100 protein-coding genes, 3 tRNA genes and 3 pseudogenes (1 of these 106 cut by a window edge) are annotated in these 112,771 nt (G+C 69.3%); 49 read left to right on the forward strand and 57 right to left on the reverse strand.

Annotation, left to right across the window (positions count from 1 at the left end; translation table 11 throughout):
* From AB0M56_RS10840 to AB0M56_RS10850, 3 genes and pseudogenes are all read left to right on the forward strand, one after another.
* A pseudogene (locus tag AB0M56_RS10840) lies at positions 1-237 on the forward strand (3-hexulose-6-phosphate synthase); the annotation flags it as partial.
* A gap of 40 nt (positions 238-277) precedes the next feature.
* Entirely contained in the window at positions 278-571 is a 294-nt protein-coding gene (locus AB0M56_RS10845) for a hypothetical protein (protein WP_364173523.1), read from the forward strand.
* A gap of 529 nt (positions 572-1,100) precedes the next feature.
* Positions 1,101-1,721, forward strand: a complete 621-nt coding sequence (locus AB0M56_RS10850; protein WP_220245685.1) for a GPR1/FUN34/YaaH family transporter — start codon at positions 1,101-1,103, stop codon at positions 1,719-1,721.
* Positions 1,722-1,929: 208 nt separating this feature from the next.
* Here AB0M56_RS10850 and AB0M56_RS10855 read toward each other — a convergent pair.
* From AB0M56_RS10855 to AB0M56_RS10875, 5 genes are all read right to left on the reverse strand, one after another.
* Positions 1,930-2,003 (reverse strand) — tRNA-Arg (locus AB0M56_RS10855).
* Positions 2,004-2,045: 42 nt separating this feature from the next.
* Positions 2,046-2,135 (reverse strand) — tRNA-Ser (locus AB0M56_RS10860).
* A 76-nt stretch (positions 2,136-2,211) separates the two neighbouring features.
* On the reverse strand, positions 2,212-3,921 hold the full coding sequence (locus tag AB0M56_RS10865) for a phosphatidylglycerol lysyltransferase domain-containing protein (protein WP_364173526.1): 1,710 nt from the start codon (positions 3,919-3,921) through the stop codon (positions 2,212-2,214).
* Positions 3,922-3,963: 42 nt separating this feature from the next.
* Positions 3,964-5,955 carry an acetoacetate--CoA ligase gene (locus AB0M56_RS10870; protein ID WP_364173529.1) on the reverse strand — a complete coding sequence of 664 codons (1,992 nt, stop codon included), beginning with the start codon at positions 5,953-5,955 and terminating at the stop codon, positions 3,964-3,966.
* Between the two features lie 73 nt (positions 5,956-6,028).
* A complete protein-coding gene (locus AB0M56_RS10875) occupies positions 6,029-6,661 on the reverse strand; it encodes a dienelactone hydrolase family protein (protein ID WP_364173532.1) in 633 nt (210 codons plus the stop codon).
* Positions 6,662-6,765: 104 nt separating this feature from the next.
* Between AB0M56_RS10875 and hisC the strand changes: the two genes are divergently transcribed.
* Positions 6,766-7,821, forward strand: a complete 1,056-nt coding sequence (gene hisC / locus AB0M56_RS10880) for a histidinol-phosphate transaminase (protein WP_364173535.1) — start codon at positions 6,766-6,768, stop codon at positions 7,819-7,821.
* A gap of 172 nt (positions 7,822-7,993) precedes the next feature.
* Here hisC and AB0M56_RS10885 read toward each other — a convergent pair whose 3' ends face one another.
* Positions 7,994-8,755, reverse strand: a complete 762-nt coding sequence (locus AB0M56_RS10885; RefSeq protein WP_364173538.1) for a sulfite exporter TauE/SafE family protein — start codon at positions 8,753-8,755, stop codon at positions 7,994-7,996.
* A gap of 159 nt (positions 8,756-8,914) precedes the next feature.
* On the opposite strand from AB0M56_RS10885, the gene AB0M56_RS10890 reads away from it, so the two are divergent.
* From AB0M56_RS10890 to AB0M56_RS10910, 5 genes are all read left to right on the forward strand, one after another.
* On the forward strand, positions 8,915-9,538 hold the full coding sequence (locus AB0M56_RS10890) for a DUF3558 domain-containing protein (protein ID WP_364173540.1): 624 nt from the start codon (positions 8,915-8,917) through the stop codon (positions 9,536-9,538).
* 184 nt (positions 9,539-9,722) lie between these two features.
* A complete protein-coding gene (locus tag AB0M56_RS10895) occupies positions 9,723-10,148 on the forward strand; it encodes a hypothetical protein (RefSeq protein ID WP_364173543.1) in 426 nt (141 codons plus the stop codon).
* Positions 10,145-10,765 (forward strand): DUF3558 domain-containing protein, encoded by a 621-nt coding sequence (locus tag AB0M56_RS10900; protein WP_364173545.1) that lies wholly within the window; start codon positions 10,145-10,147, stop codon positions 10,763-10,765. Before AB0M56_RS10895 ends, AB0M56_RS10900 begins: the two co-directional genes overlap by 4 nt.
* Positions 10,765-12,150 carry a hypothetical protein gene (locus tag AB0M56_RS10905; RefSeq protein ID WP_364173548.1) on the forward strand — a complete coding sequence of 462 codons (1,386 nt, stop codon included), beginning with the start codon at positions 10,765-10,767 and terminating at the stop codon, positions 12,148-12,150. Before AB0M56_RS10900 ends, AB0M56_RS10905 begins: the two co-directional genes overlap by 1 nt.
* An 8-nt stretch (positions 12,151-12,158) precedes the next feature.
* Entirely contained in the window at positions 12,159-12,923 is a 765-nt protein-coding gene (locus AB0M56_RS10910; protein ID WP_364173551.1) for an ESX secretion-associated protein EspG, read from the forward strand.
* Here the strand turns inward: AB0M56_RS10910 and AB0M56_RS10915 are convergent.
* Entirely contained in the window at positions 12,920-13,564 is a 645-nt protein-coding gene (locus AB0M56_RS10915) for a TetR family transcriptional regulator (protein WP_364173552.1), read from the reverse strand. The genes AB0M56_RS10910 and AB0M56_RS10915 overlap by 4 nt on opposite strands.
* A 98-nt stretch (positions 13,565-13,662) precedes the next feature.
* Here AB0M56_RS10915 and AB0M56_RS10920 point away from each other — a divergent pair, with 98 nt between their 5' ends.
* Positions 13,663-14,541 (forward strand): SDR family NAD(P)-dependent oxidoreductase, encoded by an 879-nt coding sequence (locus AB0M56_RS10920; protein WP_364173555.1) that lies wholly within the window; start codon positions 13,663-13,665, stop codon positions 14,539-14,541.
* Positions 14,542-14,824: 283 nt separating this feature from the next.
* On the opposite strand, the gene AB0M56_RS10925 is transcribed toward AB0M56_RS10920, so the two are convergent.
* On the reverse strand, positions 14,825-15,169 hold the full coding sequence (locus tag AB0M56_RS10925) for a VOC family protein (protein ID WP_364173557.1): 345 nt from the start codon (positions 15,167-15,169) through the stop codon (positions 14,825-14,827).
* A gap of 65 nt (positions 15,170-15,234) precedes the next feature.
* Between AB0M56_RS10925 and AB0M56_RS10930 the strand changes: the two genes are divergently transcribed.
* Positions 15,235-15,933 carry an FCD domain-containing protein gene (locus AB0M56_RS10930; protein WP_364173560.1) on the forward strand — a complete coding sequence of 233 codons (699 nt, stop codon included), beginning with the start codon at positions 15,235-15,237 and terminating at the stop codon, positions 15,931-15,933.
* A 229-nt stretch (positions 15,934-16,162) separates the two neighbouring features.
* Here AB0M56_RS10930 and AB0M56_RS10935 read toward each other — a convergent pair whose 3' ends face one another.
* A complete protein-coding gene (locus tag AB0M56_RS10935; protein ID WP_364173563.1) occupies positions 16,163-16,603 on the reverse strand; it encodes an AAA family ATPase in 441 nt (146 codons plus the stop codon).
* 12 nt (positions 16,604-16,615) lie between these two features.
* Positions 16,616-17,104 carry an FBP domain-containing protein gene (locus tag AB0M56_RS10940; RefSeq protein ID WP_364173566.1) on the reverse strand — a complete coding sequence of 163 codons (489 nt, stop codon included), beginning with the start codon at positions 17,102-17,104 and terminating at the stop codon, positions 16,616-16,618.
* 88 nt (positions 17,105-17,192) lie between these two features.
* Between AB0M56_RS10940 and AB0M56_RS10945 the strand changes: the two genes are divergently transcribed.
* On the forward strand, positions 17,193-18,671 hold the full coding sequence (locus AB0M56_RS10945) for an adenylate/guanylate cyclase domain-containing protein (RefSeq protein WP_364173569.1): 1,479 nt from the start codon (positions 17,193-17,195) through the stop codon (positions 18,669-18,671).
* A gap of 12 nt (positions 18,672-18,683) precedes the next feature.
* Here the strand turns inward: AB0M56_RS10945 and AB0M56_RS10950 are convergent, their stop codons facing one another.
* Complete coding sequence (locus tag AB0M56_RS10950; RefSeq protein ID WP_364173571.1) at positions 18,684-19,643, reverse strand: beta-ketoacyl-ACP synthase III; 960 nt, start codon at positions 19,641-19,643, stop codon at positions 18,684-18,686.
* Positions 19,644-19,897: 254 nt separating this feature from the next.
* On the opposite strand from AB0M56_RS10950, the gene AB0M56_RS10955 reads away from it, so the two are divergent.
* Together AB0M56_RS10955 and AB0M56_RS10960 are read left to right on the forward strand one after the other, a co-directional pair.
* Positions 19,898-20,368, forward strand: coding sequence for an Lrp/AsnC family transcriptional regulator (locus tag AB0M56_RS10955; RefSeq protein WP_220245668.1), 471 nt, complete (start codon positions 19,898-19,900; stop codon positions 20,366-20,368).
* A 273-nt stretch (positions 20,369-20,641) separates the two neighbouring features.
* The gene (locus AB0M56_RS10960) at positions 20,642-21,046 is read left to right on the forward strand and encodes an SsgA family sporulation/cell division regulator (protein ID WP_364173573.1); all 405 of its coding nucleotides are present in this window, start codon (positions 20,642-20,644) and stop codon (positions 21,044-21,046) included.
* 95 nt (positions 21,047-21,141) lie between these two features.
* On the opposite strand, the gene AB0M56_RS10965 is transcribed toward AB0M56_RS10960, so the two are convergent.
* Complete coding sequence (locus tag AB0M56_RS10965; protein WP_364173576.1) at positions 21,142-22,245, reverse strand: S1 family peptidase; 1,104 nt, start codon at positions 22,243-22,245, stop codon at positions 21,142-21,144.
* 446 nt (positions 22,246-22,691) lie between these two features.
* Between AB0M56_RS10965 and AB0M56_RS10970 the strand changes: the two genes are divergently transcribed.
* The 4 genes from AB0M56_RS10970 to AB0M56_RS10985 are packed head-to-tail and all read left to right on the forward strand — an operon-like array spanning position 22,692 to position 27,165.
* Positions 22,692-25,571, forward strand: coding sequence for an AAA family ATPase (locus tag AB0M56_RS10970; RefSeq protein ID WP_364173579.1), 2,880 nt, complete (start codon positions 22,692-22,694; stop codon positions 25,569-25,571).
* A gap of 12 nt (positions 25,572-25,583) precedes the next feature.
* On the forward strand, positions 25,584-26,093 hold the full coding sequence (locus AB0M56_RS10975) for an O-acetyl-ADP-ribose deacetylase (RefSeq protein WP_364173581.1): 510 nt from the start codon (positions 25,584-25,586) through the stop codon (positions 26,091-26,093).
* 57 nt (positions 26,094-26,150) lie between these two features.
* Positions 26,151-26,810, forward strand: a complete 660-nt coding sequence (locus tag AB0M56_RS10980; protein WP_364174186.1) for a hypothetical protein — start codon at positions 26,151-26,153, stop codon at positions 26,808-26,810.
* 40 nt (positions 26,811-26,850) lie between these two features.
* On the forward strand, positions 26,851-27,165 hold the full coding sequence (locus tag AB0M56_RS10985; RefSeq protein WP_364173583.1) for an antibiotic biosynthesis monooxygenase: 315 nt from the start codon (positions 26,851-26,853) through the stop codon (positions 27,163-27,165).
* A 38-nt stretch (positions 27,166-27,203) separates the two neighbouring features.
* Here AB0M56_RS10985 and AB0M56_RS10990 read toward each other — a convergent pair whose 3' ends face one another.
* From AB0M56_RS10990 to AB0M56_RS11005, 4 genes and pseudogenes are all read right to left on the reverse strand, one after another.
* Positions 27,204-27,926 (reverse strand): G1 family glutamic endopeptidase, encoded by a 723-nt coding sequence (locus AB0M56_RS10990; protein ID WP_364173585.1) that lies wholly within the window; start codon positions 27,924-27,926, stop codon positions 27,204-27,206.
* Positions 27,927-28,172: 246 nt separating this feature from the next.
* Complete coding sequence (locus AB0M56_RS10995; RefSeq protein WP_364173588.1) at positions 28,173-29,225, reverse strand: ABC transporter substrate-binding protein; 1,053 nt, start codon at positions 29,223-29,225, stop codon at positions 28,173-28,175.
* Positions 29,225-30,108 (reverse strand): annotated as a pseudogene (locus AB0M56_RS11000) (ABC transporter permease). The gene AB0M56_RS10995 and the pseudogene AB0M56_RS11000 overlap by 1 nt, the downstream one beginning before the upstream one ends.
* A complete protein-coding gene (locus AB0M56_RS11005) occupies positions 30,098-30,904 on the reverse strand; it encodes an ABC transporter ATP-binding protein (protein ID WP_364173591.1) in 807 nt (268 codons plus the stop codon). The pseudogene AB0M56_RS11000 and the gene AB0M56_RS11005 overlap by 11 nt, the downstream one beginning before the upstream one ends.
* Before the next feature lie 181 nt (positions 30,905-31,085).
* Here AB0M56_RS11005 and AB0M56_RS11010 point away from each other — a divergent pair, with 181 nt between their 5' ends.
* Complete coding sequence (locus AB0M56_RS11010; RefSeq protein ID WP_364174189.1) at positions 31,086-32,669, forward strand: sensor histidine kinase; 1,584 nt, start codon at positions 31,086-31,088, stop codon at positions 32,667-32,669.
* Entirely contained in the window at positions 32,666-33,322 is a 657-nt protein-coding gene (locus AB0M56_RS11015; RefSeq protein WP_364173593.1) for a response regulator, read from the forward strand. Before AB0M56_RS11010 ends, AB0M56_RS11015 begins: the two co-directional genes overlap by 4 nt.
* 241 nt (positions 33,323-33,563) lie before the next feature.
* Here AB0M56_RS11015 and AB0M56_RS11020 read toward each other — a convergent pair whose 3' ends face one another.
* A complete protein-coding gene (locus AB0M56_RS11020) occupies positions 33,564-34,247 on the reverse strand; it encodes a hypothetical protein (protein WP_364173595.1) in 684 nt (227 codons plus the stop codon).
* A gap of 138 nt (positions 34,248-34,385) precedes the next feature.
* Positions 34,386-35,219, reverse strand: a complete 834-nt coding sequence (locus AB0M56_RS11025) for an SDR family NAD(P)-dependent oxidoreductase (RefSeq protein ID WP_364174192.1) — start codon at positions 35,217-35,219, stop codon at positions 34,386-34,388.
* Positions 35,220-35,287: 68 nt separating this feature from the next.
* Between AB0M56_RS11025 and AB0M56_RS11030 the strand changes: the two genes are divergently transcribed.
* The gene (locus AB0M56_RS11030; RefSeq protein ID WP_364173596.1) at positions 35,288-36,040 is read left to right on the forward strand and encodes a serine protease; all 753 of its coding nucleotides are present in this window, start codon (positions 35,288-35,290) and stop codon (positions 36,038-36,040) included.
* 25 nt (positions 36,041-36,065) lie between these two features.
* On the forward strand, positions 36,066-36,293 hold the full coding sequence (locus AB0M56_RS11035) for an RNA-binding S4 domain-containing protein (RefSeq protein WP_364173597.1): 228 nt from the start codon (positions 36,066-36,068) through the stop codon (positions 36,291-36,293).
* On the opposite strand, the gene AB0M56_RS11040 is transcribed toward AB0M56_RS11035, so the two are convergent.
* Positions 36,290-37,231, reverse strand: a complete 942-nt coding sequence (locus AB0M56_RS11040) for an Ldh family oxidoreductase (protein WP_364173600.1) — start codon at positions 37,229-37,231, stop codon at positions 36,290-36,292. The two genes, AB0M56_RS11035 and AB0M56_RS11040, sit on opposite strands and share 4 nt — an antisense overlap.
* Positions 37,232-37,323: 92 nt before the next feature.
* Here AB0M56_RS11040 and AB0M56_RS11045 point away from each other — a divergent pair, with 92 nt between their 5' ends.
* Together AB0M56_RS11045 and AB0M56_RS11050 are read left to right on the forward strand one after the other, a co-directional pair.
* A complete protein-coding gene (locus tag AB0M56_RS11045; protein WP_220245653.1) occupies positions 37,324-37,605 on the forward strand; it encodes a DUF2277 domain-containing protein in 282 nt (93 codons plus the stop codon).
* 126 nt (positions 37,606-37,731) lie between these two features.
* A complete protein-coding gene (locus AB0M56_RS11050; RefSeq protein ID WP_364173603.1) occupies positions 37,732-38,790 on the forward strand; it encodes an alpha/beta fold hydrolase in 1,059 nt (352 codons plus the stop codon).
* Here the strand turns inward: AB0M56_RS11050 and AB0M56_RS11055 are convergent.
* Both AB0M56_RS11055 and AB0M56_RS11060 read right to left on the reverse strand, forming a co-directional pair.
* Positions 38,761-38,845 (reverse strand) — tRNA-Ser (locus AB0M56_RS11055). The two genes, AB0M56_RS11050 and AB0M56_RS11055, sit on opposite strands and share 30 nt — an antisense overlap.
* On the reverse strand, positions 38,809-39,339 hold the full coding sequence (locus tag AB0M56_RS11060) for a MarR family transcriptional regulator (protein ID WP_364173606.1): 531 nt from the start codon (positions 39,337-39,339) through the stop codon (positions 38,809-38,811). Before AB0M56_RS11060 ends, AB0M56_RS11055 begins: the two co-directional genes overlap by 37 nt.
* A gap of 575 nt (positions 39,340-39,914) precedes the next feature.
* On the opposite strand from AB0M56_RS11060, the gene AB0M56_RS11065 reads away from it, so the two are divergent.
* Positions 39,915-40,847, forward strand: a complete 933-nt coding sequence (locus tag AB0M56_RS11065) for a neutral zinc metallopeptidase (RefSeq protein ID WP_364173608.1) — start codon at positions 39,915-39,917, stop codon at positions 40,845-40,847.
* 72 nt (positions 40,848-40,919) lie between these two features.
* On the opposite strand, the gene AB0M56_RS11070 is transcribed toward AB0M56_RS11065, so the two are convergent.
* Complete coding sequence (locus AB0M56_RS11070; RefSeq protein ID WP_364173611.1) at positions 40,920-42,416, reverse strand: M28 family metallopeptidase; 1,497 nt, start codon at positions 42,414-42,416, stop codon at positions 40,920-40,922.
* Between the two features lie 83 nt (positions 42,417-42,499).
* Here AB0M56_RS11070 and AB0M56_RS11075 point away from each other — a divergent pair, with 83 nt between their 5' ends.
* Positions 42,500-43,477: an NAD(P)H-quinone oxidoreductase gene (locus tag AB0M56_RS11075; protein ID WP_364173613.1), complete on the forward strand. Its 978-nt coding sequence runs from the start codon at positions 42,500-42,502 to the stop codon at positions 43,475-43,477.
* 21 nt (positions 43,478-43,498) lie between these two features.
* Here the strand turns inward: AB0M56_RS11075 and AB0M56_RS11080 are convergent, their stop codons facing one another.
* The gene (locus tag AB0M56_RS11080; RefSeq protein ID WP_220245647.1) at positions 43,499-44,698 is read right to left on the reverse strand and encodes a cysteine desulfurase-like protein; all 1,200 of its coding nucleotides are present in this window, start codon (positions 44,696-44,698) and stop codon (positions 43,499-43,501) included.
* Between the two features lie 90 nt (positions 44,699-44,788).
* On the opposite strand from AB0M56_RS11080, the gene AB0M56_RS11085 reads away from it, so the two are divergent.
* On the forward strand, positions 44,789-45,367 hold the full coding sequence (locus AB0M56_RS11085; RefSeq protein ID WP_364173616.1) for a bacterial proteasome activator family protein: 579 nt from the start codon (positions 44,789-44,791) through the stop codon (positions 45,365-45,367).
* Positions 45,368-46,372: 1,005 nt separating this feature from the next.
* Here AB0M56_RS11085 and AB0M56_RS11090 read toward each other — a convergent pair.
* The 6 genes from AB0M56_RS11090 to AB0M56_RS11115 all read right to left on the reverse strand — a co-directional run bounded on the left by AB0M56_RS11090 (position 46,373) and on the right by AB0M56_RS11115 (position 62,673).
* The gene (locus tag AB0M56_RS11090; RefSeq protein WP_364173619.1) at positions 46,373-47,515 is read right to left on the reverse strand and encodes an epoxide hydrolase family protein; all 1,143 of its coding nucleotides are present in this window, start codon (positions 47,513-47,515) and stop codon (positions 46,373-46,375) included.
* 63 nt (positions 47,516-47,578) lie between these two features.
* Positions 47,579-51,868 (reverse strand): ricin-type beta-trefoil lectin domain protein, encoded by a 4,290-nt coding sequence (locus tag AB0M56_RS11095; protein WP_364173622.1) that lies wholly within the window; start codon positions 51,866-51,868, stop codon positions 47,579-47,581.
* A gap of 185 nt (positions 51,869-52,053) precedes the next feature.
* Entirely contained in the window at positions 52,054-52,602 is a 549-nt protein-coding gene (locus tag AB0M56_RS11100) for an SMI1/KNR4 family protein (RefSeq protein ID WP_364173625.1), read from the reverse strand.
* On the reverse strand, positions 52,589-61,168 hold the full coding sequence (locus tag AB0M56_RS11105) for a LamG-like jellyroll fold domain-containing protein (RefSeq protein ID WP_364173628.1): 8,580 nt from the start codon (positions 61,166-61,168) through the stop codon (positions 52,589-52,591). The genes AB0M56_RS11100 and AB0M56_RS11105 overlap by 14 nt, the downstream gene beginning before the upstream one ends.
* 477 nt (positions 61,169-61,645) lie before the next feature.
* On the reverse strand, positions 61,646-62,077 hold the full coding sequence (locus tag AB0M56_RS11110) for a hypothetical protein (protein WP_364173630.1): 432 nt from the start codon (positions 62,075-62,077) through the stop codon (positions 61,646-61,648).
* Positions 62,078-62,103: 26 nt separating this feature from the next.
* Complete coding sequence (locus tag AB0M56_RS11115; protein WP_364173633.1) at positions 62,104-62,673, reverse strand: hypothetical protein; 570 nt, start codon at positions 62,671-62,673, stop codon at positions 62,104-62,106.
* Positions 62,674-62,961: 288 nt separating this feature from the next.
* On the opposite strand from AB0M56_RS11115, the gene AB0M56_RS11120 reads away from it, so the two are divergent.
* Positions 62,962-63,660 carry an acylneuraminate cytidylyltransferase family protein gene (locus AB0M56_RS11120; RefSeq protein WP_364173635.1) on the forward strand — a complete coding sequence of 233 codons (699 nt, stop codon included), beginning with the start codon at positions 62,962-62,964 and terminating at the stop codon, positions 63,658-63,660.
* On the opposite strand, the gene neuC is transcribed toward AB0M56_RS11120, so the two are convergent.
* Both neuC and AB0M56_RS11130 read right to left on the reverse strand, forming a co-directional pair.
* Positions 63,636-64,766, reverse strand: a complete 1,131-nt coding sequence (gene neuC / locus AB0M56_RS11125) for a UDP-N-acetylglucosamine 2-epimerase (protein ID WP_364173638.1) — start codon at positions 64,764-64,766, stop codon at positions 63,636-63,638. The genes AB0M56_RS11120 and neuC overlap by 25 nt on opposite strands.
* The gene (locus AB0M56_RS11130) at positions 64,759-65,784 is read right to left on the reverse strand and encodes an N-acetylneuraminate synthase family protein (RefSeq protein ID WP_364173641.1); all 1,026 of its coding nucleotides are present in this window, start codon (positions 65,782-65,784) and stop codon (positions 64,759-64,761) included. Before AB0M56_RS11130 ends, neuC begins: the two co-directional genes overlap by 8 nt.
* Positions 65,785-65,915: 131 nt before the next feature.
* Here AB0M56_RS11130 and AB0M56_RS11135 point away from each other — a divergent pair, with 131 nt between their 5' ends.
* The 3 genes from AB0M56_RS11135 to AB0M56_RS11145 are packed head-to-tail and all read left to right on the forward strand — an operon-like array spanning position 65,916 to position 68,596.
* Complete coding sequence (locus AB0M56_RS11135) at positions 65,916-66,869, forward strand: ABC transporter permease (RefSeq protein ID WP_364173644.1); 954 nt, start codon at positions 65,916-65,918, stop codon at positions 66,867-66,869.
* Positions 66,870-66,872: 3 nt separating this feature from the next.
* On the forward strand, positions 66,873-67,688 hold the full coding sequence (locus AB0M56_RS11140; RefSeq protein WP_364173646.1) for an ABC transporter ATP-binding protein: 816 nt from the start codon (positions 66,873-66,875) through the stop codon (positions 67,686-67,688).
* On the forward strand, positions 67,688-68,596 hold the full coding sequence (locus AB0M56_RS11145) for a glycosyltransferase family 2 protein (protein ID WP_285974378.1): 909 nt from the start codon (positions 67,688-67,690) through the stop codon (positions 68,594-68,596). The genes AB0M56_RS11140 and AB0M56_RS11145 overlap by 1 nt, the downstream gene beginning before the upstream one ends.
* Positions 68,597-68,634: 38 nt before the next feature.
* On the opposite strand, the gene AB0M56_RS11150 is transcribed toward AB0M56_RS11145, so the two are convergent.
* From AB0M56_RS11150 to AB0M56_RS11160, 3 genes are read right to left on the reverse strand one after another with little or no spacing between them, the layout of a single operon-like run.
* Positions 68,635-69,738, reverse strand: coding sequence for a hypothetical protein (locus AB0M56_RS11150; protein WP_364173649.1), 1,104 nt, complete (start codon positions 69,736-69,738; stop codon positions 68,635-68,637).
* Positions 69,735-70,163 (reverse strand): hypothetical protein, encoded by a 429-nt coding sequence (locus AB0M56_RS11155; protein ID WP_364173652.1) that lies wholly within the window; start codon positions 70,161-70,163, stop codon positions 69,735-69,737. Before AB0M56_RS11155 ends, AB0M56_RS11150 begins: the two co-directional genes overlap by 4 nt.
* Before the next feature lie 32 nt (positions 70,164-70,195).
* Positions 70,196-70,942, reverse strand: coding sequence for an ESX secretion-associated protein EspG (locus AB0M56_RS11160; protein ID WP_364173655.1), 747 nt, complete (start codon positions 70,940-70,942; stop codon positions 70,196-70,198).
* 135 nt (positions 70,943-71,077) lie between these two features.
* Between AB0M56_RS11160 and AB0M56_RS11165 the strand changes: the two genes are divergently transcribed.
* The 6 genes from AB0M56_RS11165 to AB0M56_RS11190 all read left to right on the forward strand — a co-directional run bounded on the left by AB0M56_RS11165 (position 71,078) and on the right by AB0M56_RS11190 (position 75,965).
* The gene (locus AB0M56_RS11165; RefSeq protein ID WP_220245629.1) at positions 71,078-71,320 is read left to right on the forward strand and encodes a hypothetical protein; all 243 of its coding nucleotides are present in this window, start codon (positions 71,078-71,080) and stop codon (positions 71,318-71,320) included.
* A gap of 164 nt (positions 71,321-71,484) precedes the next feature.
* Positions 71,485-72,012 carry a ribbon-helix-helix protein, CopG family gene (locus AB0M56_RS11170; protein WP_364173658.1) on the forward strand — a complete coding sequence of 176 codons (528 nt, stop codon included), beginning with the start codon at positions 71,485-71,487 and terminating at the stop codon, positions 72,010-72,012.
* 76 nt (positions 72,013-72,088) lie between these two features.
* Positions 72,089-72,931 carry a DUF4097 family beta strand repeat-containing protein gene (locus AB0M56_RS11175; RefSeq protein WP_364173660.1) on the forward strand — a complete coding sequence of 281 codons (843 nt, stop codon included), beginning with the start codon at positions 72,089-72,091 and terminating at the stop codon, positions 72,929-72,931.
* A gap of 27 nt (positions 72,932-72,958) precedes the next feature.
* On the forward strand, positions 72,959-73,933 hold the full coding sequence (locus AB0M56_RS11180) for an ATP-binding cassette domain-containing protein (RefSeq protein WP_364173663.1): 975 nt from the start codon (positions 72,959-72,961) through the stop codon (positions 73,931-73,933).
* Positions 73,930-74,745: an ABC transporter permease gene (locus AB0M56_RS11185; RefSeq protein ID WP_364173666.1), complete on the forward strand. Its 816-nt coding sequence runs from the start codon at positions 73,930-73,932 to the stop codon at positions 74,743-74,745. Before AB0M56_RS11180 ends, AB0M56_RS11185 begins: the two co-directional genes overlap by 4 nt.
* A gap of 23 nt (positions 74,746-74,768) precedes the next feature.
* Complete coding sequence (locus AB0M56_RS11190; RefSeq protein ID WP_364173669.1) at positions 74,769-75,965, forward strand: cytochrome P450; 1,197 nt, start codon at positions 74,769-74,771, stop codon at positions 75,963-75,965.
* Here the strand turns inward: AB0M56_RS11190 and AB0M56_RS11195 are convergent.
* The 3 genes from AB0M56_RS11195 to AB0M56_RS11205 all read right to left on the reverse strand — a co-directional run bounded on the left by AB0M56_RS11195 (position 75,962) and on the right by AB0M56_RS11205 (position 79,455).
* Positions 75,962-76,975: an acyl-CoA dehydrogenase family protein gene (locus AB0M56_RS11195; protein WP_364173672.1), complete on the reverse strand. Its 1,014-nt coding sequence runs from the start codon at positions 76,973-76,975 to the stop codon at positions 75,962-75,964. The genes AB0M56_RS11190 and AB0M56_RS11195 overlap by 4 nt on opposite strands.
* 96 nt (positions 76,976-77,071) lie before the next feature.
* The gene (locus AB0M56_RS11200) at positions 77,072-78,982 is read right to left on the reverse strand and encodes a glycosyltransferase (RefSeq protein ID WP_364173675.1); all 1,911 of its coding nucleotides are present in this window, start codon (positions 78,980-78,982) and stop codon (positions 77,072-77,074) included.
* A 5-nt stretch (positions 78,983-78,987) separates the two neighbouring features.
* Entirely contained in the window at positions 78,988-79,455 is a 468-nt protein-coding gene (locus AB0M56_RS11205; protein WP_364173678.1) for a GtrA family protein, read from the reverse strand.
* Between the two features lie 167 nt (positions 79,456-79,622).
* Here AB0M56_RS11205 and AB0M56_RS11210 point away from each other — a divergent pair, with 167 nt between their 5' ends.
* The 7 genes and pseudogenes from AB0M56_RS11210 to AB0M56_RS11240 all read left to right on the forward strand — a co-directional run bounded on the left by AB0M56_RS11210 (position 79,623) and on the right by AB0M56_RS11240 (position 85,953).
* Positions 79,623-80,996 (forward strand): FAD-binding oxidoreductase, encoded by a 1,374-nt coding sequence (locus AB0M56_RS11210; RefSeq protein WP_364173680.1) that lies wholly within the window; start codon positions 79,623-79,625, stop codon positions 80,994-80,996.
* Positions 80,993-81,748: a decaprenylphospho-beta-D-erythro-pentofuranosid-2-ulose 2-reductase gene (locus tag AB0M56_RS11215; RefSeq protein WP_364173683.1), complete on the forward strand. Its 756-nt coding sequence runs from the start codon at positions 80,993-80,995 to the stop codon at positions 81,746-81,748. Before AB0M56_RS11210 ends, AB0M56_RS11215 begins: the two co-directional genes overlap by 4 nt.
* Positions 81,749-81,821: 73 nt before the next feature.
* Positions 81,822-82,058 (forward strand): annotated as a pseudogene (locus tag AB0M56_RS11220) (YbaB/EbfC family nucleoid-associated protein); the annotation flags it as partial.
* A 283-nt stretch (positions 82,059-82,341) separates the two neighbouring features.
* Complete coding sequence (locus tag AB0M56_RS11225; protein WP_364173686.1) at positions 82,342-83,832, forward strand: WXG100 family type VII secretion target; 1,491 nt, start codon at positions 82,342-82,344, stop codon at positions 83,830-83,832.
* On the forward strand, positions 83,829-84,539 hold the full coding sequence (locus AB0M56_RS11230; protein WP_364173688.1) for a hypothetical protein: 711 nt from the start codon (positions 83,829-83,831) through the stop codon (positions 84,537-84,539). The genes AB0M56_RS11225 and AB0M56_RS11230 overlap by 4 nt, the downstream gene beginning before the upstream one ends.
* Positions 84,539-85,153 carry a hypothetical protein gene (locus tag AB0M56_RS11235; protein ID WP_364173691.1) on the forward strand — a complete coding sequence of 205 codons (615 nt, stop codon included), beginning with the start codon at positions 84,539-84,541 and terminating at the stop codon, positions 85,151-85,153. Before AB0M56_RS11230 ends, AB0M56_RS11235 begins: the two co-directional genes overlap by 1 nt.
* 164 nt (positions 85,154-85,317) lie before the next feature.
* Positions 85,318-85,953: a VC0807 family protein gene (locus tag AB0M56_RS11240; RefSeq protein ID WP_364173694.1), complete on the forward strand. Its 636-nt coding sequence runs from the start codon at positions 85,318-85,320 to the stop codon at positions 85,951-85,953.
* Between the two features lie 4 nt (positions 85,954-85,957).
* Here the strand turns inward: AB0M56_RS11240 and AB0M56_RS11245 are convergent, their stop codons facing one another.
* The 5 genes from AB0M56_RS11245 to glf all read right to left on the reverse strand — a co-directional run bounded on the left by AB0M56_RS11245 (position 85,958) and on the right by glf (position 91,032).
* On the reverse strand, positions 85,958-87,349 hold the full coding sequence (locus AB0M56_RS11245; RefSeq protein ID WP_364173697.1) for a hypothetical protein: 1,392 nt from the start codon (positions 87,347-87,349) through the stop codon (positions 85,958-85,960).
* A 98-nt stretch (positions 87,350-87,447) separates the two neighbouring features.
* Positions 87,448-87,816: a hypothetical protein gene (locus tag AB0M56_RS11250; RefSeq protein WP_364173699.1), complete on the reverse strand. Its 369-nt coding sequence runs from the start codon at positions 87,814-87,816 to the stop codon at positions 87,448-87,450.
* Between the two features lie 393 nt (positions 87,817-88,209).
* A complete protein-coding gene (locus AB0M56_RS11255; RefSeq protein WP_364173701.1) occupies positions 88,210-89,259 on the reverse strand; it encodes a decaprenyl-phosphate phosphoribosyltransferase in 1,050 nt (349 codons plus the stop codon).
* Positions 89,256-89,768 (reverse strand): phosphatase PAP2 family protein, encoded by a 513-nt coding sequence (locus AB0M56_RS11260; RefSeq protein ID WP_364174195.1) that lies wholly within the window; start codon positions 89,766-89,768, stop codon positions 89,256-89,258. Before AB0M56_RS11260 ends, AB0M56_RS11255 begins: the two co-directional genes overlap by 4 nt.
* A 40-nt stretch (positions 89,769-89,808) precedes the next feature.
* Positions 89,809-91,032 carry a UDP-galactopyranose mutase gene (glf, locus tag AB0M56_RS11265; protein ID WP_364173703.1) on the reverse strand — a complete coding sequence of 408 codons (1,224 nt, stop codon included), beginning with the start codon at positions 91,030-91,032 and terminating at the stop codon, positions 89,809-89,811.
* A gap of 88 nt (positions 91,033-91,120) precedes the next feature.
* Between glf and AB0M56_RS11270 the strand changes: the two genes are divergently transcribed.
* Positions 91,121-93,133: a DUF6541 family protein gene (locus AB0M56_RS11270; protein WP_364173706.1), complete on the forward strand. Its 2,013-nt coding sequence runs from the start codon at positions 91,121-91,123 to the stop codon at positions 93,131-93,133.
* 197 nt (positions 93,134-93,330) lie between these two features.
* Here AB0M56_RS11270 and AB0M56_RS11275 read toward each other — a convergent pair whose 3' ends face one another.
* Positions 93,331-94,218, reverse strand: coding sequence for an LLM class flavin-dependent oxidoreductase (locus tag AB0M56_RS11275; RefSeq protein ID WP_364173709.1), 888 nt, complete (start codon positions 94,216-94,218; stop codon positions 93,331-93,333).
* A 93-nt stretch (positions 94,219-94,311) separates the two neighbouring features.
* On the opposite strand from AB0M56_RS11275, the gene AB0M56_RS11280 reads away from it, so the two are divergent.
* Entirely contained in the window at positions 94,312-95,097 is a 786-nt protein-coding gene (locus AB0M56_RS11280; RefSeq protein WP_364174198.1) for an HAD family hydrolase, read from the forward strand.
* 627 nt (positions 95,098-95,724) lie between these two features.
* On the opposite strand, the gene AB0M56_RS11285 is transcribed toward AB0M56_RS11280, so the two are convergent.
* From AB0M56_RS11285 to AB0M56_RS11295, 3 genes are all read right to left on the reverse strand, one after another.
* The gene (locus AB0M56_RS11285; RefSeq protein ID WP_364173712.1) at positions 95,725-96,465 is read right to left on the reverse strand and encodes a lysophospholipid acyltransferase family protein; all 741 of its coding nucleotides are present in this window, start codon (positions 96,463-96,465) and stop codon (positions 95,725-95,727) included.
* Between the two features lie 65 nt (positions 96,466-96,530).
* Complete coding sequence (locus AB0M56_RS11290; protein WP_364173715.1) at positions 96,531-97,901, reverse strand: hypothetical protein; 1,371 nt, start codon at positions 97,899-97,901, stop codon at positions 96,531-96,533.
* Positions 97,898-99,436, reverse strand: coding sequence for a hypothetical protein (locus tag AB0M56_RS11295; RefSeq protein WP_364173716.1), 1,539 nt, complete (start codon positions 99,434-99,436; stop codon positions 97,898-97,900). The genes AB0M56_RS11290 and AB0M56_RS11295 overlap by 4 nt, the downstream gene beginning before the upstream one ends.
* Before the next feature lie 303 nt (positions 99,437-99,739).
* Between AB0M56_RS11295 and AB0M56_RS11300 the strand changes: the two genes are divergently transcribed.
* Positions 99,740-101,671, forward strand: coding sequence for a DUF6541 family protein (locus tag AB0M56_RS11300; protein WP_364173719.1), 1,932 nt, complete (start codon positions 99,740-99,742; stop codon positions 101,669-101,671).
* 52 nt (positions 101,672-101,723) lie between these two features.
* On the opposite strand, the gene AB0M56_RS11305 is transcribed toward AB0M56_RS11300, so the two are convergent.
* From AB0M56_RS11305 to AB0M56_RS11335, 7 genes are read right to left on the reverse strand one after another with little or no spacing between them, the layout of a single operon-like run.
* Complete coding sequence (locus AB0M56_RS11305) at positions 101,724-102,713, reverse strand: lysylphosphatidylglycerol synthase transmembrane domain-containing protein (protein ID WP_364173722.1); 990 nt, start codon at positions 102,711-102,713, stop codon at positions 101,724-101,726.
* Positions 102,714-102,756: 43 nt separating this feature from the next.
* Complete coding sequence (locus AB0M56_RS11310) at positions 102,757-104,001, reverse strand: acyl-CoA reductase (RefSeq protein ID WP_364173725.1); 1,245 nt, start codon at positions 103,999-104,001, stop codon at positions 102,757-102,759.
* 26 nt (positions 104,002-104,027) lie between these two features.
* Positions 104,028-105,101 (reverse strand): acyl-protein synthetase, encoded by a 1,074-nt coding sequence (locus AB0M56_RS11315; RefSeq protein ID WP_364173726.1) that lies wholly within the window; start codon positions 105,099-105,101, stop codon positions 104,028-104,030.
* Positions 105,098-106,507 carry an AMP-binding protein gene (locus AB0M56_RS11320; RefSeq protein WP_364173729.1) on the reverse strand — a complete coding sequence of 470 codons (1,410 nt, stop codon included), beginning with the start codon at positions 106,505-106,507 and terminating at the stop codon, positions 105,098-105,100. Before AB0M56_RS11320 ends, AB0M56_RS11315 begins: the two co-directional genes overlap by 4 nt.
* A complete protein-coding gene (locus tag AB0M56_RS11325; RefSeq protein WP_364173732.1) occupies positions 106,504-107,235 on the reverse strand; it encodes a glucose 1-dehydrogenase in 732 nt (243 codons plus the stop codon). Before AB0M56_RS11325 ends, AB0M56_RS11320 begins: the two co-directional genes overlap by 4 nt.
* On the reverse strand, positions 107,228-107,470 hold the full coding sequence (locus tag AB0M56_RS11330; RefSeq protein WP_364173734.1) for an acyl carrier protein: 243 nt from the start codon (positions 107,468-107,470) through the stop codon (positions 107,228-107,230). The genes AB0M56_RS11325 and AB0M56_RS11330 overlap by 8 nt, the downstream gene beginning before the upstream one ends.
* 10 nt (positions 107,471-107,480) lie before the next feature.
* The gene (locus AB0M56_RS11335) at positions 107,481-108,212 is read right to left on the reverse strand and encodes a UDP-N-acetylglucosamine acyltransferase (protein WP_364173736.1); all 732 of its coding nucleotides are present in this window, start codon (positions 108,210-108,212) and stop codon (positions 107,481-107,483) included.
* Positions 108,213-108,415: 203 nt separating this feature from the next.
* Here AB0M56_RS11335 and AB0M56_RS11340 point away from each other — a divergent pair, with 203 nt between their 5' ends.
* Together AB0M56_RS11340 and AB0M56_RS11345 are read left to right on the forward strand one after the other, a co-directional pair.
* Positions 108,416-109,522, forward strand: coding sequence for a DegT/DnrJ/EryC1/StrS family aminotransferase (locus AB0M56_RS11340; RefSeq protein ID WP_220245599.1), 1,107 nt, complete (start codon positions 108,416-108,418; stop codon positions 109,520-109,522).
* On the forward strand, positions 109,519-110,475 hold the full coding sequence (locus AB0M56_RS11345; RefSeq protein WP_364173739.1) for a Gfo/Idh/MocA family oxidoreductase: 957 nt from the start codon (positions 109,519-109,521) through the stop codon (positions 110,473-110,475). The genes AB0M56_RS11340 and AB0M56_RS11345 overlap by 4 nt, the downstream gene beginning before the upstream one ends.
* Positions 110,476-110,493: 18 nt before the next feature.
* Here the strand turns inward: AB0M56_RS11345 and AB0M56_RS11350 are convergent, their stop codons facing one another.
* The 4 genes from AB0M56_RS11350 to AB0M56_RS11365 all read right to left on the reverse strand — a co-directional run.
* A complete protein-coding gene (locus AB0M56_RS11350; RefSeq protein WP_364173742.1) occupies positions 110,494-111,270 on the reverse strand; it encodes a hypothetical protein in 777 nt (258 codons plus the stop codon).
* Positions 111,267-111,776 (reverse strand): SigE family RNA polymerase sigma factor, encoded by a 510-nt coding sequence (locus tag AB0M56_RS11355; protein ID WP_364173744.1) that lies wholly within the window; start codon positions 111,774-111,776, stop codon positions 111,267-111,269. Before AB0M56_RS11355 ends, AB0M56_RS11350 begins: the two co-directional genes overlap by 4 nt.
* A gap of 81 nt (positions 111,777-111,857) precedes the next feature.
* On the reverse strand, positions 111,858-112,469 hold the full coding sequence (locus tag AB0M56_RS11360) for a Uma2 family endonuclease (RefSeq protein WP_364173747.1): 612 nt from the start codon (positions 112,467-112,469) through the stop codon (positions 111,858-111,860).
* On the reverse strand, positions 112,426-112,771 hold the 3' portion of the coding sequence (locus AB0M56_RS11365; protein ID WP_364173749.1) for an acyltransferase. 269 nt of this gene lie beyond the right edge of the window; only the last 346 of its 615 coding nucleotides appear in the window; its start codon lies beyond the right edge, outside the window — the gene reads right to left on this strand; its stop codon occupies positions 112,426-112,428. Before AB0M56_RS11365 ends, AB0M56_RS11360 begins: the two co-directional genes overlap by 44 nt.

Here is a 112,771-nt window from a genome sequence, read left to right on the forward strand (position 1 = left end):
GTGGAGATCCACGCGGGTTTGGATGAGCAGGCCCGGCCTGGTTACACGATCGACACCCTGTTGGAAGACGGTCGTCTGGCCGGTGTCCCGTTCTCCATCGCCGGTGGCATCAAGATCGACACTATCGGCGCGGTCCGCGACGCGGGTGCGACCGTCGCTGTGGCGGGGGGCGCGATCTACAACGCCGCCGACCCGGGTGCCGCGGCGAAGGAACTCAAAAAACGCGCCACCGCCTGACCGGCCGCGTCGGGAGACTTGACGAGACAAAGGAGTCCGCGTGAAAGGCAAAGAGTCAGCTGCACGATCCGATCGGGCACCAGCCGCGCACAATACTTACTGCGCCTTGCTGATGCAGGCTGCGGGCGTGCTGCGGCTGCGCTACGTGCAGTGCAGCCAGGACACCGGCCTGTCCCCGACCGCGGCGACCGAGCTGGCCGCCGTCTTCGAGGGAATCGCCAAGGGGCATCCCGACTTCGACCAGATCGATCCCAAGGAGGCGATCGCCTTGGCGCACCGCCTGATCGACGACGACCACCCTGAGCTGTCAGGAATGTGGCCCAGAACCCAGTGAAGCGGTTCTCCCCGCCCGGCCCCGCGCGCTCGCCACGGCGTGGTTCGAGTCGGCCAGTCCGCCGCTTCGCCCTGGCGCCGGTGATCAGGCTCGGCGGAGAAAGCGGGTGGTGCAACCACGTCTCTCGCTCCGGCTGGTCCGCCGCTTCGACCCGAAGCCGGCGATCCAACTCGGCAGGGAAAGCCGTGGTGCCACCACGTCTCCCCATCAACCCGATCGCCACCGGGCCTGCCGCTTCAGGCCGTTGCCGGCCACCGGGTTCGACGGAGAAGGCCGGTAACGCAACCAGGCCCCCCTCCATCTGGCGGGCCGCTTCGAACCGAAGCCGGCGGCCCAGGTCGGCGCGAGAAGCGGGTGGCGCCACCGCGTCCCGCACTCCAGCTGGACCGCCACTTCAACCCGGCGCCGGTGACCGAACTCGGCACGAAAAGCAGGTAGCGCAACCACGTCTCCCACTCCAGCCGATCGAGGACCACCGCCCAGCCTGACCGCACTCGAGGATCATTCGCAGCTCAACGAGGAGTACACGATGTCCACTGATGTTGCCACTGAAGTCGAAGCCCCTGCCCAAACCGCACCCGTGGGCGACCCCGGCATGATCGGGCTGCCCACCTTCATCGTCGGCACGATCGCGCTCGGCCTGGTTCTGACCGGGTACGTCCCGGCCAGTGCCGTCGGCGCCTCGATTGCCATCATCCTGCCCGCGACGGGCCTTGGCCAGTTCGTCGCCGCGGTGTGGGCGCTGTCGCTGGGCCAGAACGCCGTCGCCTCGGTGTTCGGCATCTTCGCCGGGTTCTGGTGGAGCTACTCGGCGCTGGTGCTCGGCCTGACCCACAACTGGTTCGGCATCACCTCGGACGCGGCCATTGCCACGCAGGGCATCTTCCTGATCGCCTGGCTGATCACGATCGTCCTGCTGACCCTCGGCACGCTGCGACTGCCTGCCATGTTCACCGTGCTGTTCGTGCTGATCGACCTCGCCGTGGCCCTCGTGCTCTACGGCACGGTGGGCGACGCCCCGGGCGCCTCCACCGCCGGCGGTTACGTCTGCTTCGTCTTCGCCGCGGTCGGCGTCTACCTGTACCTCGGCGCGATGTCCGCCGCGACGGGCGGCAAGGGGCTGCCGCTGGGCCGCCCGGTGCTGACCTGAGTGACCCCGGGCGGGCGTGACTCTTCGCCGCCCACCCGCGGTGGTCTGCGGACCACCCCGAGCAGACCCCGCCTGGACACGGCCCCGGGCGGGGTCTGCTCCGTGCGCGGGGTCCCCGCGTCCCTGCTGTGGCTGCCGAACAAAGCCCGGACAGCAAGAAGCCCGCCGTCTCCGGCGGGCTTCTTGGTACTGCTGTCTCAACCAGACGTGCGCCCGAAGGGATTCGAACCCCTGACCTTCTGATCCGTAGTCAGATGCTCTATCCAGCTGAGCTACGGGCGCTTGTTCAGTTGTTAATCTAGCACCTGCCGAAACAGGCACCAGCGGAGGCTCCGGGATTTGAACCCGGGAGGGGGGGTTACCCCCAACCGCATTAGCAGTGCGGCGCCATAGACCAGACTAGGCGAAGCCTCCTGGGCCTTGTCGACCACTGCCCAGATAGCTTACACACCCCCCATTACCCCGCGAAGGCACCCCCCGAAAGTGAAGATCAGCGTTGCAGCAGGCGCCGCAACCAGGGGGAACGGCCGCCGAGGCCCTCGGCTTCGAAGGTGGCCACGCCGACGCGCGGGAGTTCGCGCACGCCGGGGTACACGAGGTACCGCGGGACCCACCGTGGCTGGAACTTGGCGTTGAAGCGGTACAGGCTCTCGATCTGGATCCAGCGCGAGAAGAAGTGCAGGACTTTCGCCGAGATACGTGCCACAGGACCCGCTCCGATGCGTTGTCCCTGTTCCATCAAGGAGCGGAACGCGGCGAAGTTCAGCGAGACGTGGTCGATGTCGTGCTCGTGCGAATAAACCAGCAGCTCCGAGATCATCAACTCGTTCACGCCGTTGTCGGCCGAACGGTCCCGCCGCATCACGTCGAGCGACAGGCCCCGCGCGCCCCAGGGCACGAACTGCAGGACGCCGCGTACGCGTCCGCCCTGTTCGGCCGTCACGATCACCGCGCCGGGGTCGCCCATGCGGCCCAGCGCCATCGAGAAGCCGCGTTCCGTCTCGGTGCCCCGCCACGCAGCGGCCAACAGCACCAGCTCGTCCAGCTCGCCCGGCCGCAGATCCTCCGCCCGCCGCACCAGCACCTTGCACCCCGCCCGGCGCGTCCGCGAAGCCGCCTGGCGGACGCCACGCATGATGCGGCCCTCCAGCGTGAAGCCGGCCGTGTCGACGATGGCCTCGTCGCCGATCTCCAGCACCTCCAGCCCGAAGCGCGCCCACACCGTCGCCCCGAGCTCCGACGCGCCCATCGCCGCCGGCACCCACGCGTTGCGCTTGCAGATCTCCAGGTACTCCTCGATCGCGCCCGGCCAGGCCTCGTGGTCGCCCAGCGGGTCGGCCGAGGTCAGCGCGACGCCGGCGATCACGCGGTACGTCACGGCCGCCTTGCCCGTTTTCGAGAACACCGCGAACTTGTCGCGCCGCAGCGCGAAGTAGCCCAGCGAGTCACGGTCGCCGTGCTCGGCCAGCAGGGCCTGCAGGCGCGCCAGCTCGTCGTCCGACAGCCCTGGCGCGGGCTCCGCCGAGCGCAGCAGGAAGTACGCGGACACGAGCACCGCCGCGATGCTGAACAGCAGCCCGATCGCCGCCGACAGGTCCCCCAGCCACAGACCGTGGAACACGGCGGGACCGCTCACGCCCACCAGCGCCAGCCCGGACTGTGAAAGCCGGCCGGGGAAGCTCAACGGGTCGAGCATCCGCCCGGACGCCACCGAAAGCAGCACCACGTTGATCACGAAGCCCGCCAGCACCAGCTGCAGGAACACCCGCACCGCGCGCCAGCGGCCCGTCGTCGGGTCCGGCTCCGCGACGAAGTAGCGGCGGTTCACGATCAGCCCGATCAGCAGCACCACCGACACCACGCCCGCGCCGAACACGTGTCGCAACCCCAGGTGTGACAAGGTCAACAACACCGCGAAGCCGACCGCGAGCTGCCACGCCCGGCGCTTCCGCCGCCGCAGCCCGGCCGCGAGCATGATCAGCAGCACGCCCGTGACCACGGCCACGGTCGCTGCCGCGACGGTCGCCCCCTGTGGCAGCTCCAGCCACTCGGCCAGGTGGCCACGCAGGTTACGGCCGGAGGGAACCACCACGGAAAGTAGCGTCAGCAGGCCGGCGAGCCTGGTCACCCAGGTGATCGCCTTGACGGTCGTCACGCCCGCCACCTGCCAGCTGTGCTGCGCGCGTGTCCCAGTCACCACGCGTGCAACACGTACGGCCCAGCCATGCTTCCCCCTGCTTCGTCACCGCCCGGCGAGCTCCCCCGCGAGCTCCGTGAACGGGGCCAACGCGGCCGGGTTGGCCAGCGCGTCCCTGCTCACAGCCCTCTCCGGCGCGACTCCGGAGAGTATCTTCTTCACCGGTACCTCACACTTCTTACCGTTCAAGGTACGGGGGATTTCACCGACCACCACGAACCGGTCGGGAACATGTCGTGGTGACAGAGCGCTACGAAGCTCCTTCCGCAGCTTCGGCTCGATCTCCTCCAGCCGCGTACCCGGCGCCAGCACGAGGAAACACAGCAGCTGCCCGTCGTCGTTTCCGGCCGCGGAGGTGTCCACGACGAGGGAGTCGGCGACCTCTTCGAAGCCCTCCACCACGCGGTAGAACTCGGCCGTGCCCATGCGCACGCCGCCGCGGTTGAGCGTGGAGTCGCTGCGGCCGTAGATCACCGCGGAGCCGCGCCGGGTCACACGGATCCAGTCGCCGTGGCGCCAGACGCCGGGGTACATGTCGAAGTACGCCTCGTGCAGCCGCGTGCCGTCGGGGTCGTTCCAGAAGAACACCGGCATCGACGGCATGGGCTCCGTGATCACCAGCTCGCCGACCTGGTCGACCAGCGGGTTGCCGGCCTCGTCGTACGACGCGACAGCCGCGCCCAGCGCCCGGCACGACAGCTCGCCCAGCCACACCGGTACGTCCGGCGACGCCGCCACGAACGCCGCGCACAGGTCCGTGCCGCCGGAGACCGAGCAGATCTGCACCGACTTCCCGATCTTGTCGGCGATCCACCGGAAGCCCTCGACCGACAGCGGCGCACCCGTGGAACCCAAGGCGCGCAACGCACTCAGGTCGTAACGCGCCGACGGTTCCAGCCCCGCCTTGAGGCAGCTCTGGATGAACGGCGCCGACGTGCCGAAGTACGTGATGCGGTGCTGCTCGGCCAGGTGCCACAGCACGTTGAGGTCCGGATGGCCAGGGCTGCCGTCGTAAAGGACGATCGTCGAACCGACCAGCAGGCCCGAGATGAGGAAGTTCCACATCATCCAGCCGGTGGTGGTGAACCAGAAGAACCGCTCGCCCGGCCCGAGATCCGCTTGCAGGGAAAGGGCTTTGAGGTGCTCGACGACAATCCCGCCGTGCCCCTGCACGATCCCCTTCGGCAGGCCCGTCGTGCCGGACGAGTACAGCACCCACAGCGGGTGCCCGAACTCCGCCGGCTCGTACGCCAGCTGTGTGCCGGCGTGTTCGGCGAGCATCGCGTTCCAGTCGCAAGTGCCGTCAACGGTCCCCTCGCCCACGTACTTCACCAACACGGTCGCGCTCAGCGACGGGATCTCCGCGCGCAACCGCTCGACCGTGGGAGTGACGTCGAACTGGCGGCCGTTGTAGGCGTAGCCGTTCACCGCGATGAGCACCTTCGGCTCGATCTGCGTGAAACGGTCGGAAATCGCGCGCACACCGAAGTCCGGTGAGCACGACGACCAGATCGCCCCCAGCGACGCCGCCGCCAGGAACGCGACGAGCGTCTGCGGGCAGTTCGGCGCCAGCGCCACCACCCGGTCGCCCTTCGCGACGCCCAACGCCTTCAGCGCTCCGCGCGCCGCGGCGACCTGCGCGCGAAGGTCGCCGTACGTGAGCTGCTCGGCGAAACCGTCTTCGCGGTGGAAGATCACGGCGAGCTCGTCGTCGCCCTTCGCCGCGCCCGCGACGCCTGGGCTGAGCGCGTGTTCCGCGTAATTCAGCGTGCCGCCGTCGAACCACTTCGCGTTCGGCATCGCGCCCGAGAGGACCTCTCGCGGCTTCTCGTGCCAGCGCACACCAGAGAACTCGGCGACGGCCGCCCAGAATTCGGGCACGTGCTCCACGGAGTAGCGCCAGAGCGAGTCGTAGTCGTCGACCTCCACGCCGTGTTCTTCCCGCAGCCACCTGCGGAACGCTTCGATGCGAGTGTCGGACACGCGGCTCGGGTCGGGTCGCCAGAGCACTTCGGGAACATCGGCAGTCTGGGTCACCCGCCGATGTTAACTGCGGCTAACCACCCCGGCCACCGTCTTGTCTCCGGCTTGTCTCTGGCTTGTCTCCGGCTTACCGCAGGTGCGCGTCGAACCAGTCCAACGTGCGCTGCCAGGCTTCCTCGGCCGCGCTGGGGTCGGCGTCGAAGCGGTGGTTGGCGCCCGCGTAGCGCACGACGTTCGTGGCCACCTTCGCCGACGCCGCCGCTTCGCGCAGCTGCTCCACCTCGGCGCCGCCGGCTTCGTCACCGGCGTCGCCGTACATGCCGAGCCACGGGCTGGTCAGGTGGCCCGCGATGTCGAGCAGCCGCGGCAGCTCCGTCACGCGCTGGCCGCCCACGCTCACCGCCGCGCCGAGCCGGCGGTGCGACGCGACCACGAGCGCCGCCGTGCCACCCAGGTCGAACCCGACGACGCCGCGCAGATCGGCCTCCACACCGTGCTCGACCAGCCATTCGAGTGTGATGTCCGTCGCGTCGAGCAGGTCCTGCTGCGTGAGCTTCTCGCCGCCGGCGATGTGGGGCGTGACGGTGAGCCAGCCTTCGTTCGCCAGGCTCGCGACGAGCAGCACCACACCGTCGGTGACCCCGTCACCTTCATGCAGGACAACGAGGCCGCCGCGGATGGCACCGTCGGGCTCCGCGAAGGTGAGGCGCAGGGCGCGACCGTCGGTACGCTGGTAATCCACGGTGCTCGTCGACGTCATCACCTCATGCAATCACCTCCAGGTGAACATTGGGAACTTTTGTGGATCCGACGTCGCGAGATACGGTGGCCAGGCCGTCCCGTTTGACCCGAGGAGTACCGACGATGCCGTCCCTCGCACCGCGCCCCGACCTCGATTCGTTGCCGAAGTACGTCCCCGGCCGGACGATCCAAGGCGCGATCAAGCTCGCGAGCAACGAGGTGCCCGGCGGCCCGCTGCCCAGCGTGCGCGCCGCCATCACCGACGCGATGGCCGACGTCAACCGCTACCCCGACAGCGGTTCCCACGCCCTGCGCGAACGCCTCGCTCGTGAGTTGAACGTTCCCCTCGACCACCTCGCCGTCGGCTGCGGCTCGGTTTCCCTGTGCCAGCAGCTCATCCAGGCCGTCTGCGGTCCCGGCGACGAGGTGATGTTCGCTTGGCGCTCGTTCGAGGCGTACCCGATCGTCACGCAGGTCGCGCACGCGACTTCGGTGAAGGTCGCCTTGACGCCCGAGCACGGGTTGGACCTCGACGCCATGCTCGCGGCCATCACCGACCGCACGAAGCTCATCTTCGTCTGCAACCCCAACAACCCCACCGGCACCGTGCTGACGCATGACGAAATCGCGCGGTTCCTCGACGCCGTCCCGTCCCACGTGCTCGTGGTGCTGGATGAGGCGTACACAGAATTCGTCACCGATGCGGACGTCCCCGACGGCGTGGAATTCGCGCGTACCCGGGAAAACGTTGCGGTGCTGCGGACTTTCTCCAAGGCTTACGGGCTGGCCGGCCTGCGGGTGGGGTACGCCGTGGCTTGCGCTTCAATCGCGGAGGCGCTTCGGCAGGTGTACGTGGCCTTCTCGGTGAACACCATCGCCCAGGTCGCCGCCATGGCTTCGCTGGACGCCGCCGACGAGCTGATGGAACGCTGCGCCGAAATCATCTCCGAACGCGACCGCGTGCGCACGGCGCTGGTTTCCATGGGCTACGAGATTCCGGTTACCCAGGCCAATTTCGTGTGGTTCCCACTGGGCGAGCGCACGGTCGAATTCTCTGAACACATGCTGGACCGCAAGCTGATCGTGCGCCCGTTCCCGGGCGACGGCGCGCGCGTGACCATCGGGACCCCGGAGGAGAACGACCTGTTCCTGGCGGCCGCCCAGGAGTTCCTGGCGTGACAGGGCGGCATGGGTCGGCGGGACGGCCTCCGTTCCGCTGATCCTGCCGCGTCGCACTGGGACAGGTCATTCCAGGCCTTCTGCAGACCGTGCGATGGCCCTCGGCACCAACGGGTCGCGGGTGAGTCAGCGTTTCACCGCAGCCATCAGGCCCGCACAACGTTGGCAGCACTCACTTCAGGACCAGTTCCACCACAGCCGCAACACCGATCACCACGATCACGGCCCTCAACACCGTCGGCGACAACTTGCGACCGATCTTCGCCCCGATCTGCCCCCCGATCGTCGACCCGACGGCCAGCAGCCCGATCACCGGCCAGCTCACCGGGGCGACGACGGCGTAGATGAGGCCGGCGATGACATTGACGACGGCCGCGAGGACGTTCTTGACTCCGTTGAGCCGTTGCAGGGGCTCCGACAGCAGCATCCCCATCACGGCCATCATCATCACGCCCTGCGCGGCGGTGAAATAGCCGCCGTAAATGCCGATGAGGAACAGCAACCCGAGAAGCAGCGGCCCGGGTTTGTGCTCGGTCCCGTTGGCGTCGCGGCGCTTCTGCACCCACTTCGACACCCTCGGTTGCACGATCACCAGCACCACCGCCAGTCCCACGAGTACCGGCACGATCGTCTCGAAGGCGTCCTTGGGCAACGTCAGCAGCAGAATCGTCCCCCCGATCGCGCCGAAGAACGACGCCACCGAGAACCTCAGCACCTGCGGCCAGTACCCCTCCAGCTCGGCGCGGTAGCCGTACGCCCCACTGATCGTGCCGGGCGCGAGCCCCACGGCGTTGGACGTCGTCGCCGTGATCGGCGGGTACCCCAACGCCACGAGCACCGGAAACGTCACCAACGTCCCCGACCCGACCACCGCGTTGATCGTCCCCGCCCACACCCCGGCGACGAAGATGATCACCGCATGCCACCACGTCATAACGCACCCACCCCGGCACCCTAAGCACCCTCGCCCACCCCCGCGACGCGATGTGTCAGGAGGAACAGTGCCGGTTGGCCCCTAGTAGGTGACGCTCTGTCCCCTTTGTCTCGGTAACCTGGAGTAACCGGCCGCCTCCGGCCGGCTCATCCGAGGGGGATGGCAGTGCGTATCTTTTGGCGGCTTGTCGCTTTGTGTGGGGTTGTGGTGGTTGTCGCCACGACCTCCGGCTGCTCTGGGCATGCACGGGCCGGCGCACCGACGACCCCGCCTCCGTCGCTCACTACCAGGCCTCTGCCCCACAGCGGCGCTCCGAAGGTGGAACACCCTCTGCCGGCATCGGTTCTGTCCGGCGACCCTTGCCAGGAGGGGCTGACCTCGGACCAGCTGGAATTGATCCTGGGCACCACGCCCATCGGCAAACGCGACGACTCGGCTCTGGGCCCAGCGTGTAATTGGAGCGCCAACGCCCTGGCATCGGTGAGCTATGCAACCAAACAACAGCATGGACTCAGCGCCGTCTACGCAGGAACAAAGCCCCAGGCAAAAGTGTGGCGAGAACTCTTACCCATCCAAGGCCTCCCAGCGGTAGCCCACTCCACGTACAGCCTCGACACTCCGAACGACTTCTGCCAGGTGAGCGTCGGCATCAGCGACGAGCTGGAGTTCGACGCCTCGCTGGTGCTGAGCTCGTCCAGAGTCGGCAGAGCCGACCCCTGCGACCTGGCGGCCCGGGTGGCCGACATGGTCGTCACCAACCTCCGCCACAAGGCCGGCGTGTGATGGACAACCTCCACCCGATCGGCGACAGCTCCCTAGCGCCTTTCGCCCGACTTCGGCAAAATGCCCACCCGAGGGTGATCAGTCCATTACCGTTGCCGCAGGGGACGGTCCGCCACGGGACTGAAGCGTCATGAGGGGGAACGCAGTGGCTCTACCTGCGCCGGAGTCGAACTGGCTCACTGGCATGAACTTCACCATCACCGGCGACCAACCGGCCGGCGGTGGTGCGTCCGGCGGAGCGGCCGTGCCCAGCCCCGGTGGTGGCGGCGGCTTCAGTCTGAGTCGTGACGAGGCGCAGAGCATGCTGACGGTGGCCAGACGCGTCCGCGACAACCTCCGGCACATGAACACCCAAGCCGAGGCACTGCGAAAGATCCGGCCTCCGCCGGACGATCCGGGTAGCACCAGCTACAACACACTCCTCGTCGGCGATGGCCGCGGCGGGGGCGCGTTCGGTGAAGGCGCCGATCAGGTCGGTCGCGAGCTCAAGTACGCCGGGCAGTTGGTAAGCAAGCTCGAACTGGCACTGGGTATCACCGTCGCGGCTGACGAGAATGCTGGCGCCGACGTGAAGGCCGCGGCCGGCGACCAGGACAAGGGGTTCGCGTGACAACCAAGCGACTGCTACTGCTTCTATCCGGCACAGCAGCCACCGTTGCTGCCGTCGCAGGATGCTCGAGTGGGAACGCCGCCGCCCCGGCAAGCATCCCGGCCTCGGCACCATCTGCGGCCAGTTTGCCGCACGACGGCGCTCCGAAGGTGGAGCACCCGTTGCCCACTTCGGTGCTCTCGGGTGACCCGTGCCAGGATGCGTTGACCTCGGACCAGCTCAAGCAAATCCTGGGCTCAGCGCCGCAGGGAAAGCGCGACGACAACGCCGCGCTCGGACAGGCGTGCAACTGGGACGCCGATGCCGGCGTCGGAGTCGGCTACGACACGCAGACGCATGAAGGTCTCAGCGGCGTGTACGCGAACACGAAACCGCAGGCCAGCGTATGGCACGAACTCAAGCCCATCCAAGGCTTCCCCGCAGCCGCGCATTCTTCGGAAAAGCAAGGCGCTCCGCAGGAGTTTTGCCAGGTGAGTGTCGGTATCCGAGATGACCTTTCCTTCGACGCCTCGCTCTACCTGAGTCAAGCCAAGATCGGAGTCGCCGACCCCTGCGAGCTCGCCGCGAGGGTGGCCGACATGGTCGTCACCAACCTGCGCCAGAAAGCTGGTGGCTGATGAGCTTCTTCAGCAAGATCGGTGACGCCGCGAAGTGGGCGGGCGACCGCATCAACGACGCCGAGCAGTGGGTCGACGACGTCGGGCACGGGAACGTCGGCCAGCAGGCCGTGCCGGCACCCGAGTTGGTGCAGAAGGTGCTCAACAGCAAGGGCGCCGGCGGTTGGCACGAGGGGGCTGGGCAAGCCACGCAACTCGCGGCGGATCACCACACCATCAGTGCCGACATCCAGAACCTCAGCACCGGCCTCGAGTCCGTCTGGACCGGCGGCGGGGCCGAGGCCGCGCAGCAGCGAATCAAGGTCTTCTCAGACACGACGGCCGCGGCGTCCCAGACGTATACGACCAACGGGCAGAACCTCACCGGCCTCGCGCACGGGTTCGACGAAATGAAAGCCGCCCTGCAGCCGATGCCGGGAACCCCGCCGCACAAGGACTTCATCGATGTGGCGACGCCGTGGGACACGGATACCGAAGACAAGATCAACCAGTACAACCAGCTCGCCCAGCAGAACCTCGACCGGTACAACGGCTACGCCCAGCAGGCGCAGAACAGCGGTCAGAGCCTCAAGACCGACTACGGCAAGCTGAACGAGTTCGACGGCACCGTCACGATCACCCAGCCCGGCAAGGTCAAGCGCGAGAAGCTGACCCGCACGACCAAGAACACGACCGGTGACGACAAGACGTCCACCTCGCAGTCCGAGGTCGACGCCCGGCACATCACGACGCCTCCGCCGACGACACCTCCGCCGACCACGCCGCCGCCCAACATTCCGCCGCCGACGGTGTTGCCGCCGCCGACCGGACGGCCCGTGGTGCCGCCGGAGCAGAGGCCGCCGCGGGACGAGGATCGGCCGGGTAGGCGGCCGGGTGACGATGACGACACGCACACGTCCAGTGATCTCGACGATCCGCGGGTCACGCCGCCGGGGCAGAGGTTCCCCGTCGGCAGTGGGAATCCGTCGTGGTCGGCGACGGGTGGAGGGGACGGCTTCGGGCCTGGCGGCTTCGGCGTAGGCGTAGGCGCCGGTGCAGGTGCAGGTGGGGCCGGGGCGTTCGGCGGACGCGGCGGGGCAGGGACCGGAACCGGGTCGCGGCTCGGTGGTGGCGCCGGCACAGGGGCGTTCGGCGAAGAAGGCGGCCGTGGTGGTGCGCTGGCCGGCCGAGGCGCGGCAGCCGGTGCGGCCGGCGCCAAGGGCACGCCCGGAATGGGCGGCATGGGCGCGGCCGGCAACAAGGGCAAGGGCGAGGAAGACGCCGAGCACCAGCGCAAGTACGGCATCGACGACGACTCCGCCTTCTCGCTCCTCGACGACGAAGACGGCAGGCTCCTCGATCCCCACACCGGCCTTCCGCCGACGCCCCCGACCATCGGAGCCTGAGCAGACCGATGACGATCATCGACAGGCCGGTGCGGTTGCCCCGGCCGGTGTTCCTGGTTGCCTGGACCGTCGCCGAGCTCGGTGAGCCGCCGATTGTCGTGGGGCCCGACCAGACGTACCGCACCGACGAAGCCGAGGCGACGCTGCGCCGACGTGCGCTGGACGCGTTGTACGACCTGGGGCTGGCCACGTCGGCCGGTGAGCTCACCCGGCCGTGGCGCGCGACGCTGGACGTGCTCGCCAACCCTGCGCGCGAGATGTACTCGTGGAGCAACTTCCGCGACGGCGCGGACGACGGCGCGATCCTCGTGGCCGAGTCGGGCCGTGACGCGGTGCGCCTGATCACCGACCACCGCGTGGTGCAGCTCGACCCGATCCCGGCGCGCGAGGCCGCGGAGCACCTGGTGGACGCGCTGCCCACGCGCCCGCCGGCGCGGCTGGCGCCGATGAGCGTGCCGAAGGCCCATTTCGAGGACGCGGGGCGCGATTACGAGTCCGACAATCCACTGACCGAGATGTCCCACGAAGCCGACGAGCTCCGCCGCCTCATGCGCGCCGGTCGCGATGCCGCGCACCAGCTGTATGTCGCGACGCGCGACGACGCGGGCCGGCGGACGCGCAGCACCCCGATGTCCGTCCTCGACCTCACCGACCGCGGCCGCGTGCTGACGTTCATCGGCAACACCCACGGCGAGGCCCGCATCAACGTCCACCCCGGACACCGTGCGCACCTGATCGAAGCGCTGCACCTGGCGTCGAACGCGCTCGTTTAACGCTTGGCCAGGCCTTCCGCGGTGGCTTTCAGCAGCCGCGTGAGACGGGGCTCGAAGTCGAGCGCTGTGTGGGACCAGCGGGGTTCCTGGCGGTAGAGCTCGGCGAGGGTGGCCGTCGGGTGGGAGAGCTGCCAGAAGTACGACGTGGTGCCGAGCAGCGTGGCGATGACGTCGTGGACCTGTTGTGCGGTAAGGGTTCCCGCGTTGACGAGGGTCTCGACGATCACGTCGTAGGCCTTGAACGACCTCGTCTTGTATTGGCGCGCCCGCTCGATGGAGACGTCGCCTTCGAGGCTCAGCGACACGTGCGTGAGTAGGTCACAGAAGAGCGGGAGCGTGACGATCGTCGTGCTCAGCGCCTCGGCGAGCTCGCCCGGCGGCAGGCCGCGGGCGCCGGCGAGGCGGGCGGTGAGGACGTCGCGCCATTCCTCCCAGCCGCGTTCGGCGAGCTCGAGGAACAGCTCCTCGCGGCTGGCGAAGTACCGCCGCACGGCCGACGCGTGCAGCCCCGCCGCCTCCGTGACGGCGGCGAGCGTCACGTGCCGCACCCCGCCCAGCTCGACGGCCAGCCCGCGGGCCGCGGCGAGGAGGTCCTCGGCGCGCTGCAGCTTGGCTTCCTCGGAACGCGCTCGGCGATGCACACCACACTTTAACGCAAGCCGGCTGCGTTACCCGCCTCGGAGTGCTACCGTCGAAGTAACGCAATCAACTTGCGTTAAATCGGACTTCGGAGGTTGTCGTGGTTTTCTTCGTGACCGGCGCTTCGCGCGGCCTGGGTCGCCAGATCGTGGAGCGAGCCCTGGCGGCCGGACACCAGGTCGTGGCGACCGCCCGTGACCCGCGTTCGCTCGATGACCTGCGGGAACGCTTCGGGTCGCAGGTGCACGTCGAGGCGTTGGACGTGACCGATCCTGCCGCTGCGGAGGCCGCTGTCGCGGGTGGCGTTCGGGCTTTCGGGCGCCTCGACGTCGTCGTGAACAACGCCGGCCAGGGGGATCGAGCGGCCCTTGAGGACACGTCGCTGGAGGTCTTCCGGCGCCAGGTCGAGACCAATTTCCTGGGCACGGTCTATGTCACGAAGGCCGCGGTTCCGGTGCTTCGCCGGCAGGGCGGCGGACGGATCATCCAGATTTCCTCGGTGGGCGGCCGGATCGGGAGCCCGGGGATGACGGCGTACCAGTCGGCGAAGTGGGCTGTCGGCGGGTTCAGCGAGGCGCTTGCCGCGGAGGTCGCGCCGCTTGGCATCAAGGTCACCGTGCTCGAGCCGGGTGGCATGCGCACCGACTGGGCCGGCTCGTCGATGGCGACGCCGCCGATCAGCACGCCCTACGAGCCGACGGTCGGCGCTTCCGCCCGCGCCATGGCGGGGTTCGAGAAGACCGCGAACAGCGACCCGGCGCTCGTCGCCGACCTGGTGCTTCGCGTCGCGGAGCTTCCGGACCCACCACTGCGGTTGCTGGCCGGCAGCGACGCGTACGAATACGGCCGCGAAGTCTGGCGCAACCGCTTGGCTGTGGACGAGAAATGGGCGGAACTGAGCCGTTCGACGGATCACCCTGACGCCGGTGAGAATTGGCAACAGCAACGGGGAAACAGCCTGCCGGAGGTCACCAGCTGACGATCAACCGTCGCGACTTCGCCGAGCGCGAAAGAACAACACCCAGTGGCAGACGGCGATCGGAAGCAGCAAAGCCCGAGGCCGAGCTGAGCACAGCGTCTCCAGCCGTCCTGGCTGAGCAGCGGCAGCACGACCCACATGACGAAGAGGAACGAGTACAAGATCGCGCACCACAAAGCCACCTTCGGAGGAATCCGCCCCCGAGGAAACCAACCGTTCTTCGGTTTCATGGGCACTCCGCGGGCAAACCTGGTCCCGTGGAACTACCCCTCAGCTCGAAAGATCACTCCCGCGGTTCGAACACACAAAACTCATTCCCCTCCGGATCCGCCATCACCCACCAATCGATATCTACGCCCTTGTTCCTCACCAGCACCGCCCCCAACGAAACCAGCTCCCCCACGTCACCGAACACGTCGAGGTGCATCCGGTTCTTCACCGTCTTCGCCTCAGACACCGGATTCACCCAGATCAACGGCCCCACCCCGGCGGCGTCGACGATCGGCACCGGATCGTCGGCTGAGCGGGCCTCGCCGCGCCGCACGTAGCCCAGCGCGACGCACCACCAGTCGGCCAGCTTCTGGTGGTCCTGGGCGTCGAGAGCCAAGTCCTTGAACTTCGCAGTCACGCTCTCAGAGTGGCACGCACCACCGACATTTTCCGCCGCCCGCCACGACCTGCCAGGATGGGCGGGTGGCCCACGAATCCGAACAGGTCTGGAGCGCCACCGTCGACCGCCTGCGCGCGATGATCGACAGTGGCGAGCTCCCGCCGGGCTCGAGGCTGCCCGCGGAACGCGCCCTGTGCGAGCAGCTCGGCATCAGCCGCGGGTCGCTGCGGCAGGCGCTACGGGTGCTGGACTCGATCGGCTACGTCCAGATCCGCGCGGGCTCCGGCACCTACGTCCGCGAGCAGACCGAAGCGCCGCTGAGCAGCTGGTTCTCCGAGCACGAACAGCTGGTGGAGAAGCTGTTCGACCTGCGCGCGACGGTCGAGCCCACCCTCGCCGAGCGGCTCGCCGGCAACCACTCGCCGCGGACGATCCAGAAGCTCGAGGACAACGTCGCCGAGATGGAAGCCGCGGCCGCCGAGGGCGACATGCTGCGCGTCATCGCGACGGACGCCGAGTTCCACCGCGTCATGGCGGGCAACGCCGGCAACGACGACGTCGCCGACCTCCTTCGGTCCGTCCTCGCCCTGGTCGGGGAAGAGCGCCGGGCAGCGCTGCGGCTGCCGGGCCAGATCCGCAAGGCGGTGGACGAGCACCGGGCGATCCTGTCGGCTTTGAAGGCCTCCGACGGACCTGCCGCACGGGAGATCACGCTGAAGCATTTGTTGGATGCGAAGTCTTATGCTCACAATTACGCGGCGGGCCACGACTCTGCGATGTAGCCGATTCGGGGCCGGCTGAAGTACATCGGGGAACTCCGAGCACGCTGGGCTTGGGCTGTTGTTTGAGCTTCTGCGCGCATCGCCGGGATCCTGTGCGTTGGCATTCCTTCGCCGCTGCCTCGGATCTGCACGGGCGGCGCCCGGTGTCAACCGCTCGTGGAGGGGGTCAGAACCTCAAGTGCCCACAACGCCGTCGAGATTCGGTGGAAGCATCCCTAAAACCAAGACCTCACAACACATGCGCCAGAACGAGGTCCGCGACCTCCGCCACCGGAACCGTCGTCACGACCTCAAGGGTCGCCGACGCGCGTAGCAGAGGTTCCACAGTTTTGAGGTACCCCAACGTCTCCGCGAGTTCTGCCGGGTCCTTCCCGTATGCGTTCGACGTGCGCGTAGCCAGCCGCGCCGCGAGCACATCCCAAGGGGCGCTCAACAGCACCACATGAGAGAAGAACCGACGGAACCGCACCTGGTTCCGCACCGTTCCCGAAACGAACAGCGACGCAGACGAAGCCAGCAACTCCGCCATGACGTCCTCACGCCACAACCGTTCCCCGTCAATCACTTCGGTATACGAGCCGTAGTCGGTGTCAACGGTCGGGAACCCGCGCGCACCCAGCTCGGCCAACAGGGCGCTCTTGCCCACCCCCGACATGCCCGTGACGAGCACCCGCACTAGTGACTAGTGCGGTTCCAGGATCCGGTCCACGAACCGCCGCACCTTGTCCTCCATGCGCGCCACGCGTTCGTCCAGGGTCAGGGTCTCCACGGGCTGCGGGACGGCCGGCTTGAGCTCCCCGCGGACGTACGCGCTGCAAAACAGGTTGGCGCAGACGTACGTGCCCAGGGTGTTGCCCTCGCGGCCGGACTTGCCGGCGCGGCGGCCGGTGAAGAGGGTGATGTCGGACGTGGCGTGGGTGGTGGAGCAGAAGGCGCACATGTTGCTGCGCAAGCGCGACGTAGCGGGGGGCGCGGCGCGCAGGGACAGCCCCACGACGCCGCCGTCGCGGGGTACCACGAGGTACGCCCGGCCGGGGGCCTTCGGGTCGCGCCAGCCGAGGAAGTCGCGCGTGGCCCAGGGGACGTCGGCGGGGAGGGTGACGGACTTGGCCTCGCCGCGGGAGCAGTTCACGAAGGAGGCGCGGATCGCGTCGGCGTCGAGGGGTTGCATGGGCAGCACGGTAGCGACGCGGCCGCGAGCGCTGCCACGCCTTTTCTCGCCGAGCCGGACGCGAACGCCAGCCCGTACGATCGGCGGCGTGCGCAAGCGAACGGCGGGGCGGTTCCGGCTGGTTCTGCGCACGAGTCTGGGCTTCGCCGCGCTCGGCATCGGGTCGAGTGTCGCCGGGTCGGCCGTCGTCGCGTTGCTGTTGTTCCTGCAGGGGCTGCCCGGGGACGTCGGCGACCGCGGGTGGATTCTCGGGCTGACGGCGGGCGGGATCGTGGCGGTGAGCCTGCTCGTGGGCACGCTCTGGACCGCCTACCTGCAGCGACGCACCGTGGTGTGGTTCACGATCGGCCGCCCGCCGACCGAGGACGAGGCCAAGCGCGCGCTGCGGCTGCCCGTGGACATGGCCGTGGTCAGCGGCACGCTGTGGCTCATCGGCACCATCGCGCTCGGCACGCTGGCCGGCGCGCTCGGCTCGTTCGAGGACGCGTCCGGCATGGCGCTGACGATCGGTCTCGGCGGGCTGACCACCGTCGGCCTGATGTACCTCGCCGCGGAGTGGGTGGCGCGGCCGGTCATGACGATCGCCCTCGACGTGACGCCGCCCCACGGTTCGCTCCCGGTCACCGTGCTGACCAGGCTGATCGTCACGTGGGCGCTGGCCAGCGGCGTGCCGCTCGTCGGCGTGCTGCTGGTCGCGACGCCGCCCGACGTCAGCCGGGCCAACCCGACGGCGAGCCTGATCACGCTGTCCGTGATCGGCCTCACCACGGGCGCCATCGGCACCGCGCTGCTGGCCCGCGCCGTCGCCGCGCCGCTGCACCGCCTGCGCGTGGCTCTGGACCGGATCGCGCGCGGGACCACCGACGTGTCCGTGGACGTCGACGACTCCAGCGAGATCGGCATGCTCCAGACCTCCGTGAACGAGCTCGCCGCCGGTCTGCGCGAGCAGGAGCGGATGCGGGACCTGTTCGGCCGGCACGTCGGCACGGACGTCGCGCGGCACGCCCTCGAATACGGCGCCTCGCTGTCCGGCGACGTGCGCGAGGTGACGGCGCTGTTCGTGGACGTCGTCGACTCCACGGCGCTCGCGTCGCGCACGCCGCCGGAGGAGCTCGTGGCCAAGCTGAACCGCTTCTTCGCCAGCGTGGTCTCGGCCGTCGACGCGCGCGGCGGCCTGGTCAACAAGTTCCAGGGCGACGCGGCCCTGTGCATCTTCGGCGCGCCCACGCGCCTGTCCGACGCCCCGACCATGGCGCTGGCCGCCGCCCGCGCGATCCGCGACGCCGTGGTGGCGGACGGCGAGCTCGACCTGGGCATCGGCGTCGCGTGCGGGCAGGTGTTCGCGGGCCAGCTGGGCACCTCGAGCCGGCTGGAGTACACCGTGATCGGCGACGCCGTGAACGAAGCCGCGCGGCTGACGGAGCACGCGAAGTCCGTGCCGTCACGCATCCTGGCCAGCGAGGGCGCCGTGAAGGCCGCGCTCGGCGGCGAGCGCGAGTTGTGGCAGCCGCACGGCTCACTCCTGCTGCGCGGCCGTCAGCAAGCGACTGAGGCTTGGACGAACTAAGGCCTGGACGAACTAGCCCAGCTCAGGCCAGGTCAGCAACGTCGAACCCCAGGTCAGCCCCGCCCCGAACGCGGTCAGCAGCACCCGGTGACCCGGCACCAAGGTCCCGTCGTCCACGGCGTCCGCCAAAGCGAGCGGGATCGAGGCGGCGCTGGTGTTGCCGACGCGGTCGATGTTCGCCACCACGGCGTCCGCGGGCAGCCCGAGGTGTTTCGCCGTCGCCTGGAGGATGCGGATGTTCGCTTGGTGGCCCACGAAGCGGTCGACGTCGCCGACCATCCAGCCGGCCTGCTCCAGCACGGCGCGCGACGATTCCGCCATGCGCGCGCACGCGTGGCGGAACACCGCCGTGCCCTGCATGACGAGGTGGTGGTCGCGCGGGTCCTCGGAGAACCGGTGCTTCGAGCCGCCTGCCTCGACCCACAGCAGGTCGGCCAGCTCGCCCTCGCTGTGGAGGTCGAACGGGCCGATCGCGCCCGGCTCGTTCGAGTCGCCGGCGCGCAGGACGACCGCGCCCGCGCCGTCGCCGAAGATGGGCACGGTGGTGCGGTCCGTCGGGTCCACCAGTGAGGTGAAGACGTCGGCGCCGATCACCAGCACGCGCTTGGCGATGCCGCCGGCGATGAAGCCCTGCGCGGTGGCCAGGGCGTAGACGAAGCCGCTGCACACGGCGTTCACGTCGAACGCGGCGGCCGTGCCGAGCCCGAGCCGCGCGGCCACCTGGGGCGCGCTGGCGGGGCAGAGCTGGTCAGCAGTGGAGGTGGCGAGCACCACGGCGTCGACGGAGCTGTCGCCGAGCGCTTCGCGGCCGGCGGCGACGGCGAGATCCACTGTGGACTCGCCGGGCGCGGCCATGCGGCGCTCGCGGATGCCGGTGCGGGTACGGATCCACTCGTCGGAGGTGTCGAGTGTCTGCGCGATCTCGTCGTTGGTCACAACCCGTTCGGGCAGCGCGCGGCCGAGCGCGGTCACGACAGCGGTACGACCAGGTGGGAACCCGACAGGACTCACAGCTATTACCTCCCCGGCCGGTGGACGGCGGTTCCACCGGCTCGCTCCACTTCTATGGGCTACCCCTGGGTAGACCGGTCAGTTGTGGTGCACGTCACTAATCCTCCTCTTTCACGTTCGCTCGATAGGAGGTATTGGGCGAACCCGTTCTTGATCAGTGGGTGAGCCTCGGTAAAGACGAGGCGTCGAGTCGGTGCACCCGGTTAGCCTGAAGCGTGCTCACTCCCGACCTCGACCGGCTGGACCTCGCCATCCTCGCCTGCCTGCAGGCCGACTCGCGCACGATCGCAGAGGTCATCGGCGCGAAGGTGGGTCTCTCGGCCGCCGCCGTGCAGCGCCGCATCAAGCGCCTGCGCGAGACGGGCGTGATCGAGAAGGAGGTCGCCGTGCTGTCCCCCGGCGCCCTCGGGCTGTCGATGACGTTCGTCGTCATGGTGGAGATGGAGCGGGAGAATCTGGCCGTGCTGGACGCGTTCCGCCGGCAGGTGCTGGGCGACGACTGCGTGCAGCAGTGTTACTACGTCACGGGCACGGCGGATTTCGTGTTGATCGTGACCTGTCCCGACATGGCGGGGTTCGAGGCGTTCACGCGGCGGATGTTCTTCGACAACCCCAACGTCCGGCACTTCACCACGAGCGTGGCCATGGACCGGGTGAAGGTCGGGCTCACGCTTCCACTGGACTGAACCCCCACGGAAAGCCCCGGAAAAGCCACGGTCTACTTCGGACCGTGACACTTCCGTGACGGTGCACGAAAGTCCCCCACCCCCTGCCCTCCCGGGTGACGGATGGTCAACGGTCGAACGCAAGGGGTATGTGGTCCGTGTTACGCCACAGAGGACGGATGCAGCCGATCGCGTGAATGGCGGGAAACCGGCGTCACGAGAGCCGAAGCTGATCATCTCCTTGCCGACCAGTTCGCAGGGCGCGAACCACCGGAGGAAACCCCAGGAGCAGCCGTGCACACCGACGCCGTACACCAGACCCAGTTCGTGTTGCTGAACGAGAGCACCACGCCGGTGCTGTCCCGCCTGTCCTACCACTGCGCGGAGCCGTTCGCGGTCACCGTGGCGTTCCGGACCGAGCGCGGCCGGTGGATCGAGTGGACGTTCGCACGTGACCTGCTCGTGACCGGACTCGAGGAGCCGTCCGGGCTGGGCGACGTGCGCATCCGCCCCGACCTGTCCGAGGACCCGGCGATGCTCACGCTGGAAATCGAGTCACCCGACGGGTACGCGTCGTTCGAGCTGGCGCGCGAGGACGTCGAGACGTTCCTGGAGTCCTCCTACGAACTGGTTCCGCTCGGCACCGAGAGCGAGAGCTTCGACATCGACGGGCTGATCGAGGAGATCAGCAACGTCTGACCCCCCAGACTGCCGATCCCGCGGCGGCATAAGGGAGAAGGGCGGCTCGAGTGCTCTGGAGGCACTCGATCCGCCCTTCTTCTGTTCGCGGGAAATCAGCCGCGCACGAGCGTCGTGCCGGTCGCCGAGAGGGCGTTGGCGATCGGGTAGAAGTAGGTGTTCACGGTGTCACCGCCGGAAAGCAGGCCCTGCGCCTGGTTGCCGGAGATGAACGAGCCGCCCGAGTCGCCGTGGTCGGAGCGGGCGTTGGTGAGCACCATGCCGCTGACGGTGCCTTCGGGGTAGCGCACGGTCTGGTTCTTGGCGCGGATCGTGCCGCAGGTCCAGCCCGTGGTGGAGCCCGACTTGCAGACGGACGCGCCCACAGCCGCGGCCGTCGAGCCGGCCACGCGGGTGCCGTTGTTGATCTGGCCGACCGGGGTCCAGTTGCTGTTCACCCGTGCGTACGCGTAGTCGCTGCCAGGGAAGCGGTAGCTGGAGAACGAACCCATGGACACGCGGTTGTAGCCGGTCAGCGGGCCGGCACCGGTGAGCGCGGCGCAGTGGCCGGCCGTGAGGAACCCACCGTTCACGGAGAAGCCGACGGAGCAGCGCGACGAACCGCCGATGTAGTACGCGTCACCGCCGAGCACGTTGTAGTGCAGCTGCGGCTTGGCGGCGGTCTCCGTGACCTCCAGCGAGGAAGTGTCCACACCGGACTGGCGGGCGAACTTCTCCGCCGCCGCCCGCTGTCCCTTGAGGACGGTGATCGTCACGCGGTTCGACGCCGGGTCCACGCCCCACGCCGTGACCGACTGCGGCGCCGTCTTCTCTCCCGCGTTGAGCTTGGCCACGCTGGAGTCGAGCTGACGCTCGCTGAAGCGCACGACCTGCGCCTCCGCGCCCGCCGCGCGCACCTTCTCCACGAGCGAAGCGTCGGTCACGCCGACGCGTGCCTTGCCCGTGGCCGCGTCGTAGCTCGCACCACCGAAGCTGTCGCCGAGCGCGGTTTCCAGCGCCTGGCCCACCTTCGTGGCGGAGTCCTCGGCGGCGAGCCGGGCGATGGCCTGGTCGTGGGTGAGACCGAGGTCGCGCTGCATCGCCGGCACCATGTCGGGGTTCAACAAGGTGGCACCCGCGACCGGGCTCGTGACCGCGGCCATCGTGCCCGCCGTCGCGGCGGCGACGGCGGCGATACCGAGGAATCTGATGATCTTCATGCTTCTCCCTCGTGATTACGCGCGGCACCGGTCCGGCCACGCGGCGCATCCCTTCCCCCGGGATGAGAGCGTGCAGCGTGGTCCAGTCCACTGCAATAAGGGCTCGGCGCGGATAGGTATACTCAATCCCCTTGGCAGAACGCCCTGCTCCAAGCGCCGTATCGGCACCATTTTCTCTCGCGGCACCGTCCATAAGTAGGGATTCCGGCAACTACTTTGCGTAGCTCTTTCAACGGCCGGAACGTGGTATGCGCCTCTGGAGCGAGGAGATGCCCGAAGTTTCGTACACATGGTGATCCTGGGCCGAAGATCCGTCTGCCAACCGGTGACGCTGTGTACGCAGACGTGTGAGCCGGGTGCCGAGACGCAGGTCGTCAGCTGGTTTACGGGTGGCCGAACGCTGCTTAGGCTCCCGACGAAACGGACAAGCGTGCAGGGAGGTCGACATGTGGCAGGCCGTCTCCGGTCCGACGTCGGTCACCGTGCGCACCGGGCCGACGGCTTTCGCGGGCCGGGACGAGGAGCTCGCCGCGATGGCCGAGGTACTCACCCACCGACCGGCCGCCGTGCTCGTGGAGGGTGAACCGGGGATGGGCCGCTCGCGCCTGCTGGCCGAGCTGGCCCGACGGCCTGAGTTCGCCGATGGCCGCGTGCTGCGTGGGATTTGCCAGCCGTTGCGCGAGCCGTTCCCGTACGGGCCGGTGCTGGAGGCGTTGCACGCGGCGGGCGAGCGTCCGCTGGGACCGTTGAGCCCCGTGGCCGGCGTGTTGCGGCCGCTGCTGCCGGAGCTGGCCGACCGGCTGCCGCCGACACCCGAGCCACTGGACGACCCGGGCGCGCAGCGGCACCGCGTGTTCCGCGCCGTGCGGGAGCTGTTCGTCGCTTGTGGACCGACGATCCTGCTGGTCGACGACCTGCAGTGGGCCGACGAGGGTACGTGCGACCTGATGCGGTTCCTCGCCGCCGACCTGCCGCCCGAGCTGGCCGTGGTGGCCGCTTACCGCACGGGCGCCCAGCCGTGGCCGGGGCCGTTGGGTGCGCCGGTGCGGGCGGCGCCGAGTGTCCACACGGCACGCGTCACGCTCGGGCCGCTCGACGTTGCGGCGGTGCGGGCGATGGCCGTGCACGTGCTCGAGGTGCCGCGCGTGAGTGACGAGTTCGCGACGAAGCTGCACGAGTGCACGGGTGGGATCCCGTTCGTGGTCGAGGAAACGTTGCGGGCCTTGCGGAACGTGCGGTTGCCGGCGGGTGAGGGACTGTCGGATCGACTGCTGGAGAACCTGGAGGTGCCGGCGCCGTTGCGGGAGTCAGTGACGGAGCGGCTGGCCGTGTTGCCCGCGGAGGCGGCGCAGCTCACGCGGGCCGCGGCGGTGCTGGCGGTGCCCGCGGAGCCGGCGACGCTGGCCGAGGTGGCGGGGCTCGGTGAGGAGTCGCTGCGCTCGGCGCTGCTGGCCGCGTTGGCCGGGGGTTTGGTGGCTGAGCTGGGTGAAAACCGGTACGGCTTCCGGCATCCACTGGCGCGCAAGGCCGTGTACGACACGGTGAGCGGCCCGGAGCGGACGTTGCTGCACACGGAATCGATGCGGGTGCTGGGCGCGTTGCCTTCGCCGCCTTCGTTGTTGCTGGCGCAGCACGCGTATGCGGCGGGGCGCACGGAGAAATGGCTCCGTTACGCGGAGGCGGCGGCCGACGAGGCCATCGTCCACGGCGAGACCTCGCGCGCGATCGACCTGCTCCAGGCCGTGCTGCCGGCTTCGGACGACGTCGGACGGCTCGCCACGAAGCTGAGTCAGGTGGCGTTACGCGGTTTTCGCCCGGGCGTGATCGAGACGCTGGAACGCGTGCTGGAGGACCGGCCGCTGCCGCCGACCGTGCGGGGGACGATCCGGCTGTCGCTCGGCATGCTGCTGGTGCGCACGATCGGACGGCTGGAACGCGGGCGCGAGGAGGTGGAGCGTGCCGTCGCCGAGCTCGTGGACCGGCCGGAGCTGGCCGCGCGCGGCATCAACCTGCTGGCGCAACCCATCGACGGGCTCACTCCCCTTTCGTGGCACGAAGGCTGGATGCGACGGGCGCGGGAAGTCCATTCCGGACTGACGGACCCGGAATTGCGGCTGGCGCTGACCGTCGACCGGATCACCAACGCTTCGCACATCGGCGACGGCTCGGCGTGGACGGAGTTCGAGGCGCTGCCGGACGTCGGCGACAGCGTGGCCGAGCGCGTGCAGCTCGCGCGGCTGTGGTGCAACCTGGCCGACGCGCAGTCGTGGGCCGGACACCTCGACCGGGCCACGCAGCTCGTCGAGGAGGGCGCGCGGCGCGCTTCAGACGCGGGGGCGTTGTACGCGATCGGCCTGATCCAGGGCACACACGCGCGGCTGGCGTGGTTCCGCGGCGAGTGGGACGGGCTCGCGGAGACGGCGGAGGACGTGCGCTCGCGGTACCCGGAGCTGGGGCCGATCGTGATGGAGACTTCGCTGGTGCTCGGCGGTTTGGCGGCGGTTCGGGGCGAATTCGCCGCGGCTGCTGAACATTTGGCACGTGCTTCGGTCCCCTCTGACGGCCCGATCCCCGTGGTGCTTTCGGCCGCGTCGGTACGGATCGGGATCCTGCTGGCGGGTGACGATGTGACGGGTGCTTGCGCCGTCGCCGACGTCGCCGTGGACGCGGCGCGACGCAAGGGCGTCTGGGTGTGGGCGGCGTCGCTGGTGCCGGCGGCGGCCGAGGCGTTCGCGCGTGCGGGCCGCTGGTCGGACGCCGACGCGTTCGTCGAGGAGTTCGCGCGCGGCATCACCGGCCGCGACGCGCCCCTGGCCGTGGCCGCGTTGTCCGCGGGCCGCGCGGTGTTGACGGGCGCCCGCGGCAAACACCTGGCCGCGGCCGCGGGCTTCGACGCGGCGGCCGCCGCGTACGCACGCCTGCCGATGCCGTACCTGGCAACGTCGATGGTCGAGCGCGCCGCCTGTCTGCGCCTGCTGGCGGGCCAACGCCCGGCCGTCGACGCGCTGTCCGCCGCGGCTCGCGCCTACGAACGCCTCGGCGCCACGCGCGACGCCGGCCGCTGCCACCACCTGCTCCGCGAGCACGGCGCGTGGGCCCCTTCGCAACGCGGCCGCCGCGGCTACGGCCGCGAGCTGTCCCCGCGCGAACGCGAGGTCGCCCGCATGCTCGCCGAGGGCCGCACGAACCGCGAGATCGCCGACGGGCTGTTCTTGTCGCCGCGCACGGTGGAACAACACGTGGCGAAGGTGCTGCGCAAGCTGGGGGCACGGGGACGGGCGGACGTCGGCCGCCACCTCCCGTCGGGAGACGCGGCGGTTTCGTGACAGGGTGCAGGGATGGCACCCATCGAACTGGCCCTCGGCGACCTCACCGAACAACACGTCGACGCCATCGTCAACGCCGCCAACTCCTCCCTCCTCGGCGGCGGCGGAGTCGACGGCGCCATCCACCGCAAGGGCGGCCCGGAGATCCTGGCCGAGTGCCGGGCACTACGCGCCGGCCACTACGGGAAGGGGCTCCGGACGGGCCAGGCCGTGGCCACCACCGCGGGCCGGCTGCCGGCTCGCTGGGTGGTGCACACGGTGGGGCCGGTGTGGTCTTCTTCGGAAGACCGGTCTTCGCTCCTGGTGGACTGCCACCGCAACTCACTTGCGGTGGCTGCCTCGCTCGGCGCCCGGACCGTGGCGTTCCCGGCGATCTCGATGGGTGTGTACCGATGGCCGATTGAGGACGCGGCGCGGATCGCGGTGTCGACGGTTCGGGATGCGGATACGTCGGCGTTCGATTTCGTGCGGTTTGTGTTGTTCGATCAGCGGGCGTATGACGCGTTCGCGGCGGTGTTGTAGCAGCGTGCGCGCAACCGCCCTACCGTGACGCACGTGGACTCAGGTGAAGCCGGCGCCCTGCCGGCGTGGCGGAGGGTGACCGCTGGGGAGACGCGGTGGCCGGCTGCCGGGGTGGTGGTGGGGACGCTCGCGTTGCAGTTGGCGTTGCCGGACCGGGTGGTGTTGAGGCCGTGGTGGCTGTTGCCCGCGGTGTCGGTGCTGTTGCTCGTCGCGTTGTTGTTGATCAACCCCGGCCGGATGGGCGAGTTCAGCAGAGTCGAGCGGATCGTGTCGTTGGTGCTGCTGGCCGTGGTGAGCGCGACCACGGCGGCGTCGGCGGTGCGGCTGGTGCTGGGGATCGTGCAGGGGTCGTTCAGTGGGCACGCGCCGCAGGTGCTCGTAAGTGGCGCGATCGTCTACTGGACGAACATCGTCGTCTTCTCACTCTGGTACTGGGAGTTCGACCGCGGCGGGCCGGCGCGGCGGGCGAAGGGGCGGGCGGAGTTCCCCGACCTGCAGTTCCCCCAGATGGACAGCCCCGGGCTCACCAGCGAGGACTGGGAACCGCGCTACGCCGACTACCTGTACCTCTCGTTCACCAACTCCACGGCCTTCAGCCCCACCGACGTCATGCCGCTGCGGATCTGGACGAAGCTGACGATGATGGTGCAGGCCGCGGTGTCGTTGTTGCTCGCCGTCATGGTGTTCGCGTGGGCGGTCGGAGCGTTGCAGGGATAAGCACTCGCGCGGCTCAGACCCGAGCGGGTATACACCGAGCATGCCCAGACCTGAACCCCCGTACTACGCGGTGATCTTCACGTCCCGCCGCACCGAAAGCGACAACGGCTACGCCGAGCGAGCCGCCCGGATGTCGGCGCTCGCGGCGGAGCAGGACGGCTACCTGGGAGAGGAGTCGGCACGGGACGAAGCTCTCGGCATCACCGTGTCGTACTGGCGGGACGAGGAAGCCATCGCCGGCTGGCGCAAGAACCTCGAACACACCGAGAGTCGCCGACGGGGCCGGGCGGAGTGGTACGAGGAGTTCGAAGTGCGGGTGGCGCGCGTCGAGCGGTCGTACGGCTTCACGCGCTGAAGCCGGTCCGCGGAGCCGGAGCCCCGCGGACCGAAACTTCAGTGGCGCGTCATCGTGAAGCTCTGGCCGTCCGAGCCGATGGCGCCCGGGCTGAAGGTGCCGGAGCCGCGGTCGTCCGCGTCGAGGCCTTCGGGGCTGGTCGACGCGAGGCTCTGCCCGTTGAACTTCACGCCGGTGAACGAGATCCCGCCCGAGATCGTCGGGTACGAGTCCGTCGGCGACTCGATGATCGCCTCGGCCGAGGAGTGCTTGGAGGTCAACGACTTGCTGATCGTCTTCGACCAGCCCTTGGTGGTGTCGCTGATGTCCAGCTTGTAGGTGTTCGTCCCGGTGCGCGTGACCGTCGCGGAGATGTGGTCACCGGCGCTGACCGGGGCGGACGAGGACGAGTAGTACACCGGCGCCGCCGGGTACATCTCGTACCAGGCCTGGTAGACGGGGCGGCCGCTGGAGCAGTCCGTGGCCACGCCGGTCTGCTCCACAGTGGACGATCCGTCACCGTCGATGCCGACCCACGGGGCGAACAGGTCGTTGCTGGACCGGCAGGTCACCGACGGTTCCGTCCAGCTCGCGGTCGCGGTCGTGAAGCTGCCGAAGCTCACGTAGCCGCCCCAGTTGCCGCCCGAGAAGCTCTGGCCGTGGAACGAGCCGAACGACGGCGTGCTGACCGTGGCGACGCCGGCCGCGGCCGCGATGCTCGCCGCGGCGGCCGCCGTGACGGCCAGCACCCGCGCGGTCCGTGAGGAGAGGGGGGAGTTCATGCGGATCCAATCTGATCACCGATGGGGACTCGGGGTGTTACAGGCGGTGCGCACCGGTAACAAGTGTTGGATCCACGTGAGCGGGTGGGTAGCTACTTTCGAAGGGTCTTCACATTCCGGGAAAACTTCACCAATATGTCCCGAATTTCCCTTCTGTACGCCGAAGTCCGTGACGGCCGCCCCGGGAAGGCGAGGCGGCCGCCACGGTGCGCCCGTCCTCCGCGCGGAAGGACGGACACGGGTGGACTACCGCGCCGAGCGCGTGAGCGCGGCGTCCACGAACTGGGTGGTGTAGGTCTTCGAGAGGTCGATCTGGTCCTTCTTCGGCTTCACGTTGCTCGACGACGCGCCGAGCACGTTGAGCACGTTCTGCGCCCCGGCCGGATCCATGCGGCCGTCGGCGGTGAACATCGGCAGGCTGTCCTCCAGCGACTTCACGTACAACGCCTTGTCCCCGCCCGCGACCGACGGCGGCATCACGTCGGCGACCTGCTCCGCCGTGTGGTTCTTCAACCACCGCAAAGAATCCACGTACGCGTTGGCCAGCTTCTGCACGATGTCCGGGTAGCGCTTCACGATCTCGCAGCTCATGTAGAGCGAGCTGGCCGGGTACAGCCCGCCGAGCGCGGCACGCGTTCCCTCGACCGTGCGCATGTCGTAGAGGATCTTGGCCTGGCCGGTGCTGGTGAGCTGCGCGATCGTCGGGTCCGTGGTCATGCCCGCGTCGATGGAACCCTGCTGCATCGCGGAGATGAACGTCTGCCCGGCGCCGACCTTCACCGGCGTGTAGTCCTTGCCGTCCACACCGCCGCGGCTCGCGAGCGCCTTGGTGAGGAAGTCCGTGGACGAACCCAGCGACGTCACGCCGAGGTTCTTGCCGCGAAAGTCCTTTCCGGACTGGATCTCCGGCGCCTTGGCCGACGCGACCATCTCGGCCTCGCCCGGCACGTTCGAGAACTGCACCACGCTCGTGAGGCACTGCTCCTTGGCCTGCAGGTCGATCGTGTGGTCATAGAACCCGACCACGGCCTGCACCTCGCCGGCCAGCAGCGACGTCTCCGCGTTCGCGCCCGACGGCTGGTCGAACAGCTCGACGTCGAGGCCCTGCTTCTCGTACTCGCCGAGCTGCTGGGCAAGCTGGCCCGGCAGGTAGATGACCTTGGAGATGCCGCCGATCATGATCTTCAGGTGCGGTTTGCCGCCGTTGCCGAGGTCGATGTTCCGCGAATCGCGACAGGCCGTGACGCCGGCGAGGGTGAGCAACGCGGTGGCTACCGCGAGTGTCCTTTTCAGACGCATCAGATCACCGCGCCGGCCTGGGTGATCATCTGCGGCCGCCAGCGCAGCAGCCGCGACTCGGCCGTGCCGATGCCCATTCCGCCAGCAGCGCGACGACGGTGACGATCAGCATGCCCGCGTAGACGCCGGCGGTGTCGAAGGTGCCCTGCGCATTGGCGATCAGGAAGCCCATGCCGGCCTTCGCGCCGGTGTACTCGCCGACGACCGCGCCGATCAGCGCGAACCCGAACGCCACGTGCAGCGACGACAGGATCCACGACGTCGCGCTCGGCAGCACGATCGAGCGCAGCACGGCCCAGCGCGACGCACCCAGGATCCGCGCGTTGTCGATCAGGTTGCGGTCCACCTCACGAGCACCGGTGAAGGCGTTGAAGAACACCGCGAAGAACACGAGCACCACAACCGTCGCGACCTTCGACGACATGCCGAGGCCGAACCAGATCACGAACAACGCGGCGAGCACGATGCGCGGCAAAGCGTTGGCGGCCTTGATGAACGGCGCCAGCACGTCGGCGAGATACTGGCTGCGGCCCAGCACCACGCCGAACACCACGCCGAGGATCGCGCCGAGCACGAACCCGAGCACGGCTTCCTCCACCGTCACCAGGATCTGGTACCAGATGGAGCCGAAATCGGTGCCGGTCGTGAACCACTCCACGAGCCGTTCCCAGATCTTCGACGGCATCGAGTAGAAGAACGGGTCGATCCAGTAGCGGCCCGCGAGTTCCCAGCTGCCGAGCCACACCACGACGATCGCCAAGCGCAGCAACCAGATGTTGCGCCGGCGCGCGTTGGTCTTGAGCTTCTGGCGCGCGATGAGGCTCGCTTCGTCTTCGATCCGCGGGTTCGGGTTGGACGGCGGGACGATCAGATCAAGCGACACTGGTCGCCCCCTTCTGGCGGGCCTTGTCGACCTCGCCGCGCAGCGATTCCCAGATGTCGGAGTAGATCGACCGGAACTCCTCGGTGAGGCGAAGGTCCTCGACCTTGCGCGGACGCTCCAGCGGGATCTCGAAGACGTCCTTCACCGTCGCCGGGCTCGTGGTCAGGACCACGACCTTGTCGGCGAGCGCGATGGCGTCGTCGAGGTCGTGCGTCACGAAGATCACCGCGGCACCGGACCCGGACCACAGGCGCAGCAGCTCGTCCTGCATGAGGGCGCGGGTCTGCACGTCGAGCGCGGAGAACGGCTCGTCCATCAGCAGAATCTTCGGGTCGGTGACCAGCGTCTGCGCCAAGGCGACGCGCTTGCGCATGCCGCCGGAAAGCTGGTGCGGGTAGTACTTCTCGAAGCCTTCGAGCCCAACGCGGCCGATCCAGTCACGGGCCTTTTCGCGAGCGTCCGCTTTGGACACGCCGCGGAAGCGCGGGCCGGACGCGACGTTGTCGAGCACCGAACGCCACGGCATCACGGCGTCGGTCTGGAACATGTAGCCCACACCGTCCGGAATGGACTTCACCTCGGTGCCGTTCACGCGGACACTGCCGGCCGAGGCGGGCTGCAGACCGCTGACGAGGGACAACGTGGTCGACTTGCCGCAGCCGGTGGGACCGACGACCGCGACGAACTCGCCCGGCTGCACGGTCATGGTCAGGTCGCGGACCGCGGTGTGGACGGATCCCGAGCCGCTGGGGAACCTTTTGGTCGCGTGCTCGAGTTCGATGAGGGGTGGCGCCATCGTGGTGACTCCTTCGTCACGGTGGGGACTGCGACGGAGGTTAAGAGCGCATCAAGAGCCCGAGAAGCTTGTCGACGTTCTGCGTGCGCTCTGCTCGTTCTCCACGTTTTGCTCATTTCGCGCACGGCCCTGAGCTGGGGGTATGTTGCCTCGCATGCCGAAGTGGGCGTTGTTCGAACGCATGCGGTTCACCCGCCAGGTCCTGCTGTTGCAGATCGGGGTGGTGGTGCTCGTGGTAGGTCTTGGCGTGGCGCTGGTGGCCTGGCTCCTGCGCGAGACGACCGCCGAGGCGTACGGCCAACGGGCGCTCGCGATCGCGAAATCGGTCGCTGTGGACCCGGCTGTGATCCAAGCGGCCGCTGCCCGAAATCAAGGCGGACCGCTGGAACAATTGGTGCTGCACACCACCCATGCCAACGAAGCCCTGTTCGTGGTGATCACCGACGACCACGGGATCCGGCTAGCCCATCCGACACCGGACCTGATCGGGCAAAAGGTCAGTACCCCGGCCGATGAGGCATTGGCCGGCAACGACGTGGTCAGCGCGGTCCAGCTTGGCAGACTCGGCGTGTCGGTGCGGAGCAAGACGCCGATCTGGCAGGACTCGCGAGTAGTCGGCGAGGTGAGCGTCGGCTTTGACGTGAGCGAGCTGACCAGCGACTTCAACCGGCTACTTCTCCTGACGCTGGCGTTCGCCGGTTTCGCATTGCTGCTCGGCGCCGGTGCGTCGGCGCTGCTCAACCGCCGGCTGCGCCGCGTCACCCACGGCCTCGAACCGCGCGAGCTCACCGAACTGCTCTACGAACGCGAAGCCGTGCTGCACGGGATCGGCGAAGGGATGCTGGCCGTCGACGGGTCACGGCGGGTGTCCGTGCGCAACGACGAAGCCGAGCGGTTGCTCGGGATCGACCTGCCGGTGGGGGCCACTTTGGACGAGCTGGACCTGTCACCGCGGGTGCGCAAGGCCGTGGCCGACGGTCAGCCCGTGGACAATCTCCTTGCGGTGGCGGGAAACCGGGTGCTGGTGATGAACTCGCGCGCAGTGCAGCGAGAGGACCGCGCGCTCGGCACCGTGCTGACGTTCCGCGACCGCACCGACCTCGACACGCTCAGCCGCGAGCTCGACGGCATCCGCTCGCTGTCCGACGGCCTGCGCGCGCAGCGGCACGAGTTCGCGAACCGGCTGCATACGTTGTCGGGGCTGTTGCAGCTCGGGCACCACGCCGAGGCGGAGGAGTACCTGCAGACGCTGACCGAGACGACGTCGGCGCGCTCGGCGCCGCTGGGTGGAGACGCGGTGCGCGACCCGTACCTGCAGGCGTTGCTGGTGGCGAAATCCGAGCAGGGGCTGGAAAAGGGCGTGGAACTGAAGCTGGCGGACGACTCGTTCGTGCGCGGTTCGGTGACCGATCCCGTCGCGACGGGGACCGTGATCGGCAACCTCGTGGACAACGCACTGCACGCGGCGCGCATGGGCCCGCGCCGGCCGGCGACGGTGGAGGTCGGGCTGTTCGCGGAGGGCTCGACGCTGCACGTGTCCGTTGTGGACAGTGGGCTCGGCGTGCCGGAGCCGTTGCGTGACACACTGTTCGACGAAGGCGTCTCGACGAAACTCACGCCCGGCCACGGGCTGGGGCTCGCCCTCGCGCGGCAGGCGGCCCGCGCTCGCGGCGGGGACGTCTGGCTCGCCGACGCCGGCGGCGAGGCGGCCGGCGCGCTGTTCGTCGCGAAACTGCCTGATCTGCTCGTGGAGGCTCTTTCATGATCCGCACGCTCATCGTCGACGACGACTTCCGCGTGGCGGGCGTCCACGCGGGGTTCGTGGCGGAGGTGCCGGGCTTCACCGTCGCGGGCATCGCGCACACCGCAGCGGAGGCGCGCGCCCGCGTGCGCGAGCTGACGCCGGACCTCGTGCTGCTCGACATCTACCTGCCCGACGAGCCCGGCCTCTCCGTGCTGCCGGACCTCGCGACGGACACGATCGTCCTCTCCGCCGCGACCGACGCGGCGTCCATCACCGCCGCCATCCGCGCCGGCGCCCTGAACTACCTGATCAAGCCCTTCACGACCCGCCAGCTGGCCGAGCGGCTCACCGCGTACGCCCGCTTCCGAACCCAGGTGACCACCGACCGCCCGTTCACCCAGGACGACGTCGACCGCGCCTACCGCGCACTGCACGACCAGGACCGCGCGACCACCCCGAAGGGCCAGTCCACCGCGACGGCCCGGCTCGTGTCGGAGCGGCTGCGCACGTCGGGCGCCCCACTGTCGGCGGCGGAGGTCGCCGGCGAGCTGGGCATGGCGCGCGCCACGGCCCAGCGCTACCTCACCGCCCTGGCCGACTCGGGCGCGGTGGAAATGCGCCTCCGCTACGGGGCGACCGGACGCCCGGAACACGAGTACGTCTGGATCGGCTGACCCTGGCCGGGCTGGGCTTCGGGTCACGCGCCGAGCTGGACTGAACCGCTGGTCAGCGGTTCAACCGCGCCTTGCTCCGGAGCCGGGGTTCGGAACCGGACTCGCGGCAATCGTCCGCCGACAATGGCACAGGCCTGCCGTCAGCGCGGGGCCTCGACGCGCGGGCACGCCGTGTCGCGCGAAGCAGGTCGGCCGCCGGTCAGCGATTGCGCGCCGAGCGTCTGGTTGGCTGAACCGCTGGTCAGCGACGCGACATCCGGTCCGCCAAGTCGATCCACGGCTGCCACTGCGACATGTACTCGCCGAACTGCGTCGCGGCCGGTGACTTGGCCGGGGTGGACTTCGTGTCGGAGCGGAGGTCGTCGTCGTCCGGGGTGGAGGTGGGGCGGTGGTCGGAGCCGCCGGCGGAGGTGCGGGGGGTGGTGGGGCGACTGGGGACGTGCTGTTTCGCGGGTGTGGCGGCCTTGTGGTCGGGGACCGGGACGTACACGGTCACCGGGGCGGCCGGGGGCGCGGCGGGGGCGGCAGGCGTCGAGGCGGGAGCCGGAAGCGGAGCGGCCGGGGCGACGAGCTCGTGCTGGTCGGCCGGCACGGCGACGTCGTCGGTGGTGGTGCGGCCGGTGAAGGAGCCCGAGAAGAGGCCGCCGGCGAACCAGCCGAGGGCGAGCAGGGCCAGGGCGGCGGTGCCGGCGACCCAGCCCCGCGTGCGGCGGCGGGCGACGACGCGCGGGCGCGGCGCGAGAGGCACGAGCACGGTGGCGCTGGCCCCGTCTCCGGCGATGGGCAGGAGCGCGGGCACCACGGGGATCGGCTGGGTGTCCTCCGGACTGCGGCGCCCGCGCGGCACGCTCGCCGCGAGGATGCCCGTGCGGTCGAGCAGCTCATCGGCGGGCGAAGTGGCGCGTCGCTCGGCGGTGCGCAGCATGGAAGGTACCTCCGGGGTACGGGCACTCGGATGGACGTCAGCATTCTGGTGCATTTCCGACGGGTTTGTCAGAAAGGCAACTCCATTGGGTGACGGTGACTTTCCGGGGCAACCGAACTCCCGCACGTCGGACGGGATTCAGTTCTTCCCCATCCGTTTGAAGCCGAGCCGCGCCATAGTCGCGAGCGGCCGCTGATACGCCGACCCGAGCACGCGCGGGATGGCGTCGATGACGTACGCGTCGGGTCCGATGAGGATCCTGGCGGACCGCCGTTCCACCCCGCGGATGATCGTTTCGGCGGCTTTCTTCGGTGTGGTCAGGGCAATTTTCTCGAAGCCCGCGGCCACGGCCTCCTGGTCGCCGTCGTTGCCGCCGCGCGCGTGGCGGGCGATGTTGGTCTTGATGCCGCCCGGGTGCACGCAGCTCACGGCCACCGGATGACGCGCCGCGAGCATTTCTTCACGCAACGCCTCGGTGAATCCGCGAACGGCGAACTTGGCCGCGTTGTAAGCACTCTGAGTGGGCACTCCGACGAATCCGAACACGCTCGAAATGTTCACGAGGTGTCCATCGCCGGAGCCGACGAGATGCGGCAGGAACGCCTTGGTGCCGTTCACGACGCCACCGAGGTTGATCCCCATGCGCCAGTCGTAGTCCTCGAACGTCATGTCCTCCACCGTGGCGCCCAGCGCGACGCCGGCGTTGTTGACCACGATGTTGACCCGGCCGAACGCATTGGCCACCTCGTCCGCGTGCGCCAGCACGGCGGCGCGGTCGGAGACGTCGAGCGAGTAGCCCCGCACGTCCGCACCCTGCGCCTTCGCCGCCTCGACCGTGCCCTCCAGGCCCTCGGCGTCCACATCGGACAGTGCCAGCCGCGCGCCGCGCAGGCCCAGCCCGAGCGCGAGCGCGCGGCCGATGCCCGAACCCGCTCCGGTGATGACTGCGACCTTGTCGGTGAACTCCTTCATCGCCGCTCCCCTCCTCCGGTGCTCCAGGTTTTGGATACTAGTGGCGGAAGCGATCTTCGGGAGGATGGATGCGACGGGCACGGGTGGTGCTCGCGCTGGGCGCGGTGGTGGTGCTCGGCGCGACGGGGACCGTCGTGGCCGTCGCCGGACACCGTGCTTCACCAGCGCAAACGCCCGCTCGGCCCGACAACGCGGCCGTCGGCGCGCTGTTCCTCAACGGCTCCCACTACTGCACCGCGAGCGTCGTCCACAGCGACCGCGGCGACGAGCTGCTCACCGCCGCCCACTGCCTTCACGACGGCGCGGGCGGCACGTACCTCACCGGCGTCACCTTCGCGCCCGGCTTCCACGACGGCGTGGCTCCGTTCGGCTTCTGGGACGTCGGCGACGAGCTCGTGGCGCGGGGCTGGGCCGACGACTCCGACCCGAACCTCGACGTCGGCTTCGCCACCGCCCACCAGACCGGCGCGAGAGGACCGCTCGAGACCGTGACGGGCGCGAACCGCCTCGGCGCTAGCGGTCCGTTCGCGCGATCCGTGACGGTCACCGGCTACCCCGACGGCTCCGACGTCCCCGCCGTCTGCAGCACGACGACCTCGAAGGAGGACACCTTCCAGCTGCGCGTGGACTGCTCCGGCTTCGCCACCGGCACCAGCGGCGGCCCGTTCGTGGCCGACGCCGACCCGCGCACGAAGCTCGGCACCGTCATCGGTGTGGTCGGCGGCTTCGAGACCGGCGGCGACACCGACGACGTGTCGTACAACAGCTACTTCGACGACGACGTCACCGCGTTGTACCGACAAGCCACCTCGCGCCCGTGAGCGCCGATGGCGGATGATGCGGCGTATGAGCGAGCCCGTGCGTGACGTGCCCATCACCGGCGAACCGATCCGGCTCGGCCAGTTCCTGAAGCTGGCCGGTCTCGCCGAGGACGGCGGCCACGCCAAGGACCTCATCGAGAACGAAGGGGTCACCGTGAACGACGAGGTCGAGACCCGCCGCGGCCGCCAGCTCTCCGACGGCGACGTGGTGGCCGTCGGTGGCGACCGCGGACGGGTGACGCTCGCGCGCTAACCCATGCTGGTCAGCGGCGGTAGCCCCAGTCCGAGCGCCAGCGAATCGAGCTGACGCCGCACCGGCGCGCTCAGCGCCACGCCCACCGCCCGGCATTGTTCGAGGTACTGGGCTTCGCGCCAGCCCGGGTAGCGGATGGGCGTGCCGCCTTCCCACCCGAGCATGCTGCCGAACAACGCGCTGGCCGCGCGGTAGAAGCCGTCGGCGCTGCGCAGCGTGGTGGGCGCGATGGCGAGCACGAGCAGGCCCGTGTCGTTCTCGTGGTCGGCGACGCCGGAGAGCACGCCCGCCAGCACGTCCACGAGCAACGCGAAGCCCGCGAACTGCGGGTTGCGCGAGGCGTCGCCCAAGTCGACGTCGAGGACGAACTCCGGGTACGCGCCGGCGGGCGCGGCCATGCCGAGCGGGTGGCCGGCACCGACCTCGCCGGCGGCCATCACCAGGCCGATCATCCCGTGGGGCAACGCGCGCGCGGCGTGGTGCCCGACGCGGCCGAACGGCCCGACGCCCCGCATCGAAATCAGCCCGACGCCGAAGCGCCCGGCCCGCGTGACGGCGCGGTCCATCGCGTCGCCGACGGCCCACAGGCCGGTGGCGCGCCGGTAGTCGATGAGCGCGGCGGCACCGCGGTCGGCGATCATCAACGGCTCGGCGCGCGGTGCGACCTCACCGTTTTCCAGAGCGGGCAGGTGAATTCGCAGCAGCTCCACGACGCCGGTGTCGGGCGAACCCGTGAGATCGCCGTGGCACAAGGCTTCCGCGGCCATGCGCGCGCGATCGTCGGGAAAATCATGTGCCACAAGGATCAGGGAAACGAGCGTGACCAGTTCATCGGCGGGCACGCGCTGCCAGACCTGTTCGGGAATCGGTGTGTCTTCAGGGACTTTTTGAGCGACGGCGGAGCGAGCGGGACGCAGCGAACGTGGTCTGAGGGGCACTTCATCGAGACTGCCCAAGCGCGTCTGGCGGCGTCAACGAGGATGGCCCGACAGTGTGATGAGGGCTCCCGAAGAGACGTACCCTGTCACGCATGTGCCGAAACATCACGACGCTGCGCGGGCTCCAACCGTCCGCGACAACCGAAGAGATCGAAGCGGCAGCACGCCAGTACGTCCGCAAGGTGACCGGCGTGCAGTCGCTTTCGGACGCCACGCGCGACCCGTTCGAGGCGGCGGTGGCGGAAATCGCGGCGATCACCGCGCGGTTGCTGGACGAGCTCCCGGACCGCCGTCAGCCCCCGGCGACCGTGCCGCCGTTGCGCCGGCCGGAAGTGCGGGCGCGGATGGCGCTGAAGGAACTGAAGAAGCCCTGACGCTGCCTGGGAACGAGTCAGGCGTTCGCCGTGCGACCTGGGGGTCCGCCGGAGCGACAGGTTCAGGGTCGGGCTCGGGGACGTTCCCGATCCGCGCCGAAGGGCTGTCTCCCTAGCGTCGGTGGCATGCGTAGAAGATCCCTGATCGCCGTTTTCACCGCCGCGCTGTGCTTGCTCGCCTCCGTCCCCGCGACGGCCACGCCGCAGCTGCACCTGCCCGCGCCGACCGGGCGTCACGCCGTCGGCACGCAGGACCGCTACCTCGTCGACCGGACGCGCGAAGACCCGTGGACCGGCGGGTCGCGCGAGCTGATGATCACGCTCACCTACCCGGCGCGACCCGGCGGCCGGCCGGCGCAGTACCTGCCCGACGGCATCGCCGCGGCCGTGAACGCGCAGGCCCACGCCGCTCTCGGCGCCGGACCGTTCGACTTCGGCTTCACCACGCCCGCCCGCGCCGGCGCGCCGATGCTGCCCGGCCGGCACCCGGTGCTCCTCTACTCCCCCGGCGCGCAGAGCTCGCGCCTGCTCGGCACCGTACTGGTCGAGCAGCTGGCCAGTGAGGGTTACGTCGTGGTCAGCCTCGACCACACGCACGACGCGCTCGCGGTGGACCTGCCCGGCGGACGCGTCGAACCGAGCACGCTGCCGCCTTCATCGGAGGCGGTGAACCGGAAGGTCATCGCCGCCCGAGTGGCCGACGTGGAGTTCGTGCTGGACCGGCTGGGGCTCGACCGCGTCGGCATGTTCGGCCACTCCGCCGGCGGCTTCACCGCGGCCGAGGTCATGGCCGCCGACCCGCGCGTGGTGGCCGGCGCGAACCTCGACGGCAGCATGGTCTTCAACGCGCCCGCGAGCCGGTTCGGCCGAGCCGCGACCGAGGGGCTGGACCGGCCGTTCCTGCTGATGAGCGCGGGTGACCACAGCAGCGCGACCGATCCGTCTTGGGCTTCGTTCGTCAGCCATCAGCGCGGGCCGCTCGCCGACCTCCACGAGCCGGCAGGCGAGCACGGCTCGTTCACGGACTACCAGGCATGGCTGCCGCAGCTCGGCGCCGACCCGGCGAAGGTGCGCGCCGTGATCGGCGACGTGGACCCGGAGACCATGCTGCGCAAGGAAAAAGCCGCCCTCAGCGGCTTTTTCGACGCGCACTTGCGGAAGCGGAGGGATTTGAACCCCCGGTAGGTTTCCCTACGGACGCTTTCAAGGCGTCTGCATTCGGCCGCTCTGCCACGCTTCCCTGTCGGTCAGGGTATCGCGCCGGTTGTCCAGGTCGTCCAGGTGTTCGAGGACGCGGCCGAAGACCGCGCCGACCGTGGCCTGTTCCTCCGGGGTGAGCAGGTCGATGAGGTGTTCACGGGCGCCGCGCACGTGGGTGGGCGCGGCGGCGTCGAGCAGGGCCTGGCCGGCTCCGGTGAGCTCGGTGATGACGCCGCGCCTGTCGTCCGGGTCGGGGCAGCGCCGGACGAGGCCGCCGACCTCCAGCTTGCTGATCTGGTGCGACAGGCGGCTCTTCGTGGAGCCCAGCTGGTAGGCGAGCTCGGACATGCGGACGCGCTTGTCGGGGTAGATGGCGAGGCAGACGAGCACCTCGTAGTCGGCGAGCGAAACCCCGTGGGCCTCGGTGAGCTCGCGGTGCAGGCGCTGGCGCAGCCGGAGCGAGGCGACGATGTACATCTGCCACGCGTGCTGCTCGACGCCGGTCAGCCAGCGCACGGCCTGCTCGTCGGTCATCGCAAAAGGGTAGAAGGCAGGCCGACGCGCTGCGCGCCCCGGCACCAGGTCGAGACCCAACCGAGGAGTCAGGTGAAAAACTCGGGAAGCTTCCCCCGAAGGTGGGTTACGAAACGGTTGAGACTTGAGCCGAAAAAGCGCATTCTTCTTGTCAACGGATGGGCTGATCAGGTAGCAGGCGGGCCGTCAGGGCGCCGCCGGACCGACCTCCCACCGGGAAGGCCAGGTGGTTGCATGGCAGGTGATTCCCGCGGTTGACCGCCCGCTGTGTCCCCGCGGCCGGCACGGCCTGAATACGGACCGGTCGCGACTGTGAACAGCACGAGTGGGCATCTACGGTGCGCTCGGCATTCTTCTCGCGCATCCGGCGTCGATCTGGCGTTGTTCTCTCCTCGCGGCCTCGGCACCGCGACGGCTCCGCCGGACGCCGGCCCGGCCGGTGGCCAACCGCCGTCAACAGAAGAACCTCGGTAGTTCCTGGGTGCGGTCCGCAGCGCATGGGCCGCACCCAGGCTTGTGTCCGGGGTACGGCCCGCAGGACGGCTTGTGTCCGGCTCGCCCGTTACGCTGCCGCTGTGCAATTCGACGACGACGCGGGGCTGGACACCTCGGAGGTCCAGGACCTCCGCGGCAGCGGTGGTGGCGGCGGTGGTATCGGCGGCCGCGTGGCGATCGGGGGTGGCGGGATCGGGGTGGTCGGTCTGATCATCTACTTCCTGATCTCCCAGTTCGGCGGAGCGAGCCTCGGAACCAACAGCGCGTCGAGCGAACTGGGGCTCGACAACGTGGGCTCCGGCCAGCAGCTGGAGAGCACCACGCTCTCGCAGAAGTGCCACACCGGCGCGGACGCGAACCGCGACCACGACTGCGCGATCGTCGCGATCATCAACTCCGTGCAGGACTACTGGTCGCAGGAGTTCGCGCGCAGCGGCCAGACCTACCGCAAGGCGCCGACGCGCTTCTTCACCGGCGGCGTGCGCACGGGCTGCGGCAGCGCGACGTCGGACACGGGCCCGTTCTACTGCCCGGCCGACTCGGACGTGTACATCGACCTCTCGTTCTTCGACGAGCTCAAGACCCGCTTCGGCGCGCAGGGCGGGCTGTTCACCGAGGCGTACGTGCTGGCCCACGAATACGGCCACCACGTGCAGAACCTCACCGGCACGTCCAAGCGCGGCACCGGCACCGGGCCGACGTCGGGCTCCGTCCGGTTGGAGCTGCAGGCCGACTGCTACGCCGGTGTCTGGGCCAACCACGCCTCCACGACGCCGACGGAATCCGGCAAACCGCTGGTGCAGAACATCACGCAGGACGACATCGCCAGCGCCCTCGACACAGCGTCGCGCATTGGCGACGACTACATCCAGACCAAGCTCGGCAGCGGGCAGGCGGACCCGTCGAGCTTCACCCACGGGACGTCGGCGCAGCGGGAGAAGTGGTTCACCACCGGCTTCACGTCGGGGCAGCCGGCGCGCTGCAACACGTTCGGCACCAACAACCTGGGCTGACCCCGCACAAACAAGGAAAGGCACCTTGAGGGACTCTGAGTCCCTGAAGGTGCCCTTCCTTGTTTCGGGAAACTACGCGGCCGCCGTGTCCCCGGTGGCGGCGAGCTTGTGCGCGGAGTGCTTCTTCGCCGCCTTGCCCGGCTTGCCCGGCGCGACGCCGTTCACCGACTCCGTGCTGGTCGCGTAGACGCCCAGCGTCCACGCGAGGCCGTCGGCGTTGCGGTCCAGGGCGACGCGGTCGACGTTGCCCAGGTTGTCGCACGCCTGGTGGTAACACGGGTCGAACGCGATACCCGCCGTGCCGCCCCACTTCGCGGCCTGGGCCTCGGTCTTGAGCACCTCGGCGCCCGTGTCGAGGCCGCCCGCCGGGATGCCGACGGCGATGAACTCGCCATAGTCCGAGCGGCCCGTGAAGTCGGTGCCCTCGACGGCGACACCGCGGCCGGTCAGGTAGTCGACGAACGTCTTCTCGATCTGGGCGGAGCCATACGGGCCGGGGCCGGCGCCGACGTGGTCGGAATCGTCGCCGTCGTAGGCGAAGTAGCCGGCGTTGGGCGAGCCGATCATGTCGAAGTTCAGGTACAGCGCGAGGTCGAGCTGCTGCTCGAAGCTCAGCGAATCGACGTAGTACGTGGACCCGACGAGCCCGAACTCCTCCGCGCTCCAGAAGCCGAAGCGCACGGCATTGTTCACCTTCGGCTTCGCGCCCAGCTGCAGCGCGGTCTCGAGCAGGGCCGCGGAGCCCGTGCCGTTGTCGTTGATGCCGGGGCCTGCCGGGACGCTGTCGAGGTGCGAGCCGAGCATCACGACGTTGTCCTTGCGGCCGGTCTTCGTCTCGGCGATCACGTTGTAGCTGATCCGCGCTTCCTGGAAGGTGCGCAGCTCCAGCTGCACGGTGGCGCCGTCCTTCGCGGCGAGCGCCTGGCCGTCGGCCTGCGACAGGCCGCCGGTGGGGATGCGCGCGTCGGCGGGGGTGCCGAGTGTCCCGTTGAGCGGGCCGGGTTCGTTGTTGGAGATGAGCGCGCCGATCGCCCCCGCGTCGGCCGCGGCCTGCTGCTTCTGCGCGAACGGGCACGCGCCGCGCGGCACGAGCACGATCTTGCCGGTCACGCCGGTGTAGTCGCTCGCTTCGCAGCCCGGGGTGGCGTCGGCGGGAACGACGGCCAGGGGTGCGGTGATGCCGCCGACCGGCGTCGAGGGCGTGTACTCCATCGCGATCACCGGCACGCCGGCGCCGTCGACGGTGAGCGTCTCGGCGAGGGTTTCGTTGTAGGTGAAGGGAAACTCCTGCCGCGTGACGCTGAAGCCCGCGGCTTCGAGCTTGCCCGCGATGTACTCGGCGGATTTCTTGTGCCCGTCGGTGCTCGCGGCTCGGGTGCCGCCGTTGGCGTCGGCGATGCGCTGCAGCGCGATCAGGTGGCGGTTGACGCCGTCGAGGGTCACCTTCTTCGTCAGCTGCTTGGCGAGGTCGTCGCTCTTCGCGGCCACGGCCGGGGTGGTGCCCATCGCCAGGGTCGCGCAGGCCGCCAGGATCACCGGCGGGATGAGTCTTTTACGGGTTAATGACATGGTTGCTCACCTTTGTGCCCGGTGTCCGGAACGTCAATGCGGCATTCGGCGGAGACTGCGAGGTGGGGGATACAGTCGGGCGCATGTACGCGATCACGATCCGCGAACCCGGCGGTCCCGAAGTTCTCGAGTGGACCGAAGTCCCCGACCCCAGCCCCGGTCCCGGTGAAGTACTGCTCGACGTGGCCGCCGGCGCGGTCAACCGGGCGGACCTGCTGCAGCGCCAGGGCAACTACCCGCCACCGCCCGGGTCGAGCGAGACCATCGGCCTCGAGTGCTCCGGCACGATCGCGGAGCTGGGCGAGGGCGTCGAAGGCTGGCAAGTCGGCGACGAGGTGTGCGCACTGCTCGCGGGCGGCGGCTACGCCGAGCGCGTGGTCGTGCCCGCCGGCCAGCTCCTGCCCGTGCCCGGTGAGGTCGAGCTGCTCGCGGCGGCCGGGCTGCCGGAGGTCGCTTGCACGGTGTGGGCCAATGTCGTGATGCACGCGAAGCTCGCCGAAGGCGAGACGCTGCTGATCCACGGCGGCGCGGGCGGCATCGGCACCCACGCGATCCAGGTCGGCAAGGCGCTGGGCGCGACCGTGGCCGTCACCGCCGGTTCGCCCGAGCGGCTGGAACGCTGCCGCCAGCTCGGCGCCGACATCACGATCAACTACAAGGAGCAGGACTTCGTCGAGGTCCTGCGTGCCGAGGCCAAGGGCGCCGACGTCATCCTCGACAACATGGGCGCGAAGTACCTGCAGCGCAACGTCGACGCGCTGCGCACCGACGGCCGGCTCGTGATCATCGGCATGCAGGGCGGGATCAAGGGCGAGCTGAACATCGGCAGCCTGCTGGGCAAGCGTGCGAGCGTCTTCGCCGCCGGGTTGCGGTTCCGTCCGCTCGACCAGAAGGCCGCGATCGTCGCCGACGTGCGCGAACGCCTGTGGCCGCTGGTGGCAAACGGGTCCGTGAAGCCGATCATCGGCCAGGTCGTGCCGATGGCCGAGGCCGCTTCCGCGCACCGGATGCTGGAAGAGGGCGACGTGTTCGGGAAGATCCTGCTGACCGCGAAGTCCTGAGCCGGGGAGCTGCGCTGGGCGTCAGCGCAGCTCTTCCAGGACGCGCACGAGCTGGTTGATCTCGAAGACGTTGGAGTAGTGCGCGAGCCCGATGCGCACCGCGCCACCGACCTCGCCGACGCCGAGCGACGCGAACACGCCGGCCGATCCGTCGTCGGCGAAGGCGCAGAGGCCTTGCGACGCCAGGTACTCCGCGACTTCCGGCGATTTCTTGCCCTGCACGGCGAACGCGAGCGCGGGGATGCGGCGCATCGCGTCGCCGATCACCATCACGTGCCGCAGCGAGCGGAGCTCCGTGGACAGCTGGGCGAGCAGGCCAGCGTGGTACGACTTGGCGGAGCCGAGGGACGTCACGAGTCTTTCGCGGCGCGAGCCGGACGCGGCGTCGTCGAGGCCGGCGAGGTAGTCGATCGAGGCGACGAGTCCGGCGAGCAGCGGGTACGCGTGGGGGCCGAGCTCGAGGCGCGCGGCGCCGCGGGCGGCCGGGTCGAGCGAGGCGGACGGGATGCGTTCCAGCATCTCGGGGTCGCGGAACACGAGCGCGCCCACCGACGGGCCGCCCCACGCCTGCGCGGAGACGACCATGACGTCTGCGCCCAGCTCGGCGAGGTCGAGGGGCACGAAGGGGGCCGCGTACGTCGCGTCCACCACCACGAGCGCGCCGACGCGCTTGGCGAACTCGATCACCGTGGGGACGTCGGGCCGCGTGCCGACCGAGCCGGACGCGAGCGTGACCGTGACGGCTTTGGTGCGGGCGGACACGAGGTTCTCGTACTGCCATGCAGGCAGCTCGCACGTCTCGATGTCGATCTCGCCCCAGCGCACGACCGCGCCCACGCGCTTCGCGGCGCGCTGCCACGGCGCGAGGTTCGCTTCCTCGTCGAGCCGGGACACGACGACCTCGTCGCCGATCGTCCAGCGCTCCGCCAGCGCGTCCACGAGGCGCCGCAGCATCACCGGCGCACTCGGCCCGAGCACGACGGCAGCCGGGTCCGCCCCGACCAGATCTGCCACGGCTCGCCTGGCCGCGGTGACAATGCTCTCCGCACGCTGTGAGGCCGGAAACGCTCCCCCCGGCCCGGACACCGGGGCACGCATGGCCGTCGAAACGGCCGAAGCGACCTGTTCCGGGACCAGCATTCCGGCGGCGCCGTCGAAGTGAATCCAGCCGTCACCCAGCGCGGGGAACAACCCACGGATACGAGCGACGTCGAACGCCATGGTGACACCGTACGGACGTGCGGTTTAGCGGTTACCGCGGGGTTGGCTCATGCGACTACGCTCGGACGCGACGCTGGCGTTTCTGATGGGATGGAGCACATGAGCGAGCCGAACTTCCGGCAGACTTCCGACGCCGAGTCGACCCCCCACGTGGTGGTCGTCGGCCCCGACGGGGCCCCGGTCAGGGGTGTTTCCTCGGCTGCACCCGAGGGCGAGGAGGCCGTCGGCGAGCTGGTCGAAGAGCCCGCCAAGGTGATGCGCATCGGGACGATGATCAAGCAGCTCCTGGAGGAGGTCCGCGCCGCACCGCTGGACGACGCCAGCCGGAACCGGGTGCGCGAGATCCACCAGAACTCGGTGCGCGAACTGCAGGAGGCCCTGGCGCCCGAGCTGCGCGAAGAGCTGGAGCGCCTGGTGCACCCGTTCGCGGACGACTCGACTCCGTCGGACGCCGAGCTGCGGATCGCGCAGGCCCAACTGGTGGGGTGGCTGGAGGGGCTGTTCCACGGCATCCAGACGGCCCTGTTCGCCCAGCAGATGGCGGCGCGGGTCCAGCTGGAGCAGATGCGCCGGGGGTTGCCGGCGGGGTCCTCGGGTGCGGTGATGCCGGGTGGCCCCGGTGCTGAGGGGCAGAGGCCTGGGATCAGTGGGACTGGGCAGTATTTGTGAGGTCTCGATTTGTGAGGTCTTGAGGTCTTGCGGTCTTGAGGTCTTGCTCGACGCGGTGAGTCGTCGGTGATGAGGGGATCGTTCGTGCGCTGGGTGGCGTGTGAACGGTCCCTTCTTGCTGTTTCGGGGTGAGCGGGCTTTTCGCGGTCGGTCGGTTGGCGGTCGGTCGGTTGGTGGTCGCGAGCGACCCCTTCGTCCCATCGCTCCCGCGAGAGCGGTCCTCACGCGCCACTGCCTGAGCGCGAACGGTCCCCTCATGCCGCGCGGGCGGCCGCGAGCGGTCCCCTCGACTCGTCAACTCGGTGCAAACGCGCCTTTCGCGCCGCCGACTGAGTGCGAACGGTCCCCTCGCGCCGCCGACCGAGCGCGAACGGTCCCCTCGCGCCCCCGACCGAGCGCGAACGGTCCCAGCGCGCCCCCGACCGAGCGCGAACGGTCCCAGCGCGCCGCCGCGTGGACGCGAAAGATCCCCTCGCTCCGCTGCCGGAGCACGAACGGTCCTCTCATACCCCGTGGGCGGCTGCGAACGGTCCGCTCGAACCGGCGCCGCGGCGCAAACGGTCCTTCCTCGCCGTGACCCGAGCGCGAACCGTCCCTTCATGCCGCCGGGTGGGTGCGGACCGTCCCTTCGCGCTGACAACCGAGCGCGAAGCGACCGTTCACGCCGGCGAGCGCGAACAGTCCCAGCGCGCCGCCACGTAGACGCGAAGGGTCCCCTCGCGCCGCGGCACCGGCGCGAACAGTCCCTTCGCGCCGCCGACTGAGTGCGAACCGTCCCTTCGCGCCGGCGGGCGAGTGTGAAACGACCGTTCACGCCGGCGTGCGCGAACGGTCCCAGCGCGCCGCCAAGTGGACGCGAAAGGTCCCGTCGCCCCGCGGCACCGGCGCGAAAGGTCCCCTCGCACCGCGGCACCGGCGCGAACAGTCCCCTCGCACCGCCGACTGAGTCCGAACGGTCCCCTCGCACCGGCGACCGAGCGCGAAGAGACCGTTCACACCCCCAGTTCACAAGCTCCCGAAGAACTTCCGGATGTCACCGATCAGCGCGTCCGGTTGTTCGAGGGCCGGGAAGTGGCCGCCGGCCGGGAACTCGGACCAGTGGGCGATGTTGTCGGTGCGTTCGGCGAGGGGGCGGAGGGGCAGGCCGATGTCGTCGGGAAACACCGCGACGCCGGTGGGGACCGTGGAAACGGGGAGGGGCGCGCCCCACGGACCCTCCAATGCGGCGTAGATGCGGGCGGACGAGTTGGCCGTGGCGGTGAACCAGTAGAGGGCGACCTCGGTGAGGAGGTCGTCGCGGTCGATGAGATCGTGGGTGGTGTTGGAGAAGGAGCGGAACTTTTCCGCGATCCACGCGAGTTGGCCGGCGGGTGAGTCGGTGAGGCCGTAGGCAAGCGTTTGCGGCTTGGTGGACTGGATGATCGCGTAGCCGGTTCCGGTGTGTTGGAAGGCGCGGGATTTCGCCAATGAACGTTCAGCCAACGACAGGTCGGTGCCGGTCAAGCCCTCCAGGTCCGACTCCGAGCGGGCGACGGCGGTGGGCAGCATGGTGACGTGCACCCCGAGCACGCGCGCAGGGAACTGGACGCCGAGCTCGCGGGAGATCAGCGCGCCCCAGTCGCCGCCGTGGGTGCTGAAGCGGTCGTAGCCGAGGGTGGTCATCAGCGAAGCCCACGCGCGCGCCCCGCGGGCCGGGCCCCAGGCGCGGTCGCGCGTCGGGCCGGAGAAGCCGAAGCCGGGGATCGACGGGACGACCACGTGGAAAGCGTCGCGGGGGTCCCCGCCGTACGCGCGGGGGTCGGCGAGCGGTCCGATCACGTCCAGGAACTCCACGATCGACCCGGGCCAGCCGTGCGTCAGCAGAAGCGGCGTAGCGCGCTCCTCGGGCGAGCGGACGTGGAGGAAGTGCACGTTCTCGCCATCGATGGTGGTGGTGAACTGCGGAAACGCGTTGATCCGCTCCTCGGCCGTCCGCCAGTCGAACCGCAGGCGCCAGTGCTCCGCCAGGTCCTTCACCTCGTCCACCGGAATCCCCAGCTCCCACCCGACGCCCTCGGGCTGGTCCGGCCAGCGCGTCCGGGCGAGCCGTTCGTGCAGGTCGTCGAGGTCGGCTTGCGGGACGTTGACGCGGAACGGGGTGAGAGTCATGCCGAAAACGCTAGAGGCGATCGAGGACAGGAAATGTCCTCGATCGCCCCAACGTCGAAACTGCTACTCGAAGTCCACGCTCCAGCGCTGGTTCGGCGAGTACTGGCAGTCGAAGAGCACCAGGCGGGTGCCGTCCGCGTCACCGCCGTTGAGGGTGCTCAGGCAACGCCCGGAGGCCGGGTTCTCGACCTGACCGTCCGGCCGCTGGAACCAGCGTTGACCGGAACCGCCGGTGCAGGTGAACAGCTGGACGGTGGTGTTGTTGGCCGTCCCACCGTTCGTCGCGTCGAGGCACCGGCTCTTCATCCGGATGGTCCCGTCGCTCTGCACCGTCGTCTGCTGCGCTGCGCTGATATTGCAGGTGAACAGCTGAATGGCGGTGCCGTCGGCATCGACGTTGCCGTTCACGTCGACGCACTTGCCCAGGATTCCGAGCATCTTGCCCTTGTGCGAGTACAGCCGCTCGGGCGTCCACGTCTGCGAAACCGATCCGGTGCACGACTGGATGGTCGCCGACGCAGCGCCCTGAGTGGCGTCGAGACACTTGCCGGCCTTCGGGTTGACAATCGTGCCGTCTCCCCTGAGTTCCCACCTCTGCGTCGCGAGGTCACCGTTACACGCGTTTTCGACGACCTGCGTCCCGTCGGTCAGCGCGCCTGCCTTGAGGTCCAGACAACGGCCGAGGGCCCTGATGGTGTCACCGGTAGCGAACGTCCAGTTGTCCGAAAGCGACTGGATGCACCCCGCCGCGGCGGTAGCCGCACCGTCGGCCGTGACACGGTTGGTCACGTTCAGACAGCTCCCGACGCCGTTCAGCAGCTGGTCTGCCATGGCGTTGCGGTTCGTGAACCCCCAGATCTGCTGGGCTTGCCCGTTGCAGTCCTGGATCGTCACCGCGGAACCGTTCGTCGAACCGGACGCTGCCAGGCACCGCCCGGACGCCAGGTTGAAGATCCTGCCGTCGGCGAAGACCTGCCACTCCTGGGTCGCCCCTCCCGAACAGCCCACCGCCAGCACTCGCGTGCCTGCGGCGGTCGAAGCGTTCTGGGTGTCGAGGCACTGGCCCACGACGTGCAACAGCAAGTCACCGGCCGTCCACTGCTGAGCAGGACTGCCGTTGCAGCTGAACGTCTGCACGGTCGAGCTGGTCGGCACGCCGCCGTTCAAGTCGAGGCACGAGCCGCCGAGGCCGGTGATCAGGTCGCTGCCCGAAACCCGGTTGGAGCGGACTCGCAGGTTGCGGAACTTCACCTCGTCGCCGGTGCTACCACTCACCAGCTGCATCATCGTGCGCCGCTCGAAGCCGCTTGGCTTCGTGTACTCGTTGACCTTCGTGCCGTTGAGCAGCACGGTGACCTTCGGCCCGGCCAGCGTGATCTCGAACGTGTTCCACTCCCCGACCGGCTTCGCGGCCGACGTGAGCGGCGCCTGCGCTCCCTTGATCGCGCCGGTGGCGTCGGTCGGCGCCGACGACGACCCGCCGATGGCGACCTGGATCCCTGACAACGCGCCCGGCGTGCGGGAGAACCCGAGCGACACCCCGGCCTGGGCGTTGTCCCCGGTGGCCTTCCAGTCCACGCGCAGGGTGTAGTCGTTGTCGTACATGTCGGAGGGGTTCCACGGCCCTCCGGCGCCGGTCGGCGTACCGAACTCGCACCCGTCCTGCACCGCGCCGGTCGGGCCCCACTTCGCCAGGGAGGTCTCCGGCCGCCCGTCGAGGATGGACAAGAACCCGGGCTCGTCAGTCGGAGCGACGCAATTGCCTGCTGCCGCGGCAGGCGAGCCGCCGACGAAGTAGCCCGTCACGTCAGCCGACATCTCGACCGCGCCGTCAGCGTTGGCCGCCGTCAGCTTGCCGCCGCTGCCCAGCGGCGCCAGAGTCGTGACCGGCGCGGTCTGGCCTTGGTCCGCGACCAGCGCCGGGGCATCCGCCCAACCGGTTTCGGGCGCGTAGAACGAAACACCGGTCGTGACGATCTTGTCCGCCGCGGAACCGGTCACCAGCACACCGGTCGCACCGGTCGGCACCCCGCCGACCCCGGTCACCTGGGCCGTGACGGAAGCACCACGCCCGATCGACGCGCGCGGAACGCCGCTACCGGTGCGCGTGTCGAGGACACGGGCCGCGCCGAGCGTCGGGACGTACATCGCGCCATCGCCCGGCGCGAACCAGCCGAGCAGATCGACCGCGACGTGCGTGAGCCCGGCCGAGTTCCGCAGCCGGATCTTGCCGTCGTCGCCGATCCGGACGATGGCCAGGTTCGAGCGTTTCTGGCCGATGTTAAGGAACAGGCTGCTTTCACTGGCCGGGTAGGTCTGCGGGTAAGCAGCGATCGTGGTCGGCACGGTCGCTTCTTCCGCGGTGAGGTTGACGGCCACGGCATTCGCGTTGTCCGGGACCCCGGAGTTGCCGCGAACTTGCAGAGCGAACTCCTCGCTGGCGCCCAGCGGGGTGTGCCGGGCGGCGGCTGCATCGTGGGTGTCGAACAGGCGCGTGCCACCCGGCACCGCGGTGTACGTGCCGACACCGTCTGGGCTGAAGTAGCCGGCGTAGTCGATGAACACCCCCGGTGTGCCCGCGGTGTTGTGGATCCGCACAGCGTGGTCGGCTCCGAGCGGGACAACCATCGTCAGTGCGGTCTGCCTGCTCGTATGCAGCGGGAATCGGATCGGCTGCGCCGCACCCGGGTTCTCGGCCGTGAACTGCAGCTCGGTCGGCCCGTCGGCGAGCCCGGCGGTCACGGTGAGGACCACGGCGGTGGCGTTGTTCGGCACGCCCGGGATGGCCAGCGTGAACGTCTCGCCGGCGGTGAACCTGCGCTGGTGCCCGCCGACCGCTGTGTTGGTATCGAGGATGTGCGCCGGTGTGGTCAGCGGGTTGAAAGCGCCGGGAACCGCGCCGGGCGCGGAACCGGGCGAGCCCATGGCGAGGATGCCCGCGCCCCAGTCGTTGGGGGATCCGCCGGCGACCGGCTTGGCCCGCGACTTGAGCAGGGCCTCGAGCTGGGTGGCGTCGAGCTGGGGGTTGGCGCCCTTGAAGAGGGCGGCAGCGCCGGCGACGTGAGCGGCGGCAGCGGAGGTTCCGGTGAACCCGTCGGTGCCGTAGGTCGCGGTGCTGACGGCGTCGAAGCCCGTGAGGTCCGGCTTGATGCGGCCGTCCACCGTCGGGCCGCGGCTGCTGTACAGCTCGAGCTGGCCGGACGCCGGCTTGGTGGCACCGACTGCCAACGCGTACGGCGAACTCGCGGGTTCGGCGATGCTCCCGGCCGGCGTCGGCCACTGGAGCGAACCGCCACCGCGCTTGGTCACGTAGAGGTCGAAGGACGTGGTGAACGGCGCGTTGTTGTTCTTCACCCAGATGTAAAAGCTGCCGGCGGACCCGGTGGTGTTGGTGAAGGTCGTTTCCTCGACTGGGGCGGCGCCTCCGGTCGTGTCCCGCTGGGACAACGTCGACCTGGCCACCACGTGCGGGTCGTTGACGCCGGTCGGCGCCACCGCTTGATCGGTGACGTAGAGGTCGAGGTCCTTGGTGGTGACCGGCCACGCATCCCAGCGCAGTGTCACCGTGGCCGACAGACCGGAGCCGACGGCGAAGCCGTTGACCTCGGACGTGCCGCTGAACTCGACCCACCCGTTGGCGCCGCTGCGATCCGCGGCCTGGCCGGAGTAGTGCAGCTGACCATAGTTGCCCGCCGCGGTGGACCACAGGATTCCGGCCTGTCGGGAGCGTTCGACAACCTGCGCGGGGCTGTTCGCATCAGGCCCGGTGCCGTCGCCACGGCCGGAACCCGGCACCGAGATCGCGGCGCTGATGATCTGCACGCCCTGCTGTTGCAACCAGTCCCCGGCGGGCGCGAACCCCATGGTGTCCTGCACGCACGAGAGGTACAGCGTGGCGTCCGGCGCCATGTCGTGCACGACCTCCGCGACGTTGATGCCGTGGTCGTCGTCGACCGTCGCATCGAGACAGTTCGAGCCGTTCGTCACGAGCTGGGTCCCGGTGGGCAGCTCACCCGCTGCCTGTGCGTCCGCGAGCCCGCCGAACCCGACGTCGAGGATGCCGATCTTGACGCCGGCGCCCTTGTTCCCGGCCTGGAGCCACGAATCCGCGCCGGACGCCGCCACACCCTCGGACGTGATCGCGGACGGCAGCACCTTGGTGGGCCGCTGGATCGCGTGCACGCCGGGCTGCTTGGCGAGCGCGTCGACTTCGGCCTCGTCGACCGCGGCCCGGACCTGACCGGGCTGGGCGGCGGAAACCGTTCCGCCGACGGCTTGGACCGCCGCGCGTAGGGCAGTCTCGTTGTCCCCCCTGACGTAGAGGAGCACGCGGCCCTGCTTGTCCTTGGCCACCTGCTCCTTCGGTCTCTGCGTGGCGACCGACGCCGCAACCGGCGCGTCACCCGAAGGTACCGCACCTGCCGGCAACGCAAAGCCACTCACCGCCAAGGACATGGTGGCGGCAAGTATTGCCGCGCGTTGCAAGGTTTTCATGTCACCTTCCCAGCTGAGCGAACAAAAGCAGGTAAGAGGTCTGATTAGAGAATCGGTTCCGGGGCGGCGTCGAACGAACGATTGCTTTCAGGCCACTCGGTGTACAAGGCATCCGAGACGAGACGACCGCTCAACAACTCGAGCAGGAACTCGGCCGTCGAGCCCTGGCGTGTTCCCCAGTCTTCGCCCGCGTTGTCGAGGAACACCACTGGCCAGTCATCGGGATCGAGATCCTTTGCCGCGCCCCAAAAATACGTGTGCGAGTCGTCCTCACCCCAGGGGATGAGACCGCCGGGTTCCGGGTGGAACAGATGCGGGTAGTCCTCCGGCAGCGCTTCTCGGGCTCCCGAGAAGAAGGAGAACTTGGCCTGCACCTTCCATTCATAGGCCTTAAGCCAGCCGTCACTCTGCACCGGTGACCAGACGTGTACAAACGTGGAGAACGTCCCAGAAGGAAAGATCGACAGAAGTCGCTTGTGCGACTCCGGGACGGAGAATCCCAACTGGTTCTCGACGATCTTCCAATCCAGTTCCGACTGCGCGGTACCGCGCCAGCCGACAAGATCTGCCAGTTCTTTCTCAGCAGGAGGCACGCTGGCCGTCCCTTCCAGGATCGTTGTAGATGATGATGTCGCACTTGAAACCGCCGTCGCCTTCAGCGGTGGCGTGAAGGCCCCACGGTATAGGCGATTTCCCGTCGTACAAGGCCGTCACCGCGTAATAGACCCTCTGTCCGGATCGGATCGCGCGTTTGGTGTCGATCTCGATCGAGTTCAGCATCTGAACGCTGTTGTTGAACGCGTACAGCGGCACGATGTTTTCGTTGGCGTTGCTCCCGAAGAACATGGCCGCCACCAGGTGGCTCCGGTGCATAGTCGTTCCGTCGAACCCCAGCGGGGTCGACGGGGTGCCCGCCCGTTTACGCGTTGCGGTGAGGCAGACCGCCGCTCCGGTGGCGCGAGTTCCCGCGACCCCGTTGAACTCGGCGTCTTCCATCGGTCCGTAGACCGGCTTGTTGTCCGGAAGCCCCTCCTCCTCGCAGCGGTCATTCGGCTCCTTGTTCTCAAGGTCGATCGGCAGCGGCGAAGGATCGGGGTTCGCATCCGGCTGCGTGTCGGTGATCTTGTTGGCGTCGTTGAAGTAGTCGGAGGCCTTGTCGACCACCTCGGTCGAGCCGGTAACCGCCGAGACAGCGTCGGCGATCTTCATCACCGTGCTGCCGGCAGCGAGCTGCGCGGCGGCATGCAATGCCTTGGTCAGCCACGGCGGCGGGGGCGGCGGCAGCGGCGGTCGCGGCCGGGTGATCGGAGGTGCCTTGATGCAGTGGCTACCGGTGCAGTGCGGGTTACGAGGTCCAGCCGGGCCAGGACCCGGGCCAGGTCCAGGTCCAGGACCCGGGCCGGGTCCTGGCCCGGGGCCAGGACCGGGGCCAGGGCCTGGCCCTGGACCTGGTTTCGGCCCGGGGGCCGGATCACTTTCGCTGAAATAGCCGACTATCTGCCAAACCACGACGACGACCATGATGATCAAGATCACGGCCACCACCGCCGCGCACAGCCACGCGAGCGCTACACAGACACCAGAGGTGGCCGCGACCGCCTCGGGCACCTCTATCGCGACCGGCGCGTAAATCGGTGTGCCCAGGTGGCCCGTCGGGTCGGTGTTGTCGAGGGCATCGTCGTTGCCGTACGTGTACCGGTTCGTCGACGTCGAGGTCGGTGACGGATCGAGGTTCAGGTCGTCACGGGAGAGAAAGCCAGCGCGGGACGGGGAGTACCAGCGGGCGGCCATGTTGACCGAGCCATCGGGTGCCGTCCACGAGCCCTGGTAGCCCAGGTCCGAGGTGTCGCCCGACGACGAGATGACCGAGCCGAACGGATCGAAGGCGCGCTGACCGTCGACGGAAGTACCTAGGTACCGCCCGACGACGTCGCCGTGCTGGTCGTCGAACAGCAGGCGGCCAGTGGTGCCAGCCGATTTGTCGGCCAGCGCGGTTCCGTCGGGCAGACGGGAAACCGTTCGGGAGCCGTCGGTCACGGTGTTGTTGGTCAGGCCGTCGTAGGTCATCGCCGTGCCGTTGCGGCTCTGGACCCGGTCGTCGCTGTCGTAGGAGTAGGTCGCTGCCCCCTGGTTGACGAGCCGGTCGAACGCGTCGAAGCCGTTCGTCGTGGTGACCCCGCCCTGCGTCACCGAAGCTGTGGTGCCGCGCTTGGTGTAGGTGTAGCTCGCGCCACCGCCCGAAAGCAGCTGGTTGCGCTCGTTGTAGCTGTACGCCCCGCCGTTGACCGAAGTCCGGTTGCCCGCGTCGTCCCAGCCGTAGGTGGTCTGCTGATCACCCGCGGTCCAGGACGTCAGACGGCCGACGCCGTCGTAGGAGTAGCTGTTCGCCGTCGTCGCGGCGCCAGGCCGGGTGGACGTCTTGGCCGTGAGGTGGTCGTCGTTGTCGTAGGAGTAGTTGTCGCCGAACAACGTCCGGCTCCCGGTGTCGGTCTGCTGGACGAGGTTGTCCGACGTCTCCCGGCCGAGGTCGTCGTAACCGATGCTCTCGCTCATGCGTCCGGAGACCGCCCGGTCCTGGGTGGTCGAGAGCCGGCCGGCTGTGTCGTAGCGGTAGTCGAGAGTGCGGCCGGTGACCGGGTCGGTCGCCGAGGTCATCCGGCCGGCACCGTCGTAGCCGAACGTCGCCGTGCCGGAGGCGTCGGAGCGCGTCGCGAGCGTGCCATCGCCGTTGTACGTGTAGACGGAGGTGCCCATGACCCCCGACGAGGTCCGCAGGTTGCCGCGGTCGTCATACGTGTAGTTCGTGTCGCCGCCGGGGCTGCCGAGCTTGGTCAGGCGACCGCCCGCGTCGTAACCGTAGGTGCGGTCCGCGGTCGCGCTTTCGGAGCCGGAACCGTGTTCGGCGACCAGGCGGTCCTGCGCGTCGTACTCGCGCGTGCGGCTGACACCGCCGGGCGAGGTCAAAGTCGTCGCCCGGCCGTCGGCATCGTAGGTCTGCGTCCACGTGCGGTCCGCGAGAGCGGTCGCTCCGGTGACGGAGGGCTCGATCACCGACTCCGGCAGCCCCCACGAGTTGTACGTGTAGTCCGTGGTGTGGCTGTTGCCGTCGACGAAGTGGCTGCGGTTGCCGAGGCCGTCGTACCCGGTGAGCGTGGTGATGGACTTGGTCGCGTCGACCTTCTCGACCTGTTTGACCAGGCGGTTCTGGAAATCGTAGCCGTAGTCGGTGACCCGCCCGTCGGGTGACACTGCGTGCAGCAGGTTGCCGTTGCCGTCGTAGGTGCTGCTGGAAGCGCGCTTCTGCTGTCCGCCGACGAGCTGCGCGATTCCGGTGGCCCGCCCTGCGAGGTCGTAGGTCTGCTCGGTGACCGCACCTGTCGGGTCCGTGACGGTGGACTGGCGGCCCAGGTCGTCGTAGCCGTAGGTGATCGTGCGGCCGGTCGGGTCGGTGACGCTGGTCTTCTCGTTGGCCGCGTTGTACGTCGTCGTGCTGACGAAGCCCTGCGCCGTCGTCGTGGACGTGACGTTGCCGGCGTCGTCGTGCTCCAACCGGCCGGAGTAGAACGCGGTCTGCCCGTCGTAGCGCTCGACCTGCGTGGCGGTGATCTGGTGGCCCAGGTCGTCGTAGGTGAACTCGCTGCGCGCTCCGGTCGCGTCGACCGTGGTGAGCAGCTCGCCGTTGGCGTCGTAGCGGTTCTCGGTGACCGAAGGCGTGTCACCGACCTGCGGTTCGGTCGTGGTGAGGACGTGGCCGTACGGGTCGTAGGTGTTGGTGGTGACGTGGCCGAGCGGGTCGGTGATCGTCAGCGGATTGCCGGCGTGGTCGAAGGTCGTGCGCGCGACTGCGGTGATCGGCTGGCCGCTGGCCGGGGTGTAAGCGGGCATCGTGCCGGTCGTGGGCCGGCCCATCGAGTCCCGGCCGGTCACGGTGACGTTGCCCGCGGTGTCCTTGGAGTGCGTGACCTCGCCGAATGTGTTGTGGCCGATTCGCTCGGTCTGTGCGACGTTCGGCGCGTCGACGCCGTTGGTCCAGACGTCCACCGGCGGTTTCGTGGCCGAGACCGGCTCGCCCGTGGCGTCGTAGGCGAAGGTCGTCTCCACCTGGCGGCCGTCGGTGTTGGCGATGGCCAGCCCGCGTTCGTCGTACGTGGTGGTCGCCGAGATGACCTGGCCCGGGCCGGCGGTCTGGTCTGTGCGCGTGACCTGACCGTCGGGTGAGTAGGTGTAGTCCGTGGTCTCCACACGCGACGGGTCCACCGCGCCGGTCATCGAGATCCGCGTGGGGTCACCGGCCGCGTCTCGGACGTACGTGGTTTTGCGTTTCAAGCCGTCGGGATCCGAGGTGGCGTCGGTGACGTACCCCGCCGCGTCGTAGGAGACCACGCCTTTGCGGCCGCCGGTCAGGACACCGACCGTGATGTTCCCCGCCGGGTCGTACGTGCGCTGTTCCAGCAGCACGTCGCGCGTGCTGCCGTTCGCGTTGTGGTAGCCCTCCAGCGTCTTCGACGCCAAGAGGTTGTCGTCGTAGTAGTCGTAGCGCGTGGAACGGTTCATCGCGTCCTGGTCGCGAACGAGCCGTCCGGCCGCGTCGTAGGTGTGGTTCTCGACCCGCAACGTGCCCTGTGCGTCGGGCGTCGCCGGGTCGGCCCCGACTCCGCTCGCAACCACGGACAGCAGGTGGTGCTGGTCGTCGTACTGCGAAGTCCACTGCGTGCCGGCGACATCGGTGGTGACGACCTTCAGCATGTCGGCCGAGTAGCCGTAGTGGACGGTTCCGCCGTCGGGGTATTCGACGCTGACCTGGTGGTCGAAGGCGTCGTAGCCGAACGTCGTCTTGCGGGCCTGCTCTCCGCCGGTCGCGTCGGAGATCTCGGTCGAGAGGATGTTGCCGTCGCCGTCGTAGGTGTAGGTGTTGACGGCGGTGTGGGTCACGCCGCTGATCGTGTTGAGCACGGCGGGGCTGGTGACCTTCGCGGTCTGTCCCAGCGGGGTGTACTCGGTCTTGGTCACCCCGAAGACACCGCCGCCCGCGTTGCCTTCGGTCGCGGAAACGCGACGCCCTATCCCGTCGTAACCGTAACTGGTGATCAGGCCCATCACATCACGGCTCGAAGCCAGGTCGCCGTTGGTGCGGTAGGAGCTGGTGGCGAGCTGTCCACGACGATCGGTCGCCTGGATCAGCAGGCCGGCTGGCACTTTGCCACCGTCCACAGAGGATTCATTACCACTCGAGTACGTCCGCACCTCGGTCGGCGCCACCGTCTGGCCGGCTGGAACCGGGTACGTCGTCGTGGTGAGCCGCCCCGCCGTGTCGTAGGCGAACGTGGTCCGGTACCGGGTGTCCGACGCCGAGCTCGACCGCGGGTCCGAGCTGCTAATCTTCTTGTCCCGCCGGGGATCAAGCGGGTCCGTTGACACCACGTACGTGGCGTAAGCCGTGTTGCAGGACGTCGTCGTGCGGCACGTCTTGGTGCTCAGCACGTTGCCCCGGTCGTCCGTGGTTTGTTCCGTGCGGTGGCCCAGTTCGTCGACCGTGGCTTTCAGGAAGCCCTTTTCGTTGTACTCCCAAGACTTCGTGAAGCCGTTGTGGAGTGTGGAGACGAGGCGGCCGCCGTTGTCGGCGTCGAAGTGGTAGGTCCAGTCGGGGTAGGGGCCGTGGAGTGTGACGGTGCGGTCGGCGTTGTTCTGCTGCGGCGCGTCGAGAGTCCAGGTCCGGCCGTCGTGGTCGGTGAGGGTGTGGGCGCGGTCGGCGCGGTCGTCGTAGGTGATCTTGGCGAAGGAGCGATCGTCCTGGGGCAGGGTGATCGACGTCAGTTCGTCGACGGCCTGCGCGGCCGAGAAGTGCTGCTGCACGGCCTGCGGGCTCAGGGTGTGCTGGTAGACCGCGACCTCGTCGATCGAGCCGGAGAAGTAGAAGTCGCCGCCGTTGGTGGAGGGGTAGTCCTTGCCGACGCCGGCGCCCACTGCCAGCTTGCCGAGCGTGCCGTGATCGATGATGCCGGCGACGGCGCCGATGGCGGCGCCGTCGAGGTACAGCGTCTGTTCGTCCACTTCGGACGTGAGCACGGCGTGGTGCCAGGTGTTGTCGTTCACCGGCGTCGAGCTCACGACCTGGCTCGGGCCCGTGACGTTGCGCGCCGAGAAGCCGCCGTAGAGCAGCCCGTCGACGCCGACGTACAGGATGGGCCGCCACTTTCCGGGCGCAGTAACGGGAAACGCCTGGTCGGCGTAGCTGAGCAAGGTTCCGCTCGCCGAGGTCTTGAACCACAGTTCGGCTGAGGCGGACATGTTCTGGGCGATCAAATCGTCGGGCAGCGTGACGTAGCTGGCCATGCCGTCGAAAGCCGCGGAGGTGTCGCTCGTACCGCCGAGCGCGCTCGGGCCGCCGAAGGTGAGGCCGTTCTGATTGCCCGCGTCGGCACCCGGGGTGCGGGCGACTGCGTTGGCGACGGTCGCACCGTTCTGCTCGCCGAGCCGCCAGTAGCCACGGGGACCGTCGTCCACCACCGAGCTGCGGTAGTGCGACCCGGCTGTCCGGCCGTAGGTGGTGCAGTTCGGTGCGGCGCCGGGACTGCAGACACTCGTCAGCGTGTCGCCGACGTAGGTGTAGGTCCACGCCAACGGCGCGTCGCCGGGGTTGGGCGGCGGCGTCTGCACCCGCGTGACGTGCCCGGCGTTCCACGTGATGCCGAGCGCTCGTCCCGAAACGTCGTTGGTGATCGTGGTGACGTGGCCGTCCGGGTCGTGCTCGAGCGTCTCGGTCAGCCCGGCGGGATCGGTGATCTTGATCAGCCGGCCGGCGTTGTCGAACAGCCACTTGCTGCCTGTGACGTCGCGCAGGGTGTAGAAGCCGGTGGCTTCGTCGTAGACAAGGTCGACGTTCTGGCCCTGCGGCGGCGCGAACGTGCCGTCGGGATTGCGGCCGAAGCGCGCCTGCCTGCCGTTCGGGTAGGTGACCAGCACGTCGACGACGACGTTCTGCGCTGACCGGTTCGGCACCAGCCGCGTGTCTAGCCGCGATGCCCAGCCGACGCCGAACGCCGTGTCACGCCGCGGATCCAGGCTGTTGTACGTCCTCGTCACCGACAGGTCGGGACCGACGGTCGCGACGGACGCGTCGGTCACCACCGTCGAGTAGTTCCCGATCTGCGGGTCGAGGCCGGGTCCGTTCACAGTGTCGGGGCTGCCCGCGAGGTGCGACGTGATCTCGGGCTGCGGCACCCGCGTGGTCAGTGCCAGCGGGCCGATCCAGTTCGGAGACGGGCTGACCGTGTCGTGGGTTTTGACGCCCCAGTAGTAGGTCTTGCTCCAGGAAAGCTTGCCGTCCGGCGGAGTCCAGCTCTCCGGTCCCCACGGCGAGTCGGTGCAGTTCTGCGTCAGCGCCGTGTCCGTGCACAGCCGGAACTGGAAGGTGAAGCCCTTGTTCGGCCAGTTGTCGTCGTCCACCGCGCGCGCGAACAACGTGGGGGTGAGCGTTTCCACGGTCGCACCGTTGCCGGGCTGCTGGTAGTTCGAGCCCGGCGGCACGTTGCTGACTTTCAGGGGAGCGACACCGTACGGCACCTCGTACACCACGTGGAAGTCCTGGCTGGCCGGGTTCCACATCGTCAGCTGGAGGTCGTACGTGCCGGGAGCCAAAGCCGTCAACGGGACGGTGATCGTCGCCTGACCGGTCGGTGGGACCGCGACCGACGGCGCGACACCCTGCGAGGTCTTGACCACCGGCCCGTTGTTCGGCTGCCGGACGATGTAGCCGAGCCGGTAACCCCCACCCGCGGGCCAAGTGGAGGAACCCTGGTTGGTCACCTTCGCCGTGAACGTGCCCTCGCGGTTGTTCGTCGGCAGCAACACGTCGGTGAGCTCGTAGCTCGCGCCCTCGGGTGAATAGCGCACGTCCACGTACGGAGCGTTGGGGGTGTCGGCGGAGGCGAACCGCTTGAACGCTGCGCTGTCACCCTCATTGGCCGCACGCAACGTGAAGCCGTTGCCGAGTGCCTGCCCGTGCGACCACTGCACCGCGAGGTCCTGCGGCAACGGGAAGGATGCCCAGCTCTGGCCGGAACAGTCGGCTCCCGTCAGCGCTGGAACCGTCGTGGTCGCGAGTGCCCGGCCGGCCGCGGCGCCCGGCCAGCGGGTGGTCGCGCCGGCCCAGCCCTGCGTCACCTCGAACAGCGTCGCCGGCCGTGCCTGGCACGACTGGACCGCGAGCGCGTTCACCGTCGCGCCGACGATGTACTGGTTGCGCAGCGTGTTGAGCACGTTGGAGAAATGCAGGTACGACCGCGAGATCGTGCGCCCGCCGTCTGATGAGCCGACCTCGAGAACGCTCTCGCCGGAGTGGTTCGCAGTGCTCCCCGAGCGAACGTACGTGTCGTCGGTATCAGCGGTGACCTTCGTGACCGACGGGTCGACCACCACCGGGAAGGCACGCGCCGGGTCGCGCAGCCATGCCTGGTCCAGGTCGATCCGCAGCGTCCAGGTCTGAGCATCGAGCTGCGCCAGCGAATACCGGACACCGTCGCTCCGGACGCCGCCACCAACCTTGGCGTCGGTCATGAAGCCGGCGGGAATCGTCGCGCGGACGTCGCCGGCGCTGTCGACCAGCCGGACGTCGCCGTCCCCGAGCTGCGGCCGCAAAGAGCCGGTGTGCAACGTGAACGAGTAGGGCTCGGCCTGAGCCGAGTGCAGGACGAGCTCTTCCTTCACGCCCAGGTTGGTCGCCGTGAGCCGCAGGTCGGTGCCGGAACGCGCCGACGGGTAGGTCACGGTGTCGCCCCCGACCTCCCCGCGCGAGGCGACGGCGTCCTGCATCGCGTAGCCGAGGCTTGCTCCCTGGCCCAAGGCGACGGTGGCGACCGGGTCGGCGTTCGCCGTGGTCGCCAGGCTGACGTCGGTGGCACCGACCTTCGGGTGCAGCCGGCCGTCGCGGCCGGGTTGCAGCGTCAGGTCGGTCCGCTGCCAGCTGCCGTCCGCCTGTCGGACGTTCGACTGTCCAGTGTGGACACGCAGGGTCCGGGTCCCGTCCGGGTTGTCGAAGGTCTCCGTGTCCGCCGTGCGGTCCTGCGGACGCTCGACTGCGTGCGGGTCGATGCCCGGCAGGTTGGCGTGCTGCGCCGTGGCCGGCGAAACGTGTTGCCGCGCAGCAACTTGAGTCTTCATCGGCGGCGGAGCCGCAGGACTGTCAGCCACCGCACCCGGCGGCCGGGGAGTATTTCGGGCGGGTACAGCGGGAACGGCGTTCTTGCCCACCCCGGCGCCCGAACCCTCTTGCTGCTGCGGCGCATCGAGTGACGCGCCCAGCGGCAACGGAGCATCGGGGTTCGCGTACTCGACCGCGGAACCCGCGACCGGAAGCAGAACCACGAGGACGAGCGCGAGAACAGACCATTTCCGCGCAGGACGGAACCAGCTTGAACGCAACAACGAGGACGCCCCCCACTACAGGAAACCCGGCAGTCCCCCGACGCCAAGCGGGAACGCTATGAGGAGGTCATCAAACGGTCAACAACTTGGAATGACGATTACCCGAATGTTGCAACCGAGGGTGATTATCGAATTACTCCGAGTGGTGTAAGCAGGTCGACGGCAAGATCGTCCGTTCGGCACAGCGCTCTGTGCGCGAATGGATCAAGGGCGTCAGTTCTCGAGACCGGCCGGCCGGTCGAGCTTCTCCTCGACGCGCGCCAGCCGCTCCTCGTACTTCGAGATGGCCGACAGGCGAGCCCGAATGCGCGCATGCTCGGCGCGGACCTCTTCGGCTTCGTCCGCCGAGTACTCCAACCGGTCGGTGAGACGACCGGCCGCGCCGGGGCGCTCGAAGGCGGCGACGCGGCTGTCGAGTGCCGCGAGGTGCGGCGCGAGGCGGCGTTGCTCGTCGTAGAGCCATTTCACGTGGCCGTCGAGGTCGTTGCAGCGCATGTCGACGCGCTCGACCTCCTTGCGCAGGTCGTCGATGCTCGAGCGAAGGGCGTCGAGCTCGGGGCGCAGCCGATCGTGGGCGATCTGCTCGATCCGGGGCCGGATCCGAGCCATCACGGGCTGTCCGGCCTCACGCACAATCCGCTTCACGCGGGAAGCGGTACGACGCAGCTCGCTCACTGCACAATCTCGATTCTTCCGGTTTCGCGCCACAGGTTCAGGAGCGTGGATTCGGCGTGCAGCTGGTGCTCGGCGGTGACGCCGACCTTGTCACCCCACGCGTGTTCGAAGCTCGTCTGATCGGGCTGGTCGAGGATGGACACCCCGGTCAACCTCAGCGTCGCCTCGGGGAAAAGCTCGCGGCACAGGTAGGTGACCAGGGTTCCCGTGGTGGCCCACACGGGCTGCGCCGGGTCCAACCCCAGCAGCCCGACCAGCGGAAGCACGAAGCGGCGGTTCGGGATCGGGACGAACCCCAGGTCGGCCGGCCACCAGTCCGGCAGGGTCTCCGGCTCCCAGAACAGGCGACCCGGTTCGGCGAGCAGGTAGAGGCGCGACGTGTAGTTCGCGAACGTGAAGGGCGACGCGGTCAGTCCGCGGTGCACGACGACGACGTCCGTACGCGAGCCGTACGTCGGCGTCGCATCCGGCTCGTCCAGGGCGAACGTGGTCATCCGGAACACGAGGTCACTGGAGTCGATGAGCTCGGCACGCCGGGCATCGGGCTTCATCGGGGCATTGCCCACGACGGCGATGCTCCTGACTGGTTCGCCGTTTCGGGCGTACGAGGCCAGCAAGTCGTGAAACGACGAGTCAATTTTGTCCATCGCGGCTCTACCGGACGCCTCGTCGGCGAGTTGTGTCGGATTCATCGCTTCCCTACCACGTCGTCAGGGGACGAAAACCCCCGGCCTCGAGCCGGATCCCCCCGACCGCCGTACACCGAGCAGACGGACAATAGCCGACGTAGACGATTCCCCGTCCGTACAGGGCGGCAAACGTGACCATTGGAGGCGCGCTCGGTGGACCGTTCTGTGGACACGTTAGCGATCGTCCCAGCCAGGGGCGGTTCGGTGGGGCTGCCGGGCAAGAACCTTGCGCCCTTCCTCGGCCGCCCGCTCGTGGCGCACACCGTGCACACAGCGTTGACGGCCGGAATCCGGAACGTGGTCGTCACGACCGACGACGCGGGGATCGCGGAGGCCTCCAGGACGGCCGGCGCGACGCTTGTCGACAGGCCGGCCGATCTCGCGCGGGCCGACAGCCGCACGCTGCCCGCCGTGGTCCACGCACTGGACACGATCTCGACGGCCGACGACACCCTCGTGCTCCTGCTGCAGCCGACCTCACCGCTGCGCACCGCCGAGGACATCGCCGAGAGCGTCGAGATCCACGGCGACCGGACAAGCGGATCCGTCGTGCAGATGTGCCGCTCCACCGACCACCACCCGCTCAAGGTGTGCCTCGAAACCCCAGACGGCGGTATCACGCCCGTGCACACGTGGGAGGACCTCGAAGCCCCCCGCCAGTCGCTGCCCGCCGTGTTGCGCCCGACCGGCGGCATCTACGTGGTCCGCGCCGGCGACCTCCGCCGTCACCAGCGGTTCTTCATCCCCGAAGTGCGCTGCCAAATCATCCCCGCCGACCGCGCCGTCGACATCGACACCGCCGAGGACCTGCGGCGCGCCGAGGAGCTCGCAGCAAAGCTTCAGCGGTCCACGAACACCTTGTAGAGCGACGGCTGCCAGATCTCCTCGCCCTCCAGCAGCTCCACGATCCGCCGGTGCGCGCCCGGCTCGCCGAACGCGGAATGCGGGTCGCACCTGCCCATCGCCTGCGCTTCACGGATCGCCGCCGCGATCCTCGCGGCGTCCGGATCGACTGTGACCACGCTGGGCGCCACGACCCGGTTGCGCTGGCGCGTGCCGACTGTGACCGACGGCGTCCCGAGCACCGGCGCTTCCCGCACTCCCGCACTCGAGTTGCCCAGCACCACGGACGCGTTCTTCATGAGTGTCACGAAGTACTCGAACCGCATGGACGGCAGCCGGACGAAGTTCGGCCCGGTCAGCCGGTCGAGCTCGAGCCGGATCTCGCGGCAGCCCTCGTCGTTGTTCGGCTCGATCACCACCCAGTTGCCGCCCTTGAGCACTGCGTCGACGACCGCGGCTGCGTTCCTCCGGTTGTGCTCGAGTTCGGTGGTGACCGGGTGCAGCGCGAGCACGCCGTAGTCGGCGAACGGGATCTCGTAGCGCCGCCGTACCTCCTCGAAGCCCGGCAGCTGAGTCGAGGTCAGGACGTCGACCTCGGGGCTGCCGACGACGAAGATCCGGCTCTCTTCCTCCCCCAGCTGGAGCAGCCGCCGACGGGCTTCGTCGTTGGCGACCAGGTGGATGTGGGCGTGCTTGGAAAGCGAGTGCCGGATGACGTCGTCGATCGTGCCGCTGACCTCGCCGCCTTCGATGTGGACGACGCGGATGTTCGCCAGCGAACCGACGATCGCGCCCGCGAGGGCCTCGACGCGGTCACCGTGGACGACGATCGCGGCGGGCCGCTCCTCGTGGACCAGCCTGGCCAGCGCCTGCACGGTGTTGGCGAGGACCAATGCCATCGGCTCGTCCTGGATCTGGTTCGGGATGAGATGCAGCCGCTCCAGCCCCGCCCGCTCGATCTCGTGGACGGTGTAGCCGTAGCTGCGCAGCATGTGCATGCCGGTCACGACGATGCGCGCCGTCAGCTTCGAGCTCTTCTGCACCGCGAGCATGACGTCGCGCAGCTTCCCGAAATCGGCGCGGGTCCCGGTGAGGAACAGGACCTCGCGCCGAGGCTGCTCAGCCAAGGTCCGCCCAGCTGACCTGCGTGTTCACTGCCAGCACCCGCTTGACCGGACGACCGAGCACCGCTTCGTAGTCCTTGGCCTTGATCTCGCCCGTGCCCGGCCGCTTCACCCAGACGTTCTCCGTGGTCAGCTGCTCACCCTCGGCGATGTCCTTGGTGGTGACCACGCACGCGTAGGCGAAGTCGATGGTCGGCTGTTCCTCGGCCAGGATCTGCTTGCTGCCGCCTCGCGCCGCGTGGATGAGGCGCGACCCCTCGACCAGCCTGCCGAACTCCTCCGGCGTCGAGGAGACGGGGATGTCGGGGCCTGGCCAGGACATGTCCGACGTGAAATGCCGCTCGAGCACCGACGCGCCGAGCGCGACCGCGCCGAGGCACGGGTAGATCGTCAGAGTGTGGTCCGACAAGCCCAGCTCGGCGTCGGGGAACGCGGCACCCAGCTCCGTCATCGCGCCGAGCCGCACCTGCTCAGGCGGCGTCGGGTACAGCGACGTGCAGTGGAGAAGGGCGAAACCGACCCCGGCCTCACGCAGGATTTCCACAGCCGGCGTGATGGAGGCGATGTCGTTCATGCCGGTCGACAGGATCACCGGCTTCCCGAACGACGCGACGTGGCGGATCAGCGGGTAGTTGTTGCACTCCCCCGAGCCGATCTTGAAGCCGGCGACATCGAGCTCAGCGAGCCGGTCGGCGGCCGCCCGCGAGAACGGGGTGGAGAGGAAGACCATCCCGCGTTCTTCGGCGTGCGCCTTGATTTCACGTTCGTCCTGAGCGCTCAGGGCGACCCGGTTCATCATGTGCCAGATCGGTTCATCCGAATTGCCGGGAACGACGTCGTTCGGAATCATTTCGTCGTCCACGACGTGGGTCTGGATCTTGACGACCTGCACACCGGCGTCGGCGGCGTCGTCGACCATCTTGTGCGCCTTTTTGGGGTCGCCCTCGTGGTTGATCCCGATCTCCGCCACCACGACGGGCGCGTGGTCGGCGCCGACCGGGTGCTGGCCGAGCATGAACATGGAGACCTCCGGGTCACTGCGGGGGCGTTCGGTCTGCTCGCGACCTTAACTGGTTCCGTCCGATGGTCCGTGTCACCCGAGGGATGCGCCCTGCCACGGATGCGAGACCTCCGATCGGTACCCTCGTCCACGTGCATGCCACCAGCACGGTTCACGTAGCCGAACCCGAGGTCTCGATGCCGTTACCACCTGCGTCGGACCGCAAGACGTTCTCCAGGGCGATCGCCGACATCAAGGAGGGTCTCGCAGCTCGCCAGCTGTGGACCCACCTTGGCTGGCAGGACATCAAACAGCGCTACCGCCGGTCGGTGATCGGTCCCTTCTGGATCACGATCAGCCAGGCGGTCATCGCGCTGGGGCTCGGCCTGCTGTACTCACAGCTGTTCAACCTGCCCATCCAGGTGTTCCTGCCCTACATCTCCACCGGGTTCATCATCTGGGGCTTCATCCAGGGTTGCCTGTCCGAGGGCATGGAGACGTTCATCGCGAACGAGGGGATGATCAAGCAGCTCCCCGCGCCGCTGAGTGTCTACGTGCTGCGCACCGTGTGGCGTCAGACGCTGTTGCTCGCGCACAACATGATCGTGTACTTCGTGCTGCTGATCATCTTCTTCGGCGCGCTCGACGGGCCGTACTCGCTCGGCACGAAGACCGGCGCCTGCGTCCCGGACAAGTTCTGCCACCCGGGCCTGAGCTGGAACATCTTCCTCGCCATTCCGGGTTTCCTGCTGCTGGGACTCACCGCGTGCTGGGCCGCGCTGCTGCTCGGGATCATCTCGACGCGCTTCCGCGACATCCCGCAGGTGATCAACTCCCTGATCCAGCTGCTGTTCTACGGCACGCCGATCGTGTGGCCGGTCGACCAGCTGGAGTCCGGTGGCGCGCGCGACAGTGTGTCCTGGGCGCTGCCGTTCATCAAGGCGAACCCGCTGTACCACTACATGCAGGTGACCAGGGCCCCGCTGCTCGGGGAGGCCGTGAGCTGGACCAGCTGGGTCGTGGTCGGGTCACTCACGATCGTCGGCTGGGCGCTCGCGCTCGTCGCCATGCGCAATTACCGCTCTCGCGTCTCGTATTGGGTGTGACACATGGTCAGCATTGACGTTCACAACGCGTACGTCGACTTCCCGATCTTCGACGCCAAGACGCGGTCGATGAAGAAGCGCGTGCTGGGCAAGGTCGGCGGCAAGATCGGCACGGACCAAAAGGTGCCGATCATCGAGGCGCTGCACGACGTGACCCTGAAGCTGCGCGAAGGCGACCGCGTGGGCCTGGTCGGCCACAACGGCGCCGGGAAGTCCACGCTGCTGCGCCTGCTCGCCGGCATCTACGAGCCCACCCGCGGCGCGGCCCGGATTTCCGGCAAGATCGCCCCGGTCTTCGACCTCGGCATCGGCATGGACCCGGAGATCTCCGGCGTCGAGAACATCATCATCCGCGGCCTCTTCCTCGGCATGACCGCCAAGGAGATGGAGAAGCGGGTCGACGACATCGCGGAGTTCACCGAGCTCGGCGACTACCTGCAGATGCCGCTGCGCACGTACTCCACGGGTATGCGCGTGCGCCTGGCGCTGGGTGTCGTGACCTCGATCGACCCCGAGATCCTGATCCTCGACGAGGGCATCGGCGCGGTCGACGCGGCGTTCCTCAACAAGGCCCGCGACCGCCTCAAGGACCTGGTGAAGCGCTCCGGCATCCTGGTTTTCGCGAGCCACTCCGACGAGTTCCTCTTCGAGCTCTGCGACTCCGCGATCTGGATGGACGAGGGCAACGTCAAGCAGCAGGGTTCGCTGCGTGAGGTCCTCACCGGCTACAAGGGCCGAGACCCGTTCGAGAACATGAGCCAGGAAGGCCTGGAGCGGCTCGGCATCGAGCCCGTGGGCACGAAGAACGGCGGGGAATGATGACCAGCGAGACCCAGCAGCTGCCCGAGGGCGCCGTCGTCGGCGTGGTGGTGACGCGCCACCGTCGTGAGCTGCTCGCGGACTCGCTGAAGATCATCGCCGCGCAGACGCGGCCGGTCGACCACCTCGTCGTGGTCGACAACGGTCCGGACCAGTCGGCACGGGACGTCGTCGAGGCGTACCCGTTGCCTTACACGTACCTGCCTTCGCACCGGAACCTCGGTGGCGCGGGCGGGTTCGCGCTCGGCATGCTCCACGCGCTCGCTCTCGGCGCCGAGTGGGTCTGGCTCGCCGACGACGACGGCCGTCCCGCCGACGAGCACGTGCTGCAGATCCTGTTGGAGGAAGCCGAAAAGCGCGGCCTCGCCGAGATCTCGCCGGTGGTGGCGAACATCAACGCGCCGGCCAAGCTCGCGTTCCCGTTGCGGCGCGGGCTCACGTGGAAGCGCTCGTCGGCGGAGCTGGGCACGGACTTCCTGCCGGGCATCGCTTCGCTCATGAACGGCGCGCTGTTCCGTGCGTCCACTTTGGACGTCACCGGCGTGCCGGACCTGCGCCTGTTCTTCCGCGGCGACGAGGTGGAGCTGCACCGCCGGCTCGTGCGCTCGGGTTTGCCGTTCGGCACGTCGCTGCGCACGACCTACCTGCACCCCGACGGCTCGGACGAGTTCAAACCCATGCTGGGCGGGAAGTTCCACGCGCAGGACCCCGAGAACGAGGTCAAGCGTTACTACACCTACCGCAACCGCGGCTACCTGCTCTCGCAGCCGGGCATGCGCAAGATCGGCGCTTTGGAAGTGATCCGCTTCGGCCTGTACTTCGTGGGTGTGAAGCGCGACCCGAAGGCATTCCTGCAGTGGCTGAAGCTGGTACGGCAAGGCCGGGCGGAGAAGTTCTACCGCTACTGAGACTCAGCACGAAAAGGGCCCCTCGAACGCCGAGGGGCCTACTCCCCGATCACCGGCGGCGCAGCGCGCAGGTCGGCGCCGTACTCGCCGTCTTCGTCCACATGGGAGAAGAAGCGCGAGCCGTCCGCTTCGTCCTCTTCGTAGCGAGCGGCACCGCCGCCCATCCCCATGCCCATCCCGGCCCGCGCGGGTGCGCCGCTCAGGCCGGACGCGGCGCCACCCGGCGCCGCACCTTCACCCGGGCCGAAGCTGCCGCCGCGGCTGAACTTCGACTGGTACTCCTCGTCGGCGCCGAAACCGCCGCCACCGCCGCCCATGCCGCCCATCGGCATCCCGCCCATCGGCATGGCGCCGCCCGCGGCACCCGCGCCGGCACCCTGCTGCTGAGCGGCCGCCGGCGCGACGCCCGCCGCGGTGGTGGCCGAGTTCGGGGCAGGCGGGGGCACGTGGCCGGAACCGGTGATCTGGCTCGGCGCAGCCGAAACCTGCCCACCCGAGTCGGCACCGCCGCCACCGGACTGGTGGTCGGTGGAACCGGAGCCGGTGGGCAGCACGGCCGAAGCGGTGGTCACGCTGCCCGTGCCGAACTTCGGCGGGTCCGCGAACACCGGCTGCTTCGACGCGGCCGAGTACAGCGAGTGGTCGTAGTCCGACATCACCTGCGCGGCCTGCTCGTGAGCCGACTGGCTGTCCTGCTGCTTCTTCAGCGACTTTTCGACGGTGTCGCCGAGGTCGAACGGGCCGGCGGCGGTCCAGTGCGCCATCTCGTCGGTCCAGTCGAACGGGATCGGCTCGGTCATCGCGTTGCGCGCGTGCTGCGCGGCCGCACCCTGGTCGTCGACGGTCTGCGCGGCGAGCTTCGCGTTCTGCGCCGTGGCGTCGGCCCAGGTGCCCAGCGTGGCGAAGTAGGCCTGCGCGCTCTCGGCCGCGCTGCCCTCCCACGAGCCCTTGGACTTGTTCACGGCCTCGGTCAGCTGCGTCGCGAAATCGTCGAAAGCCTTCGTGACGTCGGTGTACGCGGCGGAGACGCCGGAAACCTGGTTCACGTCGAGGTTCGTGGTCACGAACTGCTGGAGCTGCTCGTGGGTGTGGCCGAGATAGTCGGCGTCGGACGGCTCGAGCCCCGGCTGCGGCGCGGTCATGCGAGGTCCCCCGTCTTGTGGGCGGCGTGCGCGTCGACGGCGCTGTCCTCACCGGTGCGGTAGACGCCGCCGGCGCGGGCCAGCGCCTCGTCGGCCTGCGTCAGCACGGCACGGAACTGCCCCAGCACCGACCGCACGGACCCGACGTCCTGCGACGCGGCCTTGAGGTCGTGGGCCGCCACCGCGTGCCCGTACGGGTGGCTCCCGAGCTGCGGGGCCTGATCCAGCGCGGCCGTGGAACCGGTCAGCCGGTCCACTCGCGTCACCATGTCGGACAGTGCCTGGCGCAGGTCCTCGAGCGCTTCACCGGAGATGGTGAAGCTGCCCGACTTCGCGGCGTTCACGAGTTTCGTCGTCTCGGCCGCGGCAGCAGCGACGGCCTTCGGGTCCAGGCCGGCGACCTGTCCCGGCTCCACCAAGGTCATGACCCGAAGTCTACTGACGACGACGGCCGCGGTCAGGCGTTTGCGGAATACGCCTCCAGCTGCGCGAACAGCTGCTGGGCGAGGCGGTTGTTGTCGGCCGGCGCGTAAGTGAGCCAGCGTTGCCCGTCGTCGGCGACGCGGGTGCTGAGCAGGTAGCGGCCGAGTTCCGTGTCGAACCAGACGAGCGGCGGCTGCGCGCCGATCGTGAACTGCCCGACCCGCAGCCGCGGCTTCTCGAAGATCCGCTCGACGGACCTGAGCTGCGGGTTTCGCGGGGCGTTCGACGCCGCGAACGGGTCGTACCCGTCCCGGCGGGGCTGCTTCGCCGGGCGCGTGATCGTCACGGACTGGCCGGGCGCCGCGGTCCCGGGCGGCAGCAGGTCGACCAGCGCCGGTACGAGACCGGTCGGGCGGATCTGCTCGAAGACCAACATGCCGTTGTCCTGCTTCACCAGCACGGCCTGGTCACCGGTGGACGCGACGCGCGCGAACAGCTGCCCCGCGCCCTGTTGCCGACTGTCCAACTGCGCCGTCGCGGTGACGACGAGGCGGCTTCGAACGAACGTGGTGAGCGCCAGCTCCAGGTCGTCGTCGAGGTAACCGCGGTGCGCGAGGCCCCGGTTGTCGAGGTCGCGCAGCACGGCGTCGCGCACGCCCGCGCGTTCCTGGCCGGTGATACCGATGTGCGCCACCGAAAACGGCGCCGGCGTGCGGCCGAGACCCTGCCGCTCCAGCAGCAGGTCCACCGCCGCGGGTGACAACGTGAACGAATACGGCATCGTCCGTCCCTAGGTCGGGTTTCCGCGACGAAACGCTAGCCGACGCCGCACGGGCGCCGCACCCGGACCGGTGAAGTGCTCTGCTGTGCGCGAACCCGCTTGCCGCCGGTGATCGAGCGCTGGTGGCATGGAGTCATGGCTGATCCGAAACTCGCGCTAGTCCTGCACCTGACCTCCGGCGGCGAACCGCTGATCTTCCCCATCACGAACGACGAATCCGCCGGCGTTGAGGAGAAGATCCCCGACCTGCTCAAGCACGGCGGGGTCCACTCCGTGCGGACGCGCGACGGCAACACCGTGTCGGTGAACTTCGCTCACGTGGCCGCGGCGTATGTCGACGATCTGAGCCGGAAGGGGAAGTTCGGGCTGTCGGCTTAGCCCGCCGTTCTGGGGGACGTGCCACATCCAGGTCAGGGTCGAAATGGCCCTGACCTACACTTTTCCATCTTGGTGCCACACGGGGCCATCCAGGTGCCATCGGCGGCACACGTCTGAGCCAAATCGGCATTGCTATGGTGCCACTCGTGTGCCATAGTTGTGCCATGGACTTGACCACGTACGTCAGCAACCTCGGGCGAGAGTTCGCCACGCTGGCCGAGGCCGGTGGCGAGGAATCTCGTGAGCTGGTCGAGCGGCTGACCGGTTCGCTCGAGTCGGCGATCCGGATGACACTGCTGGACGCGCTGTCGGCCGCCGCCGACGAGATCACCCGCGACCTGGCTCCGGGTTCGGTGGAGCTGCGCCTGCGTGGCCGCGATCCGCAGTTCGTCGTGACCACGCCGCCGGCCGAGCCGCTCGAGCTCGCGGCCGAAGACACGACCACGGCCACCGCTCCGGAGAGCGAGTTGCTCATCTCCGAAGACGGTCCCGCCGCGCGCATCAACGTGCGCCTGCCCGAACAGCTCAAGGCCGCCGTCGAGGAGGCCGCGGGCAAGGAGGGGCGCTCCGTCAACGCCTGGCTCGTCCGGGCGGCCGCCACGGCCTTGCAGCGCACCGACCGCGACCAGCGCGTCGAGCCGCCCAGCAGCGGCAAGCGGACGAAGCAGAGCTTCACCGGGTGGGTCCGCTAACACCTTTCCGCACCACCTTCACCTCACGTCCCTGACCTGCGGGGACGGTTCACCGACACAAGTTCTGGAGACAGCCATGCCAAAATTCGAGACGCCCGACCCCATCTCCGTCACCGTCGACCTGAGCGTCGGCGACGTGCAGATCACCGCGAGCGAGCGTCAGACCACCGTCGTCGACGTCCGTCCGAGCGACGAAAACGACGAGTCCGACGTGAAGGCCGCACAGCAGGTCCGCGTCGACTACCGCAACGGCACGCTGACGGTCACCGGCCCGAAGCGCACGTTCGACTTCTCCCGCAAGACCCGCGCGGTCGACGTCACCATCGAGCTGCCCACCGGGTCCGCGGTCAACGCCGAGCTGCAGGCGGGCGACTTCCGCACCGCCGGTGTGCTCGGCGAGAGCCGGTTCAAGACCGCCGCCGGCAACGCGCGGGTCGACCGCACCGGCTCGCTGCACCTGTCCACTTCGGCCGGTCACGTGACCGTCGACGGCGTGGCGGGCAACGCCGAGATCTCCACCGGCACCGGCAAGATCCGGATCGGCGAGATCGAGGGCACCGCGGTGGTCAAGAACTCCAACGGCGAGACCACGATCGCCTCCGTCGGCGGCGACGCGCGGGTGCGTTCGGCCAACGGCGACATCACCGTCGAGCACGCGGGCGCCGGCGTCGACGCGAAGACCTCGGCCGGGCTGATCCGCCTCGGCGAGATCGTGCGCGGCGCGGTGACGCTCGAAACCTCCATGGGGGACCTGGAAATCGGCGTCGCCGAGGGCACCGCGGCCTGGCTTTCCGTGACGACCGGCTTCGGCCACGTGCGCAACCTGATGGAGAACGCCACCCGCCCCGAGGAAGCCGACGAGACCGTCGAGGTGCGCGGCCGCACCTCCTACGGCGACGTGATCATCCGCCGCGCCTGACTTTTTCTTTCCAGCGAAGGGGAAACCATGACCAGCAACCACTCCCGGCCGGCGATCGCCGCGACCGGCCTGCGCAAGTCCTACGGCGACCACGTCGTGCTCGACGGGCTCGACCTCACCGTCGCCGAGGGCACGGTGTTCTCGCTCCTCGGCGCGAACGGCGCCGGCAAGACCACCGCCGTGAAGATCCTGTCCACGCTGATCAATGCCGACGCCGGCGACGTGCGGGTGGCCGGGTACGACCTCGTCCGCGAACCCGACGCGGTGCGTGCCGCGATCGGCGTCACCGGCCAGTTCTCCGCCGTGGACAACCTGCTCACCGGTGAGGAGAACCTGCTGCTGATGGCGGATCTCAACCACCTCGGCCGGGCCGACCGGCGCCGCCGCACCGCGCAGCTGCTGGAGCAGTTCGACCTCGCCGAAGCGGGCAAGAAGCCGGCGTCGACGTACTCCGGCGGTATGCGGCGACGGCTCGACCTGGCGATGACACTCGTCGGCAGCCCGCGGCTGATCTTCCTCGACGAGCCGACCACCGGTCTCGACCCGCGCAGCCGCCGCAACATGTGGCAGATCGTCCGCGACCTGGTGGCCGACGGCGTCACGATCTTCCTGACCACGCAGTACCTCGACGAGGCCGACGAGCTGGCCGACCGCATCGCGGTGCTCGACCACGGCCGGATCGTGGCCGAGGGCACCGCCGACGAGCTCAAGCGCCGCATCCCCGGCGGGCACGTCCGGCTGCGCTTCGCCGACCCGCGCGGCCTCGACACCGCCATGACCACGCTCGACGACGCGGCGCGCGACAACGACTCGCTCACCTTGCGCGTGCCCAGTGACGGCAGCCTGCGCTCGCTCAAGGCCCTCATCGGCCGCCTCGACGACCAGGCCATCGAGGTCGACGAGCTGTCCGTGCACACCCCCGACCTCGACGACGTCTTCCTCGCCCTCACCGGCAACCCCGCGACCGAGAACACCACCCTCGAGAAGGTGACGACCCGATGAGCACTCTCACCGCGCCGGCCCCCACCGGCCTCAAGTTCCAGCCGCTGCGCGACTCGGCGACGATGCTGCGTCGCAACCTCAAGCACATGCTGCGCTACCCGTCGATGACGCTGATGCTCGTCGGGATGCCAGTGGTCTTCCTGCTGCTGTTCGTCTACGTCTTCGGCGGCACGATGGGCGCCGGGCTCGGCGGAGGCGGCGGCAGAGAGACGTACGTGAACTACGTGGCGCCGGCGATCATCCTGATGACCGTGACGGCCACTGTCCAGGGCACCGCGATCTCGGTCGCCATGGACATGACCGAAGGCGTGATCGCGCGGTTCCGGACCATGCACATCGCCCGCGTCTCGGTGCTGACCGGGCACGTGCTGGGCAGCGTGATCCAGGCGGCGTTCACCCTGGCGATCGTGATCGGCGTGGCTCTGCTGGTCGGTTTCCGGCCCTCGGCCGGGCTCGGCGGGTGGCTGGCCACGGCCGGGTTCCTCCTGGTGGTGACGTTTGCGCTCGTGTGGCTGTCGGTCGCGCTCGGCCAGGTGAGCAAGAGCGTCGAGACGGCGAGCAACCTGCCGATGCCGCTGATCCTGCTGCCCTTCCTCGGCAGCGGCTTCGTGCCCACCGACTCCATGCCGGCCGGGCTGCGCTGGTTCGCCGAGTACCAGCCGTTCACGCCGATCATCGAGACCCTGCGCGGGCTGCTGATGGACAAGCCGCTCGGCAGCAACATGTGGTTCGCCCTCGGCTGGTGCGCCGTGATCGCGCTGGGTGGCTACCTGTGGTCGAAGCGCCTGTTCAACCGCGAATACGCCCACTGACCTGCAGTCGAAAGAGGCCCGAAATGACGCACCTTCCCGAGCTGCCTGTCGACCGTCCCGCCGGCTGTCCCTTCGACCCGCCCGCGGAGCTGGGCCCGATTCGCGAGCGGCACCCGGTGGTCCGCCTGACCTACCCCGACGGCCACGAGGGCTGGCTCGTCACCGGCTACGCGCAGGTCCGCGCGGTGCTGGCCGACCAGCGCTTCAGCTCCCGCTACGAGCTCGCGCACTACCCGATGCCCGGCCTGGAAGGCATCGAGGTGCCGGCCGCGGCGCCCGGCGACCTGACCGGCGTCGACGACCCGGAGCACGCCCGCTACCGCAAGCTGCTGACCGGCCGGTTCACCGTCCGGCGGATGCGGCAGCTGACCGAACGCGTCGAGCAGGTCACCGCCGAGCACCTGGACGCGATGGCCCGGCAGGGTCCTGTGGTGGACCTGGTCCAGGCCTTCGCGCACCCGGTGCCCGCCGTGATGATCTGCGAGCTGCTGGGGGTGCCCTACGCCGACCGCGAGTCCTTCCAGGGCCACGCCGCCGCGGTGTCCGATGTGGACGCCGCTCCCGAGGAACGCTTCGCCGCGTACGGCAAGCTGCAGGAGTACGTCGGCCGGCTGGTCCCGGCGAAACGCGCCGAGCCGACCGACGACATCCTCAGCGAGCTGACCACCAGCGACCTGACCGACGAGGAGCTGGCCGGCCTCGCGACCTTCCTGCTGGGTGCCGGTCTCGACACGACCGCGAACATGCTGGCGCTGGGCACTTTCGCCCTGCTTCAAAACCCCGAGCAGCTCGACGCGTTGCGCGCCGACCCGGACCTCGCCGACAAGGCGGTCGAGGAACTGCTGCGGTACCTGAGCATCACGCACACCGGGGTGCGGGCGGCGCTGGAGGACGTCGAGCTCGACGGGCAGCTGATCAAGGCGGGCGAGTCGGTCACCGTCTCCGTGCAGGCCGGCAACCGCGATCCGGAGCGGTTCGCCGAGCCCGACACGCTCGACCTCAGCCGGGGCGTGCCTGGGCACCTGACGTTCGGCCACGGCATCCACCAGTGCCTCGGCCAGCAATTGGCCCGGGTCGAGATGCGCGTCGCGCTGCCGGCGCTGGTCAGCCGGTTCCCGACGCTGAGGTTGGCCGTCGCGCCCGAGGACGTGGCGCTGCGGCCCGGGCACCAGAACATCTACGGCGTGCAGAGCCTGCCGGTCACCTGGAACCAGGACTAGCGACGCGCCAAAGCCAGCAGGCCGTCACGGATTTCGGGGCGGCTGGCGGCCACCAGCAGGAACGTGGCTTCCCGCACCAGCCGGCCCGCGTGCTCGCCGACGAGCACGGAGCGGCTGCCGGTGGCGGCCACGAGGGCCCCGGCGCTGCGGTAGGCCAGCTCAGCGCCTGCCGCGCGCGCGGCAGGCAGTGAGGCCGGGTCGGTGAGGCCCGAGTCGAGGCGGATGCGGATCTGTTCCTGCTCGGCACGCAGGGCCGCGGCCGTTCCGGTCTGGCCCAGGTCGTCGAGCAGGCGGGCACAGCGTTCGGCCAGGCCGAGGGGGGCGCAGCCGTTGAGCCGCGACGCGAAGGTGTTCCCCGCGATGAAGTCGGCGTGTGAGACCTCGGCGAGCACGCGTTCGGCGGGCACCAAGTAGTCGTCCAGTCCGATGCGGACGGTCGAGGTGCCTTGCGCGGCAATCAAGTGCAGCGGACTGACGTCGAGTCCGTGTCCGGCCACCGGAGCGACCACGGTGGTGACGACAGTGTCCTGAGGGGTTCGACCCGAGAGCATCAGCAAGTCGATCCCACCCCAGCCGCTCACGAACGGTGCCTCGCCGTCGAAGCGGAACCCGTCGCTGACCCGCCTGGCCCGGGTGCGCGGCGGTGTCGGGATCACCCCCGCGTAGGCAACTCCGGCCCGGACAGTGCCTTTGACCAGGTCGGCGAGGTATTCGGAGCGCAACGCCTCGTTGGCGGAACCGGACAGGCCGGCGACGAGACCGTGGTGCTGGATCCAGGTGAACGTGGTGCTCAGGCACCCGCCGGCCAGCGTCTCGATCACCTCGACGAGCTCGGCCAGGCCCGCGCCGGGGCCACCGGCGTCGGGGGGTGCGGCGAGGCCGTAGAGGCCGGCCTCGGCCAGCGCGTCGAAGTGCGACCGCGGCACCTCGCCACGCAGGTCGACCTGCGCGGCAGCGGGGAACAGCACGTCATCGGCGAGTGCCCGCGCTCGGGCGACGAGGTTCGACACGAGAGTTAGGCTACCCTAACTCGGCCGGAAACAATCCCCCGAATGCACCGAAAGCCACCACGGAGGCAACCGTGGTGGCTTTCGGTGTTCAGAGCATCAGAGCTCGTACAGACGCTTCCAGTTCTCTCGCGAGGTGAGCTCCGGCATCGCGCGCTTGTACTGCTCCTGCACGCCCGCGCCTTCCTTGCGCAGCCGCTGGATCACCTTCGCGCCGCGCCGGGCGAGGTCGAACATCTTCACCTTGTCGTACGTGCGCACGCGCACGCCTTCCTGCGAAGCGTCGGTGACCACGGCCGTGTCGAACAGCGCGATGTGCCACCAGTGCGCCTCGTCGATCGGCACCGCACCGAGGCCGAAGCGGCTGCGGCCGAGCACGCGGTCGATCACGCGCTTGATCAGCACCAGGCGCTGCATGCTGGGCCGCGGCGCGCTGTTGATGATGCCGATGTCGTTGGACGCGATGCCCGGGACGTCGGTGGCCTTGTGCCGCTTGGTCTCCGGGTACTCCCCGCGGATCCGGCGGATCTCCTTCATCGCGGCGACACCGCCGTCACGCAGGACCTCCGGGCCCTCGAGGAAGTCCTCGACGGCCTTGATCAGCGTGGCCGACAGGCCGTACTGCATGCCCAGCAGGTAGCGCACCAGCTGCGCGAGCAGCACCCGCGAAAGCAGGTTCAGGTTGAACGGCGAGTGCAGGGCGGCGGTGATGATCGAGTTGCGCAGGTTGAAGTACCGGTGCCACTCGTCCCAGTCCTTCCAGTGGAAGTCCGCGTGCCACACGCCGGCGCCCGGCAGCGTCACGGTCGGGAAGCCGTATTCGCGGGCCCGGTAGGAGTACTCCGCGTCGTCCCACTGGAAGAAGAACGGCATCGGGTAACCGATGGCCTTCACGACCTCGTAGGGGATCAGGCACGACCACCAGCCGTTGTACCCGGCGTCGAGGCGGCGCTCCTGGCGGTTGGGCTTGAGGGTGTCCTCGTCGACGCCCAGCAGGTCGGCCGTGGACAGCGAGTGCGTGACCGGCTGGCCCGGCTCCAGCGTGTTCAGGCGCGCGTACTCGGCGCCGACGTGCAGCTGGTTCGGGTGCAGCAGGTTGAGCATCTGGCCGCCGACGATGATCGGGTTGGCCGCGCGGTTGGAGAACGCCGTCATGCGCACGACGAGGTCCGGCTCCAGGAGCACGTCGTCGTCCATGAACAGCACGTTCGCGTGCTCGGTGGCGGTGTGGCCGGCCACCTCGTACAGGCCGCGGGTGAAGCCGCCGGCGCCGCCGAGGTTGGGCTGCTTGATGTAGTGCAGCTTGTCGCCGAGGTCCTTCGCGACCTGCTCAAAGCCGTCGCGCGACTCGACGAGGTCGGTGCCCTGGTCGGCGACGTAGATGGCGTCGAGCGTGTGCAGCGACGACACGTCGGCGGCGAGCGCCTGCAGGTTCTTCAGGCAGTCGTCCGCGCGGTTCATCGTGCAGATGGTCACCGCGGTCGGGCGGATCACGGCCGGTGCTTCAACTGTCCAGTGGACCTGCTCGACGCGCAGCGTCTGGCCGCCTTCGGTTTCGAGGTCGAGCCAGAGCGCGCCGCCGTCGTAGAACTTGTCGAGGCTCGCGGACATCGTGACCTTGCGGGCCTTGGCGCCGGAGACCTGCTCGGCGTTGACCACGCGGGCGTCGCCCTGGAGGTCCGACGCGCCGACCGAGAGCAGACCGTCACCGCTGACCACGGCTTCCACGGTGACCGAGGTGACCGTGGTCCAGCGCTGCCAGTAGCTGGCCGGGAAGCGGCCGAAGTAGGTGTTGCCGGTGACCTTCGACGACGGTTCGACGGTGAGCGCGTCGCGGTCACGCACCGCGGAGCCCCATTCGAGCTCGGCGTAGAGGTCCTTGCTGACGATCGGCGCCGGGCCGGCGTACAGCCCGCGCTGGGCCGTCAGCCTCCCTTCGGGCGCGTGCTCCGCGAACCGGGTCTCGCCTTCGGGGGCCGCCTCCGCGACCGGGGCTGCTTTACCGGGCATCGAACTCAGTTCTCCTTTACCGGCCGCTCACGAAACACGACCCACTTGAGCATGACGAAATTGATCACGGTCGCCGTCGCCTGTGACACGACCCAGCCGAACGTGGCCTTCCACGTCGACTCCGGGAGCAGGTGCAGCATCCACTGGTTCACACCGACCGCCACGAGGAAGGTCACGGCGTAGAGCAGGATGAAGCTGCCGACCTGCGTGCCGCCATCGCGACGGCCGCCGGCGAACGTGAACCGGCGATTCAGGAAGAACGCCGTGGTCGTACCCACGACGAAGCTGATCGCGCGAGCGATGTCGACCCACGGCACCGCGTCCATGCCGATAGCCCTGAGCAGCGAGTATGTACCCAGATCGAGCAGCGCGCAGAACCCGCCGATCAGCCCGAAGCGGATCAGCTGACCGAGCAGACCGGGGCCCGTCGGTGCTGTCACCGTCGTCTCACTCTGCGGTTCCGTAGCCACCACTGGAATACCTTCTCGGCTCGATGCGTCGTCGTCTCTGGATACATGCAGACATGTCTAGTCCGTGTCGACTTTGACGCGCGGACGCTTGTGCCTTGATGCGCAAAGTGTAGAAGCGGTCACTTCAGGGCCACGTTCCGGGCGTCCTTGCGCGTGTCTACTCTGGTCGAGTGACCCATTCACCCGAGACACAGCGACGCACGCTCACCGGTTGGGGCCGCACCGCCGGGACGGTCGCCGACGTCCTGAGCACACCCGACGTCGAAGCCATCGCCGAGGCGGTCACATCGGCCGGGCCCCGCGGCGTCATCGCGCGCGGCCTCGGCCGCTCCTACGGCGACCCGGCGCAGAACGCCGGCGGCCTGGTGGTCGACATGACCGCGCTCGACCGCATCCACTCGATCGACCCCGACTCCGGTCTGGTCGACCTCGACGCCGGCGTGAGTCTCGACAAGCTCATGCGCGAGGCGCTGCCCCACGGTCTCTGGGTGCCGGTGCTGCCGGGCACGCGCCAGGTGACGATCGGCGGCGCGATCGCCAACGACATCCACGGCAAGAACCACCACTCGGCCGGCAGCTTCGGCAACCACGTGGTGTCGATGGACCTGCTCACGGCCGACGGTCGCGTCCGCACGCTCACGCCGGACGGCGACGAGGCGGAGCTGTTCTGGGCGACCGTGGCCGGCATCGGCCTCACCGGGATCGTCACGCGCGCCACGGTCCGGATGAAAAAGACGGAGTCGGCTTATTTCTACGTCGACGCCGACCGCACGTCGAGCCTCGACGAGACGCTCGCGCTGTTCACCGATGGTTCGGACCTGAACTACGACTACTCGATGTCGGTCCCGGACCTGATCTCGTCCGACTCGCGCCTGGGCCGCGCCACGTTCTCGCGCGGCTCGCTCGCCACGCTGGACCAACTGCCCGCGAAGCTGCGCAGCGAACCGCTGAAGTTCGACGCGCCGAAGCTCGCGACGCTGCCTGACGTGTTCCCCAACGGCCTGGGCAACAAGCTCACCTTCGGCCTGATCAACGAGCTGTGGCAGAAGACCGTGCCCAAGAAGGGCGTGCGCGGCAAGGTCCAGAACCTGACGCAGTTCTACCACCCGCTGGACATGATCTCGGAGTGGAACCGCGCGTACGGCTCCAAGGGCTTCCTGCAGTACCAGTTCTCGGTGCCCTTCGGCGCGGAGGACCAGCTCAAGGCCATCTGCCGACGGATCGCGACGTCGGGGCACTACTCCTTCCTCAACGTGTTCAAGCGCATGGGCGACGCCAACCCAGCACCCATGTCGTGGCCTTCGCCCGGCTGGATGCTGAGCGTGGACTTCCCGATCAAGACCGGCCTGAGCCGGTTCTGCCTCGAGCTCGACGACGAGGTGCTCGCCGCGGGCGGCCGCCTGTACACCGCGAAGGACTCGCGGACCGGCGCCGAGACGTTCGCGAAGATGTACCCGCGGCTCGAGGAGTGGCGCAAGGTCCGCGCCGCCGTTGACCCCGAAGGCGTTTTCGCCTCTGACATGAGCCGGAGGCTCGCACTGTGATCGACGCCGTTGGCAACCCCCAGTCCCTGCTGCTGCTCGGCGGCACGTCCGACATCGCGCTGGCCATCGCGGAGAAGTACCTCGCGGAGAAGCCGCTGCGGGTCGTGCTGGCCGCGCGTCCGTCGCCCCGGCTCGACGCCGCGGCGCAGCGCCTGAAGGATCGCGGCGCCGAGGTGTCCACTGTGGACTTCGACGCCAAGGACACGGCTTCGCACCCCGCCGTGCTCGACCGCGCGTTCGCCGGTGGCGACATCGACGTGGCCGTGGTCGCGTTCGGCCTGCTCGGCGACCCCGAGGAGGTCTGGCAGGACCACGCCAAGGCCGTGGAGCTGGCGACGGTGAACTACGCGGCCGCGGTATCGGTGGGCGTGGCGCTGTCGGAGAAGCTCAAGGCCCAGGGCCACGGCACGATCATCGCGCTGTCCTCGGTGGCCGGCGAGCGCGTGCGGCGCTCGAACTTCGTGTACGGCTCGACCAAGGCCGGGTTCGACGGCTTCTATCTGGGCCTCGGCGAGGCGCTCGCCGACCACGGCGTGCAGGTCACCGTGGTCCGTCCGGGTCATGTGAAGACCAAGATGACGGCCGGGCTGAAGGACGCTCCCCTGGCCCAGACCGCCGAGCAGGTGGCCGACATCGCCGTGGCCGCGGCGCGCACCGGCAAGGACCTGGTGTGGGCGCCGGCGCAGTTCCGGCTGGTGATGTCGGTGCTGCGGCACGTGCCGCGTCCGATTTTCCGGAAACTGCCGATCTGACCGGGAACTCCCGAGGCGGGACCTTCGTCGCATATGGTGATTGAAGGTCTTTCACCTTTTCTGGGGTTCCACCATGTCTGACCAAGCAGCGCCTGCCCAGGCAGCGCGGCTCGACGCCGTGCTCCAGCGGTTCCAGGAGCAGGCGGCCCGCGCCGCCGAGCTCAAGGACCAGATCGCGAACCTGCGCGGGCACGGGCGCAACGCCGACGGGTCGGTGACGGTCACCGTCGCCCCGTCGGGTGCCGTGCTCGGGCTGCAGCTGAGCCCGCAGGCGATGCGGCGCTCGCACACCGCGTTGCAGCAGGAGATCCTCGGCGCCATCCGCTCGGCGACGCAGCAGGCCGCGGCCGCACTGAACCAGACCGTGAGCCCGTGCTGGGTGAGCGCGCGGAGCAGTTCCGCGAGGCGTTCAACGCGCACGTCGAGCCGCTCGGGCCGAGTGCGCCGCCGCCCGCCAGCACGCTGGCCGCGCCAGGGCAGCCTCAGTCGCCCGCGCAAATGCCACAACCGCCGCAGAACGCTCGGAACCGGACGAACCCGCGAGCCGTCGAAGACGACGACTTCGGGGGTCCCATTCTTCGGCGGGAGTGATCGTGACCAGTGGGTTCAAGATCGAGCCGGCGGCGCTGAACGCGCACGCGAGCGGCTCGAAGGAAGCGGCCGGGCACTTCGGCAGCCTCGCCCAGCTGCTGCAGCAGGCACGCGTGAGCGACGACTGCTTCGGCCCGCTCGGCGAGCTGATGGCGTACAAGTACTTCGACTCGTTGCAGGAGTGCCAGGACCTCGCCGACCAGGCGAAAACGTTCCTGGAGGCGATCGCGGACAAGACCACGCTGGCCGCGCATGCCTACCAGGGCAACGAGGACGCGACCACCGACGCCGTGACCGGGCTCGGCAAGGAGCTCGCCGACGGCGGCAGCGGCGCGGGGTCGCTGTCGGACGTGAACCACGCGGGCGACGCGGGCCGCAAGAGCTACCTGGAGCAGAACGGCGGCTACGGCAGCTCGTGGCTGTCGACGTCGACCGAGGTCTCGCAGGCGAGTAGCCCTCCCGACGTGGCGATCGCGGCCGTGCACACGCGCATGGAGCAGATCCAGCTGGTGACGAGCCCCGGGAAGTCGTTGGTCGACAACGGGCTCGGGTTCCTCATCGGCATCGTGATCGGCCCGCTGGTGGAGTTCGTGCTGGAGCCGGCGATCGGCGACCCCGAGCAGATGCGCAGCACCGCGCAGGGCTGGGCGCAGGTGGCGCAGTGGCTCGACGTCGTCGGTGAGCACGAGCGCAAGCGCGCGGACCTCACGAAGGAGCCGTGGGAAGGCTCCGGCGGCGACGCGTTCCGCAAGCAGATGGGCGAATTCTCCGAGGGCGCCACGGCTTTCGCGGACGAGGTACGCGGGCTGCAGCAGATCCTGGAACTGGCCGCGGACCTGTTCGACGCGTTCGTGGAGATCGTGATCGACATCCTGCAAGAGCTGGTGATGGGCCTGATCATCGAGTGGCTCGCGGCGCTGGCGGCGTCGTGGATCACGGCGGGCGCGTCGGTGGGGGCCGCGGGTGCGGCGACCACGGGCGAGGTCGCGGTGACCGGCGGGCGACTCGGGATGAAGGTCAAGCAGCTGATAGGCAAGCTTCGGCCGCTCATCGAGGAGCTGGAGAAGATCCTGCAGAAGCTGCGGACGGGGCCGTTGAAGAAGGTCGTGGAGCGCGTGGAAGGCCCGCGCAACGGCAACTTCCTCGAGAAGCGCGTGGCGGACATGATCGACAAGAACCCGCTCGCGAAGATCCTGACCAAGGCCGACCCGGCCACCGGGGCTTCGCGCACGGGCAACCGGTTCGCCAACGCGCTGGGGGTCGGCGAGAACGGCGCGAACGCGCTGACCACCAACCTGACCGAGACGGGGCTGCGGCTCGCGGGCATGAGCGGGACGTCGAGCGTCGGCAAGGCGGCGTGGCGGGGCAGCGCGGGCAACGTCGCCGAGCAGGGCATCGAGCAAGGTGTGAAGTACGGTTACAACCAGTCTCAGACCGAAGGTGAAGACGAGCGCCGCGAGGCGACCGACCGAGGGTTCTCACTCGAAGAATGAATCTCGCCGATCCCCTGGGTGCCGCCACGCAGGCGCGGCCGCACCTGCGTGCTGACGAGCGGTTGCTGTGGGCCGCGTATGGCGGTGTTGTCGGGTATGCCGTGCGGGGCCTCGATGAATTCGGGCAGCCTGCGAAGAGCCTGCTGCGCAAGGTCGGATCCGGCGTGGCCGACTTCGCGGGCGGGGTCATGGACGCGGCACTGTCCAGTGAGGACAGTGGCAGCGCTGGTTCCGCGCCCCGGGAGCCGGCGGTCGTGGTGTTCGGCGATCGGACGGGTATGGCGGCCGAGGGGCTCGTGCGCGGGTCGCGGGCGTCGTTGTGGGTGCTGACGTCGGCGCGGCTGGTGTTGTTGCGGGTCGTGGTGGCGCCGGAGCCCGTGGAGGAGCCGGAGAAGTCGTTGCTGGGCAAGGCGATGGGCTTCGGGCGAGGGATGGCGAAGTTCGGCAAGGACGTGGCGGAGATCGTCACGGACCGGCGCAAGACGTACGGCGCCAACCGCGAGGGTGAGCCGGTGGCGTTGCGGGAGTTCGAGGTGGCGGCTTCGCTGCCGCGTGAACAGATCGCCGGGTTCGCGGTGGCTGCCCGCGACCGCAGACCGGGTCTGCGAATGTCGCTTGTGGACGGTTCCGGACTCGACCTCCGGTTCGGCGCCGAAGAGCCCGAGGCGTTCGACTGGCTGCTGGCCCGCACGAACGGAGCCGCGTGATGCGCGCGCAGGAGCTGAAGCAGGCCGGTGATGTCGACGAGATCATCGAGCGCGACTACGCGAAGGTGTGGCTGCGCAAGAAGGAACGGCTGCTGCTGGGCTGTCCGCCGGCGCACGGCCACGTCGCCGCGTGGGTCGGCGGCGCGCTGCACCTGCCGTATGCGCCGGCGCGCGAGCCGGTGAAGGTCACGACGGCGCCAGGCCGCTGGCCGACGCCCGCCGGGCTGCCCGACGAAGACTGGACCGACGACCCGTCACTGGCCTACCGCGTGGAAGCCGCGGCGCCTACGGCCGTTGCCGTGCGGATCGCCGACCACCTGGCGTTCTCCGCCGGGGCCGCCCGCCTGACCTGGACCGATCGGCGGCTCGCGCTCGTGTACCCGACGAAGTTCGTGGCCGAGCCGGACACGAAGGACTTCTTCGTGACGGCCGAGGAGTTCCCGGCCGACGTCGTGGCGCGGCTCGACGCCGTGACACCCGGCCGCAGCTTCCCGCCCGAGCCGGGCATCCGGTTCACCTTCGCCGACGGCTCCACGCTGACCCAGCGTGACCTGCTGGCGCCGATGAAAGTGCGAAGGGCCCTCTCGCGCCGCCACTGTGCCGATCGTTACTAATCGGACCACAGTCACGGCCGAATGGCTTCGTGGCAACGGTTACGTGCCGCGTGGGGGTCGGCCTACTTTTGGCCGGGCCAGTAACGGGCATCAACCGATCGGTGGATGTCGGGTGACCGGACCGACGATGGTTCCGGGCCGGTGTTCCCCGAAGACTCGGACGTATGGGTAAAGACTTCCGTTCGTCCGCGTTCGCCCTGCTCATCGACGTCGGCGCACCCGTCGGGGGCTACTACCTGCTGCGGGCGTTCGGCGTGGTGCCCGTGTGGGCGCTGCTGCTGAGCGGCCTGCCGCCGGCGTTGCGCGTGCTCTACACGGCCGTCACGCGGCGGCGCGTGGACGGGATGGGCTTGTTCGTGCTGGCGATCGTCGCCGTGAGCGTGGTGACGACGCTGCTCACCGGCGACGCGCGGTTGCTGCTGGTGCGAAACGCGTGGTTCAGCTCGCTCGCCGGTGTCTGGCTGCTGGCGAGCCTGGTCATCGGCCGTCGGCCGCTCACCTACGAGGCCGCCCGCGCGCTGCTGCCGGGCAAGAGCGAGCAGCTCGACGACGCGTGGGAGCAGCGGCTGTCGTTCCGGCGCCTGTGGCGGGTGCTCGCCGTGGTCTGGGGCGTCGGCGGACTACTGCACAGCGGCGTGAGCATCGCCATGGCGTACACGCTGCCCATCGACGACGTGCCCGCGCTGGACACGGTGGTGTCGATCGCGTTCTTCGTGCTCCTGCAGGTGGTGACGCAGGTGCTGCTCGTGCGCGAGGGCTCGATGCGCACGGTGTGGCGGCGGCCGGCGCCCATGCGCTGACCGGTCACTGCCGGCGCGCCGGCGCCAGGTAGAGGTGCTGCGTGCCGGCGCGGGGTGAGTCGATGGTCCAGGCCGCCAGCGCCGTCGGCGGAGGCGCGCGCGGCGTCGTTTCGAGCACCAGGTCCGGGGTCGTGGGCGCGACGCCGTGGTCGAAGTGGTGGACGTTGGCTTCGATCAGGGCCCGGCCGAGCTCGGTGCTGTGCAGCTTCGTCTCGGTGATCGCGGGGTCGACGGCACCGCGGTCGGAGAACTCGCCGACGAGGTGACAATCGCACGCGTACGCGAGCGCACCCGCTTCACCGGGACTCTTCACGGCGCGCCCCTTCGCCAGCATGGCCAGCTGCGTGCCGATTTCGCGGTACTCATCCGTCGCGGCGAGGTTGCCCGTGATCGGCGCGAACCGTCGCGGCAGACCGGGCGCCACATACACGCCGACCGCGGCGGCGAGCGCCAGCCCGGCCGCGGCCGCCGCCGGGATGCGGTGCGGCGTCACACAAATCCACGCCGCGAGAAACACCGTCGCACCAACGATCGCGGGCGCGTACGACCACGGATCAGGCGACGCGACGACCACCGAGTGCACGATCCCGGCCCCCGCGAGTACGGCGAACGGTCGACTGGCTTCGTCCCGGCGGACCAGCGCCACGATGGCCGAGAGCGGCACCGGAAGAAACGAAATCAGCGTGGCGGCGGGAAAGTCGAGCCACGGCACCGTCGGCTGCTGAAAGACGACGGTGTCCGGCACCGCCGACCCGAGCACGAACCAGCTGAACGCAAACCACGGCACCGCGACGACAAGGGCCGCGAACGTCGTCCGCCAGACACCGTCCCAAAACCTCGGCCGCGCCACGAACACCACCAGCGCGACCACCAGAAGATCAACCCGCACGAGAATCAAGGCCCCGGCGGCAAACCCGAGTGCGGCGGGGCGCCGTTCCGTCGCGAACACCAGCACCCACACCGCACCGGCCGCGGCAGGCAACACCTCCAGCCCGACCGCCGACACGAGCAGCGGGTTGAGCAGCAAGGCGGTGAAGGCGAGCAGCACGAACTGGCGCGGGAGGCCGGTTTTTTCGGCGAGCCTGTTGAGTCCTGTCGCGAGCAGCACCTGCGCGGCCACGAACACCACGCCGGCCCCCACCACCGCATCGCGCACGCCGACCGTCACGGCGGCCACGGCGGCCACGTGCAGCGGTGAGGTGGCCGTGTTGGCCATGCCTTGCTCGACGAGGCCCCAGTGGCCGTGCAGGGCGAGGTTGCGGGCGTAGGACAGCGTGACGTACACGTCGTCGACCAAATGCCGGCTGGCCAGCAGGAACACGGCGGCTGACACGGCCGCGACACCGAACGGCAGCCACCTGTCGATGGCCGGCCGGACAACGGTGTCGCTTCGCATCACGCGACACCGTACACAACGACCGTGATCTTCCTGTGACCTACTCCCGGGGCTTCGGCCCCTTCAGGCCGCGCACGAACTCACGCGGGGCCGAGCGGTCAGATTCCGTCACCAGTCCCAGTCCCAGTCCCGGTTCCCGTCCCGTTGCTGGTTCCAGTACCACCGGGACCACCCGGCCCACCCTGGCCGAACCCGGGCCCACCACGGAACTCGCGGTACCCGCCGCCGCCACCGCCGTCACGGAAGTGCGACATCCCCGGCCGCCCGTCGTGCTGAGTCGCGGCCATGACACCGCCGACGATGCCCCCGCCGACGAGCAGCCCCAGGACGCCGACGCCGACCAGCTGGGTCACCCGATTGCCCACGAACCGGCGGAACCCGCCGGGCCTGCGAACCGGCTGCGGTGCGCCCCACGCACCAGGCGGCGGCTGCTGCCCGTACGGCTGCTGCATTCCAGGCTGCGGCATTTGAGGCTGCTGAGCGCCGGGCTGCTGCATTCCGGGCTGTGGCGCCCCTGCCTGCTGCTGTCGCGGCGGGACCTGTTGCGGCCCAGGCGCCTGCTGCCCGCCGGCGCCAACCCCCTGCTGCTGGCTCTCCGCCGTCACCGGCGTGTCATCCCCAGAACCACCACCGGCAGCCGCGCCACCAACACCGGGCTGCGAACTCTCCGCCGTCGCATCCTGCGGCGAACCACCATCACCGGACTGCTCCGGCGGGACCTGGTCACTCATCTTCGGCTCCTCCGGCTGAAGTGGGAACGGGCGGCCTGCCCGCCCCCACGTCCGAGGATGACCGGTATTTCTGTGCACAGCCTGAAACTCAGCTGTCTAAATTCCAGCGCAATTCACAGGTAAAACGACTCACAGGTAGAACGACAAGAACAACGTCACAACCCACGCCAACCCGAGCACCTGCAACACCCGGTCCCGCAACGCGATCTCATCCGGCGCCCCGGCGTTGCCACCATCAACATCCACCGCGTACCGCAGCACAGCGATCACGAACGGCACCATCGACACGACAGCCCACAGCGAATCGTGCTCCGCCTGCCGGATCTCGAACGCCCACAGGCAGTAAGACATGATCAGAATGGCCGCCGACGTCGCCCACACGAACCGCAAGTAACTCGCCGAGTACTTCTTCAGCGACGACCGGATCTTCGCGCCCGTGCGTTCGAACAGCATGATCTCCGCGTAGCGCTTGCCCGCCACCATGAACAGCGAGCCGAACGCCGTGACCAGCAGGAACCACTGCGACATGGCGATCCCGCCGGCGACACCACCGGCGATCGAGCGCATCAGGAAGCCCGAGCCGACGATCGCGAGGTCCACCACCGGCTGGTGCTTGAGCCCGAAGCAGTACCCGAGCTGCACGGCTTCGTACACACCGAGCACCACGGCCAGCTCCCAGCTCGCGGTGAACGACACCGCGAGACCGGCCAGGAAGAACACCACCGCGGCGGCGTAGGCCACCGGCACCGGCACGATCCCGGCCGCAATGGGCCGGTTGCGCTTCGTCGGGTGGGCGCGGTCGGCTTCGACGTCGACCGCGTCGTTGATGAGGTAGACCGACGAGGCCGTCAGCGAGAAGGCCACGAACGCGATCAGTGCGTCGATGACCAGCTCGGTGCGGTTGGTCGCCTTCGAGAACGCGAAGAACGGCGCGGCGAACACCAGCACGTTCTTCACCCACTGCTTCGGGCGCGCAGTCTTGATCACGCCCAGCAGCAGCGCCACGGGGTTCGTGCCGGCCGAAGCGGCAGCCGGGGTCGCCGGCTCCGAAACGGCAGCCGCGGACGCGGCCGCGTCCGCGGCGGCCTCCTCCGTCTCGACATTCACAGCTTCGTCCGCCTTCGCGGATTCAGCCGGGTCGGTCGAGTTCTCGGCACGCTCGTCGGTCGTTTCGCTCATCGTCGTTTCAGCTTCCGTCGGATCAGACCACCGACGAGGCCTCCCAGGGCCGCACCGGCCAGTACGTCGGTCGGATAGTGGACGCCGAGCAGCAGCCGCGAGGCCAGCATCGGCGGTACGAGGGCGGGGACCAGGTTACGCCCGGTGAGTCCCGAGTAGAGCACTGCCGCGGCCGTCGTGGACGTCGCGTGCGAAGACGGGAAGCTCAGCTTGCTCGGCGTGCCGACCAGGACCTCGACGCTCGGGTGGTCCGGACGACGCCGCCTGACCACGCGTTTCACCGCGATCGAGGCGGCGTGCGCGCCGACGACGCCGACGGACGCGACGAGCCAGTCCTTGCGCCGCGGCTTGTCCACCGCGGCGCCGATCAGACCCAGCGCGAACCAGCCCGCGCTGTGCTCGCCGAACAGCGACATCCCACGCGCGACCTGCACCGTGCCCGGCTTCTTCAGGAAGCGCTGGGCCTGGGACAACACGGCGACCTCACCATTCGGTTCGGCCGCCGGCATGACGACGGGAGTTCCGGCTTCGGCCGGAACAGCACGCTGCTCAAGCATCGATCGACCCGTCGAGGGGCTTGCCCTCGGTGAGGTGCGGCGCGATCTTGTTGTCGAACATCGACAGCGCCGAGCCGATCGCCATGTGCATGTCGAGGTACTTGTACGTGCCCAGGCGGCCGCCGAACAGCACGTTCTTCTCACGCGCCTCGGCCTTCGCCAGCTCGCGGTAGCTCTCGAGCTTCTCGCGGTTCTCCGGCGTGTTGATCGGGTAGTACGGCTCGTCGTCATCCGTCGCGAAGCGCGAGAACTCCCGGAAGATGACCGTCTTGTCCTTCGGGTAGTCCCGCTCCGGGTGGAAGTGGCGGAACTCGATGATGCGGGTGTAGGGGACTTCCTGGTCGTTGTAGTTCACGACCGGGGCGCCCTGGAAGTCACCGGTGGGCGCGACCTCGGACTCGAAGTCGACGGTGCGCCAGGTGAACCGGCCCGCCGAGTAGTCGAAGTAGCGGTCCAGCGGCCCGGTGTAGACGGTCGGCGTGCCCGCGGGGATCTGGTCGCGCACGTCGAAGTAGTCGACGTTCAGGCGGATCTCGATGTTCTCGTGCTCGGCCATCTTCTCGAGCCACGCGGTGTACCCGTCGACGGGCAGGCCCTCGTAGGTGTCGTTGAAATACCGGTTGTCGAACGTGTACCGGACCGGCAGGCGCGTGATGATGTTCGCGCCCAGGTTCTTGGGGTCGTTCTCCCACTGCTTCGCGGTGTACCCGCGGATGAAGGCCTCGTACAGCGGACGGCCGACCAGCGAGATGGCCTTTTCCTCGAGGTTCTCGGCGGCGTCGGTCTGGAACTCGGACGCCTGCTTGGCGATGAGCTCGCGGGCCTCGTCCGGGGTGTGGGACTTGCCGAAGAACTGGTTGATCAGGCCCAGGTTCATCGGGAACGAGTAGACCTGGTCCTTGACCTTGGCGAACACCCGGTGCTGGTAGCCGGTGAACTCGGTGAAGCGGTTGACGTACTCCCACACGCGCTTGTTCGAGGTGTGGAACAGGTGCGCACCGTACTTGTGCACCTCGATGCCGGTCTCGGGCTCGGCCTCGGAGTAGGCGTTGCCGCCGAGGTGGCTCCGGCGCTCGAGCACCAGAACCTTCTTGCCGAGCTCGGCCGCGGCCCGCTCGGCGACGGTCAGCCCGAAGAAACCGGACCCGACGACGACGAGGTCGTAGCCGGCGAACTCGTGTTCAGTAATCTTGGCGGGGTTCGTGTGCTCGCTCACGGGCGCCCAGGGTACGCAGTCCTGACACCGTGGCCCGAACCGACCTCGGCATACCGCCGGCCGTACCGCACCGACACACGTGAGAAGCATGCCTGCACCGGACACCTTGGGAAGCTACTTGGTAGCGGTCGTCACCTACCTGACCGTGCTGGCGATACCCGGCGGCCTGGTGGGCTGGGCCGCCGGAGTGCGCGGCTGGGCACTGGCCGGCCTCGCGCCGCTGGTCAGCTACGCCGTGACGGGTCTGGCCGGCCCGTGGCTCGCCGACGCCGGGCTCCCGTACAACGTCGGATCCGCCGCCCTGTGCACCGTGGGTCTGGCGGCCCTCATGTACGGCGTCCGGCGGCTGCTGATGGCCCGCGGCTGGCTGAGGCCGGGTGCGGAGGAGCCGCCGATCGAGTGGAGCAAACGGGCGCACTGGGCCGTGGCCGGGTGCCTGGTCGTGGCCGTGGGCCTGTCGATCGCCGTGGTGCTCTCGGCGCGCGGCGGCACGACGGCCGTCTTCCAGCGCTGGGACACCGTGTTCCACGCGAACGGCATCCGCTACATCGCCGACACCGGCGACGGCTCACTCACCGGCATGGGCACCATCAACTGGTACCCCGACGGCTCGTTCTACCCGAACGCGTACCACCTGGTCGGCGCGCTGGTCTACCAGATCTCGGGCACGAGCGTCCCGGTCACGCTCAACGCCATCACCATGCCGGTCGCGGGCCTGTTCGCGCTGTCGATGGTGGCGCTGATCCGCCAGCTCGGCGGGCGCGCGGTGTACGCGGGCTGCACGGCGCTCGTCGCGGCGGCCGCCACGACGGGTGCGTACGAGTCGGTGTCGAGCGGGCTGCTGCCGTACGCGCTGGGCATCGTGCTCACGCCGCTGGCCGTGGTGGCGCTGCAGCGGTTCCTGGTGCGCCCGGGCGTCGACACGGGCCTGATCCTGGCACTGACCGCCGACGGGCTGCTCGCGGCGCACTCGAGCGCGCTGTTCGGCGCAGTGCTGTTCGCGATGCCGCTGGTGGTGCAGCGCTGGTACCGGTCGTTGCGGCGCAAGCGCGTGGACGGCGTGGCTCTCGAGACGCCGGCGTGGCGCGTGATCCTGGGCGACGTGCTGCGGATGCTGCCGGTGCTGGTGGTCAGCGGCGTGCTGGCGGCGCCGCAGATCCTGGGCGCGATCGGGTTCACCTCCGGCGCGTACCCGTATTACTCGTGGAACTCGAACCTGCCGATCCCGCTGGCGCTGAAGCTGCTCGTGACGTTCCAGCAGGTGCTCAGCCGGCCGCAGATCTGGCTGACGGTGCTGCTCGCGCTGGGCACGCTCATGTTTTTCACACTGCGGCGGATGCGCTGGGTGCTGCTCTCGACGATCGGGCTTTCGGGCTTCTTCGTGCTGGTCACCTGCTACGGCTACCTGCCGTGGGTGGTGTCGCTGTCACGGCCGTGGTGGAACGACCGGTACCGGCTGATGGCGCTGGCCGCGATCCCGCTGTGCCTGCTCGCGGGCCACGGCATGGCGGAGTTGCAGCGGTGGATCGCGCGCCTGGCCCGCAGCGGCTCGTGGGTGCGCTCGCGGCCGCAGGTGCTGGCGCGGCTCGGCCTGGTGACGGCCGTGGTCGTGGTGGCCGCGATGGCCGTGCTGACCGGCGGCTTCTACCGCAACGCGAACGCGACGGCCGTCTCGTACCTGTACTACAACGGGCCCGAGGGCGAGGTGACGCCACCGGTGAGCGCCGACGAGATCGCCGCCATGGAGCACCTCGGCACGATGGGGATCCCTGCGCAGGAGAAGGTGCTCAACGACCGCATGGACGGCACCGCGTGGATGTACGCGATCGCCGGTGTGCACCCGGTGGCCGGCCACTACGACGGTGGCGGCCGCGTCGATCCGGACGCCGTGTACCTGGCCCTGCACTTCCGCGACTACGACACGGACCCGCGCGTGCGCGACGCCGTGCGGCGGCTCGACGTGCGCCACGTGCTGGTGGGCAGCGGCACGATCCGCAAGGACACGCCGATCGCGCCCGGGCTGCAGAGGCTGGACGGGCTCGATTTCCTGCGGGTCGACTACCGGAATCCCGGTGCGGTGATCTACACGATCTTGAAGTGAGTTTTTCGGAGGTTTGGAGCCTCGTGGCCGCGGCTGCCCCGGCCGCGGCCACGAGGACCTCCCATTCCCCAGCACCCCCGGGGTGCTCACGGGTGAGAAGAGCGGCCCGGTGAAGGGCCGTCTCCCCCTCTTCTCACCTGCTTGACGCCCGGGTCGGGAAATCGGTTTCCCGGCGGGGGTGAAGTCACCTGAACGGACTAGCTGTCCTTGAGCGTGGGCAGGACGTTCTCCACGACCTGCTCCAGCACGGACTCGTGGCCCTCGTACGGGCCGCTCGAACGCGGCCAGTGCGCGATGACGTCGGTGAAGCCCAGCTCCCGCGAGCGTTCGACGGCTTCGCGGAACGCGTCGACACTGCTCAGCGAGAAGACGGGCGCCGCGTCGAGGCTCAGGTAGCGGTGCACGGAGTCGCGCTCGCGGCCGGCGGCGTCGAGGCGCTCGTCGAACACGCGGCTGAGCTCGGCGATGCCCTGCCACCACTCGTCGGTGGTCGCGCCGCCGCGGCCGGTGGTGGCCCAGCCGGCGCCGAAACGGGCGGCCAGCGTCATCGTGCGCGGTCCGTTGGCCGCGACGACGAACGGCAGCCGCGGGCGCTGCACGGTGCCGGGGAGGTTGCGGGCGCCGCGGGCCTGGTAGTACTCGCCCTCGAAGTCGAAGCGGTCGGTCATCAGCAGGCCGTCGAGCGATTCGACGAACTCCGTGAAGCGGTCGGCGCGCTGCTTCGGCGTGAGATCGGGCGCGCCGAGCACCTGCACGTCGTAATTCTTCGCGTCCACGCCCGCGCCGACGCCCAGCACGAAGCGGCCGTCGGACACGTCGTCGAGGGTGATCAGCTCGCGCGCGAACGGCACCGGGTGCCGCGCCACGGGCGACGCGACGAACGTGCCCAGCCGGATGGTGGACGTGACCATGGCGGCGGCCGTGAGGGTGGGCACCGCCGAGAACCACGGGCCGTCGACCAGGGATCTCCAGCCCAGGTGGTCGTAGGTCCACGCGTGGTCGAAGCCGTACTCCTCGGCGGCCCGCCACTTGGGCTCGGCCGCCCACCAACGATCTTCCGGAAGGATCACGATGCCTGCTCGCACGAGGGTGGACGGTATCGGCAACCACCGACATTCGCTCGAACGGGCGGTGCCCGTGCCCGGTTCGGGGACAATGAGCGAGTGGAGAAACCCCGCTTGATCGCGTCCGACGTCGACGGCACCCTGCTCGGCCCCACCGAGGTCCTTTCCGCTCGCACCATCGAGGTCGTGCGTCGGGTACGCGCCGACGGCGTGCCGTTCGTCCTGTGCACCGGCCGGCCGCCGCGGTGGATCCCGCCGATCGCCGGGCCATTGGGGCTGACGGGCTATGCGGTGTGTGCGAACGGTGCGGTGCTGCTGGACATCGCTTCTTCGGAGGTGGTGGCGGTACATGGGCTGCTTTCGCCTGTGCTGCTGAACGATCTGGCCTCGGCGCTGGACAAGGCACTTCCGGGATGCCGGCTGGCCGCGGAGCGGATCAGCACGGATGTCCGGAGTTTTGTGATCGAGCCGGAGTACCGGAACCCGTGGGGTGATGGCGAGGGCCGGACAGCTCCGCGCGCCGAGGTGCTGGGGCATTCGGCGATCAAGCTGCTGATCAGCCACCGGGGCCTGGGGTCGGAGGAAATGGCGACGGCGGCGCGGGCGGTGCTGGACGGGGCAGTGGACATCACGTACTCGTCTTCGGGCGGGCTGATCGAGCTGTCGGCGCACGGGGTCACGAAGGCGACGGGGTTGGCGGATGTGGCTGAGCGGTTTTCGGTGCCGGCTGAGCGGGTGATCGCTTTCGGTGACATGCCGAACGACGTGGAGATGCTGCAGTGGGCCGGGCACGGGGTGGCGATGGCGAACGGTCACCGCGCAGTGCTGGACGTGGCGGAGGAGGTGACGGGGCCGGCCGCGGAGGATGGCGTGGCGCAGGTTTTGGAGCGGTGGTTTTAGGCGGCCTTGCCACTCGGCGTGGGATCTTGCCGCTGGCTTCGGCACTTGCGTGTGGGGACGGCGACTTGCCACTTGGCGATCTGTCTTGCCAAGGGGCTGGACGACTTGCCGCTCACCGGCGCACTTGCCATGGCACGGAGCTCGCCACTCGGGGCCTGGCTTGCCACTTCACCGGCTAGTTGCCGCTTGCCGCTCCCACTTGCCAACCGACATGGCGACTTGCCAGCGGAAGTGGCAAGGGCGCCGGGCGCGAGCTGGGGTTGCGGCCTTGTCGCCTGGGCAGCTGCTTGCCCATCGACATGGCGACTTGCCATCAAGTGGCGAGCTTGCCGTTCGCGAGCAGGAGTTGCCGACCTTGCCGATGTGACGGTGACTTGCCATTCACGGATGTGCCTGCCACTCGGTGATCTGGCTTGCCGCAAGCTGGTCAGGCATGCCAGGTCAGACGGAGGCTTGCCGTTCATTGGGCAAACTTCCAGCTCGAGTGGCAACTTGCCGGGCGTCCGGATTGCCAAGCGAGTGGCGGATTGCCGTTGACGTGGCGTACTTGCCGATCGACGTGGCCGATTGCCGTCGACATGGAGTGGTTGCCAATCCACGTGGCGACTTGCCGGCCGCAGTGGCAAGTCAGTCGCGGGTGGCGGGGCGGGCGTCCAAAGCTGCGGCGTCCTCCGGGGTGGGCGCGGTGCCGCCGAGGTGGGCGGGGAGCCACCAGCGTTCGGAGGGCGTGGGGGATTCCGGGTAGTCCGCCTGGGCGCGGTCGAGGAGCTCCGACAGTCGGGAGCGCAGTTCGGCGGTTCCCGCCTCGCAGTCGTCCGCGAGCCCCGGGTGCATCGGGGCGCCGAGCAGGATCGAGATGGGCACGTGGCGGCGCGTGAGGTCCTTCGGGTGCCCCTTCGTCCACAGGCGCTGCGTGCCCCACAGTGCCATCGGCACGATGGGCACCCCGGCCTCCGCGGCCATCCGCACGGCGCCCGTCTTCAAGGCCTTCACCGTGAAAGACCGGCTGATCGTCGCTTCAGGAAACACGCCGACGACCTCCCCCGCACGCAGCCGCGCGACGGCCTCGTCGTACGAAGCCTGGCCGGCCGACCTGTCGACGGGGATGTGGTGCATCCCGCGCATCAACGGTCCCGCCACGCGGTTCGCGAAGATCTCGTGCTTGGCCATGAAGCGCACCAGCCGCTTGGCCGGCCGCGCGCCCAGGCCGCAATAAATGAAGTCCAGGTAGCTGACGTGCGTGCACGCGATCACCGCCCCGCCGTGCGCCGGCACGTGCTGCGCGCCTTCGATGCGGATGCGGTTGTCCAGCACCCGGAACATCGTCCGCGCGGCAACCAGCACGGGCGGGTACACGAAGTCAGCCATACCGCGAGGCTACGGGACCGTAAGTTTCTTGCGGCTACTCAAAGTGATCGTCGGCACGAAACCCGTCATTCGGGAACTTTCGCCACGGCCGGGCAACAGCCGAGCACCACCGCCACCAGCGTGCAGAACAACGCGACGACCTGGTGCTTCACGTTCTCGATCCCGTCGCCCAGAGCGGCCACGACGAACTGACCCACCGCAGTCGTCAGGAGGAGCGCGAGGGCGACGCCCAGCGCAGCCCGCCGATGTCGCCACGCGCGCCAGCCGACGAGGAGCCACACGGGCAGCAAGGCGAACAAGCCCAGGGGCGCCAGCAACCCCGTCAGCCCCGACCACAGTGGCACCCGGTACTCCTGTGCCGCCGGCGGCAAGCCGGCCGAAGCGTCGAAGGAGGCCAGGTACGGAGGGCGCGCTGTGAGCAGGTCGCCGGCCGCGCGGTTCAGAACGCCCAGGGTGCGGTCCGGGTGCGTGGCGAACCACTCCACGACGTTGCGCCGGCTCAAGCGGTCGCGGTACTGCGCGTACTGCGGATCCAACGTCACCGGATGCGGGTGCCACCAGCCGTTGCCCGCGTATTGCCCGAACGACGCCGGCAGGCCGAGAGCCGCCAGGTCCGCGGCGGTGTCGTGGTGGCCGTCGATGATGTTGAGGAACACCGTGTTCACCATGTTGATGTCGCGCGAGTCGTCGCCGGGTCGGGCAGACGCCGTGCCGTCGGGAGCGACCGCCGGGGTGACGGCCGTCTGAGCCCACCAGGTCCCGCCGGCCAGAGCGAGAATCACGAGAACCCCCGGCACCCAACGAGAACGCGTCACCAGCAGCACCGCGATGACCAGAAACGGCAAGACCATCAACGTCTGCACCTTGGCGTTCACCGCCATCAACCCGCCGACGACGGTCACCGCGCCGCCGATCCAAAGCCACCGTCGCCCCATCAGCAGCAGGCCGCCGACGGCCAGCAAAATGCCGAGAAAAGCCGTCCCCTCGCCCAAAGTCGACGAGAAATAGCCGAAGAACGCCGAATCCGCCACCACCAGTAGCAAACCGACGGCCACGGGCAAGCGCACCCGCGGCCCGTAGGGCAATCCGACCACCACCACGGCCACCGCTGCCGCGGCGACAACCGAAGAAATCACGCCGAGCACGACCAGGCTCAGCTCCGACCGCGACCCGAACGCCACCGCCAGCCGGGCGAGCCAGCTCTGGCTCAGCTGGTACGTCGGGTCGCAGCCGCCGGGTGTGGCCTCGTACACCAGGTGGACGTACTGCTCCGGCTTGCTGGTCCAGGTGATCCCGGCGCCGCACAGCACGCGGAAGCCGTCGCCGTTGTCGGACATGGACACCGGGCGCGGCACGAGAAAGCGCACCAGCAACACGGCCAGGGACACGCCGAAGACCCCGAACCCGAGGGCCGTGGACCTGCGCGCCACCGTCATCCCGGGCACGATACGTACTGGAAGTCCGGTGCTCGATCGAGGTACTCGATGAGCAGGCCGGCCTCGTCGGCGCGCGGGTACACGGAGATCCAGAACGGCGTGCCGGTGCGGCGGAACGTCGCGACGCGGTACCAGGCCCGGGTGTCGTCGGCGCAGTGCTGGCGTTTGGCGTAGCCGGTTTCCTCGGGGACGGCCACTGTTGCGCGCATCAGGTTGGTGCCCACCAGCAGCCGCGAGCCCGCGCGGCTGGCGATGGCGCCCGGCGCGGCGGCGCTCACCACGGAGCCCGGCGGCAGGTACGAAGCCAGCCAGTCGCCGACTTCCGCGAGCTGCGCACTGTCGGTGTGCCACGCCCGCACGCTCGTGAGCACGTCCGGGCTCACCACCGACACGAGCACCGCGAACCCGGTCAGCACGGCCGCGACCACTGGCACCAGATGCGACACCGTGCGCGGCTTCGGTGACGGGTTCGCGGCCGTCAGCACGCCGTACGCGCCCACCGATGCCACGGCCAGCAGTGGCGGCACGGGCACGAGCAGCCGCCAAGACGGGCCGGTGTCACCGTCGAGCACAACCACGAAAACCGTGAAGCACAAGGCCAACGTGAACAGCAGCCACAGCGCCGCGCGCGGTTCGGCCGCGCGTTCGGGCGTGCGCAGCGCGAGCAACCCCACCACAGCGGCAACGGCAAGCACCAGGAACCCCAGGTGCGCCAAGGAAAAGCCCGCGAGGTAGCGCCAGTCGGGGCCGAGCACGCGCACGGCGGAGTCGGGCAGGAAGTGGTGGTAGTAGGTGGCGCGCCAGGCCGTCCACGGCACGAGGAACACCAGCGCGCCCAGCACGTAGCCCGCCGGTGTCCACCAGTTGTGCCGGCCGCGCGCGGCGCCGAGCGCCAGCCACAGCCCCGCCACGACGGCGAGCACCAGACCTTCCGGCCGGGTCATCACCGCGCCGGCCACGAGAACCCCCGCCACCACGGACCGGCGGGCGACCAGCGCGTTGGCCACGGCCAGCACCAGCAGCACGAACATCGGCAGCTCGGTGCCCGACGGCCCGTACACGGCGAGGCCGCTCGCGCCGGCCGTCAGCACGGCCGCCGCGACACCGATCGCGGGCTGCGGTTCCGCGCCTTCCGGCAGCGCGAGACGCACGATGCGATTGGTGAGGAAGTACGCGAGAAGAACGCACCCCAACACCGCGACAACACCCAGTACAACGGCCGACGTCGGGATATCCGCGCCGAATGCCGCGCGCGGCAACGCGATCACCACGAGCCACAGGAAATTCGCGTAACCCTCGTTCCGGTCGCCGGGATTGAACACGGGCCCGTTGCCGTCGGCGATGTTCTGCGCATAACGGAAGGTGACGAGCGCGTCTTCGGTCACGGTGGCGAACAACAGCTGGTGCACCAGCGAAAACGCGAGCACGAGCACCACCACGAACGCCCGCCACCCTGCGTCGGTGGCGATCCGGCGCCAGGTCGCGACGACGAGCGCGCCCAGCACCAGCCAGCCCCCCACGACCGCGTAGACCACGCGGACCCCCTGCCTCCAGCCCCCGGCCGGTCCCCACCGGCCGCCACCCCGACGCCACCTGCCGTCACCCGTTGTCACGGTGAATCCCCGCGACGAAACCTCGCTTTCGGGTGAGCGATTGGCCGGAATGCGCAGCGTTGTCGGGCGGTTCCGGCCGTCACTTCACGCAGTCCAGTCAATCGCTTCACTATGCTTCCCGGACATAAGCCGTTCGGGTGTATATCGGGCCCGCTAATCTGTGACTCCGATTCCGATCCGCCACCCGGGGGTACCGAGCGGATCCGTCACAGCCGAGGAAGTCTGTTGCCGAGCGAACCCACACTGCTGTCCGATGTGGCGAGTCTCGCCGTCCTCGTGCTCGTACTCGGCCTGCCGGGGGTGCTCACCGGCCTCGCCGCCGGCCTGCGCGGCTGGGTGCTGGCCGGCCTGACGCCGCTCCTGAGCTACGCGATCGGCGGCCTGGCGGGGCCGTGGACCGCGGCGATGGGGCTGCCGTTCAACACGGTCACGTTCTGCGTGACCACTGTGGTCTTCGTGGCTGTCGCGTTCGGACTGAGGCGGCTGACGGTGCGGCGGTGGCCGCCGGTGGCCGAACCGCGGGTGTGGTCGGCGCGCGGGCAGTGGGGCGTGGTCGGGTGCCTGCTGCTGGCCACCGGGTTCGGGTTCTACGCCGCCGTGCGCGGCATGGGCCACCTCGGCGCGATCGCGCAGGGCGGCGACGCGCCATACGCGGCCAACGGCGTGCGCTACATCGCCACCACGGGCGACGGCAGCCTGTTCGGCATGGGCACGCTCAACTGGTACGGCGACGCCCACCCGCCCTTCTACCCCAACGCCTACCACCTGCTCGCCGCCATCCAGTACTCGCTGACCGGTTCGACGTCGATCCCGCTGACGCTCGACGTGAACACCGTGGTGCTGCCCGGTCTGCTGGCGCTGTCGCTGGTCGTGCTGGTGCGCGAGTTCCGCGGCCGCGCGGTGCTGGCCGGCGCGGTGGCGCTCGCGTCGGCGGCGCCGGTGATGAGCACGTACGAGTCGATGAGCCGCGGGCCGCTGTTCCCGTTCCTGCTGGGGCTGGCCCTGACACCGTTGGCGGCCGTGGTGCTGAAGCGCTACCTGGAACGCGTGGCGCCCGATACCGGGTTTCTGCTGGTCGTGGCCGCGGTCGGGCTGCTGTGCATCCACTCGTCGACGCTGTTCGGCGGGATCCTGTTCGCCGGGCCGCTGCTGCTGCAACGCTGGTTCTCCCCGGGCCGGCGCTGGCGCCGCTTCGGCCACGACCTGCTCGCGCTGCTGCCGATCGCCGTGGTGTCGGTGCTGGTGGCGTGGCTGCAGCTGTTCGGCGCGCTCGGCCTGGCCAACGGCACCCTGCCCTACCTCGGCTGGCCGATCGAGTGGCGCGCGACCAGCGCGATCGGTGCGCTGCTGGGCTTCCAGCACTGGGAACCGCACCCGCAGCTGTGGCTTTCCGCCGCGCTGCTGCTGGGCTTCATCTTCTTCCGCCGGCTCGGCGACCTGCGGTGGATCGGCGTCACAGCGCTGATCACCGGCATCGCGTACGCGGCCGTGTCGTCGTCGAACTCGCCGCTGGTGATGGCGTTCTCCCGGCCCTGGTGGGACGACCCGTACCGGTTCATCTCGATGGCCATCGTGCCGCTGTCGTTCATCGCGGGCCACGGCCTGGCGTCGCTGCAGCAGTGGCTCGGAGAGCACCTGCCGCCGCGGGTGCCGGCGGTGATCCTGGCGGTGCTGGTGCTGGTCGGCTTCGCGGGTGCCACGAGGGGCCTGTACGCGGTGTCCAACGGCGACCGCCTCGCCCCCGGCTACCGCTCCGCCAACCCGCACGACCAGACCATCACGCCCGGCGAGGAAGCCGCGATGGTCCAGCTCGGCCACCTCGCGGCCCCCGGCGAATGGGCCATGAACGACCGCCTCGACGGCACGGTCTGGACGTATGCCCTCACGGGCGTCCGCACCGTCGCCGCGCACGACGACGGCACCGCACCCCCCACGGACGCCCTGTACCTGGCCTGGCAGTTCCGCGACTACGAGACGGACCCGGTGGTGCGCGACGCGGTCAAGCGGCTGAACATCCACTGGGTGATCCTGGGCCGGCCGATGGCGCCGCCCAGCCCGCCGTACGCCTCGCCGGGGCTGGTAGGGCTGGACGGGTTGCCGTTCTTGCAGCAGGTGTACCGGAACTCGGACGCCGTGATTTACCGGCTGAAGAGCTGAGGCGGCGGGTTTTTCAAAGCGGCTGAGGTCCGGACCGCGAACCTCTGGCGCGTCAGGCAGCGGCGACCGTGCGGCGATTCGTGGCCCAGGCGGCGCCCGCCGCGAAGCCCGCCGTGAGCAGGTCCGCGACGGTGAACATCACGCGGGACGCCACGGCGAACGCGGTGGCCTGGCCGACGGTGAGGCCACTGGCCGTGAGCACGGCGACCTGGGCTACTTCGCGCACGCCGATGCCGCTGGGCAGGATGAAGGCGAAGGTGCCCACGGTCATCGCGACGGCCATGGCGCCGACGCAGAGCACGAGCCCGTTGAAGCCCGGGGCGCCGACGGAGTTGGCGAGCAGCCACAGGTGCACGCCCTGCAGGACCCAGGCCAGCGTCGACGCGCCGAAGGTCTTGAGCACGACACCCCAGGTCAAAGGGCGTTCCAGCGGCGGGCGGCGAAGCAGGCGAAGCACGAGCGAGGTGCCCCAGGTCAGCACGCGCGGGTGCAGCAGCGCGAGGCCGACCGGGATCAGCACGAACAGCCACATCGCACGCGGGCTGTGGCTGAACACGGCCGGCGCGGCGAGCAGCGACACGACGAGCGCCGAGACCACGCCGACGCCGAGCTGGATCAGCGAGCCGGTGAAAATCCGGGCGCGCGCGAGGCCGGCTTTGCGGCCGAGCTCCATCTGCAGCAGGTACGCCCACACCGAACCCGGCACGTACTTGCCGAGCGAGCCGACCAGGCAGATCTGCGCGCCGCGGATGTAGCCGATGGGTTTGCCGAGGTCGTCGACCAGCACCTGCCAGCCCCAGGTCGACACCATGATCGCCAGCACGAGCGCGACGAGGCTCAGCACTGAGGACTGCCAGGCCACATCGGACAGCGTGCGCCAGAACTCGGTCCAGTTGTCGGTGAGCGCCTTGGCCGCGAAGGCCACCACGAGCACGATCGCGAGCCAGCGCACCGCGTCGAGGATCTTGGCCTTGGTGGACTTCCCCGTCTTCGGCTTCGAAGGAGCCGGGGAGTCCTCCTCAGGCGTTCGAACGGTCGTCACTGACCAGTCTCCTCACAACGCAACACAGACTCGTCACCGCGAGTCAGGCCTGCACCGTGACCAGGCGGCTGAACTCGGCAAGCAGATCGTAACCGTCCCAGACGCCCGCGAACGTCAACGCCGACCCGAACGGCACCACCCGATCGACGCCGCGCCCGGCGAGCTCCGTCACGAATTCCACCAGCTCGTCGCGGGTAAACCCGAACTGCGCCACGGTCTGGTCCTTGCGCAGAACCAGCGGCACAAGTTCACCCAACGAGGCGAGGTGCGCGTTGGCGAAAGTGCCCGCGCCGAGCCACTCGCGCGGCATCACGGTGGCGTCGGTGAGCTCGAGTGTGGCCAGGGAATTTCCGTCGAAAGAGATCGCCGACACGAGCCCGTCGACGGCCGCGCCGTAGGCCGACACGCGCTTCTGCACGGCCATCGCGGGCTCGGTCACGTGCTGCTTGGCCTCGAGCACCGACGCGAGCAGCGCCCGGAATTCTTCGCCCGCCGCGCGCGCACCGTCGGCGTCGCCGACCCAGAACACCGCCCGCGGCGACGAGCACGCGGCCTGGTCGAACCAGTACGAGTCGTTGTAGAAGCCCTCGGCCGCGGCCCGCCGCTGCTCCGGCGTGGCCTCCTGCCAGCCGCGCACCGACGCGACGGCGAACGACGAGCGGTCCGGGAACGTGAGGTCACGCGCGTGTGGCGCCAGCGGGTATTTGCGCAGCGCGGCGACGGAACCGTCGCCGCCCCAGATCACGCGCAGGTCGGCGGCCAGCGACAGGGCGCCGCTGATCTCGTCGCTGCGGTCGTAGGTGACCATGCGCTGGGTCGCGCGGATGGTCACCGCGGTCTCCGGCGACACGTCGTCCAGCGCCGCGTTCAACGCCTCCAGCACGGCCTCCGCCGCCCCCGCCGAACGCGACGACACGCGCACGACGTTCGGGTTGCCCGCCAGCGCCGAAAGGGCCCACGAGTACACGAAGATCGTGTCGACGTTGGCCGGCGGCACGTGGAACACAAGACCGCGCGGGAAGCGCAGCGCGTCGCCAGAGGTTTCCAAAGTGGACAGTGCCTTCGCGAGCTCTCCCTTGCGCAGAAAGAAACCCAGCGAGGCCAGCTCCGGGTAACGCCGCGCGAGGGCGGGCGCGAGGAGCTTGCGCGCGAACTTCGTGACGAACTCGACCACGCGCGGGTCGCCGACGGTCAACCGGCCACCGGGCGGTTCGGCGCGCACCTCGGCCAGCAGCGAACCAACCTCAACCGGCTCCGCAACAGGGAACCGCTGCTCCAGAGACGTCATCTCCGCCTTCCTCCCCTCCACCGCCCTCAACGGAGTGGCCCCGCCACGCTGCTGTTTTCCGCCGAGAACGTGTCCGAACAACCCCGCGCCTCGGCCTTCGGCAGCCGCCCCAGCACGGAGAAGTGCTTGCCGGGCCAGTCACCGTCGTCGATGCCGTTGTACACACCGAGGTCCTCGGTCAGCAGCACATGTCCCGGGTACGAGCGCGGCAGCGTCGAGACGACCTCGATCACGCCCGGCTTGCCCACCGGCTGCTCGCGCCACGTCTCCGGGTCCCGGATCACGACGTCGGCGAAATCCGGGCAGTACAGGGAGTTCCCCGACGGTCCTTCGAGGAACACGGTGCCGATCTGCTCGATCATCCCGTAGTAGTTGTGGATCCGCGTGAGGCCGGTGTCCTCTTTGAACCGACGGCGGAACTCGGTGTTGTCCACGGCGCGGTCGATCAGCTTCTTCCAGCCACCGGAGTGGATCAGGATGCCGTTGGAGAGATCAAGCCCGTGGTCGCGCGCCACCTCGTACAGGTAGAGCCACACCATGAACGTGAACCCGAAGATCAGGAACGGCTTGTCCCCGTACTCGGCGAGGAACTTCTTCACGGCCTCGACGTCGGGCTGGTCGTTCTCGTCGAGCACGTACGTGTGCTTGCGGCCGAAGTTGGCCATGCCCAGCACGCCGGCGCCGCGCGCGGAGAACGAGCGGCGGTTCTTGATGATGCCGATGGTGTCGACCATCAGCATCGGGAGCCGCTCGCCGCCGAGGACTTCCTGCAGCGTCGCGCCGAGCTGCTTGGTCTGCGCGCCCGCCGCGTCCTTGTCCAGGTAGATGCGCGACGCGCCGGCGCCGGTGGTGCCCGAAGACGTGAGCGTCTTGAACACCTCGGCGTCGGGAATCGACTTGAGGTCGTGCGTCTTGAACATGCGCACCGGCAGCCACGGCAGGTCCGCGATCGTGGCGAACGGCGCGTTCGGCGCGATTCCGAGCGACGTCAGGATCCGGTCGTAGCCTTCGGAGCCCGCGCGGTGGTGCGCGGTCAGCTCCGCGAGCTCGGGAAGCAGCTGCGCCTCCCGCTCGGCCTGCGAGCGCGTGAAAACACTCATACCCGTCCTTCCAACGACCGGTAGTCGATCTTCCCGCTGGCCAGCAGCGGCACCGTGTCGATCGGCCGCACGTCGAACCCGCTGGTGTGCAGGTGCAGCCGCTCCGACAACGCGCGCGACGCGTCCTTGCAGATCGCCTTGGCGCCGTCGCCCTCGGGCAGCTCGGCCCACAGCACGACCTTGTCGCCCGCAGGCACGGCCGCCACCACGTCGATGCCCACCGCGGCCTGGCGCACGGCGTGCTCCAGGTCATCGAGGCTCACGCGGTTGCCGAACACCTTGCCGATGCGCTTGAGCCGCCCGGTGATGAACAGGTACCCCTCTTCGTCGAGGTACCCGAGGTCACCGGTGGCGAGCAGCCCGCCGCATTCGTCGCCCGCGGCCAGGGCGGCCTCGTCGTCGGCGTAGCCCATCATCACGTTGGGTCCCCGGTAGACGACCTCGCCGACGATCTTGGGGTGCTTGGTCTCGATCCCGTCGTCGCGGCGGACGGAGAACACACCGCCGGGCAGCGCGGGGCCGGCGGAGCCGATCTTGTCGGCGAGGCGCTCGGCGGGCACGGTGGTCATGCGCGGTGAGGCCTCGGTCTGGCCGTACATCACGTACATCCGGCCGCCGACCGCGCGCATCTTGTCGTTGAACTCGACCACGAGCTCGTCGCGCAGCTTGCCGCCGGCCTGTGTGAGCGTGCGTAGCGTCGGGTACTTCGCCGGGTCGAACTTGAGGCGCCGCAACATTTCGTAGTGGTACGGCACGCCCGACAGCGACGTGATGCCGTATTCGTTCACCGCGTCCCAGAACCTGCGGCCGAGCACGCCCGACGCTTCGATCACCACGGTCGCGCCACGCACGAGGTGCGAATTCAGCACCGAAAGGCCGTAGCTGTAGTGCAACGGCAGGCAGGTGGGGGCGATCTCGTCGGCGTCGACACTCAGCACTTCGGCGATCGCCTCGGCGTTGGCGAGCAGACCGGTGCGCGAGAGGCGAACGAGCTTGGGGTTGCCGGTGGAACCACTCGTCGGCAGCAGCACGGCGAGGTCGGGGTGCGGCTTCACGCCGTCGGCCGACTCGCGTACCCAGTTCTCGCCGGACGCCGTGTAGCCCTCGGGCGCCGGGGCGTCCGGCGCGGCCAGCACGGCGGCGGGCCGGAACCGCGTGATCAGGCCCGCAAGCACGTCGGCGTCGAGCGCCGGGTCGATCAGCGCCACCGCGCGGTGGGCCTCGACGGCGCCGAGGTACCGCAGCACGCTCGCCAGGTCGACGGACATCCGCGCGAACAGCACACCCGCCGGCAGCTCACCGAGCGCGGCCGCGACGCGCGCGACCTCCGCGTCCAGCTCGTCGCCCGCCAGCGTGCGGCCCCCGGCCGCGTCGACCAGCCGGGCACCCGCACCCCACAGCGTCACAGCACCAAGCCTCCGTCGATCCCCAGCACCTGTCCGGTGATGAACGCGGCGTCGTCGCTCACCAGGAACCGGATCGCCTTCGCCACGTCCTCGGCGGTCCCGAGCCGGCCCAGCGGTGTCTTCGCGACGTTGTCCGCCTTCGCGTCCTCGGACAGCGCCGAGGTGAGGTCCGTCTCGATCACGCCGGGCGCCACCGCGTTCACCCGGATACCCGAGCGGCCAAGCTCCTTCGCGGCCGAGCGCGCGATGTTGGCCACCGCCGCCTTCGACGCCGCGTACACGGTCTGACCTGCGCTTCCGTACTGGCCCACCACGGAGGCGAGCACCACGATCGCACCGGTTTTCTTGCGCATCATCGCCCGCGCCGCGGCCTGCACGGTGTGCAGCGTGCCGGCGACGTTGGTGGCCAGCGTGGTGTCGACGAGCTCCTCGCGGATCATGCCGAGGAGCGCGTCCTCCATGATCCCGGCGTTGGCGACCACGACGTCGAGCCTGCCGTGCTCCTTCGCAACCCCGCGGACGACCGTCGACACGGCCTTGGCGTCGGTGACGTCGAGCGCGAGACCGGCGGCGGCACCCGCGGCTTCCGCGGCTTCCTTCGCGCGGCCCTCGTCGCGGCTGGTCAGGACCACCGTCGCGCCGGCCTCGACCAGGGCGCGCGCGGTGGCCAAGCCGATCCCGCGCGTACCGCCGGTCACCAGCGCGACGCGTCCGGTGAGATCAGTCATTCTTCGACTTCAGCTCGGTCACCATGTCCACGGCGACCTTGAAGCTCGACATGTCGATGACCTGGTCGGTGTCGAACTCGACGTCGAACTCGTCCTCGATGGCCGCGACCAGCGCCATGTGGCCGACCGAGTCCCACGCCTCGATGTCGCGGTACTTCAGGTTCTCGACGTCCACATCACCGTCGAGGTCAAGCGCCTCGACGAAGACCTCGCGCAGCTTGGGGGCGACACTCATTTCACAGCTCCTAGTGCTCGTCACGCGGGCGGGCGTCCCACGCCTTGACCAAGGTAGAGAGGTCGCCGGGCAGGCGGTCGGCCAGCCCATCCTCCGGGAGGCCCTCCTTGCCCTTCAGCCACGGACCCAGTGCCTCGATCGTGGCCTCGTCCAGACCTCGGCGGGACAGGCCCACGACGTTCACGCCGGTGACGCGCGCCGGGTTGCCCACGGCGATCGTGAACGCGCCCACCTCGCGCCGCACGGCCGAGGCCATGCCGACCATCGCGCCGGGGCCGACCACCACCTTCTGGTGCAGGATCGCGCCCATGCCGAGGTTGGCGCCGTCCCAGATGTGGCAGTGGCCGCCGGTGAGCACGTTGGACGCGATGGTGACGCCGGAGCCGACCAGGCAGTCGTGGGCGATGTGGGAGCCGCGCAGGTAGTAACCGTCGCTGCCGAGCGTGGTGGTGCGCCAGGTGCCCTGGTGGACGGTCGCGTACTCGCGGATGCGGTTGCGGCTGCCGATCACCACGCCGTGGCCGTCGGCGTCCGCGTCGCCGGTCGGGGCGGTGTCCCACGCAGCGGGGTGCTCACGGCCACGGTCCTCGCCCGGCGTGCCGATGGTCACGTGCGGGCCGATCCAGTTGCCGTCGCCGATCCTGGTCGGGCCGACGATCACCGTGTACGGTCCGATCACGTTGTCGTCGCCGAGCTCGACGCCTTCGCCGATGATCGCGGTGGGGTGGATTCGGTTGGCCACGCTGGTGATCCGTTCCGTTTCGTTTTACCGCTGTCGGGTCCGAGCGGCCTGGGGTCTGGGGCAGGCGGCGGCGCCCGGTAACGTGTGGCCCGCGTTCACGCAAGGCGCGGCCGGGCGCAGAACCGGCGGCTCGCCGGCCTCGCGGCCTGAGCGCACTGCACTGTACCGGACGCATCGAAATCGCCTGCCGAGAGAGACTGCCGATGATCCCCATTACCGTGGTCGACGTCCGTGACGCGGAAGACCTCGTCGTCGAGGTGCTGCGATCCGGCGCCATCGCACAGGGGCCGATGGTCAAGCGCTTCGAGGACGCCTTCGCGCACGTCGCGGGCACGAAGCACGCCATCGCCGTGAACAACGGCACCACCGCGTTGGTCGCCTCGCTGCAGGCGCTGGACCTGGCACCGGGTGACGAGGTGATCACCACGCCGTTCACGTTCGTCGCGACGCTGAACGCCATCCTCGAGGCCGGCGCCACCGTCCGGTTCGCCGACATCCGGCGCGACGACTTCGCGATCGACCCCGACGCCGTGGGCGCCGCCGTCACCGACCGCACCAAGGTCCTGATGCCGGTGCACTTGTACGGCCAGACGGCGGACATGGGCAAGCTCGCCCCGCTCGCCGCCGAGCACGGGCTGCAGGTCATCGAGGACTCGGCGCAGGCGGTCGGCGCGTCGTTCGAGGGCCGCGCCGCCGGCTCGTACGGCATCGGCTGCTTCTCGCTGTACGCGACCAAGAACGTGACGACCGCCGAGGGCGGCGTGATCACCACCGACGACGACGTACTGGCCGACAAGCTGCGCGTACTGCGCAACCAGGGCATGCGCGCCCGCTACCAGTACGAGATGGCCGGCCACAACTACCGCATGACGGACCTGCACGCGGCCGTCGGCATCCCGCAGCTGGAGAAGCTCGACCAGCTCACCGCGGCCCGCCAGGCCAACGCGAAGCGGCTGTCGGAGGGGCTGGCGGGCACGCCGGGCCTCGACATCCCGCAGGTGCTGCCGGGCCGGGAGCACGTGTGGCACCAGTACACCGTGCTCGTGGGTCCGCACGCGATGCTCTCGCGCGACGAGCTGGCCGCCTCGCTCACCGAGCGCGGCATCGGCAACGGGATCTACTACCCCAAGATCGTGTTCGACTACGACTGCTACCGCGGCCACCCGCTGATCCCGGGCGCCGACGTGAACGACTTCCCGGTGGCCACGGCCGTCGCGGCGCAGGCGCTTTCGCTGCCGGTGCACCCGCACCTGACCGACGCACAGCTCGACAAGATCATCGAAACGGTTCGCGAGGTGCTCGGCGCATGACCCACCGCATCGCCCTGATCGGCACGGGCAACATGGGCTCGCTGCACGCGCGCGTGCTGACGGCCAACGAGCGCGTGGACCTCGTCCGCGTGATCGACCCGCGCGAGGAAGCCGGCCGCGCTGTCGCCGAGCGCTACGAGACGCAGTGGACGCCGGAGCTCGGCTCACTGTCCGATGTGGACGCCGTGGTGCTCGCGTCGGCCACCGAGGTGCACTACGACCTGGCGCAGGAGATCCTGGGCCAGGGCAAGCCGATGCTCGTCGAGAAGCCGGTGTGCAACAGCTTCGAGAAGTCGCAGGAGATCGTGGCGCTCTCGGAGCAGAAGGACGTGCCGCTGATGTGCGGCCTGCTCGAGCGCTACAACCCCGCCGTGATGACGGCGCGGGCGCTGGTCAACGAGCCGGTGCACTTCATGGCACGGCGCCACGGCCCGTACGCGCCGCGCATCAAGACCGGCGTCGCGTGGGACCTGCTGGTGCACGACGTCGACCTGGCGATCCAGTTCTTCGGTGGCGCCACGCCGGCCCGCGTCACCTCGGGTGCCGGCTACTTCCACCCGAACTCGGTCGAGGGCGCTGAGGACACCATCGAGACGGTGCTGTCGTTCCCGACCGGCCTGGCCACGGTGTCGGCTTCGCGGCTGGGGCAGAAGAAGGTGCGTTCGCTGGTCGTGTCCGAACTGGACCGGCTGATCGAGATCGACCTGCTGCGCCGCGACGTGACGATCTACCGCCACGTGTCGCACGACTCCGTGACGCCCGACGGCCTCGGCTACCGGCAGCAGACCGTGATCGAGATCCCGGAGCTGGTCACCGCGCGCGAGCCGCTGGCCACTCAGCTGGACCGGTTCCTGGACCTGCTCGAGGGCAAGATCGACGCCGCCGTGGAGCGCGACCTGATCCTGCCGTCGCACCACGTGGTGGCGCAGGTGCTCACGCAGGCCGCCGCTTAGGTTTTCGGCGAGGCGGAGTCATTTGGTGAGGCGGGTGCCGTCCTTGCCGTACGCGACCAACGGGGTCAGTACGGCGGGGTCGGGCACTTCGCGCTGGTCGAACCAGAACACGACCACGCGGGGGTCCACGCTCCACGACGCCGTCCGCGCCTGCACCGGCTTGCCGTGCACGGTGCTGACGATCTTCACGGCGGGTCCGGAGAAGTAGCCGTACACAGGCACCCAGGTGCCGCCGGCTGCCATGCCGCCCGCGGTGGCATGGAAGCCGAACGACCGGTCGGCGCCGCGGATCTCGTTGCTGGCGTAGAGCGACAGGTGACCGGTTTTGGTCTGGACCGCGGCCATGATGCCGAAGTGGACGTCGGGCAGGGCCGCGTTGTCGTCGATCTTGGTCGCGTAGAAGACGAGCTCGCCGCCGGCGGCGGTCTTGATGCCGGTGTGGATGACATCGCCGTAGGGCTGGGTCACCGACTCCGGCAGCTGGTCGATCGCCGACGTCGGCGGTGGCGAGGTGGTCGGCACGGCGCCGTCCGACGCGACCGGGCCACTGGTCGCCGGGGCCGGCGGCGCGGCGGCAGGCACCTGCGTCGGCTCCGCCGGCGTACGCAGAGCGACGGCGCCGAACACGATCCCGACGACGGCGGCCACCGCGGCGGCCGCTCCCGCGCCCGTGGCGATCCTGCGCCGTCGACGGATGCGCCGGCCCTCGGTGATGATCCGGCCCAGGTCGGGCGCGGCGAACGGCTGGTCGGGCTCTTCGCGCAACGCGGAGCGCAGCTTGTCGAGGTCGGTCACCGCCCGCTCCCTCCGATCAGCACGTCTTCCGGCCCGGCATCCACCCGCAGCTTCGCGAGCGCCCGCGAGTTCGTGCTCTTGACGGTACCCACCGACACGCCCAATTCATCGGCGACCGCCTGTTCCGGCAGGTCGAAGAAGTGCCTGAGCACCACCACGGCCCGTTCGCGGCCCGTCAGCCGCGCCAGCGCGGACGTCAGCCACTCGCGCTGCGTCACGGCCTGCGCGACGTCCTGGCTCGTCGGCCGCTCGGGCACTTCCTCGGAGGCGTACTCGCGCAACGGGCGCCGCCAGCCGTCGATCACGTGGTTGACCAGCACCGTCCGGGCGTACGCGTAGGCGTCCTTGCGGCGCACGCGCGACCAGGCGGCGTAGGTGCGGGTGAAGGCGGTCTGGGCAGCGTCCTCGGCCTGGTGGCGGTCGCCGGTCAGCAGGTACGCCGCGTGCGTGAGCCGGTTCGACGAGGCCTGCACGAAATCGACGAACTCGTCGTCACTGCGCGCCACCCGCGTACCCCCGATCTCCACCTCTACGGGACGGCTGGGCGCAGCGGAGGTTGTCCCGACGTCGGCTCGCCCGGATTCACGCTACAGACGCGACGGCCGCGGGGCGATGAGCTTGTCGAGGTCGAGCACGATGGGATGACCCGAGACGCCGAGCTTCACCTTGCCGGAATACTCGCCGGCGGTTTCGTAGCGACCGTCGAGGAGACGATAGGTGATCATGCTGACCGGTGCTTCGACGTCGATGATCCAGTACTGCCTGATCCCGGCAGCGGCGTACTCGGAATGCTTGGTGATCTGGTCTGTGCGCTTCGTGCCCTCGGACAGGACCTCGACGACCAAAAGAACATCCTCGGCCTGCACCCGCTGAGGGTTCGTTTCGAGAATTTCCCAGGGAACGACCACCACATCGGGCACCCGGACCGTCAGCGGCCGATGTTCCAGCAACATCTCGCCTCGTGCGAACGCACCGTGCCCGCCGAACTGTTCATCGATGAGATGAGCGGCTCGATAAGCCACCCGCTGGCGCCAGAACGGTGGCGGTGGCGTTGTCAGCAACGCCCCCTCGACCACCTCGATGTGCCACTCCGAAGTCTCCGGCAGGGCTTCCCAGTATTCGAGTGTGACCAGCTCGCGAGGCAGGTCGGCGTACTCATTCGCGGAAATCGCCCGCCGGGGAACCCCAGCCGGAGGCATCGTCCGACAGGCCGCGGCGGCGGGCGTTCTCCGCGCGCACCCGTTCCACTTCGGACTGGATGTACTCCTCGTCGTAGCGCTGGAACACGCGCGCGGGGTTGCCGGCGACCAGGGTGCGCGGCGGGACGTCCTTGGCCACCACCGAGTTGGGCTGCACGGTGGCGAAGTCGCCGATCGTCACGCCGGCCATGATGACGACCAGGCCGCCGATGAAGCAGCCCTTGCCGATCTTCACGGGTTTGCGTTCGATGAGGTCGCTGCCGGAGTGGTTCTGCAGCGTCATGTTCGCGAGCCAGCTCGAG

This window comes from Amycolatopsis sp. NPDC051372, assembly GCF_040682095.1.
Taxonomy (GTDB): Bacteria; Actinomycetota; Actinomycetes; order Mycobacteriales; family Pseudonocardiaceae; genus Amycolatopsis.

What these genes read in the sequence shown, in the direction of transcription:
- AB0M56_RS10850 (WP_220245685.1), top strand. Translation starts at nt 1,101, where the DNA reads ATGTCCACTGATGTTGCCACTGAAGTCGAAGCCCCTGCCCAAACCGCA.
- AB0M56_RS10875 (WP_364173532.1), bottom strand. Translation starts at nt 6,661, where the DNA reads ATGACGTCGACGAGCACCGTGGATTACCAGCGTACCGACGGTCGCGCC.
- hisC (WP_364173535.1), top strand. Translation starts at nt 6,766, where the DNA reads ATGCCGTCCCTCGCACCGCGCCCCGACCTCGATTCGTTGCCGAAGTAC.
- AB0M56_RS10885 (WP_364173538.1), bottom strand. Translation starts at nt 8,755, where the DNA reads ATGACGTGGTGGCATGCGGTGATCATCTTCGTCGCCGGGGTGTGGGCG.
- AB0M56_RS10890 (WP_364173540.1), top strand. Translation starts at nt 8,915, where the DNA reads ATGGCAGTGCGTATCTTTTGGCGGCTTGTCGCTTTGTGTGGGGTTGTG.
- AB0M56_RS10895 (WP_364173543.1), top strand. Translation starts at nt 9,723, where the DNA reads ATGAACTTCACCATCACCGGCGACCAACCGGCCGGCGGTGGTGCGTCC.
- AB0M56_RS10905 (WP_364173548.1), top strand. Translation starts at nt 10,765, where the DNA reads ATGAGCTTCTTCAGCAAGATCGGTGACGCCGCGAAGTGGGCGGGCGAC.
- AB0M56_RS10910 (WP_364173551.1), top strand. Translation starts at nt 12,159, where the DNA reads ATGACGATCATCGACAGGCCGGTGCGGTTGCCCCGGCCGGTGTTCCTG.
- AB0M56_RS10940 (WP_364173566.1), bottom strand. Translation starts at nt 17,104, where the DNA reads ATGCAACCCCTCGACGCCGACGCGATCCGCGCCTCCTTCGTGAACTGC.
- AB0M56_RS10965 (WP_364173576.1), bottom strand. Translation starts at nt 22,245, where the DNA reads ATGAAGATCATCAGATTCCTCGGTATCGCCGCCGTCGCCGCCGCGACG.
- AB0M56_RS10970 (WP_364173579.1), top strand. Translation starts at nt 22,692, where the DNA reads ATGTGGCAGGCCGTCTCCGGTCCGACGTCGGTCACCGTGCGCACCGGG.
- AB0M56_RS10975 (WP_364173581.1), top strand. Translation starts at nt 25,584, where the DNA reads ATGGCACCCATCGAACTGGCCCTCGGCGACCTCACCGAACAACACGTC.
- AB0M56_RS10985 (WP_364173583.1), top strand. Translation starts at nt 26,851, where the DNA reads ATGCCCAGACCTGAACCCCCGTACTACGCGGTGATCTTCACGTCCCGC.
- AB0M56_RS10990 (WP_364173585.1), bottom strand. Translation starts at nt 27,926, where the DNA reads ATGAACTCCCCCCTCTCCTCACGGACCGCGCGGGTGCTGGCCGTCACG.
- AB0M56_RS10995 (WP_364173588.1), bottom strand. Translation starts at nt 29,225, where the DNA reads ATGCGTCTGAAAAGGACACTCGCGGTAGCCACCGCGTTGCTCACCCTC.
- AB0M56_RS11005 (WP_364173591.1), bottom strand. Translation starts at nt 30,904, where the DNA reads ATGGCGCCACCCCTCATCGAACTCGAGCACGCGACCAAAAGGTTCCCC.
- AB0M56_RS11010 (WP_364174189.1), top strand. Translation starts at nt 31,086, where the DNA reads ATGCGGTTCACCCGCCAGGTCCTGCTGTTGCAGATCGGGGTGGTGGTG.
- AB0M56_RS11015 (WP_364173593.1), top strand. Translation starts at nt 32,666, where the DNA reads ATGATCCGCACGCTCATCGTCGACGACGACTTCCGCGTGGCGGGCGTC.
- AB0M56_RS11020 (WP_364173595.1), bottom strand. Translation starts at nt 34,247, where the DNA reads ATGCTGCGCACCGCCGAGCGACGCGCCACTTCGCCCGCCGATGAGCTG.
- AB0M56_RS11025 (WP_364174192.1), bottom strand. Translation starts at nt 35,219, where the DNA reads ATGAAGGAGTTCACCGACAAGGTCGCAGTCATCACCGGAGCGGGTTCG.
- AB0M56_RS11030 (WP_364173596.1), top strand. Translation starts at nt 35,288, where the DNA reads ATGCGACGGGCACGGGTGGTGCTCGCGCTGGGCGCGGTGGTGGTGCTC.
- AB0M56_RS11035 (WP_364173597.1), top strand. Translation starts at nt 36,066, where the DNA reads ATGAGCGAGCCCGTGCGTGACGTGCCCATCACCGGCGAACCGATCCGG.
- AB0M56_RS11045 (WP_220245653.1), top strand. Translation starts at nt 37,324, where the DNA reads ATGTGCCGAAACATCACGACGCTGCGCGGGCTCCAACCGTCCGCGACA.
- AB0M56_RS11050 (WP_364173603.1), top strand. Translation starts at nt 37,732, where the DNA reads ATGCGTAGAAGATCCCTGATCGCCGTTTTCACCGCCGCGCTGTGCTTG.
- AB0M56_RS11060 (WP_364173606.1), bottom strand. Translation starts at nt 39,339, where the DNA reads ATGACCGACGAGCAGGCCGTGCGCTGGCTGACCGGCGTCGAGCAGCAC.
- AB0M56_RS11070 (WP_364173611.1), bottom strand. Translation starts at nt 42,416, where the DNA reads ATGTCATTAACCCGTAAAAGACTCATCCCGCCGGTGATCCTGGCGGCC.
- AB0M56_RS11075 (WP_364173613.1), top strand. Translation starts at nt 42,500, where the DNA reads ATGTACGCGATCACGATCCGCGAACCCGGCGGTCCCGAAGTTCTCGAG.
- AB0M56_RS11080 (WP_220245647.1), bottom strand. Translation starts at nt 44,698, where the DNA reads ATGGCGTTCGACGTCGCTCGTATCCGTGGGTTGTTCCCCGCGCTGGGT.
- AB0M56_RS11085 (WP_364173616.1), top strand. Translation starts at nt 44,789, where the DNA reads ATGGAGCACATGAGCGAGCCGAACTTCCGGCAGACTTCCGACGCCGAG.
- AB0M56_RS11090 (WP_364173619.1), bottom strand. Translation starts at nt 47,515, where the DNA reads ATGACTCTCACCCCGTTCCGCGTCAACGTCCCGCAAGCCGACCTCGAC.
- AB0M56_RS11105 (WP_364173628.1), bottom strand. Translation starts at nt 61,168, where the DNA reads ATGAAGACTCAAGTTGCTGCGCGGCAACACGTTTCGCCGGCCACGGCG.
- AB0M56_RS11130 (WP_364173641.1), bottom strand. Translation starts at nt 65,784, where the DNA reads ATGTTCATGCTCGGCCAGCACCCGGTCGGCGCCGACCACGCGCCCGTC.
- AB0M56_RS11140 (WP_364173646.1), top strand. Translation starts at nt 66,873, where the DNA reads ATGGTCAGCATTGACGTTCACAACGCGTACGTCGACTTCCCGATCTTC.
- AB0M56_RS11145 (WP_285974378.1), top strand. Translation starts at nt 67,688, where the DNA reads ATGACCAGCGAGACCCAGCAGCTGCCCGAGGGCGCCGTCGTCGGCGTG.
- AB0M56_RS11150 (WP_364173649.1), bottom strand. Translation starts at nt 69,738, where the DNA reads ATGACCGCGCCGCAGCCGGGGCTCGAGCCGTCCGACGCCGACTATCTC.
- AB0M56_RS11155 (WP_364173652.1), bottom strand. Translation starts at nt 70,163, where the DNA reads ATGACCTTGGTGGAGCCGGGACAGGTCGCCGGCCTGGACCCGAAGGCC.
- AB0M56_RS11160 (WP_364173655.1), bottom strand. Translation starts at nt 70,942, where the DNA reads ATGCCGTATTCGTTCACGTTGTCACCCGCGGCGGTGGACCTGCTGCTG.
- AB0M56_RS11165 (WP_220245629.1), top strand. Translation starts at nt 71,078, where the DNA reads ATGGCTGATCCGAAACTCGCGCTAGTCCTGCACCTGACCTCCGGCGGC.
- AB0M56_RS11170 (WP_364173658.1), top strand. Translation starts at nt 71,485, where the DNA reads ATGGACTTGACCACGTACGTCAGCAACCTCGGGCGAGAGTTCGCCACG.
- AB0M56_RS11175 (WP_364173660.1), top strand. Translation starts at nt 72,089, where the DNA reads ATGCCAAAATTCGAGACGCCCGACCCCATCTCCGTCACCGTCGACCTG.
- AB0M56_RS11180 (WP_364173663.1), top strand. Translation starts at nt 72,959, where the DNA reads ATGACCAGCAACCACTCCCGGCCGGCGATCGCCGCGACCGGCCTGCGC.
- AB0M56_RS11185 (WP_364173666.1), top strand. Translation starts at nt 73,930, where the DNA reads ATGAGCACTCTCACCGCGCCGGCCCCCACCGGCCTCAAGTTCCAGCCG.
- AB0M56_RS11190 (WP_364173669.1), top strand. Translation starts at nt 74,769, where the DNA reads ATGACGCACCTTCCCGAGCTGCCTGTCGACCGTCCCGCCGGCTGTCCC.
- AB0M56_RS11200 (WP_364173675.1), bottom strand. Translation starts at nt 78,982, where the DNA reads ATGCCCGGTAAAGCAGCCCCGGTCGCGGAGGCGGCCCCCGAAGGCGAG.
- AB0M56_RS11230 (WP_364173688.1), top strand. Translation starts at nt 83,829, where the DNA reads ATGAATCTCGCCGATCCCCTGGGTGCCGCCACGCAGGCGCGGCCGCAC.
- AB0M56_RS11235 (WP_364173691.1), top strand. Translation starts at nt 84,539, where the DNA reads ATGCGCGCGCAGGAGCTGAAGCAGGCCGGTGATGTCGACGAGATCATC.
- AB0M56_RS11240 (WP_364173694.1), top strand. Translation starts at nt 85,318, where the DNA reads ATGGGTAAAGACTTCCGTTCGTCCGCGTTCGCCCTGCTCATCGACGTC.
- AB0M56_RS11245 (WP_364173697.1), bottom strand. Translation starts at nt 87,349, where the DNA reads ATGCGAAGCGACACCGTTGTCCGGCCGGCCATCGACAGGTGGCTGCCG.
- AB0M56_RS11250 (WP_364173699.1), bottom strand. Translation starts at nt 87,816, where the DNA reads ATGCCGCAGCCTGGAATGCAGCAGCCGTACGGGCAGCAGCCGCCGCCT.
- AB0M56_RS11255 (WP_364173701.1), bottom strand. Translation starts at nt 89,259, where the DNA reads ATGAGCGAAACGACCGACGAGCGTGCCGAGAACTCGACCGACCCGGCT.
- AB0M56_RS11260 (WP_364174195.1), bottom strand. Translation starts at nt 89,768, where the DNA reads ATGCCGGCGGCCGAACCGAATGGTGAGGTCGCCGTGTTGTCCCAGGCC.
- AB0M56_RS11270 (WP_364173706.1), top strand. Translation starts at nt 91,121, where the DNA reads ATGCCTGCACCGGACACCTTGGGAAGCTACTTGGTAGCGGTCGTCACC.
- AB0M56_RS11285 (WP_364173712.1), bottom strand. Translation starts at nt 96,465, where the DNA reads ATGGCTGACTTCGTGTACCCGCCCGTGCTGGTTGCCGCGCGGACGATG.
- AB0M56_RS11290 (WP_364173715.1), bottom strand. Translation starts at nt 97,901, where the DNA reads ATGACGGTGGCGCGCAGGTCCACGGCCCTCGGGTTCGGGGTCTTCGGC.
- AB0M56_RS11310 (WP_364173725.1), bottom strand. Translation starts at nt 104,001, where the DNA reads ATGACGTCTCTGGAGCAGCGGTTCCCTGTTGCGGAGCCGGTTGAGGTT.
- AB0M56_RS11315 (WP_364173726.1), bottom strand. Translation starts at nt 105,101, where the DNA reads ATGAGTGTTTTCACGCGCTCGCAGGCCGAGCGGGAGGCGCAGCTGCTT.
- AB0M56_RS11325 (WP_364173732.1), bottom strand. Translation starts at nt 107,235, where the DNA reads ATGACTGATCTCACCGGACGCGTCGCGCTGGTGACCGGCGGTACGCGC.
- AB0M56_RS11330 (WP_364173734.1), bottom strand. Translation starts at nt 107,470, where the DNA reads ATGAGTGTCGCCCCCAAGCTGCGCGAGGTCTTCGTCGAGGCGCTTGAC.
- AB0M56_RS11340 (WP_220245599.1), top strand. Translation starts at nt 108,416, where the DNA reads ATGATCCCCATTACCGTGGTCGACGTCCGTGACGCGGAAGACCTCGTC.
- AB0M56_RS11345 (WP_364173739.1), top strand. Translation starts at nt 109,519, where the DNA reads ATGACCCACCGCATCGCCCTGATCGGCACGGGCAACATGGGCTCGCTG.
- AB0M56_RS11360 (WP_364173747.1), bottom strand. Translation starts at nt 112,469, where the DNA reads ATGCCTCCGGCTGGGGTTCCCCGGCGGGCGATTTCCGCGAATGAGTAC.